Source organism: Arthrobacter sp. P1_D12, from assembly GCF_056406175.1.
This window is the reverse complement of the sequence record NZ_JBFUAR010000015.1, coordinates 115,344-204,460: the sequence shown is the minus strand read 5'-3', so window position 1 is coordinate 204,460 and position 89,117 is coordinate 115,344. Positions and strand designations below refer to the sequence as shown.

At 67.5% G+C, this 89,117-nt stretch carries 82 protein-coding genes and 1 tRNA gene (1 of these 83 only partly in view); 53 read left to right on the top strand and 30 right to left on the bottom strand.

Annotated features, from left to right (window positions below; genetic code table 11):
• Positions 1-82 precede the first annotated feature (82 nt).
• A complete protein-coding gene (locus AC1DZV_RS13430) occupies positions 83-1,081 on the bottom strand; it encodes a trypsin-like serine peptidase (protein WP_476953886.1) in 999 nt (332 codons plus the stop codon).
• Between the two features lie 245 nt (positions 1,082-1,326).
• On the opposite strand from AC1DZV_RS13430, the gene AC1DZV_RS13425 reads away from it, so the two are divergent.
• Positions 1,327-3,549, top strand: coding sequence for an NADP-dependent isocitrate dehydrogenase (locus AC1DZV_RS13425; protein ID WP_476953885.1), 2,223 nt, complete (start codon positions 1,327-1,329; stop codon positions 3,547-3,549).
• 131 nt (positions 3,550-3,680) lie between these two features.
• On the opposite strand, the gene AC1DZV_RS13420 is transcribed toward AC1DZV_RS13425, so the two are convergent.
• The 7 genes from AC1DZV_RS13420 to AC1DZV_RS13390 all read right to left on the bottom strand — a co-directional run bounded on the left by AC1DZV_RS13420 (position 3,681) and on the right by AC1DZV_RS13390 (position 11,570).
• A complete protein-coding gene (locus tag AC1DZV_RS13420; protein ID WP_476953884.1) occupies positions 3,681-4,325 on the bottom strand; it encodes an SRPBCC family protein in 645 nt (214 codons plus the stop codon).
• Between the two features lie 158 nt (positions 4,326-4,483).
• Positions 4,484-5,020, bottom strand: coding sequence for a mucin-associated surface protein (locus AC1DZV_RS13415; RefSeq protein WP_476953883.1), 537 nt, complete (start codon positions 5,018-5,020; stop codon positions 4,484-4,486).
• On the bottom strand, positions 5,017-6,246 hold the full coding sequence (locus tag AC1DZV_RS13410) for a serine/threonine-protein kinase (protein ID WP_476953890.1): 1,230 nt from the start codon (positions 6,244-6,246) through the stop codon (positions 5,017-5,019). The genes AC1DZV_RS13415 and AC1DZV_RS13410 overlap by 4 nt, the downstream gene beginning before the upstream one ends.
• Before the next feature lie 424 nt (positions 6,247-6,670).
• Positions 6,671-7,945, bottom strand: coding sequence for a hypothetical protein (locus AC1DZV_RS13405; protein ID WP_476953882.1), 1,275 nt, complete (start codon positions 7,943-7,945; stop codon positions 6,671-6,673).
• Between the two features lie 152 nt (positions 7,946-8,097).
• The gene (locus tag AC1DZV_RS13400; RefSeq protein WP_476953881.1) at positions 8,098-9,168 is read right to left on the bottom strand and encodes a Gfo/Idh/MocA family protein; all 1,071 of its coding nucleotides are present in this window, start codon (positions 9,166-9,168) and stop codon (positions 8,098-8,100) included.
• Positions 9,169-9,417: 249 nt separating this feature from the next.
• On the bottom strand, positions 9,418-10,125 hold the full coding sequence (locus AC1DZV_RS13395) for an ABC transporter ATP-binding protein (protein WP_476950359.1): 708 nt from the start codon (positions 10,123-10,125) through the stop codon (positions 9,418-9,420).
• Between the two features lie 2 nt (positions 10,126-10,127).
• Positions 10,128-11,570, bottom strand: a complete 1,443-nt coding sequence (locus AC1DZV_RS13390; protein ID WP_476953880.1) for an ABC transporter permease — start codon at positions 11,568-11,570, stop codon at positions 10,128-10,130.
• A 122-nt stretch (positions 11,571-11,692) separates the two neighbouring features.
• On the opposite strand from AC1DZV_RS13390, the gene AC1DZV_RS13385 reads away from it, so the two are divergent.
• The gene (locus AC1DZV_RS13385) at positions 11,693-11,866 is read left to right on the top strand and encodes a hypothetical protein (RefSeq protein WP_476950361.1); all 174 of its coding nucleotides are present in this window, start codon (positions 11,693-11,695) and stop codon (positions 11,864-11,866) included.
• 21 nt (positions 11,867-11,887) lie between these two features.
• Here AC1DZV_RS13385 and AC1DZV_RS13380 read toward each other — a convergent pair whose 3' ends face one another.
• The 4 genes from AC1DZV_RS13380 to AC1DZV_RS13365 all read right to left on the bottom strand — a co-directional run bounded on the left by AC1DZV_RS13380 (position 11,888) and on the right by AC1DZV_RS13365 (position 17,249).
• On the bottom strand, positions 11,888-12,991 hold the full coding sequence (locus AC1DZV_RS13380; protein WP_476950362.1) for a substrate-binding domain-containing protein: 1,104 nt from the start codon (positions 12,989-12,991) through the stop codon (positions 11,888-11,890).
• Between the two features lie 56 nt (positions 12,992-13,047).
• The gene (gene mmsB / locus AC1DZV_RS13375; RefSeq protein ID WP_476950363.1) at positions 13,048-14,316 is read right to left on the bottom strand and encodes a multiple monosaccharide ABC transporter permease; all 1,269 of its coding nucleotides are present in this window, start codon (positions 14,314-14,316) and stop codon (positions 13,048-13,050) included.
• A 54-nt stretch (positions 14,317-14,370) separates the two neighbouring features.
• Positions 14,371-15,927 carry a multiple monosaccharide ABC transporter ATP-binding protein gene (gene mmsA, locus AC1DZV_RS13370; RefSeq protein WP_476950364.1) on the bottom strand — a complete coding sequence of 519 codons (1,557 nt, stop codon included), beginning with the start codon at positions 15,925-15,927 and terminating at the stop codon, positions 14,371-14,373.
• Positions 15,928-16,058: 131 nt separating this feature from the next.
• The gene (locus AC1DZV_RS13365) at positions 16,059-17,249 is read right to left on the bottom strand and encodes an ROK family transcriptional regulator (RefSeq protein ID WP_028277321.1); all 1,191 of its coding nucleotides are present in this window, start codon (positions 17,247-17,249) and stop codon (positions 16,059-16,061) included.
• Between the two features lie 259 nt (positions 17,250-17,508).
• Between AC1DZV_RS13365 and AC1DZV_RS13360 the strand changes: the two genes are divergently transcribed.
• Complete coding sequence (locus AC1DZV_RS13360) at positions 17,509-18,297, top strand: nitrilase-related carbon-nitrogen hydrolase (RefSeq protein WP_476950474.1); 789 nt, start codon at positions 17,509-17,511, stop codon at positions 18,295-18,297.
• On the opposite strand, the gene AC1DZV_RS13355 is transcribed toward AC1DZV_RS13360, so the two are convergent.
• Entirely contained in the window at positions 18,276-20,066 is a 1,791-nt protein-coding gene (locus AC1DZV_RS13355; RefSeq protein WP_476950365.1) for a PucR family transcriptional regulator, read from the bottom strand. The two genes, AC1DZV_RS13360 and AC1DZV_RS13355, sit on opposite strands and share 22 nt — an antisense overlap.
• A 111-nt stretch (positions 20,067-20,177) precedes the next feature.
• Between AC1DZV_RS13355 and AC1DZV_RS13350 the strand changes: the two genes are divergently transcribed.
• A complete protein-coding gene (locus AC1DZV_RS13350) occupies positions 20,178-21,716 on the top strand; it encodes an amino acid permease (protein ID WP_476950366.1) in 1,539 nt (512 codons plus the stop codon).
• On the top strand, positions 21,713-23,410 hold the full coding sequence (locus AC1DZV_RS13345; protein ID WP_476950367.1) for a flavin monoamine oxidase family protein: 1,698 nt from the start codon (positions 21,713-21,715) through the stop codon (positions 23,408-23,410). Before AC1DZV_RS13350 ends, AC1DZV_RS13345 begins: the two co-directional genes overlap by 4 nt.
• Positions 23,411-23,437: 27 nt before the next feature.
• Here the strand turns inward: AC1DZV_RS13345 and AC1DZV_RS13340 are convergent, their stop codons facing one another.
• The 3 genes from AC1DZV_RS13340 to purU are packed head-to-tail and all read right to left on the bottom strand — an operon-like array spanning position 23,438 to position 25,317.
• Complete coding sequence (locus AC1DZV_RS13340; protein WP_028277325.1) at positions 23,438-23,959, bottom strand: gamma carbonic anhydrase family protein; 522 nt, start codon at positions 23,957-23,959, stop codon at positions 23,438-23,440.
• 32 nt (positions 23,960-23,991) lie between these two features.
• Positions 23,992-24,435 carry a class I SAM-dependent methyltransferase gene (locus AC1DZV_RS13335; RefSeq protein WP_476950368.1) on the bottom strand — a complete coding sequence of 148 codons (444 nt, stop codon included), beginning with the start codon at positions 24,433-24,435 and terminating at the stop codon, positions 23,992-23,994.
• A 21-nt stretch (positions 24,436-24,456) separates the two neighbouring features.
• On the bottom strand, positions 24,457-25,317 hold the full coding sequence (gene purU, locus AC1DZV_RS13330) for a formyltetrahydrofolate deformylase (RefSeq protein WP_028277327.1): 861 nt from the start codon (positions 25,315-25,317) through the stop codon (positions 24,457-24,459).
• Positions 25,318-25,630: 313 nt separating this feature from the next.
• On the opposite strand from purU, the gene glyA reads away from it, so the two are divergent.
• The 11 genes from glyA (at position 25,631) to AC1DZV_RS13275 (ending at position 35,448) form a co-directional block, all read left to right on the top strand.
• Entirely contained in the window at positions 25,631-26,929 is a 1,299-nt protein-coding gene (glyA, locus tag AC1DZV_RS13325; protein WP_459384157.1) for a serine hydroxymethyltransferase, read from the top strand.
• Positions 26,930-26,932: 3 nt separating this feature from the next.
• Positions 26,933-27,916, top strand: a complete 984-nt coding sequence (locus AC1DZV_RS13320) for a bifunctional methylenetetrahydrofolate dehydrogenase/methenyltetrahydrofolate cyclohydrolase (RefSeq protein ID WP_476953879.1) — start codon at positions 26,933-26,935, stop codon at positions 27,914-27,916.
• A gap of 73 nt (positions 27,917-27,989) precedes the next feature.
• Positions 27,990-28,967: an ABC transporter ATP-binding protein gene (locus AC1DZV_RS13315; protein ID WP_043436284.1), complete on the top strand. Its 978-nt coding sequence runs from the start codon at positions 27,990-27,992 to the stop codon at positions 28,965-28,967.
• Between the two features lie 10 nt (positions 28,968-28,977).
• Positions 28,978-29,856, top strand: a complete 879-nt coding sequence (locus AC1DZV_RS13310) for an ABC transporter permease (protein WP_476950475.1) — start codon at positions 28,978-28,980, stop codon at positions 29,854-29,856.
• The gene (locus AC1DZV_RS13305; RefSeq protein ID WP_079553256.1) at positions 29,853-30,701 is read left to right on the top strand and encodes an ABC transporter permease; all 849 of its coding nucleotides are present in this window, start codon (positions 29,853-29,855) and stop codon (positions 30,699-30,701) included. Before AC1DZV_RS13310 ends, AC1DZV_RS13305 begins: the two co-directional genes overlap by 4 nt.
• 24 nt (positions 30,702-30,725) lie before the next feature.
• The gene (locus tag AC1DZV_RS13300; protein ID WP_230009984.1) at positions 30,726-31,082 is read left to right on the top strand and encodes a VOC family protein; all 357 of its coding nucleotides are present in this window, start codon (positions 30,726-30,728) and stop codon (positions 31,080-31,082) included.
• A 92-nt stretch (positions 31,083-31,174) separates the two neighbouring features.
• On the top strand, positions 31,175-31,744 hold the full coding sequence (locus AC1DZV_RS13295; protein ID WP_476950370.1) for a hypothetical protein: 570 nt from the start codon (positions 31,175-31,177) through the stop codon (positions 31,742-31,744).
• A gap of 10 nt (positions 31,745-31,754) precedes the next feature.
• Positions 31,755-32,588, top strand: coding sequence for an exodeoxyribonuclease III (locus AC1DZV_RS13290; protein WP_476950371.1), 834 nt, complete (start codon positions 31,755-31,757; stop codon positions 32,586-32,588).
• A 17-nt stretch (positions 32,589-32,605) separates the two neighbouring features.
• Positions 32,606-33,721 (top strand): tryptophan--tRNA ligase, encoded by a 1,116-nt coding sequence (gene trpS, locus AC1DZV_RS13285; protein WP_476950372.1) that lies wholly within the window; start codon positions 32,606-32,608, stop codon positions 33,719-33,721.
• Positions 33,722-33,725: 4 nt separating this feature from the next.
• Positions 33,726-34,337, top strand: coding sequence for a 2'-5' RNA ligase family protein (locus AC1DZV_RS13280; RefSeq protein WP_223914197.1), 612 nt, complete (start codon positions 33,726-33,728; stop codon positions 34,335-34,337).
• Positions 34,282-35,448, top strand: a complete 1,167-nt coding sequence (locus AC1DZV_RS13275; protein WP_476950476.1) for a YihY/virulence factor BrkB family protein — start codon at positions 34,282-34,284, stop codon at positions 35,446-35,448. Before AC1DZV_RS13280 ends, AC1DZV_RS13275 begins: the two co-directional genes overlap by 56 nt.
• Here AC1DZV_RS13275 and AC1DZV_RS13270 read toward each other — a convergent pair.
• From AC1DZV_RS13270 to sdhC, 5 genes are all read right to left on the bottom strand, one after another.
• On the bottom strand, positions 35,411-36,175 hold the full coding sequence (locus AC1DZV_RS13270) for an alpha/beta hydrolase family protein (RefSeq protein ID WP_476950373.1): 765 nt from the start codon (positions 36,173-36,175) through the stop codon (positions 35,411-35,413). The genes AC1DZV_RS13275 and AC1DZV_RS13270 overlap by 38 nt on opposite strands.
• A gap of 133 nt (positions 36,176-36,308) precedes the next feature.
• On the bottom strand, positions 36,309-37,091 hold the full coding sequence (locus AC1DZV_RS13265) for a succinate dehydrogenase iron-sulfur subunit (protein ID WP_476950374.1): 783 nt from the start codon (positions 37,089-37,091) through the stop codon (positions 36,309-36,311).
• 1 nt (position 37,092) lies between these two features.
• Positions 37,093-38,892 carry a succinate dehydrogenase flavoprotein subunit gene (gene sdhA, locus AC1DZV_RS13260; RefSeq protein WP_028277340.1) on the bottom strand — a complete coding sequence of 600 codons (1,800 nt, stop codon included), beginning with the start codon at positions 38,890-38,892 and terminating at the stop codon, positions 37,093-37,095.
• 192 nt (positions 38,893-39,084) lie between these two features.
• Positions 39,085-39,579, bottom strand: a complete 495-nt coding sequence (locus tag AC1DZV_RS13255) for a succinate dehydrogenase hydrophobic membrane anchor subunit (RefSeq protein WP_476950375.1) — start codon at positions 39,577-39,579, stop codon at positions 39,085-39,087.
• Positions 39,580-39,582: 3 nt separating this feature from the next.
• The gene (gene sdhC, locus AC1DZV_RS13250; protein WP_079553238.1) at positions 39,583-39,963 is read right to left on the bottom strand and encodes a succinate dehydrogenase, cytochrome b556 subunit; all 381 of its coding nucleotides are present in this window, start codon (positions 39,961-39,963) and stop codon (positions 39,583-39,585) included.
• 267 nt (positions 39,964-40,230) lie between these two features.
• On the opposite strand from sdhC, the gene AC1DZV_RS13245 reads away from it, so the two are divergent.
• The 26 genes from AC1DZV_RS13245 to AC1DZV_RS13120 all read left to right on the top strand — a co-directional run bounded on the left by AC1DZV_RS13245 (position 40,231) and on the right by AC1DZV_RS13120 (position 67,671).
• Positions 40,231-41,364: a mannose-1-phosphate guanylyltransferase gene (locus tag AC1DZV_RS13245; RefSeq protein ID WP_026537818.1), complete on the top strand. Its 1,134-nt coding sequence runs from the start codon at positions 40,231-40,233 to the stop codon at positions 41,362-41,364.
• A 97-nt stretch (positions 41,365-41,461) separates the two neighbouring features.
• Positions 41,462-42,661, top strand: a complete 1,200-nt coding sequence (locus AC1DZV_RS13240) for an amidohydrolase (RefSeq protein ID WP_476953878.1) — start codon at positions 41,462-41,464, stop codon at positions 42,659-42,661.
• Between the two features lie 278 nt (positions 42,662-42,939).
• Complete coding sequence (locus AC1DZV_RS13235; protein ID WP_476950376.1) at positions 42,940-43,404, top strand: MarR family winged helix-turn-helix transcriptional regulator; 465 nt, start codon at positions 42,940-42,942, stop codon at positions 43,402-43,404.
• Positions 43,405-43,569: 165 nt separating this feature from the next.
• Positions 43,570-44,001, top strand: a complete 432-nt coding sequence (locus tag AC1DZV_RS13230; RefSeq protein ID WP_028277343.1) for an organic hydroperoxide resistance protein — start codon at positions 43,570-43,572, stop codon at positions 43,999-44,001.
• Entirely contained in the window at positions 43,998-45,029 is a 1,032-nt protein-coding gene (locus tag AC1DZV_RS13225) for an NADP-dependent oxidoreductase (protein ID WP_476943522.1), read from the top strand. Before AC1DZV_RS13230 ends, AC1DZV_RS13225 begins: the two co-directional genes overlap by 4 nt.
• A gap of 309 nt (positions 45,030-45,338) precedes the next feature.
• Positions 45,339-46,445, top strand: coding sequence for a BMP family lipoprotein (locus tag AC1DZV_RS13220; protein WP_476950377.1), 1,107 nt, complete (start codon positions 45,339-45,341; stop codon positions 46,443-46,445).
• A gap of 163 nt (positions 46,446-46,608) precedes the next feature.
• Entirely contained in the window at positions 46,609-48,300 is a 1,692-nt protein-coding gene (locus AC1DZV_RS13215; protein ID WP_476953877.1) for an ABC transporter ATP-binding protein, read from the top strand.
• On the top strand, positions 48,293-49,693 hold the full coding sequence (locus AC1DZV_RS13210; protein ID WP_028277346.1) for an ABC transporter permease: 1,401 nt from the start codon (positions 48,293-48,295) through the stop codon (positions 49,691-49,693). The genes AC1DZV_RS13215 and AC1DZV_RS13210 overlap by 8 nt, the downstream gene beginning before the upstream one ends.
• Entirely contained in the window at positions 49,690-51,006 is a 1,317-nt protein-coding gene (locus AC1DZV_RS13205) for an ABC transporter permease (protein WP_028277347.1), read from the top strand. The genes AC1DZV_RS13210 and AC1DZV_RS13205 overlap by 4 nt, the downstream gene beginning before the upstream one ends.
• A 2-nt stretch (positions 51,007-51,008) precedes the next feature.
• On the top strand, positions 51,009-51,413 hold the full coding sequence (locus AC1DZV_RS13200) for a cytidine deaminase (protein WP_028277348.1): 405 nt from the start codon (positions 51,009-51,011) through the stop codon (positions 51,411-51,413).
• Complete coding sequence (locus AC1DZV_RS13195) at positions 51,410-52,741, top strand: thymidine phosphorylase (protein WP_476953876.1); 1,332 nt, start codon at positions 51,410-51,412, stop codon at positions 52,739-52,741. The genes AC1DZV_RS13200 and AC1DZV_RS13195 overlap by 4 nt, the downstream gene beginning before the upstream one ends.
• Before the next feature lie 178 nt (positions 52,742-52,919).
• Entirely contained in the window at positions 52,920-53,555 is a 636-nt protein-coding gene (locus tag AC1DZV_RS13190; protein WP_476953875.1) for a DedA family protein, read from the top strand.
• A gap of 155 nt (positions 53,556-53,710) precedes the next feature.
• Positions 53,711-54,445, top strand: coding sequence for a DedA family protein (locus AC1DZV_RS13185; protein WP_476950381.1), 735 nt, complete (start codon positions 53,711-53,713; stop codon positions 54,443-54,445).
• A gap of 32 nt (positions 54,446-54,477) precedes the next feature.
• On the top strand, positions 54,478-55,644 hold the full coding sequence (locus AC1DZV_RS13180; RefSeq protein WP_476953874.1) for an adenosine deaminase: 1,167 nt from the start codon (positions 54,478-54,480) through the stop codon (positions 55,642-55,644).
• A 67-nt stretch (positions 55,645-55,711) separates the two neighbouring features.
• Positions 55,712-56,347: a MazG nucleotide pyrophosphohydrolase domain-containing protein gene (locus AC1DZV_RS13175; protein WP_476950477.1), complete on the top strand. Its 636-nt coding sequence runs from the start codon at positions 55,712-55,714 to the stop codon at positions 56,345-56,347.
• A 189-nt stretch (positions 56,348-56,536) separates the two neighbouring features.
• Positions 56,537-57,817 (top strand): phosphopyruvate hydratase, encoded by a 1,281-nt coding sequence (gene eno, locus AC1DZV_RS13170; protein ID WP_018774732.1) that lies wholly within the window; start codon positions 56,537-56,539, stop codon positions 57,815-57,817.
• A gap of 85 nt (positions 57,818-57,902) precedes the next feature.
• Positions 57,903-58,694 carry an FtsB family cell division protein gene (locus AC1DZV_RS13165; RefSeq protein ID WP_476953873.1) on the top strand — a complete coding sequence of 264 codons (792 nt, stop codon included), beginning with the start codon at positions 57,903-57,905 and terminating at the stop codon, positions 58,692-58,694.
• A gap of 66 nt (positions 58,695-58,760) precedes the next feature.
• Positions 58,761-59,585, top strand: a complete 825-nt coding sequence (locus AC1DZV_RS13160) for a DUF501 domain-containing protein (protein WP_476953872.1) — start codon at positions 58,761-58,763, stop codon at positions 59,583-59,585.
• Positions 59,582-60,541: a Ppx/GppA phosphatase family protein gene (locus AC1DZV_RS13155; protein ID WP_476953871.1), complete on the top strand. Its 960-nt coding sequence runs from the start codon at positions 59,582-59,584 to the stop codon at positions 60,539-60,541. Before AC1DZV_RS13160 ends, AC1DZV_RS13155 begins: the two co-directional genes overlap by 4 nt.
• A 66-nt stretch (positions 60,542-60,607) precedes the next feature.
• Positions 60,608-62,020: a S8 family serine peptidase gene (locus AC1DZV_RS13150; RefSeq protein ID WP_476953870.1), complete on the top strand. Its 1,413-nt coding sequence runs from the start codon at positions 60,608-60,610 to the stop codon at positions 62,018-62,020.
• 38 nt (positions 62,021-62,058) lie between these two features.
• Positions 62,059-63,546 (top strand): NAD(P)/FAD-dependent oxidoreductase, encoded by a 1,488-nt coding sequence (locus tag AC1DZV_RS13145; protein WP_028277356.1) that lies wholly within the window; start codon positions 62,059-62,061, stop codon positions 63,544-63,546.
• A 125-nt stretch (positions 63,547-63,671) separates the two neighbouring features.
• On the top strand, positions 63,672-64,616 hold the full coding sequence (locus AC1DZV_RS13140) for an N-acetyltransferase (protein WP_476953869.1): 945 nt from the start codon (positions 63,672-63,674) through the stop codon (positions 64,614-64,616).
• 32 nt (positions 64,617-64,648) lie between these two features.
• Positions 64,649-64,722: transfer RNA gene (locus AC1DZV_RS13135), tRNA-Leu, on the top strand.
• A 314-nt stretch (positions 64,723-65,036) separates the two neighbouring features.
• Positions 65,037-65,858 (top strand): DUF6270 domain-containing protein, encoded by an 822-nt coding sequence (locus tag AC1DZV_RS13130; protein WP_476950387.1) that lies wholly within the window; start codon positions 65,037-65,039, stop codon positions 65,856-65,858.
• Between the two features lie 25 nt (positions 65,859-65,883).
• Positions 65,884-66,051, top strand: a complete 168-nt coding sequence (locus tag AC1DZV_RS13125) for a hypothetical protein (protein ID WP_476953868.1) — start codon at positions 65,884-65,886, stop codon at positions 66,049-66,051.
• A gap of 270 nt (positions 66,052-66,321) precedes the next feature.
• Positions 66,322-67,671: an ABC transporter substrate-binding protein gene (locus AC1DZV_RS13120; protein WP_476950389.1), complete on the top strand. Its 1,350-nt coding sequence runs from the start codon at positions 66,322-66,324 to the stop codon at positions 67,669-67,671.
• A 525-nt stretch (positions 67,672-68,196) separates the two neighbouring features.
• Here AC1DZV_RS13120 and AC1DZV_RS13115 read toward each other — a convergent pair.
• Genes AC1DZV_RS13115 through AC1DZV_RS13100 form a run of 4 tightly spaced genes read right to left on the bottom strand, consistent with a single transcriptional unit; the run spans position 68,197 to position 72,298 of the window.
• A complete protein-coding gene (locus tag AC1DZV_RS13115) occupies positions 68,197-68,970 on the bottom strand; it encodes an ABC transporter ATP-binding protein (RefSeq protein ID WP_476849103.1) in 774 nt (257 codons plus the stop codon).
• Positions 68,967-70,061: an ABC transporter ATP-binding protein gene (locus AC1DZV_RS13110; protein ID WP_476950390.1), complete on the bottom strand. Its 1,095-nt coding sequence runs from the start codon at positions 70,059-70,061 to the stop codon at positions 68,967-68,969. The genes AC1DZV_RS13115 and AC1DZV_RS13110 overlap by 4 nt, the downstream gene beginning before the upstream one ends.
• Positions 70,058-71,026, bottom strand: a complete 969-nt coding sequence (locus AC1DZV_RS13105; RefSeq protein WP_476950391.1) for a branched-chain amino acid ABC transporter permease — start codon at positions 71,024-71,026, stop codon at positions 70,058-70,060. The genes AC1DZV_RS13110 and AC1DZV_RS13105 overlap by 4 nt, the downstream gene beginning before the upstream one ends.
• A 9-nt stretch (positions 71,027-71,035) precedes the next feature.
• Positions 71,036-72,298 carry a branched-chain amino acid ABC transporter permease gene (locus tag AC1DZV_RS13100; protein WP_476950392.1) on the bottom strand — a complete coding sequence of 421 codons (1,263 nt, stop codon included), beginning with the start codon at positions 72,296-72,298 and terminating at the stop codon, positions 71,036-71,038.
• 529 nt (positions 72,299-72,827) lie between these two features.
• Here AC1DZV_RS13100 and AC1DZV_RS13095 point away from each other — a divergent pair.
• Entirely contained in the window at positions 72,828-73,793 is a 966-nt protein-coding gene (locus AC1DZV_RS13095) for a hypothetical protein (RefSeq protein ID WP_476953867.1), read from the top strand.
• Positions 73,794-73,942: 149 nt separating this feature from the next.
• The gene (locus tag AC1DZV_RS13090; protein WP_476953866.1) at positions 73,943-74,860 is read left to right on the top strand and encodes a Bax inhibitor-1/YccA family protein; all 918 of its coding nucleotides are present in this window, start codon (positions 73,943-73,945) and stop codon (positions 74,858-74,860) included.
• Between the two features lie 91 nt (positions 74,861-74,951).
• Here the strand turns inward: AC1DZV_RS13090 and AC1DZV_RS13085 are convergent, their stop codons facing one another.
• Positions 74,952-76,190, bottom strand: a complete 1,239-nt coding sequence (locus AC1DZV_RS13085; RefSeq protein WP_476953865.1) for an acetyl-CoA C-acetyltransferase — start codon at positions 76,188-76,190, stop codon at positions 74,952-74,954.
• 20 nt (positions 76,191-76,210) lie between these two features.
• Positions 76,211-77,371, bottom strand: coding sequence for a galactokinase (galK, locus tag AC1DZV_RS13080; protein ID WP_476953864.1), 1,161 nt, complete (start codon positions 77,369-77,371; stop codon positions 76,211-76,213).
• Between the two features lie 90 nt (positions 77,372-77,461).
• Between galK and AC1DZV_RS13075 the strand changes: the two genes are divergently transcribed.
• From AC1DZV_RS13075 to AC1DZV_RS13060, 4 genes are all read left to right on the top strand, one after another.
• A complete protein-coding gene (locus AC1DZV_RS13075; RefSeq protein ID WP_476953863.1) occupies positions 77,462-78,439 on the top strand; it encodes an aldose 1-epimerase family protein in 978 nt (325 codons plus the stop codon).
• Positions 78,440-78,623: 184 nt separating this feature from the next.
• Positions 78,624-79,937: an AI-2E family transporter gene (locus AC1DZV_RS13070; protein ID WP_476953862.1), complete on the top strand. Its 1,314-nt coding sequence runs from the start codon at positions 78,624-78,626 to the stop codon at positions 79,935-79,937.
• Positions 79,938-79,958: 21 nt separating this feature from the next.
• Positions 79,959-81,197, top strand: a complete 1,239-nt coding sequence (ilvA, locus tag AC1DZV_RS13065) for a threonine ammonia-lyase (protein WP_028277367.1) — start codon at positions 79,959-79,961, stop codon at positions 81,195-81,197.
• 5 nt (positions 81,198-81,202) lie between these two features.
• On the top strand, positions 81,203-81,829 hold the full coding sequence (locus AC1DZV_RS13060; protein ID WP_028277368.1) for a rhomboid family intramembrane serine protease: 627 nt from the start codon (positions 81,203-81,205) through the stop codon (positions 81,827-81,829).
• Between the two features lie 132 nt (positions 81,830-81,961).
• Here the strand turns inward: AC1DZV_RS13060 and greA are convergent, their stop codons facing one another.
• Together greA and AC1DZV_RS13050 are read right to left on the bottom strand one after the other, a co-directional pair.
• A complete protein-coding gene (gene greA, locus AC1DZV_RS13055) occupies positions 81,962-82,456 on the bottom strand; it encodes a transcription elongation factor GreA (protein WP_028277369.1) in 495 nt (164 codons plus the stop codon).
• A 231-nt stretch (positions 82,457-82,687) separates the two neighbouring features.
• Complete coding sequence (locus AC1DZV_RS13050; protein WP_028277370.1) at positions 82,688-83,140, bottom strand: DUF4307 domain-containing protein; 453 nt, start codon at positions 83,138-83,140, stop codon at positions 82,688-82,690.
• A 117-nt stretch (positions 83,141-83,257) separates the two neighbouring features.
• Between AC1DZV_RS13050 and mca the strand changes: the two genes are divergently transcribed.
• The 4 genes from mca (at position 83,258) to AC1DZV_RS13030 (ending at position 87,595) form a co-directional block, all read left to right on the top strand.
• A complete protein-coding gene (gene mca, locus AC1DZV_RS13045) occupies positions 83,258-84,163 on the top strand; it encodes a mycothiol conjugate amidase Mca (protein ID WP_459384182.1) in 906 nt (301 codons plus the stop codon).
• Between the two features lie 105 nt (positions 84,164-84,268).
• On the top strand, positions 84,269-84,586 hold the full coding sequence (locus AC1DZV_RS13040; RefSeq protein WP_476952387.1) for a hypothetical protein: 318 nt from the start codon (positions 84,269-84,271) through the stop codon (positions 84,584-84,586).
• Positions 84,564-86,933 carry a thioredoxin domain-containing protein gene (locus AC1DZV_RS13035; RefSeq protein WP_476953861.1) on the top strand — a complete coding sequence of 790 codons (2,370 nt, stop codon included), beginning with the start codon at positions 84,564-84,566 and terminating at the stop codon, positions 86,931-86,933. Before AC1DZV_RS13040 ends, AC1DZV_RS13035 begins: the two co-directional genes overlap by 23 nt.
• Complete coding sequence (locus AC1DZV_RS13030) at positions 86,930-87,595, top strand: HAD family hydrolase (RefSeq protein ID WP_476950402.1); 666 nt, start codon at positions 86,930-86,932, stop codon at positions 87,593-87,595. The genes AC1DZV_RS13035 and AC1DZV_RS13030 overlap by 4 nt, the downstream gene beginning before the upstream one ends.
• 126 nt (positions 87,596-87,721) lie before the next feature.
• On the opposite strand, the gene trhA is transcribed toward AC1DZV_RS13030, so the two are convergent.
• Positions 87,722-88,360, bottom strand: coding sequence for a PAQR family membrane homeostasis protein TrhA (trhA, locus tag AC1DZV_RS13025; protein WP_079553366.1), 639 nt, complete (start codon positions 88,358-88,360; stop codon positions 87,722-87,724).
• Positions 88,361-88,580: 220 nt separating this feature from the next.
• On the opposite strand from trhA, the gene AC1DZV_RS13020 reads away from it, so the two are divergent.
• On the top strand, positions 88,581-89,117 hold the 5' portion of the coding sequence (locus AC1DZV_RS13020) for an isoprenyl transferase (RefSeq protein ID WP_043436292.1). The gene runs 225 nt beyond the window's last position; the window shows 537 of its 762 coding nt (coding positions 1-537); its start codon is at positions 88,581-88,583; the stop codon falls past the right edge of the window.

Sequence of the window (89,117 nt, the reverse complement as noted above, 5' to 3'; positions counted from 1 at the left end):
CCCGCGAACGCAGCCCGGCCCCGCGAACGGGCCCCCGCGAATGGAGCACGGGCCCCGCGCGAACGGTGCCCGTGCCCTCAGGTCAGGAAGCGGCCGCCGTGGTGTAGGCCTGCTGGATCACGCTGCCCCAGTACGGGCCGTACATCGTGGTGGACTTGCTGCCGTAGCCGTAGCTGTTGATGGAGTTCTGGTAGCCGGCGGCGCTGGTGCCGATGAACCACGGACCGCCTGAGGAACCGCCGGTCATGTTGCAGGAGATCCCCTGGGTGTTGAACTGCGGGTTGTAGGGATCGTTCGTCGCGGTGCCGGAGCAGCTCTTGAGGGATTCACCGTTGAAGGGCGCTGCGGCGGGGTATCCGAACGACTTGTAGCTCAGGCCGCGGGCGGCGTTGAACTGCAGCCCGGAGCCGCCGACGACGTCGCTCAGGTACTGGCCGTTGAGCGTGGACATGACGGCGAAGCCGGTGTCGTAGGTCATGTCACCCGAGGAGCTCCACTGGGTGGGGGCGTAGAGGGCCTTGGCCGTCCACTTGCCGTAGGGGGCCGCGCCGTTCAGGTACGCCGGGACGAACGTGAACTTGGTGGCGAAGGCGCCCGGGCCCTCATTCACGCAGTGCCCGGCCGTGGAGACCGTGCTCTTGTTGCCGGAGGAGACCGAGTTGCCGGAGCAGACGTAGTTCGTCCCGCCGAGGGTGAAGAAGACCTTGCCGATGTGCGGGACGGGGGTTTCGCTCGCATTGGTCTTGGTCTGGAGCGTCTGGGATTGCAGCTTGGGAGCCGCGGCCTCGACCTTGCTCGGCGCGCCCGTTTCCGCCGGGCCCCTGGCCGCGGCGGCCTTGCCGCTGCGCTTCATGGCCCTGTCGGCCAGGACGTCGCCGGGGACGGCGCTGCGCATGCGTTCCGCGGTCCAGTAATCGGCCGCGCCCGTCTCGGTGACGGTGTGGCTGGCGACATCGGAGGTGGAAACCGGTGCCTTGGCCGGTGCGGGGGAGGCCGTGGCCGCCCCCGCGGCACTCAGGGCCAGCAGCGCGGCGGCCGAAAGAGTCAGCAGGCTGGTGGCCAGAGTCTTGGGTGTTCTCATGGGTGTCCTAACCGGTGGAAAAGGGGGGCGGCCGCTGTTGGCGGCCGCTGGATGGAACGAAACTACGGCAATTTGACTAACCTGTAAAGTAACTTGTCAATTTTTGTTATGCCGTGTCGGGATGTCACTCATCCGTCCGCGCACGACGCCGGTAGGCGCCAACGGGGGCACCTCGGGTAAGTTAGGGGTGTTGAGATAACACAAGATTCCGGAAATACCCAGACCTTCAGGGAGACGCCCGCGCAATGGCAAAGATTATCTATACCCACACCGACGAAGCGCCGATGCTGGCCACCTATTCGTTCTTGCCGATCATTGAGGCGTTCGCCTCGACGGCCGGTGTGGAAGTGGAGACCCGCGACATCTCGCTGGCCGGCCGCATCATCGCCGTGTTCGGCGACTACCTCACCGAAGAGCAGCGCCTCAGCGACGCCCTGGCCGAGCTTGGTGCCCTCGCCAAGACGCCCGAAGCCAACATCATCAAGCTGCCCAACATCAGCGCCTCCGTGCCCCAGCTGAAGGCCGCCATCGCCGAACTCCAGGGCCACGGCTACGCGCTGCCGGACTACCCGGACAACCCCTCCTCGGACGAGGAAACGGATATCCGGTCCCGCTACGACAAGATCAAGGGCTCCGCCGTGAACCCGGTCCTGCGCGAAGGCAACTCGGACCGCCGCGCCCCGCTCTCGGTCAAGAACTACGCCCGCCAGAACCCGCACAGCATGGGCGCCTGGACGCCGGAGTCCAAGACCAACGTGGCCCACATGGACGCCGACGACTTCCGCTCGAACGAGCTGTCCGTGGTGATCGAGGCCGACACCAACATCAAGATCCAGCTCGTCAAGGAAGACGGCACCGTCAAGGTCCTCAAGCGTGCCTTCCCGGTCCTGGCCGGCGAGGTCATCGACGGCACCGTGATGCGTGCCTCGGCCCTGGATGAGTTCCTCGCAGCCCAGGTTGTCCGGGCCAAGAACGAGGGCGTGCTGTTCTCAGCCCACCTCAAGGCCACCATGATGAAGGTCTCGGACCCCATCATCTTCGGGCACGTCGTCAAGGCCTACTTCGCGGACCTCTTCGCCACCTACGGTGAGCAGATCGCCGCCGCCGGCCTGAGCCCCAACAACGGCCTTGCCTCCATCCTCAACGGCCTCGAGGACCTGCCGGAGGAGATCCGCGGCGACGTCCAGGCAGCCATCGAAAAGGGCCTCAACGAGGGCCCCGAACTCGCGATGGTCGATTCCGACAAGGGCATCACCAACCTGCACGTGCCCTCCGACGTCATTGTCGACGCCTCGATGCCGGCCATGATCCGCAGCTCGGGCCACATGTGGGGCCGCGACGGCCAGGAAGCCGATACGCTCGCCGTCCTCCCGGACAGCAGCTACGCCGGCATCTACCAGGTCGTGGTTGATGACTGCCGCGCCCACGGGGCCTTCGATCCCACCACCATGGGCACCGTCCCGAACGTCGGCCTCATGGCCCAGGCCGCCGAGGAATACGGCAGCCACGACAAGACGTTCGAGATCCAGTCCGCCGGTACCGTCCAGATCGTCGACGACGCCGGCACCGTGCTGATCGAGCACAAGGTTGCCCCGGGCGACATCTGGCGCGCCTGCCAGACGAAGGACGTGCCGATCCGCGACTGGGTGAAGCTGGCCGTCACCCGCGCCCGCGCCTCCGCCACGCCCGCCGTCTTCTGGCTGGACAAGGGCCGCGCGCACGACGCCCGGATGATCGCCAAGGTGGAGGAATACCTCAAGGACCACGACACCGAGGGCCTGGAAATCGCCATCATGTCCCCGGATGAGGCCACGGCCTTCACGGTGGAACGCCTCCGCAAGGGCGAGGACACCATCTCGGTGACCGGCAACGTGCTCCGCGACTACCTCACCGACCTCTTCCCGATCCTCGAACTGGGCACCAGCGCCAAGATGCTTTCCGTGGTGCCGCTGATCAACGGTGGCGGCCTGTTCGAGACCGGCGCCGGCGGATCCGCCCCGAAGCACGTCCAGCAGTTGCTCAAGGAAAACCACCTGCGCTGGGACAGCCTGGGTGAATTCCTCGCACTGGCCGTCAGCTTCGAGCACCTCGCCACCAGCACCGGCAACGCCCGCGCCCAGGTCCTGGCCGACACCCTGGACCGCGCCACCGGCACGTTCCTGCTGGAGGACAAGTCCCCGAAGCGCAAGGCCGGCGAGTTGGACAACCGCGGCAGCCACTTCTACCTGGCCAAGTTCTGGGCCCAGGAACTGGCCAGCCAGAACGACGACGCGGAGCTCGCCGCGGCCTTCGCCGCCGTTTCTGACGCGCTGAACTCCAATGAGGACACCATCACCGGCGAACTCCTGGCCGTCCAGGGTTCCCCGGTGGACCTTGGCGGGTACTACCGGCCGGATGCGGCCAAGGTCGCAGCAGTCATGCGCCCCTCGGCGAAGTTCAGCGAAGTGCTTGCGACGCTGACCAAGTAGTCCCAGCCTTAACGCTCCGGCAGCGCGGTAGGTCGCCACGCAGAACGCCCCGCCTCCCGAAAGGGAGGCGGGGCGTTCCGCTGTTCGTCCGGCGGAGTAAACAAACCAGCCAGATCAGTGCGAACGTCCGGTCAGCGCGGCTGGTCGTGGCGGAAAGGCGGCTCGGGGGCGAGGTCGGGATCGGCGTCCACACGCTCGAAGGCAGGTTCCGCGCCATATCCCACTTCTTCTTGGAGCGGCACGGCGGTGGTGGCGCCCGGGGCGACTGGGTCCACGCGTCCGCGCCATCCGCCCGTCTCGGCCCCGCGTTCTTCGATGAACTGCTTGAATTTCTTCAGGTCGGCAGCAACCTGACGGGAGTCAAGGCCGATGGCCGCGCCGATCTTTTCCGCCGCCGAGTCCGGCTCCCAGGTCAGCTCGACGTTCACCTTCGTTGCGGCCTCGCCGAGATCATCGAACCAGACGGTGCCGGCGTTCCGTGGTTCATCAAGGCTCTCCCACGACACGCGCTGGTCCGGTTCCTGCGCGGTGATCCGCGCATCGTATTCACGCCGGACTCCACCGATGCTGGTCTTGAAATGCACAGTGGTGTCGTCCAGCTGATTAACCGATTCCACGCCGCTCATGAAGTGCGGAAATTCCTCGAATTGCGTCCACTGGTTGTAGGCCTGGCTTAGCGGAACATTGACTTCGATGGATTCCTGAACTGTTGCCATGCAGGCGTCACTCCTTCGATTGGCGGACCGCAGTCCGCGATTCTTGTCGTTGACCGGCATAAAGCCGTTCCTCCACGCTAGCGGGCTTCCGCTGAAATGGTAAGCAGGCTGACGATAGTGGCGGCGGAGGCGCCGCGTTCGGTCTGCGGCCAGGTCGATGCCGGTCGCGGCCTCAGGTGTCGTGGAAGCCCGTCCGGCAGCAGGGTAATCGGCGCGCCTTAGCCCTTACCCTTCCCTTTGTCCTTCGACTTCCCCTTTCCGGCCGGGGCCGGGGCCGGGGCGACGGCGGCCGGGGCCGTCCGCGGGGCAGCGACCTGGGCTGCTGCCTGGGCCGCGGCAGCCTGTTCAGCCGCTGCTTTGTCGGCTGCCGCCTTGTCAGCCGCTGCTTTTTCTGCAGCCTTCCGGGCCGCCTCGGCCGCCTGCTGCGCGGTAAGGTCCGCCCGGACGGCGTCAATCGATGACTTGATGCTCTGGTGGCGTCTGAAGGACACCTCGCCGCTCGCGGCGACGGCATCCAGCCGGGTCAGCAGCTCGTCAAGGTGCTTCAGGGAACCCTCCGGGTCGTTGGCGGCTGCAGCCTCGCTGACAGCCAAGACTTCGGACTGAAGTTGCCGGGCCGCGCCGCTGCCCAGTTCGGGGGCGGGGGAGCCGCAGCCGGCCAAAGCCCCGGCGGCCAGCAGTCCGGCGAGGAGGCTTGCGGAAACCCGATACCTCACCCGGCCGCGGTCTTGCCCGGCGGTTCGCGAATCGCTCATGGTTCCACGCCCTTCTGCAGTTCCCTCAGGTGATCGCCGAGCGGTCCGGTGACGGTGGGGTAGGGGACGACGTCGGGCGCCGCGGGGGCGGACAGGGCGACCGCGATCGTCGCCACGACGGCAAGGACTGCCAGCGCGGCGAGCAGCACGGCCACGCGGGKGCGGGGCCGGGCCCGGAGGAACCATGCGGCCCCGCGCGACACGGAGCGGCGGCGGCGCGGCCGCAGCGGCAGGGCATCCGGGTCCAGCGAGGTCAGGGGGCGTGTTCCCGACGCCGCAGCCGGTGCGACTCCGGGCCTGGGTGGGCGGGGCCGCCTGGCCGGCGGGGCCGGGAGGACCCGGGTGGGTTCCGCTGTGACCGGTCCCGGCAGCGATCCGGGGGAAACGAGGGCAACACGGAAGGCTGCCTCGAGATCGGCGGCCGCGGGGCGGTCCAACGGGTCCAGGACGGTCATGGCCTGGATGAGCCGGGCCCACTCCTCGGGCACGGCGTCCGGAATGACGGGGGCGCGGTGCAGGCGGGCCACGGCGGATTCGACGGCGCTGCCCGGGTACTCCACCTCGCCCTTGAGGCATTCGAGCAGGACCAGGCCCAGCGAGTAGATATCGCTCGCCGGACCGAGGTCGGCACCGCGGGCCTGTTCGGGACTGAGGTAGGCGGCGGTTCCCACCATGGTTCCAGTGGCCGTCAGCCGGGTCCCGTCGATGATCCGGGCGATGCCGAAGTCTGTGAGCTTGGGCCGAAGCGGCTCTCCCGGCCGGACCGGCACCAGGAGGATGTTGGCGGGCTTGATGTCCCGGTGGACGATGCCGAGGCCGTGGACATAGGCGAGGGCATCGGCGATCCCGGCGCCGACCACGGCCAACTCGGCCAGCGGCAGGGGACTGTGGCGGATCCGGGTCCGCAGATCCTGGCCGTCCACGAGCTCCATGGTCAGGAAGGGCCGGGGCTCCTCGGGAATCCGGGTGTCCGTCCCGGCGTCGAACAGCGTCACCAGGCTTGGATGATTCAGGGTGGCCAGCAACTCGATCTCCGCTTCCTGGCGGCGAAGCTCGTCAGGATCGGCCGATTGCGGTGCAAAGAGTTTCAGGGCAACGTCCCGGCCAAGGTTCAGGTCCTTGGCCGTGTAGACCGACGCCATGCCGCCCCGGCCAATCACCTCCCCCAGCTGGTAGCGGCCGCCCAAGGGCTCCGCCGTGATGCTGTTGGGCGAACTGTTCACGATGTCCCCGTATCTTCCGTGTGCGCACCGACGGCGCACCTAAAGAATGATAAGGGTAATTAGTATCCGCTTCTGTTCAGAGGGGACCTCCGGTCCCGGTACCGAAGCGTATTCCCTCACCGGATGCCCCTCCGCCGGAGCATGCCGTTGGGTCCCCCAGCGGACCCAACGACCTCGCTCCGGCGGTACAGGACCGTGATGGGAGCGGTGGCATGCGCTAGGGCGGGCGGGGCTTGCAGCCGGGCCTCGGCTGCGGACCGGAGCGCTCCGGGTGGGCAGGCGCTGAGGGGGTCAGGCCGGCGGGAATTGGGGTGCCGGAAGCCCGGCGGTGGACGGTCGTGTCCATGGGGGATTCTCCTGGGTGACTGTTGGCGGGCGGCGAAGGCAGCCCGACGGGCCGTGCTCTGTGGAGGCAGAGACGGCCCGACTAGTCAGGGGAAGAACCGGGATCAGCGCTAACGGCTGCGTACTCGTGCTGGAGCGGTCCGCCGATGGCGTCGGCCCCGATGGTGGGCAGGTAGAAGACCAGGCTGGGCATCCACGCAGCCGTTCCGGCAGGTCCGCCGCCGGAGTGCCCGCTGCCGGACCCCGAGCCCGGAGCCGGCGGGAGTGCGTCAGGCGCAGGCAGTCCCGTTCCGCCATGCCATGGGCCCGGACCCGGGTTGCCGGAGGGAGCCGGCGGTTCACCGGTCCCGGCGGGGGCCTTGGCCGGCGGGGCAGCGCCGGACTGGACGGCTGCCGCGCCCCGGGGTTCAGGGATCAGCAAGGCGGGGTAGGCAACCGTGGCACCGGGGGAAGGAGATGCCGGGAAGGGACGGGCCGCCACGGTGCCGGTGGGAGCAGGCGTCGGCAGTTGAGCTGGTGCTGCGTTGGCGGCCGTTGCTTTTGCGGCGCCCGCGGGTGCCGATGCGCCATCGACGGCGGCCGGCGTCCCCGCCGGCGATCCCGCCGCGACCTCGCCGCCCGAAACGATGCCGCCTGGACCGATGCCGCCTGGAACGACGCCATCTGGTGGCCCGGCCGCGGGGTCGCCGGGGAGCGGAGATGCTGGATCCGGAGTCGGGGCCGCGGGGTCGCCGGGGAGCGGAGCTGCTGGAGCCGGAGCCGGGGCCGCGGGGTCGCCGACCGGCGGATCGACGCCGGGAACCGGTACCGCAGGGTCCACCACCGGCGGAACAACACCGGGAACCGGAATCGCAGGGTCCAGCACGGGCCCGGTTGCCGGCGGGGTGACTGCCGGCGCAGGGAGCGAAGGGTCAGGGAGCGCCGGGGAGGGGAGTGCCGGGTCCGGTGCCGCCTGCCCAGGGGCGGCGGGCGGTGGCGCGTCGGGAACCGCCGGGTCAGGGGCGGTGTCCGCGGGCCCGTTCGGGTCGGCAGGAACGACGTCCGCGGAAGCTGCAACCGGCCCCGGAACAGCGCCCGCCGCCCAGGTGGCCGCCGGGACCGCGGGGAGGTCCACGGAAACCACGCCGTCGAGGGAGGGAACAGGGAGGTCGTCGGCGTCCGTACACGAGGCGGCGGCCGCGCTCTCCCCGGCGCCGTCGGCCGTCCCGTAGAACGCGCAGGCGTCGTCCGCCTGCGCGGCAGTGCAGGTCAGTGTCAGCCACGCGGCGCCGGCGACGGCGGCCAAAAGCACGCGGCGCAAGGGGCGCAGGGGGCGCAGGGTGCGGCCCGCGCGGGAGGACGCTGCTGCAGGATCCATGCGCGCACCCCCGCTCCCGGAAGACTGGACAATTGCCTACAGGGTAAGTCGGCCCCAACAGGAGAGTCCAGAGCGGGGCCGAAACTGTAGGCATACCGAGACACTTGGAATGCGCCGGGTCCGTTGCCTGGGGCGTGGAAAGTGGGAGGCGGTTAGTGGGCGTCGTTGGGGTAGCTCACGCCGAGCTGCGCGCGTACGCCGTCGAAAAGCCGCATGGTGTTCAGGGAGTCCTCCAGCGGCATGACCGGGCTCTCGGTGAGGCCCTGCTGGATGCACCGCGTGACCTCCCGGAGCTCGTAAGTGTAGCCACGTCCCACCACCGTGAACTGCTCCGTCCGTGGCCCCTCGAAGCCGATCCGGACCAGCAGTTCCTTCGGGTTGTTGATGGAGCCCGGGCTCTGGAGGTAGCCCTTGGTGCCGGCGACGGTGGCCGTGCGGGGGCCAAAGGCCATCAATGACGAGGTCAGTTGGGCCTGGGCGCCGTGGTGGTAACCGAGCGTCAACGCATTCTGGGCATCGACGCCGTCGTCGTTCAGCCAGCCGGTGGCGCTGACCGTTTGCGGGAACCCCAGGGTGCCGAGCGCCCAAAGCAGGGGATAGACCGTCATGTCCAGCAGGGCGCCGCCACCGTCCTTGGGTGCCCAAAGCCGGGAACCGGGCGAGTACGGTGCCGGAAAGCCGAGGTCGGCGCCGACCCATTTCACCTCGCCGATCTCGCCCGAGGCAGCGATCTCGAACGCCCGCTGCATGCTGGGCAGGAACCGGCTCCACACCGCCTCCATCAGGAAGACTCCGTTGGTCCGGGCCGCCGCGATCAACTCGGCTGCTTCCCGGGCATTGATCGTGAGGGCCTTCTCGCACAGCACGTGCTTGCCGGCGTTGAGGGCGGCGAGGGCTATCTTGTGATGGTGGGCGTGCGGGGTGGCAACGTAGACGACGTCGACGGCGTCATTGGCGAGCAAGCGGGCGTAGCCACTGGCGCCGTCCTGGTCACCGTAGGCGTGGACAAAGCCGTAGTCGGCCGCGAACGCGTCCGCGGCCGCCTGTGTGCGGGAGCTGACGGCGTACAGTTCCGCATCCGCCAGCAGCCCAAGGTCGCGTGTGACCGAAGCGGCGATCCCGCCGGTGGCGATGACGCCCCAGCGCAGCCTGGCACCGGTGGCTGTGCGGGGATCCTGGTCCGGCTGGCTGAAGAGCCACGGCTTTGCGATGAGGGCAGACATGGTGCCATCTTCTCACCCAGGGGCGGGCGGGCCGCAGTGTTGACGGCCCTGGCATGGCGGAGTTTCGACGCGGAGATCCAGTCTCACGAAGTTCAGCCCCGGCGGCTCGACGCCGGAGCCGCGGGCGGGCCCCCAAGGCCTGCCCGCAGCTCCCACGCCGAATCCCCCGCAGCTCCGCCACCGGAGTCCCCGCAGCCGGGCGGACCTCAGGGGGTCGGCCGCGGCTGGAGTTCAGCAGCCGGCCGGTCCTCAGCCGGGCAGGGCCGCCGTCGCACGGGTCCGGGCCGTTTCCTCCGTGAGCCGGCCCTGCTGGAGCCGGAAGCGCCGGTCCGTCTTGTTGGCCAGGGCACGGTCGTGGGTGACCACCAGGATGGTGGTGTTGTGGTCCCGGCTGAGCGTGCTGAGCAGCTCGATGATGTGCTCGCCGGTCTGCTCGTCCAGGTTGCCGGTGGGTTCATCGGCCAGGATCAGTTTGGGTTCGTTCGCCAGCGCCCGGGCGATCGCCACCCGCTGCTGCTCGCCGCCGGAGAGCCGGTTGATGCGCCGCCCGTGCTTGTCCGGATCGAGCTGGACCTGTTCGAGCAGCTGCCGGGCCCGCTCGGCGCGCGCCGCCTTGCGCACGCCGGCGAATTCCATCGGCAGCATCACGTTGTCCACGGCCGAGAGGTTCGGGATCAGGTTGAACTGCTGGAACACGAAGCCGATGTCCCGGCGCCTGTAGTTGGTCAGTTTCCCGTCGGGCATGCTGGCCAGGCTCACGCCGTTGACCACCACGTCGCCGCTGGTGGGCTTGTCCAGCGCCCCGAGCAAGGAGAGCAGGGTGCTCTTGCCGCTGCCGCTCTTGCCCACGATCGAGGCCAGCGTGCCCTGCTCGAGCTCGAAGCTGACATCGTTGACCGGCTTGATGGTCCGGTCGCCGGACTTGAACGTGCGGACCAGGTTCTTGACTTCGATCATGGCTATTCTCCTCGGAGGACTTCGATGGGACGGATGCGGGCGGTGAGCAGGGCCGGGACGAGCGCGCCGATGATGGCGACGCCGAAAACTGCGGCGATGCCCGCGGCGATCACGCCGGGGGAGGCGCTCGCCGTCACGGAGGTCAGCAGCTGGCTTGCCCCGCCCAGCGGTCCGCCCGCCCCGCCCGGGAACCCGCCTCCGGGAAAGCCGCCAGCGCCGCCGCGCTGGCCGGTGGCCGCCGCGCTCGTGCTGCTGCTTGAACTGATGAGGGCGCTGGCGATGCCGCCGCTGGCGAAGGAGGCGACGGCGGCGCCCACCACGCTGCCCATGGCCACCAGCACGAGTGCCTCCAGCACAAACTGCAGGCCGATGGTGCGGTTCGGAGCGCCGATGGCCTTCAGGACACCGATCTCGCGGCGTCGTTCGCGGACCAGCATGACCATGATCAGGAGGATGATCAGGCCGGCGGTGCCAAGGGCCGCGACGAAGGCGATGAAGGAAATGTTCTTGACGCTGTCCAGCGAGCTGACGGCGGTCTCAAGGTTCCGCTGGCCCTGGGTGACGTCGGCCTTGTCGGAGCCCAGGGCCGCCTGCAGGGCGGTCTTGGCGGCGTCGACGTTTTCCATGCTGTTGACCGTGACGATCATGGTGGAGAGTTCGTCCGGCAGCCCGGCGAGGGTCTGGGCGGTCGGCAGCGTCACGTAGAGCGCATTGTTGCCGAACGCGGTCCCGGCGTCGAACAGCCCCTGGACGGTGAAGGTTTTATCACCGATGGTGAACGTCGAGCCCACGCTGAGGCTGTTCTTGGTGGCCAGGGTGGTGCCCAGCAGGGCGCCGGTGGACGCGGCGGTGTAGTTGCCCAGGCCGGTGCCCTGAGTCAGCTGCAGTGCCTTGCCGGTGGAGTCCACCTCGGCGCCGATGCCGGTTGCCGTGATGGGCAGCGAGAACGCCGCCTGCGCGGTGCTGCCGGTACTGCCCGAGGTGGTGCTTCCGGAGGTGCCGGTACTGGCTTGGTTACGGTTGCCGAGGGTGCCGGCGTCGACGGCGGCCGTGAGGCTCGTGGTGACGGAGGTGGCCGACTGGCCGCCGGGGCCGCCTTGGCCTGTCCGTCCTGACGCGGCCTCGGCGGCAATGTCAGCGGCGTTGCGCAGGCGCAGCGCCTTGGTGCCGACCACGCTGCTGACGTTGGGGACGGCCGCCGCCGTGGCTGCCTGGGCGGATGTCAGCGGCTCGCCGCCGCCCTCGAACCCCTGGCCGCCGGCCGGGTTCACGGTCAGGACCGTGCCCACCGAGGCGTTCAGCTCGGCAACCTTGCCGGTGACGGCCTGGTTGGCCACGAGCATGGCCAGGGCAAGTCCAATGGCTACGGCCAGGACCGCCACCACGGCGGCCGTCCTGACCTTGTTTCGAAAGGCGTTGCCTACGCTCCGGGCAAGAACGCTCACGGTGCTCCTAGTTTTTCTTGGGTGACTTTGGGGGGTATCTCCTGCCGGGCCCGATGCCCGGCGCTGGTCCCACAGTGGTACGGGCCGCTGTGCGAACCTCCCCCGGGAGCTATGGATCTGCTGTGAAGCCGGTTGCTGCAGGCAAGGTCACCGCCAAGGTCACCGCCAAAGTCACCGCCAAGATCACTGCCAAGGTCACCGCCGGCGCACCACGGCCAACGCACCACTGCCAACGCAAGAGCCCCGGCCCTCCCTTGCGGGAGAGCCGGGGCTCTGTACTCTGGCGCGGCCGGTGAAGCGGTCGCCCAGATAAGGAACTACTGCTTGGTGATCGGGCCGAGGACCGGATCGTTCTCGTACGCCGTGTGGACGTTGTCCTTGGTGACGATGACCGGCTTCAGCAAGTACGCGGGAACAACCTTGTTTCCGTTGTTGTAGGACTTGTCGTCGTTAATCTCCGGCGTCTTGCCTGCCTGGACGTCGTTGACCATGGTGATCGAGTGGTCAACGAGCGCATTGGTGTCCTTGTTGATGGTGGAGTACTGCTCGCCCGCCATGATGGACTTGACCGACTCAACCTCGGAGTCCTGACCCGTGACAACCGGGATCGGCTTGCCGGCGGCCTTGACAGAGGTGATGATCGCGCGGGCCAGGGTGTCGTTCGGGGACAGCACGCCGTCAAGCGGGGCGCTGCCGTACGTTCCGGCGAGCAGGGTGTCCATGCGCTTCTGGGCGTTCTCTGCCTTCCAGCCCTGGGTAACGGCCTGTTCGAAGCTCGTCTGGCCCGAGAGGACCTTGAGGGTGCCGTCGTCGATCTTCGGCTTCAGGACGCTCATGGCGCCGTCGAAGAAGACCTTCGCGTTGGCGTCGTCAGGGGAACCTGCGAAGAGCTCGATGTTGTACGGGCCTGCCGGCTTCTTGCCCTTCATGCCGTCCAGCAGCGCCTGGCCCTGGAGTTCACCGACCTTGAAGTTGTCGTAGGCCACGTAATAGTCCACGTCCGGGGTGTTCAGGAGCAGACGGTCATACGCGATGATCGTGGCGCCGGCATCCTTGGCCTGCTTGAGCTGGGTGCCCAGCTGCGCACCGTCGATAGCACCGACGATGATGAGCTTGTCGCCCTTGGTGATCATGGCACTAATCTGGTTCTGCTGATCCGAAACGCCGCCATTGGCGAACTGCACATCCGGCTTGTAGCCGGCCTTGGTGAGGCCGTCGTTGAACAGCTGCTCCGCCAGAACCCAGTTTTCCGAGGTCTTCTGGGGCAGCGCGACGCCGATCGACGAGCCCTTCGGGAATGCTTCGCCTCCGGAGCTCGAACCGCCGGTAGTCCCGGTGTCGGAACGGCCGCAGGCCGTCAGCGCCAGTGCCGCAATAGCAGCGATTGCTGCTGCCTTTCCTGCTTTACCAATCATTCGCATTGCTTGGTTCACTTTCTTTTGGTGGTGTGCGGAGAATTGTGGGGTTGGGGAGCCGCTCAGGCTCCCCTGGAGATGACGTCTGTGGTTTGGGTTGTCTCGTCGGCCTTGATCTCGTTACTGCGGCTGAAGTTCTTCATCAGCATCCCGACGACGGACCTCTTGCCCTGGGTCTTGTTGTAGACGTCGAAGGCGACGGCGATCAGGAGCACCAGGCCCTTGATGATCTGGGTGAGGTCGGCGCCGACGCCGAGCAGCTGCAGGCCGTTGTTCAGGACTGCCATGACCAGGCCGCCGATGATCGAGCCGATCACGGTGCCCACGCCACCGGTGACCGCGGCGCCGCCAATGAACACGGCGGCGATGGCGTCCAGTTCCCAGCCGACGCCGTCGAACGGGCCTGAGGCGGTGGAGCGGCCGACGAAAATCATGCCGGCGAGGCCGGCCAGGAAGGACATGTTCATCATGACCAGGAAGTTGACCTTCTTGGACTGGACACCGGAGAGCTCGGCGGCGTGCCGGTTGCCGCCGACGGCGTAGATGTGGCGGCCGATAACGGTCTTGGAGGAGATGAAGCCGTACACGAGGACCAGGACGGCCAGGATCAGGCCCGGCACGGGGAAGGAGGTGCCCGGCCGGCCGGTGGCAAAGAGGTAGGTCGCGTAGAGGATGGCGCCGGAGATCAGCACCAGTTTGAGGACCATGACCCACGCTTCGGGAACCTCGGCACCGAGGGCCTTGGCGTTGCGGCGGGAGCGGATCTCGCTGAAGATCACGAACGCGACGCCGAGCAGGCCAATGAGCATGGTGGGGTTGTTGTAGCCGGTATTCGGTCCAAACTCGGGCAGGTAGCCGGAGCCGATGTACTGGAAATCCGTGGGAACCGGGATGGTGTTCGACTTGCCGACCAACTGGTTGGCGCCGCGGAAGATCAGCATGCCGGACAGCGTCACGATGAACGCGGGGATGCCGACGTAGGCCACCCAGAATCCCTGCCAGGCCCCGATCAGGACGCCGAGCCCGAGCCCCATCAGGACGCCGATGTACCAGGGCAGCCCCCAGTCGCGGATGAAGAGTGACACGCAGACACCCACGAAGGCCGCGACGGAACCGACCGAGAGGTCGATGTGCCCGGCGATGATGACCAGCACCATGCCGATGGCGAGGATCAGGATGTAGGAGTTGCCGTTGAAGAGGTTGATGACGTTGCCCGATGTGAGCGTGCGGCCCTCCGTGAAAATCTCGAAGAACACGATCAGCGCAACCAGGGCGAAGATCATGCCGAATTGGCGGGTGTTGCCGCCAAAGAGCTTCTTGAGCGCGTTCATTGTTTCAGTCCTTGTGTCCGGGGTGTTCGGATTGTTCTGGTTTGTCCCAAAGGGTCAAGCGGTCTTGCGGGCGGACGTCATGAGTTTCATGAGGCTTTCCTGGCTGGCTTCGTCCTTGTTCAGGACGCCGGTGATGGCGCCTTCGAAAATCGTGTAGATCCGGTCCGAGAGGCCCAGCAGCTCGGGCAGCTCCGAGGAAATGACGATCACGGCCTTGCCCTCGTTGGCCAGCTTCTGGATGATGCCGTAGATCTCGTACTTGGCCCCGACATCGATCCCGCGGGTGGGTTCGTCCAGGATCAGCACGTCCGGGTCGGTGAACATCCATTTCGCCAGCACGACCTTCTGCTGGTTGCCGCCGGAGAGCTTTGCGACGCCTTCCTCCACGGAGGGCGTCTTGGTCCGCAGCGACTTCCGGTATTCCTCCGCGACGGCGTATTCCTTGTTGGCGTCCACCACGAAGTTCTTGCTGATCTTGCGCAGGTTTGCCGAGACCGTGGTGGCCTTGATGTCGTCCAGCAGGTTCAGGCCCAGGGACTTGCGGTCCTCGGTGACGTAGCCGAGACCGGCGTCGATCGCCTGGCGGACGCTCTTGAGCTGCAGTTCCTTGCCGTCTTTGTAGACATGGCCCGAGATGAAGCGGCCGTACGAGCGCCCGAACACGGACCGGGCCAGTTCGGTGCGTCCGGCGCCCATCAGGCCCGCGAACCCGACGATCTCGCCGCGGCGGACGAAAAAGCTGGAGTTCTTGCAGACCAGGCGGTCCTGGATCTGCGGGTGCCCGACGTTCCAGTTCTTCACCTCGAAGAGGACATCGCCGATCTTCGGCTCGTGGTCCGGGAACCGGGATTCCAGGGTCCGGCCCACCATGCCCTTGATGATGCGGTCCTCGTCGACGCCGTCGGCCTTGACGTTCAGGGTCTCGATCGACTTGCCGTCGCGGATGATCGTGATTTCATCGGCGATCTGTTCGATCTCGTTGAGCTTGTGCGAAATGATGATCGAGGTGATTCCGCGGCCCTTGAGGCCCAGCATGAGGTCCAGCAGGTGCTGGGAGTCGGACTCGTTCAGCGCCGCCGTGGGCTCGTCCAGGATCAGGAGCTTGACCGACTTGTTCAGGGCTTTGGCGATCTCGACCAGCTGCTGCTTGCCGACGCCGATCTCCTTGATGGGGGTGTCCGGGTCCTCGCGCAGCCCCACCCGGGCCAGCAGTTCGGTGGACCGGGTCCGGGCCTCGGCCCAGTCGATCACGCCGCGCTTGGTGGGCTCGTTGCCGAGGAAGATGTTCTCCATGATCGACAGTTCGGGGATGAGCGCGAGTTCCTGGTGGATGATCACGATGCCGGCGTGCTCGCTGGCCCTGATGTCCTTGAACTCCTGGACTTCGTTCTGGTAAACGATGTCCCCGGTGTACGTGCCGTAGGGGTACACGCCTGAGAGCACCTTCATCAGGGTCGATTTCCCGGCGCCGTTCTCACCGCAGATGGCGTGGATCTCGCCGGCCTTCACCCGCAGGCTCACATCGGCCAAAGCTTTAACGCCGGGGAACTCCTTGGTGATGGATCGCATCTCGAGGATTAGCGGATCACTGTGCGTGTTGAGGGACGTCATCTGCCCTTACGCCTCCAATGCATGACTTCGTTGTCCGCCCCTGCAAACCGCAGGGCCGTCTGATGGAAAAGTAAACTGGATCACAGCCCTTGTCGTCAAGTCTTTAACGCAACAGCCACATAACGAAATGGTTAGTTTCGCCGGATTCCGGCGTGCTGGAAGACCAAAGCCGTGGCCCCGAGGGCCTCGGCCCGGTCGCCCAGGGACGACATCGTGAGGGTGGTTGTCTCGCCTATGACCGGCACCGCGTGGCGGATCAGGCCGCGCCGGATCGGGTCCAGCAGCAGCTGGCCAAGGCCCGCCAGCGGGCCGCCGACGACAATGACCTCGGGGTTGATCAGGTTCGCCACGTTGCCCAGCGCGCGCCCGACGGCGAGCCCGGCGTCGTCCACGACACGGAGCGTGGCGGAGTCCTTCTCCAGGGCCTTGCGAACGATGTCCCCGGGCGAGAGTGGCCGGTCCTCGCCGCGGCTCAGGAGTTCGATCATGGTGGTGGTGGAGGCGATGGTTTCCAGGCAGCCGCGGTTCCCGCAGCGGCAGATCAGCCCGTGCTCGTGGATGGTGGCATGGCCGATTTCGCCGGTGATGCCCACGTTGCCGTAGTACGGGACGCCGTTGAGGATCAGCCCCGCGCCGATGCCCGAACCGATCTTGAGGAACATCAGGTTGCTGATGCCGCTGTGCGGCCCCCAGGTGACCTCGGAGAGGGCGCCCAGGTTGGCGTCGTTGTCCACGAAGACGGGGAGTTCCAGCGCTTCTTCGAGGCGTTTGAGGATGTTGATGCCCACCCATTCGGGCAGGATCGCGCCTTGCGCCACGGTGCCGGTGCGGCGGTCGATCGGGCCGGGAATTCCGACGCCGGCACCCACCAGGGCGCTGCGTTCCACACCACTGTCCGTGAGCAGCCGGTCCAGCACGCCGACGGCGGCCTGGATGCCTTCCTCGGCGTGGTGGCCAAGGGGCAGCAGGACAGACTCTTCGGCGATCACGTGGTAACTCAGCGAGGCCAGCACGACGCGCAGGTGGCGCCGGCCGAAGTCGATTCCGACGGCGACGGCCCCGTTGCTGTTGAGCCGGACGTTCAGGGCGCGCCGCCCGGAACTGGTGATCGGTTCAGTCGAGGCCAGCCCAGCGTCCTGCATGATTTTTACGATGTTCGAGACCGTGGCTGTCGAAAGCCCGGTCTGGCGGGCCAGTTCCGCCTGCGTAGATGGGCCCGCGAGGAGGCATTCGATGATCCGCTGCTGGTTCAAATGCCGGAGGGCGGACTGCGATCCGGGGTTCTTGGTTCGGCTCCTCGTTGAGCGCGTTGGTGAGGGCATGCTATGAAGCGTGACGCATTCGCGCCTTGTAGTCAAGAAGTTAACGCAACGATAACGGCCGCGCCGGTCGAATGCCGGGGAGAGAGCGGTCAGTAGCCGCCGTCTCCGCGGCAAGGACGTTCTGCCCCGCTGGCACGCTGTCCGGGTGGAATTGCACCACACCCCGCGTTCCGGGCCGCGGCTACTCTGGTCGGGAGAGCCCGCCGCGACCAGCGGAGGCGTCCGGAAACGTGAGGTGGTAACGGTGCTGCTGGCCCTGATGCAGGCGAACTCCGCCGTGCTGGACATCGAGGCGAACTGCGCCGCGGTGGAGGTCGCGGCGCGCAATGCGTCCGCCGCGGGTGCGCAGCTGCTGGTGACCCCGGAACTCTTCCCCGTGGGCTACGCGCCGCGCCGGCTGCGGGAGGCGTTCGATCCCGGCAGGTTGCCCGCGCTCCGGGAAGTCCTGGCCGGCATCGCGCGGCGCAACACCATCGCCCTGGTCTACAGCCTGCCCGCGGTGACACCGGCCGGCGGGTGGCATATTTCCGCCACCCTGGTCGACGAGGCGGGCGACGAGCTGCTCAGTTACGACAAGGTGCACCTGTTCGGCCCGGACGAGCGGGCGGCGTTTACGCCCGCCGCGGCTGCCCCCGGCGTCGTGGATTTCCACGGGCACAAAACGGCGCTGGTCATCTGCTACGACATTGAGTTTCCCGAGTCGGCGCGGGCTGCCGCCCTGCGCGGCGCGGACCTGCTGCTGGTGCCGACGGCACTCGCCGGCGGATTCGACGTCGTGCCGCAGGTGCTGATCCGGGCCCGCGCCCTGGAGAACCAGCTGACGGTCGCCTACGCCAATCACACCGGTTCGGAGGATGATTGCGACTTCCGCGGCGGCAGCGTCGTCGCGGGCCCGGACGGCTCGGTCCTGGCCGCGGCCGGAGCGGGGCCGGAACTGTTGTTTGCCGAGCTGGGTGAGCCCGGCCGCGCCGCGGCAGACGGCATCGAGGACGCCGTGGACTACCTGCGCGACCGCCGCCCGGAGATCTACCGCTCCTGGGAAGTCTGACCGGCGGCGGACGCCTGACCTGCGGTGGCCGGTGCGCCGGACGTTGCTGGGGCGGCCGGGGTGGGCGGATCAGGCTCGGCCTGGTACTGCAGGGCGATCCAGAGTTCCGCGCGCGCCTGGGCCTGGTTGAGATCAAGGCCCAGCAGCTCAGCGATGATGCCGATCTGCCGGCGGACGCTGTTTCGATGCAGTCCCGTGGCCTTTGCTGTGGCGTCCCAGCTTCCGTTTTCGCCCAGCCAGGCCCGCAGGATGCCGAGCAGGCTGTCGCGGCGCTCCGGCTCGAGGGCGAGCAGGGGTGCCAGCAGATGGCCCGCCAGCAGGGTGCCGGCAGCCGGTCCCAGCAGGCCGGCCACCGACCACGTCACGTCGTCCGCCCGGACGCTCCGGCGGCTCGTGAGAACGCGGTTGCGCAGTGAAGCGGCGTGCCGGTAGGCCTCCGGCAGGTTCGCGAAATCGGTGCCGCTGCCGATCACAAGGCGCCAGCCGAGCCGCTCGACTTCTGCGAGCAGGGCGTCGTCGACCTTTAACCGGGTGATGGCGGCAAAGCCGTACTCGGTGAGCTCCACCAGTTTGGTGTCGAACAGCCGCCGCCACTCCAGCAGCGCCCGCACCGGAGCCTCGCCCGGTCCGCCCGGGGTCCGGGAGCCGCCCGGGGTCCGGGCGCTGTCCGGGGCGGCGTCAATCCGGAGACCCTGTACGACCCGCAGCTGGCCGGACCGGGTGGAGGAGATGCTTTGGGCCAGCAGGTCCTTGAACCCGTTGACATGCCGTGCGGATCCTGAGGCCACGCTCTCCGGGTGCAGCAGCAGCGCCGTGGCCAGCTGGCTCGGGGCCAGGGAGCCGCTGATGCGCTGGCGGACCAGCAGTTCCAGCAGCCCGACCGCGGTGGAGACAACGCTGTTCTGGGCCGGGGTCAGCGGGGCGTCCGTGCCGAGGATGAGCGCGCCGAGGTTGGCGTCCCGGGTGCTGCGCAGCGGATACCCGAAGACCAGGGACGAGCCCACGGCATCGAACGAATCCATCTCCACCCGCGGACCGCTGCCGGCGAGCAGCCTGGCCAGCAGCGGCTGCAGGTCGGCGGAGTCAACGCCCGGCACGGTGCCGGCAGCGGCGCCGGCGGCCTGCGGGCCGGGGGAGGGGCCCGAACCGCGGGCGCGCACCCGCCCGTCGGCGCCGACCAGCACGGCCCAAACCGGGACGCGCTGGACCAGGGCCGCGAGGAGTTCGTGCTCGGGGCGCGCGGACAAGACCGCGCGCATGAGCTGCCGGCTGGTGTCGGCCAGCTGGCGGAAGGTCTTGGCGTTGTCTGACTCGAGGAGCCGGGAGAATTCCAGTCCCAGCGCGGCGAACGGGAGGCTCTCCGGGATGGCGACCAGGGTCAGGTTGTGCTGCCTGCAGGCCCGCACCACGGGATCGGGCACGGCGTCGAAATACGGCTCCAGCCCAAAGCCCAGGGCGCCCACGCGGGCCTGGACCAGGCGCCGCACGTAAGCGTCCACCGCATCCTCGCTGCCGCCCCCGCCCACGAACGGCAGGCCGGCCGTGAGCAGGAACTCGCCGTCGAGCAGGTAGGGGGTGGGATCTTCCAGTTCGCTGGGCTCCACCCAGCGCAGGCGCTCCTGGCCGTTGCCGCCGTCGTGCACGACGGCCAGTGCGGACAACTGGCCCAGGAACTGCGCCAGCGTGACGAAGCCGAGCCGCTCCGGGTCCTCAGCAGCCACGGCCGCGGCCCCCGTGCCGGCCGCCTGGCCGGCGGGGTCCAAGTGCATTAAGTCTCATGAGTGAAGACTACAGGTCATTTTGCACAACCTTGAGAGGTGGCTCACACGCCTAGGGTTGGTTCGGGAAACCGACCACTACTGAAGATAAGGACGTCAACGATGACTGTGCCAACTCTGATCGGCGAACGCCCGCCGGCGGAAGCCTCCCGTCCCGGGCTCACCGCCCAGCTCCTGCGCCGCAAGCCGATCGGACAGCTGGTCCGCGAGGCCGAGACCGGACACGGCGGCACGCGGCTGGTCCGCAGCTTCGGTGTCCTGCAGCTGACCATGATCAGCGTCGGCGCCACCCTGGGCACCGGAATCCTGGTCATCCTGGGCCAGTCGGTACCGCTCGCCGGCCCGGCCATCTGGATCTCCTTCGCCATCGCCGGCTTCGCCGCCCTGCTCTCCGCCGTGTCCTACGCGGAAATGGCCGGCCTGGTCCCTGCCGCCGGTTCCAGCTACTCCTACACCTATGCCACCATGGGCGAGGGCATGGCCTGGATCTGCGGCTGGTGCCTGGTGCTCGAATACGCCGTCTCCGTGGCCGCCGTCGCGGTCGGTGCGGGCCAGTACGTCAACGAGGCCCTGGCGGTCTTCGGCCTGGAACTCCCGGACGCCATCTCGCAACCGCCGGGAGCCGGCGGCGTGCTGAACGTGCCCGCAATCGTGATTGTCGCCCTGGCCACCGTGCTGTTGGTCCGCGGCGCCAAGGAGAGCGCCTGGATCAACACGGCGATCGTCCTGGTCAAAGTCGGCATCCTGCTGTTCTTCTGCGCCGTGGCCTTCACCGCCTTCAACGGCGGACACTTCGAACCCCTCATGCCGATGGGCGCCGCCGGCGTCTCGGCCGCAGCCTCCCGGGTCTTCTTCTCCTACATCGGCTTCGATGCAGCCTCCACGGCCGGCGAGGAGGCCCGGAATCCCAAGCGCGACCTCCCGCGGGCCATCCTGCTCTCCATGCTGATCGTCACCAGCATCTATGTGCTTGTGGCCGTCGCCGCCATCGGCGCGCGCCCCTGGGGCTGGTTCGACGGTACCGAGGCGGCCCTCGTGAAGATCCTTGAGGAAATCACCGGCCAGCCCTGGGTTGGCGTGGTGTTCGCCGTCGGCGCCGTGCTCGCCATCGCCAGCATCGTGCTGACCGTGCTGTACGGGCAGACCCGGATCCTGCTTTCGATGTCGCGCGACGGCCTGGTGCCCAAGGTCTTCGGCCGGATCTCGGCCCGGACCGGCACGCCGGCTGCCGGAACCCTGATCGTGGGCACCGCCGTCGCACTGACCGCCGGCCTGGTGCCGCTCGGTGCCCTCGCGGACGCGACCAGCATCGGTACCCTGTTCGCCTTCGCCCTGGTCAACGTGGCAGTCATTTACCTGCGGCGGACCCGGCCCGAACTCACGCGCAGCTTCCGCGTCCCGCTCTTTCCGCTGACACCGGTTCTCGGCGCCCTCATGTGCGCCTACCTGATGGCCAACCTCGGCGCCGAGACCTGGGCTGTGTTCGGTGCCTGGATGCTCGTTGGCTGTGCCGCCTACTTCGGCTACGGCCGGAAGAACTCCAGGGTGGCTGCGCTGAGCCACGAGGACTACCTTGACCTATCAAGCCGCCACCCTGACAACACCACCACACACGAGGAACTGAAGGCAGAGATCTCATGACCATCGCCACCGAACTTCCGGCTCCCGAACCCGCTGCTGAGGCGGGCGCGGCGCCCGTCACCATGCTGAATCCGGACTTCCCGTTCAGCTACGACCACTACCTCGCCCACCCGGAGGGCCTGGGATCGGTGCCGCCCGAGCTCTACGGGACCGAGGTCGCCGTCGTCGGTGCCGGACTGTCCGGACTGGTGACCGCGTATGAGCTCATGAAGCTCGGCCTGCGGCCCGTGGTCTACGAGGCCGACAGGATCGGCGGCCGGCTGCGGACCGCCAGTTTCCCGTCCGCGCCGGGCATCGTGGCAGACCTCGGCGGAATGCGTTTCCCCGAATCCGGCAAGGCCTTCTACCACTACGTGGACCTGCTCGGGCTGCAGACCCGGGCCTTCCCCAATCCGCTGGCGCCGGCGACCTCCAGCACGGTGATCGAGCTCGCTGGCCAGAAATACTATGCCGAGACCGCGGCAGACCTGCCGCCGTTCTTCCGTGAGGTGGCAGACGCGTGGAAAGCCGCCGTGAACGACGGCGCCGGGTTCGCCGAGATGCAGGACGCCATCCGCGCCCGGGACACAGCCCGGATCAAGGAACTCTGGAACGCGCTGCTCCCGCAGCTGGACGAGCAGACGTTCTACGGCTTCATCGCCGGCAGCGACTCCTTCAAGGAAGCCGGATTCGCCCACCGCGAGGCCTTCGGGCAGGTGGGATTCGGCACCGGCGGCTGGGACACCGACTTCCCCAACTCGATCCTCGAAATCCTTCGCGTGGTCTACACCGACGCCGATGACCGGCACCGGCTCATCGACGGCGGCGCGCAGCGGCTCCCCGAGGCACTGTGGGAGCACGCGCCTTCGGGTATGGCCCACTGGCCGGACGGCACCTCGCTGGCGTCGCTGCACGCAGGCGCGCCGCGCGGCGCCGTGGACCGCATCGCCCGCGACGGCGGCGGGGACTTCCGGATCCGGGAACGCTGGGGTCGCGAATCCGCCTACCCGGCGGTGGTGACCACCTGCCAGTCATGGCTGCTCTCGACCCGGATCCACACGGACGAGGCCCTGTTCCCCGCCGAACTGTGGACGGCGATCGAACGCTCCCACTACATGCAGTCCTCCAAAACCTTCGTCATGGTGGACCGGCCGTTCTGGAAGGACATCGACCCGGCCACCGGCCGCGAGGTCCTGTCCATGACGCTGACCGACCGGCTGAACCGTGCCACCTACCTGCTGGACAACGGCCCGGACCAGCCGGCCGTGATCCTGCTGTCCTACACCTGGAACGACGACGCGCTGAAGTGGCTCTCGCTCACCGCGGAGGAACGGGCGGAGCTCATGTTGCACTCGCTGGAGCAGATCTACCCCGGGGTGGACATCGCCAGCCACATCGTGGGCCAGCCCATCACCGTCTCGTGGGAGGCCGACCCCAACTTCATGGGCGCCTTCAAGGCCAACCTGCCGGGACACTACCGCTACCAGCAGCGGCTCTTCACGCACTTCAAACAGGACGGGCTGCCGGCCGAACAACGCGGGATCTTCCTCGCCGGCGACGACGTCTCCTTCACCGCCGGCTGGGCCGAGGGAGCCGTCACCACCGGGCTCAACGCCGTCTGGGGCGTAGTCAACCACCTCGGTGGCTCCACCCCCGCCGGGAATCCCGGACCGGGCGAGCTGCTCTCCGAGCTCGGGCCGATCGCCCTGGACTGAACGGCGCCGGCCCCGGCGCTGGTTTCCTCAGGCGTTGTGAAGTTCGCGGTGCGCGCGTGCCAGTTCCTGGTAGTGGGCGGCGTTGTGCTGGACACCGGCGAACTCCTCGTCGCTGAGCTCGCGCCGGACCTTGGCCGGAACGCCGGCCACCAGCGAGCGGGGCGGGATAACGGTGCCCTCCAGCACCACGGCACCGGCGGCGATGAGGGACCCGGCGCCGATCACGGCCCCGTTGAGGATGGTGGCGCTCATGCCGATCAGGCAGTCGTCCTCAACGGTGCAGCCGTGGACCACGGCGCTGTGGCCGACGCTGACCCGCGCACCGACGGTGCAGGGGAAGCCGGGGTCGGCGTGCAGCACCACGTTGTCCTGCAGGTTGCTGCCGGCGCCGACGGTGATGGCGGCGGTATCGGCGCGGACACTGACACCGTAGAAGGCGCTCGAGTTCTCGGCCAGGGTGGCGTTGCCGATCACGGACGCCGTGGGCGCGACGAAGGCGGAGTCATGGACGGCCGGAGTGGTACCGGCGAATGCGTAGAGGGGAGCCATGCCTCCAGCCTAGGACACACCGCCGCCCCCCGTCAGGCGGGGGAGCGGAGCACCGTGAAGCCCTCGCCGCGCGGGTCGCCTGAGGTGCGCGGGTCGCCTGAGCTGCGCGGGTCGGGTGCGGGGAGTACGACGGCGATCGGCGCGCCCGGTCCGGCCACCCGCCCGAGTTCGCGGACGACGTCGTCCCACTGTTCCGGGGGCAGGCCCGCCAGGGCGTCTACCGCCCACACCGAGTCAAACGCGGCATCGGCGAACGGCAGGGAAACCGGTCCCGCCACGGAGGCTTCCAGCCCGTGGGATCGGGCGATGTGGATGTTCTCCTCGGACTGGTCGACACCGGTGAAATGGATGCCGGACTGCACAAAGTGCAGCCCGTCGGCGCCCGGGCCGCAATCCAGGCCCAGCACGCCGTGCCGGCCCTCGTTCTTCAACAGCGCCACAAACGATTCGAGCCGGTCCCTGCGGGAGGATTCCATAGCTCCAGTTAATGACCGCTTCTAGTTAAAGACAACCGTCCGGTTGCCGTCGAGCAGGACGCGGTGCTCGGCATGCCACTGCACGGCCTGGGCGAGGGTCCGGCCCTCCACATCGCGGCCCATCTGGACGAACTGCTCCGCGGTGCGCCGGTGGTCCACCCGGATGACTTCCTGCTCGATGATGGGCCCCTCATCCAGGGCCGCCGTGACGTAGTGCGCCGTGGCGCCGATGAGCTTCACGCCGCGGGCATGCGCCTGGTGGTAGGGCTTGGCACCCTTGAAGGAGGGCAGGAACGAGTGGTGGATGTTGATGGCCTTGCCCGTCAGTTCGGTGCAGAGCTCGTCCGAGATGATCTGCATGTACCGGGCCAGGACGGTGAGCTCGATGTCGTGTTCCTTCATCAGGACCCGGAGGGCGTCCTCCGCCTGGATCTTGGTGTCCGGGGTGACCGGGATGTGGTGGAACGGGATGCCGTAGAACTCCGCCAAACCCTCGAGGTCGCGGTGGTTGGACACGATGGCCGGAATGTCGATCGGCAGGGTTCCGGAGCGCTGCAGGAACAGCAAGTCATTGAGGCAGTGGGCGGACGTGCTGGCCATCAGCAGGGTGCGGACCTTCCGGCCGGCCGGGTTGAGGCTCCACTGCATCCCGAAGGCCTGCGCCACAGGTTCCAGCGCCGCCTGCAGCTCCGCCTGGGCCGCCGCCGTCGTCGCCTCCACCCGCATGAAGAAGGTGCCCGTTCCCTGGCTGCCGTACTGCTGGGAATCTGTAATATTGCAGCCCGCCACCAGGAGGGCCCCGGCGACGGCGTGCACGATGCCAGGCCGGTCAGGGCAGGAAAGAGTCAGGATGTAGGAGGCAGTCAGGTTCTCATCAGTCACGAGGAACAGCCTACCTGCGCTTCAAGGGCAGTTTTGAAAGGGTTTTGGTAGTGTTAACCCGTCGCAACTGGCGTTGGATGGCTAACCATCAGGGAGCGGCACTCACGAAGACCACGGATCGTACGCCTGGGCCGAGGGTCATGTCTTACCGGTCGGCAGCATCACCGCTGCCGCACCGTTGCTGGTGCCCGCACGGGGTGCCGGCCGCCGCTGTCGCGGCCCGCTGTTAAGGGGCCCGTAATCAAGGGGCGGCGCAACGGGCCAGCCGGTAGCCTGACCAATAGCCGTACCCGTTGCCAACCAGGAGTTCCTCGTGACTACTACCACCGCCACCTCAGCCGCCGTGAGCAACCAGCCGCTGGCCGAACTCGACCCTGAAATCGCCGCCGTCCTGGCCCAGGAACTTGGCCGCCAGCGCGGCACCCTGGAAATGATCGCTTCCGAGAACTTCGCCCCGCGCGCCGTGATGGAAGCCCAGGGCTCCGTCCTGACCAACAAGTACGCCGAGGGCTACCCGGGACGCCGCTACTACGGCGGGTGTGAATACGTCGACGTCGCCGAGCAGCTCGCGATCGACCGCGTCAAGGAACTGTTCGGCGCCGAATACGCCAACGTGCAGCCGCACTCCGGCGCGCAGGCCAACGCCGCCGCGCTCGCCGCCATGATCACCCCGGGCGATAAGATCCTGGGCCTGTCCCTGGCCCACGGCGGGCACCTCACCCACGGCATGAAGCTGAACTTCTCCGGGAAGCTCTACAACGTCGCCGCCTACCAGGTCGAGGAAGATGACTTCCGGATCGACATGGACAAGCTGCGCGAGCAGGCCATCGCCGAAAAGCCCCAGGTGATCATCGCCGGCTGGTCCGCTTACCCGCGGCACCTCGATTTCGCGGCCTTCCGTTCGATCGCCGACGAGGTCGGCGCCCTGCTCTGGACCGACATGGCGCACTTCGCCGGCCTGGTCGCCGCTGGGCTGCACCCGAGCCCGGTCCCGTACTCCGACGTCGTGACCTCCACCGTGCACAAGACGCTGTCCGGTCCGCGCTCCGGCGTGATCCTGGCCAAGCAGGAGTGGGCCAAGAAGCTTAACTCCGCCGTGTTCCCCGGCCAGCAGGGCGGCCCGCTCATGCACGTGATCGCGGCGAAGGCCGTGGCCTTCAAGATCGCCGGCACGGAGGAATTCAAGGAGCGCCAGGAACGTGTGCTCGAAGGCGCCAAGATCATCGCCGAGCGCCTCGGCCAGGCCGACGTCGCCGGTGCGGGCGTCTCGGTCCTGACCGGGGGCACCGACGTGCACCTGGTCCTGGTGGACCTGCGCAACTCCCAGCTGGACGGCCAGCAGGCCGAGGACCTCCTGCACTCGATCGGCATCACCGTCAACCGCAACGCCGTGCCGTTCGATCCCCGCCCGCCGATGGTCACCTCCGGCCTGCGCATCGGCACACCGGCCCTGGCCACCCGCGGCTTCGGCGCCGAGGAATTCACCGAGGTGGCGGACATCATCGCCACGGCGCTGAAGTCCGGAGCTGCCACGGAGATCGAACCCCTGCAGGCCCGCGTGGACAAGCTCGCCGCCGATTTCCCGCTGTACCCGCAGCACGAGCAGTGGTAGGCCATGACTTCTTCGCACACCGCAAAAACGGCTGAAACTGCACGGATCCTTGACGGCAAGGCCACCGCCGCCGCCATCAAGGCCGAGCTGACCGAGCGCGTGGCAGTGCTCAAGGCCCAGGGCATCACGCCCGGGCTGGGCACCATCCTGGTGGGCTCCGATCCCGGCAGCACCTGGTACGTCGGCGGCAAACACAAGGACTGCGCCGAGGTGGGCATTACCTCCATCCGCCGCGACCTGCCGGAAGAGACCAGCCAGGACGAACTCCTGGCCGTGGTCCGCGAGCTCAACGAAAACCCGGAATGCACCGGCTACATCGTGCAGCTGCCCCTGCCCAAACACATCGACCAGGACGTCATCCTGGAGGCCATGGATCCCGAGAAGGACGCCGACGGCCTGCACCCGATGAACCTGGGCCGGCTCGTGGCCAACGTCAGCGGCCCCATGAAATCCCCGCTGCCGTGCACGCCCAAGGGCTGCGTGGAGCTGCTGACCCGGCATGGGATCGACCTGAACGGCAAGCGCGTCCTCGTGGTGGGCCGCGGCGTCACCATCGGCCGTCCCGTGGGTCTGCTGCTGACCCGGAAGGACGTCAATGCCACGGTCATCCTGGCGCACACCGGAACGGTGGACCTGCCGGCGGAACTGCGGCAGGCCGACGTCGTAATTGCCGCCGCCGGGCAGCCGCACATGATCAAGGCCGCGGACCTCAAGCCCGGGGCGATCGTGCTCGACGTCGGTGTCAGCCGGGTCGATGACGGCAGCGGCAAGGCAGTGGTCACCGGCGACGTGGACCCCGCTGCGGCCGACGTCGCCGCCTGGCTCTCGCCGAACCCCGGGGGAGTGGGGCCCATGACCCGCGCCATGCTGCTCGCCAACGTGGTGGAAACCGCGGAACGCCAATGGGCAGAGAAAAACCGCTGGGCAGAGGACCCGGCGCCCCCCCCCACCGCAGGATTCCGCACGTTCTACCGCCGGCCGGCATAACGGAACGGATACGTCAGGAGTTTTTACGAAAAGACTCTTTCATAGTTTGCGGGGATCCACTACCGTGGTGCGGGTGTCCGAACTTGCCTCTAAAGAATCACGCGCGAGCAGCCCCTCCGACGCCGCTCTCCCATACGTCATCACTGCCGAGAACCTGACCAAACGTTACGGCGACGTCACCGCCGTCGACGGCATCTCCTTCCGCGTTCCCGCCGGGGAAGCGTTCGGCCTGCTGGGCCCCAACGGCGCCGGCAAGTCCACCACGATGAAGATGATCGGCGGGGTCTCGCAGCGCACCTCCGGCAGCCTGAACATCATGGGCCTGGACCCCGAGCAGCACGGGCCGGAGGTCCGCGCCCACCTCGGCGTCGTGCCGCAGCAGGACAACCTGGACGAGGAACTGAAAGTCCGGGACAACCTGCTGGTCTACGGCCGCTATTTCGGCCTGCCCATGAGCTACCTCAAACCCAAGGCCGACGAGCTGCTGGAATTCGCCCAGCTCACCGACAAGGCCAACTCCAAGGTCGATGCCCTCTCCGGCGGCATGAAGCGGCGCCTGACAATCGCCCGCTCGCTCATCAACGAGCCCCGGATCCTGCTGCTGGACGAGCCGACGACCGGCCTTGACCCGCAGGCCCGGCACATCCTCTGGGACCGGCTGTTCCGGCTCAAGGAACAGGGCGTCACCCTGATCCTCACCACGCACTACATGGACGAGGCCGAGCAGCTGTGCGACCGGCTGATTGTGGTGGACAAGGGCAGGATCATGGCCGAGGGATCGCCGGCCAGCCTGATCCGCGAATACTCCACCCGCGAGGTCCTGGAACTGCGCTTCGGCTCGGAACGCAACGCGAGCGTCGGCGCGGAGCTCGGCGGCATCGGCGAACGCGTGGAAACCCTGCCGGACCGGGTGCTTATCTACGCCCACGACGGCGAGGCCGCCCTGGAGCAGGTCACCGCCCGCGGCCTGCGTCCGGTCACCTCACTGGTCCGCCGCTCCTCACTCGAAGACGTCTTCCTGCGCCTGACCGGCAGGAGCCTCGTTGACTAAGAAAGAGCAGCTGGCTAAGCCAATTCAGGCAGCGGGCACGACGGCGGGCGCCGCGGCGGCGGGGACGGCCCTGCGCGCGCACTCGCCGGAAGTCTCGGCCGCCCGTGCCCGCCGCTGGGGCGCGTTCTACTACGCCGAACAGGTCCTGCGGGTCATGAAGGGCTACGGCTGGACCATCGTGATGTACGGCGTGGGACAGCCGGTGGCCTACCTGTTCGCGATGGGCGTTGGCCTGGCCACCCTGGTCGAGTCCAACGGCACCGGCGTCTTCGGCGGGGTCAGCTACCTGACGTTCATCGCGCCGGCCCTGCTGATCTCGGCCGCCGTCATGACGGCCGCCAACGAGTTCACCTTCCCCGTGATGGACGGCTTCAAGTGGCGGCGCGTCTACTACGGCCCGCACGCCTCACCGCTGACTCCCGAGCAGATCGCCGGCGGCCAGATCATCGCCGTGACGGTGCGCTTCCTGCTGCAGTCGGCCATCTACTTCGCCGTCGTCGCGCTCTTCGGCGCCTCGCCCGGCGCCTGGGGCTGGGTGTCGATCCTCATCGCCACCCTCGCCGGCCTGTCCTTCGGCCTGCCGCTCATGGCCTACGCGGCCACCATCCAGCACGACAAGGGCCAGTTCGCCATGGTCATGCGGTTCATCGTCATGCCGTTGTTCCTGTTCTCCGGCACGTTCTTCCCGCTGGAGACGCTCCCGCTCGCAGTCCGCTGGATCGGCTGGATCTCACCGATCTGGCACGGAACCGAGCTTGGCCGCGTGGTCAGCTACGGGTACGAGGAAGAGCCGTGGCTCACCGTCGTCCACATCCTCTTCCTGCTGGGCCTGGCGGCTGCCGGCTGGATCCTGACAAAACGCCAGTTCGCCAAAAGGATGGCCTCATGAGCGTCCTGACGGGAAGTTTCAACACAGGGGACCACAGCGTCACCGAAGCCGCGCGCCGCCGCCGCTTCGGGCCCATCTACTCCCGCAACGTCCGCGCCGTCGTCGCCCGCGGGCTCATGGCCACCAAGAGCAGCAACTGGATGGTCATGGTCTCCGGGTTCTTCGAACCCGTGCTGTACCTGATCTCCATGGGCGTGGGCCTGGGCGCCATTGTCGGGTCGGTCCAGGGCCCGGGCGGGCAGGAAATCAGCTACGCCGCGTACATCGCGCCGGCGCTGCTGGCCGTGTCCGCCATGAACGGCGCCGTCTACGACTCCACGTGGAACGTCTTCTTCAAGATGAACTTCGCCAAGCTGTACCAGGGCATGCTCTACACCTCGCTGGGGCCGCTGGATGTCGCCATGGGCGAAATCTTCCTCGCCCTGCTGCGCGGGGCCATGTACGCGACCGGCTTCACGGCCGTCATGGGCCTGATGGGCCTCATCACCACGCCGTGGGCCATCCTGATGATCCCGGCCTCGGTGCTGATCGCGTTCGGCTTCGCGAGCTTCGGCATGGGGATCACGAGCTACATGAAGACATTCCAGCAAATGGACTGGATCAACTTCGTCATGCTGCCGATGTTCCTCTTCAGTGCCACGTTCTACCCGCTCAGCGTCTACCCGCAGTCCATCCAGTGGCTGATCCAGGCCATGCCGCTGTGGCACGGCGTGGAACTGCTGCGCCAGATCAGCGTGGGGGTGTTCACCCCGGCCACCGCCGTGCACATCGGCTACTACCTCGTCATGATTGCCCTCGGCGTCCTGCTCACCACGAGCCGGCTGCGCAAACTGTTCCTCAAGTAGCCGTCCTTCCAAAAAGGAGACCCCATGATCGGAAAATGGCAGGCCCTCGTCATCGACTGCGAGGACCCGGACAAGCTCGCCGGCTTTTACCAGGAGCTGCTGGGGATGATCCGGGTGCAGGAGGACGAGGAATGGATTTCGATCGGCGACGCCGCCGACCGTCCCGCCGTCGCCTTCCAGCGGGTGGAACGGCTGGTCCGCCCGCAGTGGCCCGACGCCGAGCACCCGCAGCAGATGCACGTGGACGTGCTCGTCGGGGACCTCGACGCCGCCGAAGCCGAGGTGCTCCGGCTCGGCGCCACCAGCCTCGACGCCGGGACGGAAACCTTCCGGGTCTACACGGACCCCAGCGGCCACCCGTTCTGCCTGGTCCTGACCTAAACGCTGGTCCTGACCTAGGCCGGGCGCCGGGGCGGCGTTCGCCCGGGGTGGAAGCGCAACGGGCGGCCGGCCCCGTTTGCGATAATGGGCTCATGCAATCTCTGGGTAGCTCCTCGTCCACGTCCAACGACACCACGGCCCGCGGCCGGTTTTCCATGTTCCGCATCAGCGGGCCGGGGCTGCTGGTCTTCATCATCGCGTTCGTGGTGGCCGTGATCTTCGCGGCCAACCAGAACGATGTCGTGGGCTGGATCGTGGCGATCATCGCCGGCTTCTGGCTGGCGCTGGCCTCCTTCGTCGTGTTCAGCATCCAGAAGGCCGCCAAGAAGGCCGGGGCCAGGCTGAACGAGGCCCAGAACGCGTTCAACGCCGCAGCGGGCCGGCCGCCCGCGGCAGGCAGCGCGGACCACGGCGGAACCCGCGTGGTGAGCGAAAGCCGCGCAGCGGACAGCGTCCGCGACATGAAGCTGGACCACTCCTTCAAGATTGTCCAGGTCCAGGTCCGGGTGGTCGAGCAGGAGCGGGCGAAGGGCGACGCGGCGGACCGCGACACGATCAGCCGCGCCCTGGAGACCATCGAGATCACCGCCACCAACGCGCGGGACATGATCAAATCCTCGGGCGGCGATGACGCTCCCGTCAGCGGAACCATCATCGACTAGAGTGGATCGGGTGAGCTCGGCATTGAAGAAGGACCACCTTCGCATCGCGTCAGTCAACGTCAACGGCCTCCGTGCCGCCTACAAGAAGGGCATGGCGGAGTGGCTTGAGCCGCGCGAGGTGGACATCCTGTGCCTCCAGGAGGTCCGCGCGCCGGACGCGATCGTCGAGGAACAGCTCGGCGAGGGCTGGTACATTCTCCATGCCGAGGCCGAGGCCAAAGGCCGGGCCGGCGTTGCCATTGCCTCCCGGGAAGAGCCCCTGGCCACCCGGGTGGGGATCGGCGATGACTTCTTCGCCACGGCCGGACGCTGGGTCGAGGCGGACTACATCGTGCGGGACGCGGACGGGCAGGCTTCACAGATGACCGTCGTGAGCGCCTACGTGCACTCGGGCGAGGCCGGCACTCCCAAGCAGGACGACAAATTCCGTTTCCTCGACGTCATGGCCCAGCGGCTGCCCGAACTCGCCAAGCACAGTGACCACGCGCTGGTGGTGGGCGACCTCAACGTCGGCCACACGGAGCTGGACATCAGGAACTGGAAGGGCAACGTCAAACGTGCCGGCTTCCTGCCGGAAGAGCGGGCCTATTTTGACCGCTTCTTCGGCGAGGAAATCGGCTGGAAGGATGTTCACAGGGGCCTGGCGGGTAACGTCGACGGCCCCTACACTTGGTGGTCGCAACGGGGCCAGGCCTTCGACAACGACACCGGCTGGCGCATCGACTACCACATGGCCACGCCCGCTCTCGCTGCTGCCGCAGTGTCAGCCGTTGTTGACCGGGCAGCGTCCTGGGACACACGCTTCTCCGACCACGCCCCGCTGGTAGTGGACTACCGGCTCTAGTCTTAAGGCTTCCACGAATGACCACCACTTCAACTGCGACCACTGTGGCCCAGGCCGGCGTCGCCCCCGACGCTCAGACTGCCACCGCGAAGGACGCCTCTGCGGCCACCGCGGCCCGGCACCGCATCCTCTCCGGCATGCAGCCTTCCGCCGACTCCCTGCACCTGGGCAACTACCTCGGCGCCCTCGTGAACTGGGTCCGGATGCAGGACGAGTACGACGCCGTCTTCTTCATCCCTGACCTGCACGCGATCACCGTTCCGCAGGATCCGGCCGAGCTGGCGCACCGCACCCGGGTCACGGCCGCGCAGTACATTGCCGGCGGCGTCGACGTCGACAAGTGCACGCTCTTCGTCCAGTCCCAGGTTCCCGAGCACGCCCAGTTGGCGTGGGTCCTGAACTGCATCACTGGCTTCGGCGAGGCGTCCCGGATGACCCAGTTCAAGGACAAGGCGCACAAACAGGGATCAGACCACGCCAGCGTCGGGCTGTTCACCTACCCCATCCTGCAGGCAGCGGACATCCTGCTGTACCAGCCGCACGGTGTCCCCGTCGGTGAGGACCAGCGCCAGCACGTGGAACTCAGCCGTGACCTGGCCCAGCGGTTCAACTCCCGCTTCGGCGACACGTTCACGGTGCCGCAGCCCTTCATCCAGAGGGAATCCGCGAAGATCTACGATCTGCAGCACCCCACCGCCAAGATGTCCAAGTCTGCGGAGTCGCCGGCGGGGCTGATCAACCTGCTGGACGAGCCCAAGGTCACGGCCAAACGGATCAAGTCCGCCGTGACGGACACGGAGACCGAAATCCGGTTCGACCGGGAGGCGAAGCCGGGCGTGTCCAACCTGCTGACCATCTACTCCTCGATCACCGGGCAAAGCGTCGACGCCCTCGTCACCGCCTATGAGGGAAAGATGTACGGCCACCTGAAGGCGGACCTCGCCGAGGTGGTCACGGAGCACCTGACCCCGATCCGGAACCGGGCCAAGGAGCTGCTGGACGATCCCGCGGAGCTGGACCGGCTGCTGGGCCTCGGCGCGGACAAGGCCCGGGAGATTGCCTCGCTGACCCTGCGCGACGTCTACGCCAAGGTGGGTTTCCTGCCCTACGCCGGCGCCCAGGGAGTCCGCTAGGTCAATGTCCTCCGTCAGCAAAGTCACCGCGAAAGCCGCCACGTCGAACGGACAGCGCAGCGAAGGCATCAGCATCGGTGTGATCCTGAGGTTCCCGGCGGACATCGCCGAGGAGCTCCAGCGCTGGCGGGCATCCTTCGGGGATCCCATGGCCGCCGTCGTCCCGGCCCACATCACTCTGGTCACCACCACCATGACGAAGGACTGGGCCGCGACCCAACGCCATGTCCGGGACGTGGCACGGCGGCAGGAGCCCTTCACTGTGACCATCGCAGGGACCGGGTCTTTCCGGCCGGTGTCCCCGGTGGTCTTCCTGAACGTAGAGGACGGCTTCGGGGACTGCGTGAACCTGCACCGCCAGCTGCAGTCCGGCCCGCTGGAGCGGGAACTGCCGTTCGGCTACCACCCGCACGTCACCGTGGCCCACGATGTCGCCCCGGAAAGCCTCGACGAGGCCGAAACGGTCCTGAAGGATTACAGGGCCACGTTTCCTGTGGCTAGCATGGGACTTTACGAGCACGATGACAACGGCATCTGGCAGCTACGGGAAGAGCTTGATTTTGGGACCAAACCTGACCACGACAGAGGCCCGGACGGCACCGCCGGCGCCCGATAAGCCGCCGCTCCCCACCGATCTGGCCGGGCTGAAACTGGAAGTCATCCGCAAGAGGGTCGAATGGGGCCGGGCCCGGCGCTCCGGCGGCGGCATGGTCGCGTCTCTGATCGCGATGATGAACTGGCTCCTGGCCCGGCTGAATATGCTGCTGCCCCTGCGCGCATACTCGCACTACCTGCGTCAGCGTGGCCCGCTGTTGAGTGCCGGCATCGGCTTCCGGATGTTTTTCTCCATCACGGGCCTGTTGGCCACTGGCTTGTCCTTGGCCGGCCTCGTGCTCAGCGACCACCCGGCCCTGCTGGACCAGGTCATCAGGAGTGTGGCCGCCGCCGCGCCGGGCCTGCTGCAGGTCGACGGCAGCGAGGGGCTGGTTGACCCCTATGCGCTGCTGAACCCCACCAGCCTGGGTTGGGCCGCCGGGATCGCCGCCGTGGTGACGGTGTTCACGTCCCTGGGCTGGATCAGCGGCATCCGCGACGGCATGCGGAGCATGATGCAGCTCGGCCCCTTGGTGATGAATCCGATCCTGCAGATACTCAAGGACGTCGGCACGCTGCTGCTGATGGGGTTGGCCCTGGTAGTCAGCTCCGCGGCCTCGCTGATCTTCGGCACGGCCGCCGGATGGGTTACCGAGCAGCTGGGCCTCGAGCCGCTAGTTGCCGGGCCGCTGACGACCTCCGTCACGATCCTCGTCCCGCTGCTGCTCGGCTGGGGCACCGCCCTGATCATGTACCGGGTGGCCGCCGGGCTGAAGCCGACCCGGCGCTCCCTGCTGGAAGGGACCACTCTCGCCGCGGTGGGCACCACCATCCTCCAGATCTTCAGCACCCAGCTGCTGGCCAGCGCCGGCAAGAACCCCATTCTGGCGCCCTTCGCCATCATCATCGGCCTACTGATCTGGTTCAACCTGGTCAGCCAGGTCTACGTGATCTGCGCCGCGTGGGTGGCGATCCGGGAGGAGGACCTCAAGGCCGGGCCCGCCGCCGCGACCACCGGCTGGGGTGCCCGGCGCGTCCAGCCGGGTAAAACCCCGGTCGAGCAGCGGGTCCGCCGCAGGCCGCTGGCCGCCGCGTTCAGGCGTCGAGGTACTGGTCGGCCCACGCCGAAATAATCCTCGCCGCACGGGCCGCCTGGCCTTTGCCGGTCAGGAGATGGTCGCTGCCCTCCAGCGAGACGAAGCTGCGCGGGTGGCGTGCCGTCTGGAAGATGGTGCTGGCGTTTTCGATCCCGACCGTATTGTCGGTGGGGGAGTGCAGCACCATGAGTGGCTTGTGCAGCTGCCGGATGCAGTCCGTCAGGTCCGCGTTCTCGAGATCCTCGACGAAGTGCCGGCGGATCTCCACCCGCTTGCCGCCGAGATCCACCTCGGCGCTTCCCTCGCTCAGGATGCGGTCCAGGGCCGCGTCAAAGACGTGGGCCACGTGCTTGGGGGAGAAGGGGGCACCCACGGTGGCCACGGCCCTCAGCTCCGGGATCTGCCGCGCGGCGGACAGGACGGCCGCGCCGCCAAACGAGTGGCCCACCAGCAGGGAAACCCGCCGGTCTGAGTCCCGCATGAATTCGGCGGCCTTGACGGTGTCGGCCACCTTGTGGCTGAAGGACCCCTCCGACCACATTCCCGCCGACTCTCCGAGCCCCACGTTGTCGAACCGGAGCATGCCCACGCCGTTGTCCGCCAGGGCCTTGCACATCCGCGACGCCGAGGGGCTGTCCTTGCCCAGGGTGAAGCCGTGCGAGAACACACCCCAGCCCTTGACCGGGCCCTCCGGCAGGTCCAGCACGCCGGAGAGCCGCTCGCCGGTGGAACCCAGGAACGAGACTTTTTCTGAGTGGGACAAAGTGTCCCCTTTCGTGTGAGGGCGAATCATTGAGGGCCGAAACGACGGCGGCGCCCCCMCCCGGAAGGTGAGAGGCGCCGTCGTCGGTAACTACTGAAGGTGAAGCCGGTAATGCGGGCCGGGGAACCGGTCCTTAGACCTTGCGGGACAGGATGGCCTGCTTGACCTCAGCGATCGCCTGCGTGACCTGGATGCCGCGGGGGCATGCTTCGGTGCAGTTGAAGGTGGTGCGGCAGCGCCACACGCCTTCCTTGTCGTTGAGGATCTCCAGGCGCATGTCGCCGGCGTCATCACGGGAATCGAAGATGAAGCGGTGCGCGTTGACGATCGCCGCCGGGCCGAAGTACTGCCCGTCGGTCCAGAACACCGGGCAGGACGAGGTGCACGCGGCGCACAGGATGCACTTGGTGGTGTCATCGAACCGTTCGCGGTCCTCGGCGGACTGCAGGCGTTCCTTGGTGGGCTCGTGGCCACGGTTGATCAGGAAGGGCATGACTTCGCGGAAGGACTGGAAGAACGGCTCCATGTCCACGATCAGGTCCTTCTCCACCGGCAGGCCCTTGATGGGCTCGACCGTGATGGGCTTGGACGTGTCCAGGTCCTTCAGAAGGGTCTTGCAGGCGAGGCGGTTGCGGCCGTTGATGCGCATGGCATCGGAACCGCAGACGCCGTGGGCGCAGGAACGGCGGAAGGAGACGCTGCCGTCCATCTCCCACTTGATCTTGTGCAGGGCGTCCAGGACACGGTCGGTGCCGTACATGGTGACCTTGAAGTCATCCCACGTGGCGTCCTCGGAGACCTCGGGGTTGTAGCGGCGCACACGCAGGGTGACGTCGAAGGACGGGATTTCCCCGCCCCCGCCGACGCCGGCGGGCAGGTCGATCTTGGATGCTGGCTCAGCGAGTTCAGCGCTCATCTTAGTACTTCCTCACCATCGGCTCGTAGCGCGTAAAGACCACCGGTTTGGTGGCAAGCCGGATGCCGGCAATCGACTCGGCGGAACCGTCCGCCGGGGCGTGGTCATCCTTGTACGCCATGGAGTGCTTCATGAATTTTTCGTCGTCGCGCTCGGGGAAGTCCTCGCGGAAGTGGCCGCCGCGGGATTCCTCGCGGTGCAGGGCCGCCACGGTCATGACCTTGGCGAGCTCGAGCAGGAAGCCCAGCTCGACGGCCTCGAGCAGGTCCAGGTTGAAGCGCTTGCCCTTGTCCTGGACGCTGATGCGCTGGTACCGCTCCTCGAAGGAGGCAATGTCCTTCAGGACCTGGTTCAGCGTGTCGGCGGTGCGGAACACCTGCATGTTGGCGTCCATGGTGTCCTGCAGTTCCTTGCGGATCGCAGCGACCTTCTCGGTGCCGTCAGAGGTGCGGACGTGGTCCAGCAGGTTCAGCGTGTAGGCCTCCGGGTCAACGGGGAGCTCCACGAAGTCGGCGGTCTTGGCGTACTCGGCGGCGGCGATGCCGGCGCGCTTGCCGAACACGTTGATGTCCAGCAGCGAGTTGGTGCCCAGACGGTTGGAGCCGTGGACGGAGACGCAGGCGACCTCGCCGGCGGCGTAGAGGCCCGGGACCACCGTGTCGTTGTCCTGGAGGACCTCGGCGCTGATGTTCGTGGGGATGCCGCCCATGGCGTAGTGCGCCGTCGGGAACACCGGAACCGGCTCCGTGTACGGCTCCACACCCAGGTAGGTGCGGGCGAACTCGGTGATGTCCGGCAGCTTGGCATCGATGTGCGCAGGCTCAAGGTGCGTCAGGTCCAGGAGGACGTAGTCCTTGTTCGGGCCGCAGCCGCGTCCCTCACGGACTTCGTTGGCCATGGAGCGGGCCACGATGTCGCGCGGGGCGAGGTCCTTGATGGTGGGCGCATAGCGCTCCATGAAGCGTTCACCCTCGGAGTTGCGCAGGATCGCGCCTTCGCCGCGGGCGGCCTCGGAGAGCAGGATGCCCAGGCCGGCCAGGCCGGTCGGGTGGAACTGGAAGAATTCCATGTCCTCCAGGGGGATGCCCCGGCGGAACGCGATGCCCATGCCGTCACCGGTCAGGGTGTGGGCGTTGGAGGTGGTCTTGAAGACCTTGCCGGCGCCGCCGGAGGCGAACACCACGGACTTGGCCTGGAAGACGTGCAGCTCGCCGGAGGCGAGGTCGTAGGACACGACGCCGGCGACGCGCTTCTGCTTGTACGGCGTGCCGTCCTCGCGGACGGCGTCCTCTTCGACGGTCAGCAGGTCCAGGACGTAGTACTCGTTGTAGAACTCGACGTTGTGCTTGACGCAGTTCTGGTAAAGGGTCTGCAGGATCATGTGGCCGGTGCGGTCGGCGGCGTAGCAGGCGCGGCGGACCGGTGCCTTGCCGTGGTCGCGGGTGTGGCCACCGAAGCGGCGCTGGTCAATGCGGCCCTCGGGCGTGCGGTTGAACGGCAGGCCCATCTTTTCCAGATCCAGGACGGCGTCGATCGCTTCCTTCGCCATGACCTCGGCGGCGTCCTGGTCAACCAGGTAGTCGCCGCCCTTGATGGTGTCGAAGGTGTGCCACTCCCAGTTGTCTTCCTCGACGTTGGCCAGGGCTGCACACATGCCGCCCTGCGCCGCGCCGGTGTGGGACCGCGTGGGGTACAGCTTGGTCAGTACTGCTGTTCGGGCGCGCTGACCTGATTCGATCGCCGCGCGCATCCCGGCGCCACCGGCACCGACGATCACGACGTCGTACTTATGGACCTGCATACCAGACGCTCTTTCTCTCAAAATTCGCTATAAACCACCGGCAGGCCGCGCCTGCCCGGTGAAGTCTCGTGCAATCTGCGCCTGCGCTCGGCAGGCAAGATCAGTTGCCGTGACGGACCGCGGATTCCTGCCCGGACGGGCTGCTGTCCGCGGCGGTTCCGCCGCTACGGCTGAACCATTACGGCTGCGCCGCTAAGGCGCGGGGCAGAAACCGCCGGGAAGCTGGACGCCGTTGGCCACGGGGCACGGATTGAACGTGAAGATGACCAGGGTGCCCAGGATGATGATGACCGTGGTGGCCGCGTAGAGCACAATCTTCAGCCAAAGGCGCGTTGCGTCCTTCTCGGCGTAGTCATTGATGATCGTGCGGACGCCGTTGGTGCCGTGCAGCATGGCGAGCCACAGCATGGCCAGGTCCCAGACCTGCCAGAACGGGTCGGCCCACTTGCCGGCCACAAAGCCGAAGTCGATCGCGTGGATGCCCTCGCCGACCAGCAGGTTCACTGTCAGGTGGCCGAAGATCAGCACCACCAGCACGACGCCGGAGAGGCGCATGAAGAGCCACGCGAGCATCTCGAAGTTGCCCTTGGAACCGCCAGTGCGGCGGTACTTGGGCTGGATCTTGCCGCTACTGGGTTTTCCACTGCTGGGTTTTCCGCTGCGCGGACTCTGAATGGTTGCAGTCATGGCTTAGTGACCTCCAAGGGCGAGGGACAGGTGGCGGATGGAGAAGCCGACCATGACGACGACCCAGAGGCCCAGGACCGTCCAGAGCATCTGACGCTGGTACTTGGCACCCTTCTTCCAGAAGTCGACGGCGATGATCCGCAGGCCGTTGAAGGCGTGGAACACGATCGCCGCGACAAGGCCCGTTTCACCCAGGGCCATGAGGGGGTTCTTGTAGGCACCAATCACTGCGGTGTAGGCCTCGGGGGACACACGCACCAATGAGGTGTCCAGCACGTGGACCAACAAGAAGAAGAAAATCACTACACCGGTAATGCGGTGTCCAACCCAGGACCACATGCCTTCACGGCCGCGGTACAAGGTGCCAGCTGGTTTTGTCGGCACTGAATAAACCTCCCTGCAACACAGCGGCGCTGGCATGGGATCCACGCGGGGGGAACGCCTGCTGCGAGAGCACTCGTAAGCTCAAGCCTAAATCTAGGCTTCGCTAACAGCTTATTCAATTTGGGAACTCCTTGTTGACCGGCCCCGGCGCGGTTTTGCGTTTGTTTTGAGACGAACGCCACATTTGGCTGTGGTCGCAGGTGCCTGTAGGGCCGGATCCCGGCTCAATTCGGACCGAATTGGCCGCCGTCGGCTAAAGTAGCCGTGATGACTACAGACAAAGTGACAAGCCAGGATTCACCGCTGGACCGTTTTATTGCGGTCATTCCGGCGGGCGGAGTGGGGACCCGCCTCTGGCCCCTGTCACGGGCAGCAGCCCCGAAATTCCTTCACGACCTCACCGGTTCGGGCAGCACTCTGCTGCGCGCGACCTATGACCGCCTCCAGCCCGTCGCCGGCAAGCACGTGCTGGTGGTGACCGGCTCCGCCCACAGGGCAGCCGTCTGCCGCCAGCTGCCTGAGGTCCTGGAAGCCGACCTCGTCCTGGAGAGCGAACCCAAAGACTCCGGTGCTGCGATCGGCCTCGCCGCGGCCATCCTCCACGAGCGGGACCCGGACATCATCATGGGCTCGTTCGCCGCGGACCAGGTCATCAGCCCGGATGACCTCTTCCAAGACGCGGTCCGTGAGGCCGTCTACACCGCGGCCGCGGGCAAGATCGTCACCATCGGCATCAAGCCGACCCATCCCTCCACCGGATTCGGCTACATCCGGTCCGGCGCGAACCTCCACATCCCGGACGCGCCCAGTGCGCAGTCCGTGGTGGAGTTCGTGGAGAAGCCCAGCGAGGAAGTGGCCCAGGAGTACGTCGACAGCGGCGAATATGTCTGGAACGCGGGTATGTTCGTGGCCCCGGTCTCGCTGATGCTCAAGCACCTCGAAGCCAACCAGCCCGAGCTCTTCGCCGGACTCCAGGAGATCGCCAAGGCCTGGGACACTCCGGAACGCGACGCCGTCACGGCCCGGGTGTGGCCCACGCTGCCCAAGATCGCTATTGACTACGCCGTCGCCGAGCCCGCCGCCGCCGCCGGCGACGTCGCCGTGGTGCCCGGAACGTTCCTCTGGGACGACGTCGGGGACTTCGCCTCCGTGGGCCGGCTCAACAGCGCCAAGGAAGTCGACGAGGTCACGGTCCTGGGCGAGGGCGCACGCGTCTTCACCGAGAACGCGAGCGGCGTGGTGGTCTCCGATACCAAGCGGGTGATCGCCCTGATCGGCATCAAGGACGTCGTGATCGTTGACACCCCGGACGCCCTGCTGGTCACCACCAAGGAACACTCGCAGCGGGTCAAGCAGGCCGTGGATGCCATCAAGGCCAAGGGCGACACCGACGTCCTGTAGCCGGAGCAGAGCGGATCACGGCCTGTGCAATGTTCAGCAATCCGTAACGCGCCGTACCCGATGCCGCTATTCTTTGGCCGCTCGATAGAGTTATTCCGTGCGCAACTATTCGACTGAAGCTGAGCCCACGACTCTCGTGGGGCCGTGGCTGGAGCCCCTCCTGCCGGAGCTGATCGCTTTCCGCCGCGACCTCCATGCGCATCCGGAACTTTCGTTCAAGGAGTTCCGCACCACCGACAAGCTGGCGAAGCGGCTCGAGGAAGCCGGGCTCAAGCCGCGCCGCCTCGAGGGCACAGGCCTGACGGTCGACGTCGGACAGGGTCCCATCGCCACCGCACTGCGCGGGGATATCGACGCCCTGCCCATCATCGAGGAAACGGGCCTTGAGTTCGCCTCGAAGAACCACGGCGTGACCCATGCCTGCGGCCACGACGTCCACACTGCCACCATGCTCGGGATCGCGCTGGTCCTGCAGCGCATGCACGAGGCCTCCCCGCTGCGCGGAACCGTCCGGATCATCTTCCAGCCGGCCGAGGAGACCATGCCCGGCGGCGCCACCTCGTGCATCGAACAGGGCGTCCTGGAAGGCGTGCCGCGCATCCTGGCGCTGCACTGCGACCCCCGGATCGAGATCGGCAAGATCGGCACCCGGATCGGGGCGATCACCTCCGCCTCGGACACCATCAAGATTGAACTTTCCGGCCGCGGTGGCCACACCTCGCGCCCGCACCTGACCGAGGAGCTGGTCTTCGCCCTGGCGCAGATCGCGGTCAACGTTCCCGCAGTGCTCTCGCGCCGCGTCGATGTCCGCAGTGGCGTGTCCGTGGTCTGGGGGCAGATCTCCGCGGGCTCGGCCCCGAACGCCATCCCGGGCAGCGGCTACATGGCCGGCACCATGCGCTGCCTGGACCGCGACGCCTGGCACGACGCCGGCGAGCTGCTCGACGACATCATCCGGCAGGTCGCCGAGCCGTACGGCGTCGATGTCCACCTGGAACACACCCGCGGCGTGCCGCCGGTGGTCAACTCCGAGCACGAGACCGCGCTGATCGAGGCCGCGGCCCGCGCCGAAATCGGCRAGGGCGCCGTGGTCCTGACCCCGCAGTCCATGGGCGGGGAAGACTTTGCCTGGTTCCTGGCCGACACCCCCGGCGCCATGATGCGCCTCGGCACGAAGACGCCCGGCGGGGAAGAGTATGACCTCCACCGCGGTGACTACATCGTCGATGAGCGGGCGCTGGGCCTGGGCATCCAGGTGCTCACGGCGGCGGCCCTGCGCACCATCCGCGACCTGTAAGCCGTTCCGCCCGGACCCGTACAGCGGGCCCGCCCTGCTGCACCCGGCCAGGACCGCCGCGCGGAGTTTCCCCACCTTTGCCGGCACGACGCCGGGACACGCCGGCGGTTGCGGGCCGACACGCCGGCGGCACCCGTCAAACATCGGGAAACTCGGCGGCCGCGGCTGGGAACGGTGCCGCGGCTGGCCCCCTGCACACCTGTTACCTGTTCCCGCTGCGCAATTCAGTTGTGCACAATTGAATTGCACACAACTAAATTGTGCAGTAGGGTGGAATCATGACCACCTCAGAAGAGGCCCGCACGGGCGGCCCGGAAGCGCTCCGCCTGAACCGGCAGGTGTGCTTTGCGATGTACTCTGCCTCACGTGCCGCCACGGCCGCCTACCGGCCCATGCTCGAGGAGCTCGGGCTGACCTACCCGCAGTACCTCGCCATGCTGGTGCTCTGGGAAGCGGAGCCGCGCAGCGTGCGTGAACTGGGGGAGGAGCTGGGCCTGGACTCCGGCACGCTCTCGCCGCTGCTCAAGCGGCTCGAAGCGCTCGGCCTCGTCCAGCGCCGCCGCTCCGCCGAGGACGAGCGCCGCGTGGAGATCTTCCTGACCGACGCCGGCGCCGCCCTGAGCGCCAAGGCCAGCGGTATCCCGCAGCGACTGGCAGACGCCGCCGGGCTCACCGCCGCGGAACTGGACCAGCTCCGCGACACCCTGGGCCGGCTGACGAACGCGCTTCACGCCTCCCATTAAGCCCTTCCCTTAAGCCCTTCCCCCTCCACCACCCTTCCCAGGCCCACACGGCCGACGTCGAAATCGCGGGAGGCGTGCCAACTCGCCGGAAATTTACGGCGACTCCGCAGGCTTCCGGCGAGTTCCCACTGAACCCCTTCTTCCCGCCGACAGAACGGAAACCCCATGAAGACCCTTTACACAGCAGAGGCCCTGGCCTCCGGCGAAGGCCGCGACGGCACCGCCATCAGCAAGGACGGCAAGCTGAGCGTCACCCTTGCCAGCCCGGTCGAACTCGGCGGTGACGGCGCGGGCACCAACCCCGAACAGCTCTTTGCCGCCGGTTACGCGGCGTGCTTCCACTCCGCCCTGCGCCTGGTGGGACGCAAGGAACGCGCCGACCTGACGGACTCCGCCGTCGCCGCCAAGATCCACTTCGGCGCCCTCGAGGACGGTGCCGGCTATGGTCTGGCCGCCGAACTTGAGATCGCCCTGCCCGCCGTGGACCGGGACACGGCCGAGGCCCTCGTGGCCAAGGCCCACCAGATCTGCCCGTACTCCAACGCCACCCGCGGCAACATCACTGTCGACATCACCATCCTGGAGGTAGCCGCATGAGCAACAACACCGAAACTCTCACCCTTCCCGCCACCACGCGCGAGATCCAGCTTGCGTCCCGCCCCCACGGCCGCCCCGTCCCGGCGAACTTCCGCCTCGCCGAGTCGGCGCTGCCAGAACTGCAGGACGGCCAGGTCCTGGTCCGCAACCTGTTCATCTCGGTGGACCCGTACATGCGCGGACGCATGAACGACGTCAAGTCCTACTCCGCGCCGTTTGCGCTGGATAGCGCCCTCGACGGCGGCGCCGTCGGCGAAGTCATCGCGTCCCGGGCCGAAGGGCGCGCTGTGGGCGACACGGTGGTGCACGGCCTCGGCTGGCGCGAATACGCCGTCGTCGATGCAGCGGCCACCACGGTGGCGCGCACCGATCTTGCCCCCGCGTCAGCATTCCTCGGCGCCCTCGGCATGACCGGGCTGACCGCCTACGCGGGACTGCTGAAGGTCGCGGAATTCAAGCCCGGCGACGCCGTGTTCGTCTCGGGCGCCGCCGGCGCGGTCGGCTCGCTTGTCGGGCAGATCGCGAAGGCCATGGGCGCGTCCAGGGTGATCGGCAGCGCCGGCTCGCCGGAAAAGGTGGCACGCCTGCTCGAACTCGGCTTCGACGCCGCGTTCAACTACCACGACGGCCCCGTGGCGGAACAGCTCGCCGCGGCCGCGGGTGAGCGCGGGATCGACGTCTACTTCGACAACGTCGGCGGCGAGCACCTCGAAGCCGCGCTGTCCGCCCTCACGGTCGGTGGCCGGGTGGCCATGTGCGGGGCCATCGCCCAGTACAACGCGACCGAGCCCACGCCGGCGCCGCGGAACCTCATGCTGGCGATCGGCAAGCAGCTGACGCTCAAGGGCTTCCTGGTGGGCGGCTACTGGCAGCACATGGCCGAGTTCGTCGAGACCATGTCCGGCTGGCTGGCCGACGGAACGGTCCGCTACGACGAGACGGTGGTGGACGGGCTGGAAAACGCCCCGCAGGCCTTCATGGACCTGCTCGACGGCGCCAACACCGGCAAGATGCTCGTGCGGCTGTAGCCTGACACCCGGCAATCGCCGTGCCGCCACATACGCCTCCGGCGCCGGTTCCTGCGGGGACCGGCGCCGGAGGCGTATGTGGTCGCGGCGGGCACCGGCTACCTCTAGGTAACAAGTTCTCAACAATCTGGGCATTCGCCGGGACGTGTGTTATCGGGACGTGGCGCAGGCCACTACAGTAGCTTGCATCAGTGCGCCTCGGCGCAGTGCTGCGAAATCCATCAGTGACAACAGAGATCAGCGGAACACCGCAGACAGACACTCATTGAACTTCCGTCGTAGCGCCTACTCTTTCTTCCTGGAGGAAAATTGAAGAACTCTCTGCGTGCCACCTTTAAGCGCGGATCAATGGCCGGCGTCGCCACCGCGGGCGCGGCTGCACTCCTGCTGACCGGTTGCGGGGCTGCCCCGGAGGCCAGCACCGCCACCCAGACCGCCAGCGACTTCAAGGGCTGCATCGTGTCCGACTCGGGTGGGTTCGACGACCAGTCGTTCAACCAGTCCTCCTACGAGGGCCTGAAGAAGGCCGAGAAGGATCTTGGCATCAAGACGGCCGAGGCCGAGTCCAAGACCAACAACGACTTCGAGCCCAACCTGCGCGCCATGGTCTCCGCCGGCTGCAACCTGACCATCACGGTCGGCTTCCTGCTCGGTGACGCCACCAAGGCCCAGGCCACCGCGAACCCGGACAAGCACTTCGCCATCATCGACTTCGGCTACGAAACCCCGGTCGCCAACGTCAAGCCGATCATCTACGACACCGCCCAGGCCGCATTCCTGGCCGGCTACCTCGCAGCCGGCACCACCAAGACCGGAACGGTCGCCACCTTCGGCGGCATCAAGATCCCCACGGTCACCATCTTCATGGACGGCTACGCCGACGGCGTGAAGTACTACAACGAGAAGAAGGGCAAGGACGTCAAGGTCCTTGGCTGGGACAAGGCCAAGCAGGACGGCTCCTTCACCGGCGACTTCGAAAAGCAGGACAAGGGCAAGCAGTTCACCCAGAACTTCCTGGACCAGGGCGCCGACATCGTCATGCCCGTCGCCGGTCCGGTCGGCAAGGGTGCAGGCGCGGCCCTGCAGGAAGCCAAGGCAGCCGGCAAGGACGTCAAGCTCATCTGGGTTGACTCTGACGGCTTCCTCACGGCACCGGACTACAAGGACATCATGCTCTCGTCCGTCATGAAGCAGATGGGCGAGGCCGTCGAGACGGTGGTCAAGCAGGACAAGGACGGCCAGTTCACCAACAAGCCGTACATCGGCACCCTCGCGAACGACGGAGTTCAGCTTGCCCCGTTCCACGACATGGATTCCCAGGTTCCGGCCGAACTGAAGTCCGAGCTGGACCAGATCAAGAAGGACATCGCCGACGGCAAGCTGAAGGTTGAATCTGCAGCCAGCCCGAAAGCCTAACTTCCTCCGCTAAGCGCCACGGCCCGTCCGGTCACCACCGCACGGGCTGTGGCGCTTTTCGTTGCAGCCCTTAGTGCCTCAGATCCCAGGCACTAAGCTGGTGCTGCAGCGCCCCTACGCGTCCGGACCAAGCCTTCCGGACACCTCGAGATTGGTCAGAGTTTTGAAACTTGAACTCAAGGGCATTACCAAACGCTTCGGCTCCCTGGTAGCAAACGATCACATCGATGTGGTTGTTGAACCCGGGCAGATCCACTGTCTGCTCGGTGAGAACGGCGCTGGCAAGTCCACGCTGATGAACGTCCTCTACGGACTGTACGAGCCCACAGAGGGCGAAATCCTCATCGACGACAAACCGGTCACGTTCCGCGGCCCCGGCGACGCCATGGCGGCCGGCATCGGCATGGTGCACCAGCACTTCATGCTGGTCCCCGTCTTCACCGTCGCGGAGAACGTTGCCCTGGGAGCGGAGACCACCAAGACCGGCGGATTCCTGGACCTGGATGACACCCGCCGGAAAATCCGGGAGATCTCCGACCGGTACGGTTTCGACGTCGACCCCGACGCGCTGATCGAAGACCTCCCCGTGGGCGTGCAGCAGCGCGTGGAGATCATCAAGGCACTGGTCCGCGACGCCAAGGTGCTCATCCTCGATGAGCCCACGGCCGTGCTGACCCCGCAGGACACCGATGAACTGCTGGACATCATGCGCCAGCTCAAGAGCCACGGCACGTCGATCGTCTTCATTTCCCACAAGCTGCGTGAGGTGAAGGCCGTTTCGGACACCATCACCGTCATCCGGCGCGGCAAGGTAGTGGGCTCGGCCGATCCCGGCGCCTCGACCACCGAGCTGGCCTCCATGATGGTGGGCCGGGCCGTGAGCCTGACCCTGGACAAGGCTCCCGCGAATCCGCAGGAGACCACGTTCGAGGTCAAGGACCTCACCGTCATCGCCCCCAACGGCCAGCACGTGGTGGACGGGATCAGCTTTGGAATCGCCCGCGGCGAGATCCTCGCCGTCGCCGGCGTCCAGGGCAACGGCCAGACGGAACTGACCGAAGCCATTTTGGGCCTGCACGAGCGGGTCCACGGCTCGATCACCCTCGACGGCGAAGAACTCGTGGGCCGCAGCGTCAAGGAGGTCCTCAACGCCGGCGTCGGGTTCGTCCCGGAGGACCGTTCCCTCGACGGGCTGATCGGCACGTTCTCCATCGCCGAGAACCTGATCCTGGACCGCTACGACCAGGCGCCGTTCGCCAAGGGCATCAGCATGAGCCCGGCCAAGGTCCTGGAGAACGCCAAGACCCGGATCGCGGAATTCGACGTCCGCACCCCGTCCGGCTCACTGGCAGCCGGCACCCTGTCCGGCGGCAACCAGCAGAAGGTCGTCATGGCCCGGGAGCTCTCCCGGCCGCTGCGGCTCTTCATCGCCTCCCAGCCCACCCGCGGCGTGGACGTGGGCTCCATCGAGTTCCTGCACAAGCGGATCGTCGCGGAGCGGGACCACGGCACGCCCGTCATGATCGTCTCCACCGAACTGGACGAGGTGATTGAACTCGCCGACCGGATCGCCGTGCTGTACAAGGGCCGGCTGGTCGGGATCGTCCCGTCCGGCACCGGGCGTGACGTCCTGGGCCTGATGATGGCCGGCGTTTCCCCGGACGAGGCCCAGGCCGACGCCGGAGGCAGGCACTCGGCCCGATCCCTTTCTGAAAACCCGGCCGCGAACGCAGCAGAAAACCCGGCCGGCACCCCGGCCGAAAACCCCGCAACGAAGCCGGCCATGAACCCGGCCCCCGCCGCCCCGTCCGTGCAGGAGCCCGGCTCCGGCGCCGTAGGAGACCCCCATGAGTGAGAACACCGAGCCGCGGTCCGCGGCCGCACCGGACCCGGACCAACTTCCGGCATCGCAGGCCACCGACGTGGAGCCTGAACCGCTCGAGGACGATGCAGACTTCGTCACCTCGCTGGACACCGCGGGAGGCGCCCACCAGCCATCGGCCGTTCCGGTCTCGACCCAGAGCGGCGCTCTTCCGGGTGCCCCGGAAGAGGAGTCGCTGCTGCGCAAGATCTTCACCGGCAACGGCATCGTGACCATCCTGGCGGTGCTGCTCGCGCTGATCCTGGGCGGTCTGCTCATCGCCATGACGGACAAGGTTGTCGGCACCACCGCGGGCTATCTCTTTGCCCGGCCCAGTGACTTCCTCATCGCAGTCTGGTCCGCCGCCACAGATTCGTACGTCGCCCTCTTCCAGGGCGCGGTCTTCAACCCCCGCGGGAACGGCGTGGCCGGACAGTTCGCCCCCCTCATGGAGACGCTGACCATCGCCACCCCGCTGATCACCGCCGGCCTCGGCGTCGCCCTGGCCTTCCGCGCGGGCCTGTTCAACATCGGTGCGCAGGGCCAGATCATCATGGCCGGCATCCTCGCCTCGTGGGTCGGCTTCGCGCTGCACCTGCCGCTGGGGATACACCTGCTGCTGGTCCTGGTGGCCGGCGTCATCGGCGGCGCCGTCTGGGGCGGCATCGTCGGCGTGCTCAAAGCCCGGACCGGCGCCCACGAGGTCATCGTGACCATCATGTTCAACTACATCGCACTCTATTTCCTGCGCTACCTGCTCGACACGGACTTGTTCCAGCGTCCGGGGGCGGACACACCGATATCGCCCATCGTGGACCCCAGCGCCGCGTACCCGCTGATCTTCGGCAGCCAGTACCGGCTGCACCTGGGATTCCTGCTGGCCATCGCGGCCACCGTGTTTGTTTCGTGGCTGCTGAACCGCTCCACGCTCGGTTTCGAATTCCGTGCCGTCGGGGCCAACCCCAAGGCGGCCCTGACCGCCGGCATCAACGTCTCCCGGGCCACCATTCTGGTGATGACCATTGCCGGTGGCCTGGCCGGCCTGGCCGGCGTGGCACAGGTGGCGGGCACCGAAAAGGTCCTGACCGACGGTGTCGCGGCAACCTACGGCTTTGACGCGATCACGGTCGCGCTGCTGGGACGGTCCTCGCCATGGGGCACCTTCGCCGCCGGCCTGCTGTTCGGGGCCTTCCGCGCAGGCGCTGTCCAGATGCAGATCCAGACCGGAACTCCGATCGACATCGTGCTCGTGGTCCAGTCGCTCATCGTGCTGTTCATCGCGGCGCCGCCGCTGGTCCGGGCGATCTTCGGACTCAACCCGCGCAAGAAGAAGGCCGCGACCGCCGGCAAAACCAAGCAGGCCGCAACCACCGGAGGTGCCGCATGAGCACAACAGCAACCTCGCCCGTTGAAGGAAAACCACAGCCGGAGAAGAACCACAGGCCGACGGTGTCCGCCAAGCCCGTGACTTGGAAGTTGCCGGTCACGCTTGCGGTTCTGGCCACCATCGCCTTCATCTTCTTCGGACTGCTGGGCCCGCAGGCGAACGCCAAGTTCGGGGTTTCATCCAGCGGAGACTTCTTCCAGCTCCCGGCGATCGAAGTACCCGCGTTCCTGTCCGGCATGGTGCTCTCCCTGATCCTGCTGGTCCTCGCGGGCTACGCCCTGGTCCTGAAGGCGAGAGCGAACCGGCGGCCCCCGCGCTGGGTGCCGGCCGTGTTCACCGTCGTTTTCGTGGTCGCCTTCCTGATCTGGGTGGTGGGCGGCGCGCGGACCCCCAGTATTTCGCTGGCAGGCCTCATCGCCGGATCCGTGACCCTCGCCGTGCCGATCGTCTTCGGCTCCCTCTCAGGTGTGCTGTGCGAACGCGCCGGCGTCGTTAACATCGCCATCGAAGGCCAGCTCCTGGGCGGTGCCTTCACGGCCGCGCTCGTCGCCAGCCTGACGCACAACCCCTACCTGGGCCTGCTTGCGGCGGCCGTGGCGGGCGCCCTTGTGTCGGTGGTGCTGGCAGTGTTCAGCATCAAGTACGTGGTCAACCAGATCATCGTTGGCGTCGTGCTCAACGTCCTGGTCTCCGGGCTCACCGGCTTCCTGTTCACCACGGTGATGCAGTCGGACCCCGAGAAATACAACTCGCCCGCCGAGCTGCCCATCATCGATATCCCGGTCCTGTCCAGCATCCCCGTGATCGGGCCCATCCTCTTCAAACAGTCCGTGGTGGGCTACCTGATGTACGTGGCGGTCATCGTGATCTGGGTCGCATTGTTCAAGACGAAGTGGGGCCTGCGCGTCCGTGCCGTGGGCGAGCACCCGCAGGCGGCCGACACCCTGGGCATCAAGGTCAACGCGACCCGCTTCTGGAACGTCACTCTCGGCGGCGCCGTCGCCGGGATCGGCGGATCGTTCTTCACCCTTGTGGCGATCGACAGCTTCACCAAGGAAATCTCCGGCGGCCGCGGCTTCATTGCCCTCGCCGCCATGATCCTGGGCCGCTGGAACCCGATCGGGGCGTTCTTCGCGGCGCTGCTGTTCGGCTTCGCCGACAACCTGCAGAGCATCGTGACGATCATCGGCACCCCGGTGCCGAGCCAGTTCATGGCCATGCTGCCGTACGTGGTGACCGTGTTTGCCGTGGCCGGGCTCGTCGGCCGCTCCCGGCCGCCGGCCGCTGACGGCATACCGTACATCAAGGGCTGAGAATGGACAGCACCGACGTCGACTGGGCTGCACTCGAAGCCGCGGCAGTCTCCGCCATGAAGAACGCCTATGCGCCGTATTCGAAGTTTCCGGTGGGGGCCGCGGCCCTCACCGGAGACGGGCGGATCGTCAGCGGCTGCAATGTCGAAAACGCCAGCTACGGGCTGACCTTGTGCGCCGAGTGCGCCCTGGTGGGCAACCTGCAGATGACCGGCGGGGGGCGGCTGCGCGCCTTCTACTGCGTCGACGCCGGCGGGAATGTCCTCATGCCGTGCGGGCGCTGCCGCCAGCTGCTCTACGAATTCCGGGCTCCGGACATGGAGCTCATGACCACGCAGGGAATCAAGACCATGGACCAGGTCCTTCCCGATGCCTTTGGCCCCCAACACCTGGAGGAACCCCGGTGACACAAACGACACAGAGCCCCAACAACAGTGAAGCTTTCGACGCCGTCGACATCATCCGCATCAAGCGGGACAAGGGTGTGCTTAGCCCGGCCCAGATCGACTGGACAATCGACGCGTACACCCGCGGCGCCATCGCCGACGAACAGATGGCCGCCCTGAACATGGCCATCCTGCTCAACGGCATGGACCGGGCCGAGATCTCCCGCTGGACGGCGGCCATGATCGCCTCCGGCGAGCGGATGGACTTCTCCAGCCTGCGGCGGCCCGACGGCGGCGTGAAGGCGACGTCGGACAAGCACTCCACCGGCGGCGTCGGGGATAAGATCACCCTGCCGCTGGCTCCGCTTGTGGCGGTGTTTGGCGTGGCCGTGCCGCAGCTCTCGGGCCGCGGCCTCGGCCACACCGGCGGCACCCTGGACAAGCTCGAGGCCATCCCGGGCTGGCGTGCGGCCCTGAGCAATGACGAGATGATGGCCCAGCTCCAGGACGTCGGCGCCGTCATTTGCGCGGCCGGGGCCGGGCTGGCCCCGGCGGATAAGAAGCTCTACGCGCTCCGCGATGTCACCGGGACCGTGGAGGCCATCCCGCTGATTGCCTCCTCGATCATGAGCAAGAAGATCGCGGAAGGCACCGGCTCGCTGGTGCTCGACGTCAAGGTGGGCAGCGGCGCGTTCATGAAGGACGAGGCCCGCGCCCGCGAACTGGCCGAGACCATGGTGGCGCTGGGCAAGGACGCCGGCGTCAACACGGTGGCCCTGCTCACCAACATGAACACGCCGCTGGGCCTGACCGCGGGCAACGCGATCGAGGTCGAGGAATCCGTGGAGGTCCTCGCCGGCGGAGGCCCGGACGACGTCGTCGAACTCACCGTCCGGCTCGCGGAGGAAATGCTGGCATGCGCCGGCATCCGCGACGCCGATCCCCGGGCGGCACTCCGGGACGGCCGGGCCATGGACGTCTGGAACCGGATGATTGAGGCCCAGGGCGGAGACCCGCGTGCCAAGCTCCCGGTCGCCAAGGAATCCGAGGTCATCTACGCCCCGGCCGACGGCGTCCTGGTGGAGCTCGACGCGATGGCCGTCGGCGTCGCTGCCTGGCGGCTCGGCGCCGGACGCGCCCGCAAGGAGGACCAGGTCCAGGCCGGTGCCGGGGTGCGGATGCACGCCAAGCCCGGCGCCACGGTCAAGGCGGGCGAACCGCTCATGACCCTGCTGACGGACACCCCGGAGAAGTTCGAGCGTGCCAAGGAAGCGCTCGAACACGCCGCCGTGATCGCCCCCGAGGGCTCCCGGCCCGCCCAGAAGCTCATCATCGACCGCATCGCCTAACCCCGTTGCCCTATCCCTTATGGCGCCCAAAACCTGGGGATAACAGCCGTACGTGACAGGACAACGGCGGCCGGAGCCGGCGGTACACTGACTCCACAGCAGTACCCGTCAAGCGCAGGCCCGGTTCCGGCCGAGCCTGCGCTTGGATCGATCTGGCCCCGCCGCGCGTTAGGAAGCTGTGCAGGCAATCAACGACTTCATCCTTGCCGCCGCAGGGCAACCCTGGGTCCTCGTCCTGGTTTTCGCCTGCTGCGTGATCGACGGCTTCTTCCCCCCGATTCCGAGCGAATCGGTGGTGGTGGGCCTGGCTGCAGTCGCCGCCACGGCGGGCGTCCCCACCCCTCTGCTCCTGATCGCAACGGCTGCCGCAGGGGCTCTGGTGGGCGACAACATGGCCTACCTGATCGGCCGCGGGACCGGAACCCGGCGCTGGGCGTGGCAGCGCGGCCCGCGCATGCAGGCGGCCTTCCGCTGGGCCGGCCGGGAACTGCGGAAACGGCCTGCCTCACTGATCCTTGTGGCGCGCTTCGTCCCGATCGGGCGGGTGGCCGTTAACCTGACCGCCGGTGCCACTCACTACCCGTGGCGCAGATTCGTCAGCCTGACGGTGCTCTCGGCGCTGCTGTGGGCCAGCTACTCGGTGGGGATCGGCCTGACTGTTGGTCCGTGGTTTGAGAAGAACCACGTGCTGGGAGCGGCAATTGCCATCGTCTGCGCGATCGTCCTGGGCGTCGTCCTGGACCGCGTGATCAGCAGGGTGCGCGGCCGTGCACCGGAGGAACCGACGCATTCCGTGCCGCCCGCCGAGTCCTAGGCGGATTGGCCCGCCCATGGGACACTTAGGAGCGATTTGGGTCACGTTTGTTGGCCGCATGTCGTGCAAAGTTTCGTCCATAGTTCTACCCACTGTCATCGCGAGTACGTTACGGCTTAGTTGTCCGTTCCCAGTCATCAAGGAGGACCACCTGCATGGAGTTCATTAACGAGGCCGTGCTCCATGCCGCTGGCCAGTGGTGGATCTACCCCCTCCTGCTGGTTTTCTTCTTCGTGGACGGCTTCGCGATGGTGGTCCCGAGCGAGACCCTGATCGTTGCCCTGGCGGCGTACTCCGTGCACAGCGGCCAGCCCAACCTGTGGATCCTGGGCCTCACGGCGCTCGTGGGAGCCATGGCCGGCGACAACATGGCCTACATGCTCGGCCGCAAGATTGGCCTCGAGCGGTTCCGCTGGATGCGCAAGCCAAAGGTGCAGAAAGTCTTTGGCTGGGCACACTACGAACTTGAGAAGCGCGGCGCCGTCCTGATCTTCACCGCCCGGTACATTCCGTGGGGCCGCGTCGCCGTCAACTACGTGGCGGGCACGACGGCGTTTCCGCACCGCCGGTTCTTCTTCCTGGACGGCTTCGCCTGCCTGACGTGGGTCGCCTACTCCATCGGCATCGGCGTCCTGGCCAGTTCCTTCCCGTGGCTGCACCACAACCCGTTGCTCAGCGCGGGCATCGCGGTGGTATTCGCCATTGTGCTCGGTGTCCTCATCGACCATCTCCTGCGCTGGTGGCACAAGCGCCTGGGCCGCCACGACACCGGTCCGGTCCCGTCCGAGACCGAATACGTCGCCGAACCGGCCTCCGGTGAGCGTGCTTCCGAGCTGCACGGCACGATGCTGGCCGGTCCGTCCGCTGAGTCCGGAGCGTCCGGAAAGTAGCTTCCGGCGCCCGGCGACCCTATGGTTGGAACGTGACTGAGACTATTCCTGACGCTGCCCCTGACCTCGACTTCGACCTGAAGGGCCTTCCCAAGGTTTCCCTTCACGACCACCTGGACGGCGGACTCCGCCCGGCCACCATCATTGACCTTGCTGAGGCCGTCGGCCACACCCTGCCGTCCACGGACCCCGTCGCACTGGGGGAGTGGTTCCGCGAATCCGCCGACTCCGGCTCCCTGGTCCGCTACCTGGAGACTTTCGACCACACCATCGCCGTGATGCAGACCAAGGAGGGCCTGTTCCGCGTCGCGAAGGAATTCGTCGAAGACCTGGCCGACGACGGCGTCGTGTACGGCGAGGTGCGCTGGGCGCCCGAACAGCACCTGCAGAAGGGCCTGAGCCTGGACGACGTGGTCGAAGCCGTGCAGGCCGGCCTCGAAGCCGGTGTGGACGCCGTGGCAGAGACCGGCCGCGATATCCAGGTGGGTCAGCTCATCACCGCCATGCGCCACGCCGACCGCGGCCAGGAGATCGCCGAACTGGCCGTCCGCCACCGCAACAACGGCGCCGTCGGCTTCGACATCGCCGGCGCCGAGGACGGCTTCCTGCCGTCCCGCTTCAAGGACGCCTTCACCTACCTGGCCCAGCACAACTTCCCTGCCACCGTCCACGCCGGCGAAGCCGCCGGCCTGGAAAGCATCCAGTCGGCCCTCGTCGACGGCCGGGCCCTGCGCCTGGGCCACGGCGTCCGGATCGCCGAGGACGTCACGATCGAATTCGAAGAGGACGAAGAGGCCGCCGACGCCGAAGGCCTCGACGACTCCGTCAACGACACCATCGGCATGGTGACCCTGGGCGAGCTCGCCAGCTGGGTGCGGGACCGTGGCATCGCCCTGGAGATCTGCCCCTCCTCCAACCTGCAGACCGGTGCCATTGCCGGCTTCGGTGAGGGCATCGAAAGCCACCCGCTGGACATGCTTTACCAGCTCGGCTTCAACGTCACCATCAACACCGACAACCGGCTCATGAGCGGCGTGACGCTGACCGACGAGTTCGAACTCCTGGTTGAGACGTTCGACTACGACCTCGATGACCTGCTGGAGCTGACGCTGAACGCGGCCGAGGCCGCCTTCCTGCCGCTCGAGGAGAAGGAAGCCCTGGTCGAATACATCAACGAGGCCTACTCCGATCTTGGCTAACGAGGACACATCACCCGTCCAGGGGCTCGTCGCTTTGATCGCGGCCCTGCGGGAGCATTGCCCCTGGATGGGTGCCCTCACCCACGAGTCTCTCGTGGAGTACCTCCTGGAGGAGGCCTATGAGGTGGCCGAGACCATCGAGACCGGCGCCGGCGACGCGGAACTGCAGTCTGAACTGGGGGACGTCCTGTTGCAGGTGGTGCTCCACGCCCGGCTCGCCGAGGAACGCGGCGCCTTTGACCTGGGCGATGTCGCCCGGGGCCTGAAGGCCAAGATGATCCGGCGCAACCCGCACGTGTTCCGGCCCGACGGCTCGCTGCAGGATTCCTTCCCGGCAACGGTGGAGGAGATCGTCCTGAAATGGGACGCCGTCAAGAAGGCCGAGATGCCCGAACGCGGCCACGTCTTCGACGGGGTTCCCGCCGCGCTGCCGGCCCTCGCACGGGCCCAAAAGCTCCTGGACCGCGCCGAACGCGCGGGCATGGCAGCGGCCGCCGGCCAAACCGCCGGCCAAACCGTCGTTGACCTCCCGGCCGCCGGCCAAACCGCCGTCGACCTCCCGGCCGCCGAGGAGGAACTCGGCGACTTGCTGTTCGGGATCGTGGCCGCTGCCCGGGCCGGCGGGCTCGACGCCGAACGCGCCCTCCGCGGCGCCCTGCGCCGGTTCCAGGACAGCACCGGCCCCAGGCCCTCGGCACAATAGTGCTGGCAGACTGGAGTCGGTACGGTAGCGGCACCATCATGACGTCCGGGGATTGGATAGGTTTCCGTAACTTATCCCGCTCTCGACTACGCTAGTAGCGACGACGACGTCGGCTTTTCCGCTTGATGTTCAGCCAGAGTCCAAGCAGTCAGATTCCCTGCAGATCGCTTCACCCAAAGGAGCATATCCATGGCGCTTATCGATGCCATCCACGCCCGCGAAATCCTCGATTCCCGTGGCAACCCGACCGTAGAAGTTGAAGTCCTGCTCTCGGACGGCCAGATCGGCCGCGCAGCAGTTCCCTCCGGCGCTTCCACCGGCGAGCACGAGGCCGTTGAACTTCGCGACGGCGACAAGGGCCGCTACCTCGGCAAGGGCGTCCAGAAAGCGGTCGACGCGGTCATCGACCAGATCGCCCCGGCCCTGACCGGCTTCGACGCGACCGACCAGCGCAGCATCGACCAGGCCATGATCGACCTGGACGGCACCCCCAACAAGGGCAAGCTCGGCGCCAACGCCATCCTGGGCGTGTCCCTGGCCGTGGCCAACGCCGCCGCCGCCTCCGCTGACCTGCCGCTGTACAAGTACCTGGGCGGGCCCAACGCGCACGTGCTGCCCGTGCCGCTGATGAACATCCTCAACGGTGGCTCGCACGCCGACTCCGACGTGGACATCCAGGAATTCATGATCGTCCCGATCGGCGCCGAGACCTTCTCCGAAGGCCTGCGCTGGGGCGTCGAGGTCTACCACAACCTCAAGTCCGTCCTGCAGGCCAAGGGCCTGTCCACCGGTCTGGGTGACGAGGGCGGCTTCGCGCCGAACCTGCCGTCCAACCGTGCCGCCCTGGACCTGATCCAGGAAGCCATCAAGAACGCCGGCTACACCCCGGGCAAGGACATCGCCCTGGCCCTCGACGTCGCCTCCTCCGAGTTCTTCAAGGACGGCGCCTACCAGTTCGAAGGCAAGGCACTTTCCGCCACCGAGATGAGCGCCTACTACGCCGAGCTCGTGGCCGACTACCCGCTCGTTTCCATCGAGGACCCGCTGGATGAGAACGACTGGGAAGGCTGGAAGACCCTCACCGACACCATCGGCGACAAGGTCCAGCTCGTGGGCGATGACCTCTTCGTCACGAACCCGGCCATCCTTCAGCGCGGCATCGACACCAAGACCGCGAACTCGCTGCTCGTCAAGGTCAATCAGATCGGTTCCCTGACCGAGACCCTGGACGCCGTGTCCCTGGCCCAGCGCGCCGGCTACACCACCATCACCTCACACCGCTCCGGCGAAACCGAGGACACCACCATTGCTGACATCTCCGTTGCCACCAACGCGGGACAGATCAAGACCGGTGCCCCGGCACGCTCCGAGCGCGTGGCCAAGTACAACCAGCTGCTGCGCATCGAAGAGGAACTCGACGACGCCGCACGGTACGCCGGCCGCAGCGCCTTCCCGCGTTTCAAGGGCTAGTTAGCCGCGAAAACCGGTAACCGGTGGCTATGGTTGAAAGACCATGGCCACCGGTTCTTTTTTGGTCCGCTTTTGAAGGAGTGACATGGCAACCCGACGCCCCAATGTTCCCCGGGCTACGCCTGCCGCCAAGGCTGCTGCTGCCAAGCCTGCGGCCACGGGCGTGGGGGCAGCAGCCGACGGCGGCGAGGTCATCCAGGCGGACTTTGGCGGCGCCCGCAGCGGCGCGGCGGCGCCGGACGGCGCTGCGCCTGCCCCGCCACGGGTATCAGCCCCCACAGGCAAGCCGGCCCCGAGCAGCTCCGGCGCCGCATCTGCGGCCAAACCCCGTCCCGCAACAGCCCCGGCAGGAGCACCGGCAAAGCCCGAGAGCCGCCCGGCGGCCGGGAAAGACGGCGCCAAGTCCGGCAGCAGGACCGACGCCAAGACCGGAGGCAAGAACCCGGGCCGGACCGCCGCAGGGGGCCCGGACGAATCCCTGGACCCCGTGCCCGCCAAAGCGTTCTCGGGCCGGCTGCTTGCCTTGGGTGTCGTCATGATTGCCATCACCATCCTGCTGGCCCCCACGGTCAAGATCTTCCTGGACAAACGCGCCGAAATCGCGGCGCTGCAGGCCGACATTGCGGCCAAGCAGACGAAGCAGGAGGACCTCAAACGCCAGGTGTCGCGGTGGCAGGATCCCAACTATGTGAAACAGCAGGCCCGCGACCGCATTAACATGGTTATGCCCGGAGAGACGGGCTACTGGGTATTCGGCAGCGATCTTCCTGCCGCGCAGTCCGGTGGCGCGGCGGGTGCAGCATCAGCACAAGACCCGGCCAACCTGCCCTGGGTGGACGCCCTCTGGGAGTCCATCAGGCGATCGGCAACAGACTAGAAGCGGCGCCCGCCGCCGGGATTGTCCCGCGGACAATCCGGAACAGGGCAGGAAGGTGCCACTCCCGTGGACGAGAACCGAGTGGACCAGAACCGAGCAGCCGGGAACAACGACGGGGCCAAGACCCCGGCACCACGGCACAGGGCAGACGCCCCGGAAGGCTCCCGCCAGCCGTCGCCGCACGATCTCGAGGTCCTCAGCCGCCAGTTGGGCCGGCCCGTGCGCGACGTCGTCGAAATCCCGGCCCGCTGCGTCTGCGGAAACCCGCTCGTCGCCGCCACGTCGCCGCGGCTCAGCAACGGTACGCCGTTCCCCACCACGTTTTACCTCACCCACCCGGTGATCACGTCGGCGGTATCGCGGCTGGAGGCCGCCGGTCTGATGAATGAAATGAACGACCGGCTCGCTGCCGACGCCGGCCTCGCGGCCCGGTACCGGTCCGCCCACGAGGCATATCTGGCCTCCCGTGCCGAGATCGGCGCACGCTCCGGCATCGGGGCCGTTCCCGAAATCGACGGCGTCTCCGCCGGCGGAATGCCGACCCGCGTCAAATGCCTGCACGTCCTCGTGGGGCATTCGCTGGCGGCCGGCCCGGGCGTGAACCCGCTGGGGGACGAATCGATCGCGGCCATCGCCGAATGGTGGACCGTGGAGCGCTGTTACTGCGACGGCGCCTGGGACACTGGCGGGGAGGCCCCGTCCCGGGACCTCAGCCGCCATGGCCCCCAAGGCCTGCCGGAGATCGTGGGCCGGCCCGCGCCGGTCCGCAAGTCCCGCGTCGACGCCGCCGGCGCCGCTGACACGGCCGCCACCGCCGGCGCCGCTGACACGACCGCCACCGCCGGCGCCGCTGAGACGGCCGGTACCACCGGCACGGGGGAGTCCAAGTGACCCGGGTCGCGGCCGTAGACTGCGGCACCAACTCCATCCGCCTGCTGATCGCAGATGTGAGCGCAGGCAGCGCAACAGGGCTGGCCACACCGCGGCTGACCGACATCGTGCGGGAAATGCGCGTGGTCCGGCTGGGCCAGGGCGTTGACTCCACAGGTGAACTGGCCCAGGAAGCGCTCGAGCGCACCTTCGCCGCGACCCGGGACTACGCTGCCCTCATCCGCGAGCACGGCGCCGAAAAGGTGCGCTTCGTGGCCACCTCCGCCACCCGCGATGCCCGCAACCGCCAGGTTTTCGTCGACGGCATCCGCGACATCCTCGGCGTCGAACCCGAGGTGATCACAGGCGACGAGGAAGCCGCGCTGTCCTTCGCCGGCGCCAGCAGTGTCCTGCCCTCCCGCGGGCAGGACCCCGTGCTGGTGGTGGACCTCGGCGGCGGCAGCACGGAGTTCGTGCTGGGCAACGCCGACGGCGTCATCGCGGCCCGCTCGGTCGACGTCGGCTGCGTCCGGATGACCGAACGGCACCTGCGCAGCGACCCGCCCACCGCGGATCAGATCGCAGCCGCGGAGGCCGACGTCGACGCCGCCATCAGCGAGGCGGCACAAACCGTTCCGCTGGAACGCACCACCGCCGTCGTCGGCGTGGCCGGCTCCGTCACCACCATCACCGCGCACGCGCTGCGCCTGCCGGAGTACTCGCCGGCCGCGATCCACGGCACCGAACTGGACCTGGATGCGATCCGGAAAGCCTGCACCGAGCTGCTCGAAATGACCCGGGAAGAGCGGGCCGCGCTGCCCTACATGCACCCCGGGCGGGTGGACGTGATCGGCGCCGGTGGCCTGGTCTGGCGGCGGGTCCTGCAGCGCCTGGCCGAGGTCACTGGCGGGCGCATCACCACGGCCGTGAGCAGCGAACACGATATTCTTGACGGAATTGCCCTCAGCATCCGATGATCCCGCCCCAGCAGCCGTGCCCCAGCGCGCGCCCGTGCCGCTGGTGCATCCGCCGATAGGACCTGAATGACCAGAGCAACAGCCCGGCGCCGCCGGACCGCCTCCGCGTTGATGGCCTTGGCCCTCGCCGGCGGGGCGTCCACGGCGGCGCTGACCCTGGCCGCGCCCGCCCACGCCGACTCCTGGCGGGACAAGGAATACTGGCTCGCCGAGTCCGGCATCACCAAAGCCTGGGACGTTTCCAAGGGAGCCGGGGTCAAGGTCGCCGTGATTGACAGCGGCGTGGACGGCCGGCATCCGGATTTGGGCGGCGTGCTCGCTGGCGGCGCGGACATTTCCGGCGCCGGCAAGGCCAATGGCCAGGAGAGTATCGGCGCCAAACCCGAACACGGCACGCTCGTGGCCACCATGCTCGCCGGGCGGGGGCACCAGGCGCCCGAGGCGACTGCCAAACCGAGCGCCAGCGCAACTGGCCCTGCCGCTGGCCCTGCCGTTGGACCTGACGGAGTTGTCGGCGTCGCCCCGGAAGCGCAGCTGTTGTCCGTCTCCACGTGGCTCGGTTCCGCCAACCCGGGCGGCAAGAGCGACCAGGACCAGATCCCGGAGGCAGTGCGCTGGGCCGTGGACAACGGCGCCCGCGTCATCAACATCTCCCTCGGCAGCACGTCGCCGGAATGGCCGCAGAGCTGGGACGCGGCATTCCTCTACGCCGAACAGAAGGACGTCGTGATCGTCGCCGCTGCGGGCAACCGGGTGGGCGGCAACGTCCAGGTCGGCGCCCCGGCCACCATCCCCGGGGTCCTGACGGTGGCAGGCCTGGACCGCGCGGGCGCGGCCAGCATCGACTCGTCCTCCCAGGGCATCAGCATCGGCGTCGCAGCTCCCGCCGAGGACCTGGTTGGCGGCCTGCCCGGCGGCGGCTACGCCGACTGGGCCGGCACCTCCGGAGCCACGCCCATCGTGTCCGGCGTCGCGGCCCTGATTCGCTCCAAATGGCCCGAAATGTCCGCCAGCCAGGTCATCAACCGGATCGTCACCACGGCCAAGGACGCCGGGGCGCCAGGGAAGGATCCGCTCTATGGCTTCGGCGTGCTGAACGCCGAGGCCGCACTCAAGGCCGATGTCCCGGAAACCAAAGTCAATCCGCTGGGGTCCATTTCGGACTGGATCCGGGTCCACCGGCGCGGAAACCTCGCCACGACGGCACCTGCCGCGGATCCCGCGCCCCCCAGCGCTGCGCCCACCCTGCCCGAAGCGACCGTGCCCGTCGCGGAGAAGCCGTCCCAGCTGGACAGCGCCGTGCCGGCCGCGGTGGTCCTGGGCTTCGGAGCCCTGCTCGTGGGAATCGTTGTGGCCGCCGCGTTCCAGCTGCGGGCCGCCATGCGCACGCCGCCGAAGGACGGCCCGGACGGGCCGGACGGGACCGGCAGGGCCGAACCCGAGGCCGTCAATCCGGTGGACTCCAGCAAGCCGTCATAGTTAGTGAAGGTTTTCACAAACTACTGTATTCTTGAGATATGGCATCCTCCCTTCAGCTCCAGGACCGTCCCAGGGTACTCGTCGTCGGCGGCGGGTACGTCGGCCTGTATGTAGCCCTCAAACTTCAGAAAAAGATCGCGAATGCCGGTGGCATCGTCACCCTCGTGGATCCGCTGCCCTACATGACTTACCAGCCCTTCCTGCCGGAAGTTGCCGGCGGCAACATCGAGGCGCGCCACGCAGTCGTCTCGCACCGCCAGCACCTGAAGCAGACGGAACTCATTCAGGGCCGCGTCACCTCGATCGACCACGCCAACCGCACGGCAGTGGTCGCACCCTCCGACGGTGGCGGCACCTTCGAGATTCCCTACTTCGACGTCGTGCTTGCCGCCGGCGCCATCACCCGCACGTTCCCGATCAAGGGCCTCGCGGACAAGGGCATCGGCCTGAAGACCATCGAAGAGGCCGTCGCCCTGCGCAACAAGGTTCTCGAGCGGATCGAGACCGGTTCCCTCATGACGGACCCCGTTGAGCGCGCCCGCGCCCTGACGTTCGTCGTCGTCGGCGGCGGCTTCGCCGGCATCGAGTGCATCACCGAAATGGAAGACCTGGCCCGCGCCGCGGTCAAGAACAACCCGCGCATCAAGCAGGAGGAAGTCCGCTTCGTCCTGGTCGAGGCGATGGGCCGCATCATGCCCGAGGTCACGGCATCTCAGGCCGAATGGGTCGTCGAGCACCTCCGCAGCCGCGGCATCGAGGTCCTGCTGAACACCTCCCTCGACAACGCCGAGGGTTCCCTGAAGCTCATCAACCTCCCGGACAAGAGCCCGGCCCAGGAATTCGAGACCGACACCCTGGTCTGGACTGCCGGTGTGCAGGCCAACCCGATGGTCCGCTCCACCGACTTCCCGCTCGAGCCGCGCGGCCGCGTCCGTGTCCTGGCCGATCTGCGCATCGCAGGCGACGAGGGCATCATCGAGAACGCCTGGGCAGCCGGCGACGTCGCTGCCGTCCCCGACCTCACGGGCAGCGGCCTGCCGGACGGCACGTGCGTGCCGAACGCGCAGCACGCGCTGCGCCAGGCCAAGCGCCTCGCCAAGAACCTGTGGGCCTCCCGCTGGGACAAGCCGCTCAAGGATTACAAGCACAAGAACCTGGGCGCCGTCGCCGGCTTCGGCGAATGGAAGGGCGTGGCGAACATCAACCTGCTTGGCCGCATCGGCCTCAAGGGCCCGCTGGCCTGGCTGGCACACCGTGGCTACCACGGCATGGCCATCCCCACCGTGGAGCGCAAGATCCGCGTGATCTCCGGCTGGATCTGGGCCTTCTTCCTGGGCCGCGACACCACGCAGCTGATGGATCTGGACAACCCGCGCGGCGCCTTCGTGGCCGCAGCGACGCCGGCCCCGAAGCCTGCCGCTGCTCCCGTTGCCGGCACGCCTGCGGATGCTGCCAAGAACGACGCCGCGAAGAACGGCACTGCCAAGAACGACACCAAGGAAGCTGTTCCGGCCGACTCCAAGTAGCCTGATCTGAGCCTTCGACGGCGGCCGTCCCCCTCAGGGGGAGCGGCCGCCGTTTTCGTGGCGGGCAGCCGCCTCAGGACGCCGGGAGCAGACCGGAGCGCGGGGCCCGCGCCTAGACTGGCTCCATGACAGCTGAAAAGGACCTGCACGCCCTCCTGGCCACCATGCACCCCGAACTGCGCGAGGGCGAATACGTCTACGCCCTGTGGCCGCACGGCAAGCCCCTGGCCGGGGCCATTGCGGCCGCCGTCCGTGAGGCGGAAGGGCTGACCGTCGTGCTGCCGCGGAACGAAGCGGACAGCCTGGGGCTCTCCTGCGATTTCGTCGCGGCCTGGATCACGCTCCAGGTGCACTCTTCGCTGGAGGCGATCGGCCTCACGGCAGCCGTCAGCGCGGCCCTGACCGAGGCGAAGATCAGCTGCAATGTCCTTGCCGGCTTCCACCATGACCATCTGCTGGTGCCGGTGGCGGACACCGAACGGGCGCTGGAGGTACTGCACGAGCTCGTCGCGGCCAACGGGGTGCACAAACCGGCGCCGGAACTGGTGCTGCGCAGCGAGGAACCGGCGGACCGTCCCGCCATCCTCGCCCTCACCGCCGCCGCGTTTGCCATCTCGCCCGCCACCGGAGAGCACATCGACGGCGAACCCGAAGAAGTGAGGCTGCTGGCGCGGTTGTTCGAGTGCCAGGAATACCTGCCGGCGTTCAGTATCGTGGCCGAACTCGACGGCGAAATCGTGGGGCATGTGATCAGCACCCGCGGATGGGTGGACGGGCTGGAGCTGCTCGGCCTCGGGCCGATCGGGGTGGTGCCGCGGCTGCAGCGCCACGGCATCGGCACCGCGCTCATGAACGAGACTGTGGCGCGGGCCAACACCGCGGGGGAGCGGGGCATAGCCCTGCTGGGCAGTCCCGAGTACTACTCCCGCTTCGGCTTTGTTCCGTCCACCTCGCTCGGGGTGGCGCCGCCGGAGGCAGGCTGGGCCGCGCACTTCCAGTTGCTGCCGCTGGCCGTCTGGCCCGGCGGCGTGAGCGGCACCTTCCGCTATTCGGAGCCTTTCGCGGACTGATCCGCCCGGCGACGGGATACCATTGACCGGGCGCCCCAGTAGCCCAATTGGCAGAGGCAGCGGACTTAAAATCCGCGTGTTGTGGGTTCGAGTCCCACCTGGGGCACAAACGAAAAGACCCCCGATTCCTTTAAGTTCAAGGGGAACCGGGGGTCTTTACCCGTCGCAGACCACGGAGGGGCGCCCGGGCCTTGGTGGCTATTTGGAGGCCTAAGACTTTGGCCGCGTAGAACCACACCTGACGGCCACGGTCACGATCGAGAAGGCAGACCTATGATGCTCACCTTACTTCTTCGCAACAGCGCCCCCTAAGTGTTGGGTCTGGTGGTCAGTTGGGTGCTTACGCTACTGCCGTGCTGTCGCGTGCGGCTAGGATTGATGGCGTCTTGTCTAACCGCAGTCTCGAAGCGTAGGTCTTAAATGAGTGATTTCCAACCCATCAAAGTGGCAGTCTTTGGGAGCTGCGTAACGCGAGACAACTTGAATAGGACCTTCAACCCCGGATACAAGGACCTGTTCGACTGCGTTGCGCTGGCCGACCACGTGTCCATGGTCAGCCTCATGAGCGAGCCCATCGACGTGGACCCCGAAATGCTGGACGGGCTGGCGCCCCGAAACTTTAACAACTTGCAGCGGGAGTTCTCTCGGGCGTATCTGGCAGAACTAAAAGAGGCCCAGCCCGAATACCTCATTATGGACTTCTGGCCAGACCTGATCTTTGGTTTTGCCCGACTCGGCACTGGCCAGCACATAACCAACAACGCGTGGTCCACCGTTAACACAGCCTTCTACAAGTCCCAGGACGTTGATGTGTACCGCATCCAGAGCCAAACTGACGCCTTTATGGAAGCGTGGACCGACGCAATTGACCGCTTCATGACCTACGTAAAAGAGATATGCCCGCAAACGCGAGTCATCGTTCATCGTTCACGCAACGTGGCGACGTGGGTGGACAAATCCGGCGCCACCCACGAGTTCAACCCGTGGGCTGTGTCCATGAACTCGCATTGGGACGCGATGGACGACCACCTAGCCGCGAATTTCGACGTCGACTGTATTGACGTGATGCCTGACGGTCTCCAAAGCTTCGAAGGTCATCCCTGGGGCAAGTTCCCCGTTCATTACACGTTCAACTACCATGCGTTGTTCTTGACGCGACTTGCCAAAATCGCGCTGCGCGACCGAAGCTTAGATTCAATCCCACAGGATCCGACGCGAACCCCTAGGCATAGAGCAGATTAACCGTAACCGCAGCCTGGATTGCCCGATGGCATCGTTCACCCTCGACGGGGAAACCTACGAGTACCTCCGGCCCGATCCCGCTCACCCCGCGGAGGAGTCGCTCTCGTGGGAGGACGGTAGCTACCCGAAAGTCGTGGCGAGCGTCTCCCGCTGGCGGGCAGTGCCACAGTGGACGTCTACGCCGTCGCCGTAAGGGGGACCGTCCTACGTCCTCGTCTCCTGGTGCGACGACGCCGGCCACACACTGGGCGGTGTTCCCGTCCCGGGGAGCCGTTCCGGGCCGTCGCCCCCGACAAAACAGCCGTCGCAACCGTCCAGATTTCCTCTATGCAACGAGTGTTATAAGGATGTGACCGTAGTCACTTATTTTCACGTCGAAATTGCACTAGCTTGAAGTGGAATCAGGAACACCTGATCTTTCGCGTCAAAGGCCGTTCGCACCTTTAGATCGAGGAGCTTGTACATGACTTCACTCCCCCGGGTTGCGCCCCGCGTCGCTAAGCTCACCGTGCTTAGCCTCGGCGTCGCCCTTTTGGCTACGGCTTGTGGCGGGTCACCCGCCCCGAGTTCGTCGGGATCCAGCTCAGCCGCGGCCGCGGGAATCGCGTGCCCGGCACCCAGCGCCACCGGTGGCGGTACCAGCGCCGCCGGCGAAACGGGCACTGTGCCCGCTTCGGCCACCACCACCCCCACGCCCCTGAAGATCGGCTCGCTCCTGCCGACGACGGGTTCGCTGGCCTTCCTCGGCCCGCCCGAAATTGCAGGTGTTAACCTCGGCATCAAGGAGGTCAACGATGCCGGCGGCGTCCTGGGCAAGCCGGTAGAGGTCATCCACCGTGACTCCGGCGACACCAAGACCGACATCGCCACCCAGTCCACCACGGCACTGCTCGGACAGGGCGTCAGCGCAATCGTCGGCGCCGCCTCCTCGGGTGTCTCCAAGACCGTGATCAACCAGATCACCGGTGCCGGCGTCGTCCAGTTCTCCCCGGCCAACACCTCCCCGGACTTCACGGCGTGGGATGACAAGGGCCTCTACTGGCGCACCGCGCCCTCGGACGTGCTCCAGGGCAAGGTCCTCGGCAACTACATGGCCACCTGTGGCGCCCAGACTGTCGGCATGATCGTCCTGAACGACGCCTACGGAACCGGCCTTGCAAAGAACGTCCAGGCAGCTTTCGAGGCGGCCGGCGGCAAGGTTGTTGCCCAGGAGCTGTTCAATGAAGGCGATTCCCAGTTCAGCAGCCAGGTGGACAAGGTTCTGGCCGCCAAGCCGGATGCCATTGCCCTGATCACCTTCGACCAGGCCAAGAGCATCGTTCCGCTGATGACGGGCAAGGGCGTCAAGCCGACCCAGATCTTCATGGTGGACGGCAACATGTCCGATTACAGCAAGGACTTCCAGGCAGGAACCCTGAAGGGCGCCCAGGGCACCATCCCGGGTACCTTCGCCAAGGAGGACTTCAAGAAGAAGCTCCTGGGGATTGACCCGGCGCTGAAGGACTACAGCTACTCCGGCGAGTCCTACGACGCAGTGAACCTGATCGCACTGGCTGCCGAGGCCGCCAAGAGCACCAAGGGCACCGACATCGCAGCCCAGCTCAAGGCTGTCTCTGAGGGTGGAGAGAAGTGCAACACCTTCCCCTCCTGCGTCACCCTGCTCCGCAACGGTAAGGACATCGACTACGACGGCCAGTCCGGCCCCGTAACGTTCTCCGACGCCGGCGACCCGACGGAAGCCTACATCGGCATCTACGAGTACCAGGATGACAACACCTACAAGCCGGTCAAGGAGGAATTCGGCAAGCTGTAAGCCGCTTCCCCCGACTAACAGAAGACCCCCGTCCAGTCCGGACGGGGGTCTTTTGTGTGCGGGGGAGAGCGGGGGCGGAGCGTCAGGACCGCGGAACCGGACGCGGTTGCGGAACCGGATTTGCGCTGTGGATTCGGACAGGGGCGGCGTGGATCCGAGGTGCGCCGGTCCCAAACCGCCGTGAAAACGTGGCTCAAACGAAGGGCGACGGAGGCAGGCGCTTGTGAAACGCCGTTGTTGGGGGGCCCGCCGGGTGGGCCCACGGCGGCAGGGATCCCTGCCCGAGCTAGCGAGGGGAGGGGGCCGCCGGGTGGGCCCACGGCGGCAGGGATCCCTGCCCGAGCTAGCGAGGGGAGGGGGCCGCCGGGGAGGGACGAGCGCAGGCGCCGAGCAAGCGGCAGCAGAGGCGACCGGAGGTGACTGGAGATGCCGTGGGGCCACGGAATGTTGTAGCCCGCCGCCGGGCACGCAGAAGGGCCGCCACCGGCTGGTGACGGCCCTTGCGGGGAGATACTGCCCGGAGCGCTATTCGACAGTGTCTGCGAGTGTCCCCAGATAGAGCTGGATGACCTTGGGATCCTTCATGAGCTCCCGGCCAGTACCGGTGTACGCGTCCTTGCCCTGGTCCAGCACGTAGGCGCGGTCGCAGATCTGCAGGCAGCGGCGCGCGTTTTGTTCCACCATGATGACGGAGACGCCGGCCCGGTTGATCTCGTGGACCCGGAGGAAGGTCTCATCCTGCTTGACAGGGGAGAGGCCCGCGGAGGGCTCATCGAGCAGCAGAACGGCCGGGTCCATCATGAGGGCCCGTCCCATGGCGACCATCTGGCGTTCGCCGCCGGAGAGCGAGCCGGCACGCTGGGCGCGCCGTTTGGCGAGCTCCGGGAACAGTTCGGAGACAAAGTCGAACCGTTGGGCGAAGTCCTTGGGCCGCTGGAACATGCCCATCTGCATGTTTTCCTCGATGGTCAGGGCGGCGAACACGTTGTTGTTCTGCGGAACGAAGCCGACGCCCTTGCTGACCAATTTGTTGGCCTTGAGCCCGGTGATGTCCTGCCCGCGGACCACCACCGAGCCGGAGTGGACCTTGACCAGGCCAAACATGGCCTTCAGCAGCGTGGACTTGCCGGCGCCGTTGGGGCCGATGATGCCGATCAGCTCACCCTTGCGGGCCTCGATGCTGCAGCCGTTGAGGATATTGACGCCGGGGATGTAACCAGCCACCAGATCGGTGACCTTCACGACCGAGTCGCCATCGAAGGCGGGCTGGGCGGCCGGTGCCGCGCTGGTGGCGCTCATTCTTTGTCCTTCTCTGTGCGGTTTGGCTCTTCGGCGCGGTTCGGCTCTCCGGCGCTGCGGCGGCCGCGCGTCGTCCCGTTCGCCGCCTCCTCCGCCTCGGTGGTGAGGACGTCGGCGGAGATGATGCCGGCGTTTTCAGTGCCGACAATCGATTCCTCGTCGGCGACCAGCTCCGCGGCCAGTTCCTTGATGCCCTCGGCGTCGCCGAGATCGACGTCGTGGTGGGCGCCGAGGTAGGCGTCGATCACGGCGGGGTTCTTCATGACTTCGGCGGGAGGCCCTTCGGCCACGATCTTGCCCTCTGCCATCACCACCACCCAGTCGGCGATATGGCGGACCATGTTCATGTCGTGCTCGACGAACAAGACGGTCATGCCCTCGGCCTTGAGGTTCTTGATGTGGTCCAGCAGCGACTGCGTCAGCGCAGGGTTGACGCCGGCCATCGGCTCGTCGAGCATGACCAGCTTGGGCCGCACCATGAGGGAGCGGGCCATTTCCAGCAGCTTCCGCTGCCCGCCGGACAGCGACGCCGCGTAGTCGTCCCTCTTGGCGTCCAGTTTGAACTTCTCCAGCAGCACGTTGGCTTCCTGGGTGATCTTCTTTTCCTGGCCGCCCCAGATGCCCTTGAACAAAGCCTTGGACAGGCGTTCGCCGGACTGGCTGGAGGCGCCGAGGCGCATGTTCTCCATGACGGTGAGCTTGCCCATGACCTTGGTGAGCTGGAACGTGCGCACCATCCCCATCCGGGCAACCTTGTACGAGGAGACGCCGGCGATGTTGTTGCCCTCGAACTGCCATGTACCCGAGTTCGGGGTATCGAATCCCGTCAGCAGGTTGAACAAGGTGGTCTTGCCGGCGCCGTTGGGGCCGATCAGTGCGGTGATCTTGTGCCGCGGGATCTCGAGGTACTGGACGTCGACGGCGTTGATGCCGCCGAAGGTGCGGGTGACGTTTTCTGCCACCACGATCGGATCACGCTTCTTGCAACCGGGCGCGATCTCGCCGGCGGCGATCGGACGGTTGTCCGTCATGTAGTCGATCTCTTCCGATGTGCGGGGTTCGTCCCGTGACTCTTCGCTTGGAATGCTCATGCGAATGCCAGCTCCTTCTTATTGCCGAGAACGCCCTGGGGCCTGAAGATCATCAGCAGCATGAGCGCCACGCCGACCAGGATGTAACGCAGCTGCCCGGCCTGGACCGTGTTCAGCCACGTGATGGTGCCGGACTCGATCAGGCCGTAGAGGATGCCCTGGGTGAGCGAGAGCACCACCCAGAAGATCATCGCGCCGACCACCGGGCCGAGCACAGTGCCGAGCCCGCCGAGCAGCAGGCAGGTGTAGAGGAAGAACGTCAGTTCCGTGCCGTAGTTGGCAGGCTGCACCGCACCGCGGGGAATCGTGAAGATCATGCCTGCCAGGGCACCGAGCGCGCCGCCGATGATCAGGGACTGCATCTTGTAGGCGTACACGTTCTTGCCGAGCGAGCGGACGGCGTTCTCGTCCTCGCGGATGCCCTTGAGTACCCGGCCCCAGGGGCTTCGCATCAGCAGCCAGACCAGGGTGCAGAAGAGGGCCACAACTGCCCAGGCGACCACCCGGATGAAGAAGTCGCGGTTGTTCATGCCAACGTACGTCCCCGGCGGGAAGGGGTTCATGGCGTAGAAATCGCCCTCGAAGGCGGCCAGGCCGTTGGCCGAGCCGGTGATGGCGGTCAGCTGGTTGGTCGTGACGATGTAGCGCACGATTTCGGCCGCCGCGATGGTCACGATGGCCAGGTAGTCCGCCCGCAGCCGCAGCGTCGGGATGCCCAGCAGCAGGGCGAAGATGGCGGAGGCGACGACGGCGATGAGCAGTCCGACGAAGAACGGCACATGGAACGTCAGGGTGGAGATGGCGAAGCCGTAGGCTCCCACTGCCATGAAGCCGGCCTGGCCAAAGTTGAGCAGGCCGGTGTAGCCGAAGTGAACGGCGAGGCCGAGTGTGGCCAGCGCGTAGGCAGCTGTCGTCGGGCTGAACAGTTCGCCGGCGGCGCTGGAGAAAATGAATCCGAAGTCCATGGCTGTCTCCTAACCCACGCGCTCTTTGCGGCCCAGAATGCCCTGAGGGCGGAACAAGAGGACAACAATCATGATGAACAACGCTCCCACGTATTTGAGGTCGGCTGCGAGGCCGAACACGGTGGTCAGCTCAACGAAGATGCCGACGATGATGGAACCGACCAGGGCGCCCCAGACTGTGCCGAGGCCGCCGAGGGTGACGCTGGCGAAGATGAGCAGCAGGATCTGCGAGCCCATGTCGAAGGTGACGCCGGGACGGTAGTAGGCCCAGAGGATGCCGCCGAGGGCGGCGAGCATGCCGCCGACCACCCAAACGATTCGGATGACGGAGTCGACGTCGATGCCGGAGGCCGCGGCCAGCGCCGGGTTGTCGGCCACCGCACGGGTGGCCTTGCCGAGGCGGGTCTTGAGCAGGACGACGCCGAGGGCGGCGATCACGACGGCGCTGACGAGGAGGGACAAGAGGTTGTTGGGCGAGATGGAGATCGGGCCGATCAGGATTTCCACGCTCTGGGCGAACGGCAGTTGCTGGGTGGCGCCGCCGAAGTAGAACTGGATGATGTAGCGCACGGACAGGGCCAGGCCGATGCTGACGATCATCATCGGAACAAGCCCCGTTCCGCGGCGCCGCAGGGGTTTCCACAGGCCCGCGTCCTGGACGTAGCCGAACAATCCGCCGCCGATGACGGCCAGGAGGACGGCCAGCCAGAACGGCAGGTGCATCTGGTTGAAGGCGAACACCAGTACCGCGCCGAGGGTGACCATTTCTCCGTGGGCGAAGTTGGTCAGGCCGGTGGTGCCAAAGATCAGCGACAGGCCCACGGACGCGAGGGCGAGCAACAGGCCGAAGCTCAGGCCTGCCACCAGCCGGTTGAGCAGGTTTTGCATGAAGTTCTGCTGCTCCACGACAATGCCCTTGCCAAACGTGAAGATGACGGAGAGGTTTGAGGTCTGGCTGAAGGTGACGTTGCGGGGGTTCTCCTGGCCCTCGGCCAGTTTGATGCCCTGCGGAAGCGTGGACTCATCGAGTTTGACCTCGTAGGTTCCCTGGGTGGGGACGCCGATGGTCCAGGCGCCGTTGGCTCCCGATTTCGTGGTTCCCGTGAAATCCCCGCTCGTGGCGGTGATGGTCACCCCGGGGATCGGTGCGCGGTCGTCGCCGCGCAGGAAGCCGCTGATGCTGTTCGTGAACTGGGTGGCCGACGGGGATGGTGTCGGCGAGGGGGTCGTAGCGCTGGACGCCGGGGCCACGATGAGTAGTAGCGCAGCCATGGCGGCGAATACTGCCCCCACAGACCTCAGTAGTCTGCCGCGCCGTCTCTGCGACAGGCCGCTCGTTGTGCTTCTCAAATTGAAAACCTCCACATGGGGGTGCTGTGGGTTGCGCCTTTGCAACCGTTGCGAACGGTCAGGGGACGAGCGTCTGGCACTACGATCATGTGTTGTGATGTCCGTCACCCTGTGTGGCCTATGCTACAGCCCGGGCGACCCAAAGAATGCCGCTGCGAGCAGGGAGAACGTCGCGATCGGGTAACAACCGTGTAGCGCCGCCGACACCTTGGTGTAGCCCAGCTAAAGAAAACTTTTGTTGATTCCGAGTATGCCTAAACAGTGGCCGGCCCGGCCCCCAATTCGCCGGGCCGCCCGGGGCAGGCGCGGGCGGCCGGCCACGTCCGCTCCGGCCCGCGGAACCGGCACCCCCAAGCTTTTTCCAAGCCCGCCAGCATTATGGTGCGAAGAGCGCCGGAACCCGAGTCCGTTCGTCCCGGAATCCGGCCGGCGCCGATGGCAGGGGCCGATCGTGGAGGGCCGACTGATGAACCGGGTGGTTAAGCTGTGCCTCGCGGGTTCGCTTGTACTGGCGATCCTGGGCCTCCCGGCGCTCAGCCTGGGCCCCGAAACCGCCGGGGCGCAGGCCTGCGTTCCCTCCACGGAGGCACTCAGGGACCCCTATCCGGGGATCCAGGCGGCGGCATCCAGCTTCGAGGCAGGCACCCTGGACGGCTTCGGCATTTCCGCGGCCGGGACGGGGAACGCCTCGGTGTCCACCGGGCTCTCGCACTCCGGGAACTGTGCCGCCCTCCTGCACACCACCGCGGTGCCGGGCTCCATCGCCAGGCTGACGGTGGGCCTGACCCCCGGGGCCACGGAGGCATTTGCGGACGGCTGGTTCAACATCGCCGCCGAAGGGATGGCGGGAAACAATGTTCCCTACTTCCGGTTCTTTGCCGGCGGAGTCCGCGTCCTGGATGTTTTCCGGCAGAACATTTCCCATGAACTCGTGCTCCGTACTTCGTCACCCGCAGGGTTCGCCTACACCACCTTGCGGCGGGACGTCCCGACTGACTCCTGGCACCGGCTGGTCATGCACGTGGTCCCCAACGGCCCCGGGACCAACGTCCAAATCTGGTGGGACGGGCGTTCGGTCTACGCCGGCACTGTCAGTATTTCCGCGACGACGCTCGACACGCTCCAGCTTGGCTCCGAACACGATCAGCAAATGGCCGACATCTATATCGACGACGTCATTGTCAACAGCGGCACGGGAACGCCGGCGCCGGTTCCCGGCCCGCTCCCCGAGCCGAAGGGTGCCCCGTCGCAGCGGTTCGACGATTTCCACGGTGACGGACAGTCCGGCCTGCTGGCGGCCGGTGCTGTCACGAGCCGCGCTGTCACGAGCCGCACTCTCGCGAGCCGCACTCTCGCGAGCCGCACCGGGAGGCCGGCGTCCGCGGACATGGTAGGCCTGAAAAACCCGCTGACCTAGATCACGGTTCGGTTGCGGCGGTCCCCGGGGGGAACTATCCCTCCCTGTCAGCCGTGGGAATTGGTAGCGTGACTATATAAAATCCCATTTCGTCTAGTCCGCATCGCACCGGAACATCACCCACCCCCTTATTTTGGAGGACACCCGCAATGGCACATGGCGGAAACCCGATCTTCAGCGGAAAGAATTTCCGCGAAGCCACCCAGGCACCGCCTGCCCCGCAGGCCCCGTACGGTCAGAACCCGTACGGCCAGAACCCGTATGGCCAGACCGCTTACGGTCAGGCCCCGGGCCAGGGCGGGTGGAATTCGGCCCAGCAGGGCATGTCCCAGGAACAGCTCCAGGACCTGTACAACCGCCCGGCGGCCGGGCCGGCTGACATTGGCCGGATGACGTACGACGACGTCATCGTCAAGACCGCCGGGTGCCTCGGCATCCTGGTAGTCGGCGCCGCAGTGGCGCTCGCCGTCCCGCAGGGCACCGGATCCATGCTGATGATCCTCGGAGCCCTCGGCGGCTTCGCCCTCGCAATGGTCAACACCTTCAAGAAGCAGCCGTCACCCGGACTGATCCTGGCCTACGCCCTGCTCGAAGGGTTCTTCCTCGGCGGCCTGACCCGCATCCTTGACAACCTGTTCCCGGGAGTCGGCATCCAGGCCGTCGTCGGGACGCTGTCCGTCTTCGCCGTGACGCTCGTGCTGTTCAAGAGCGGCAAGGTCCGGGCGACGCCCAAGCTCATGCGGTTCTTCATGATCGCCCTGATCGGCTATGCGGTGTTTGCGCTCGTCAACGTCGTCATGATGATGACCGGGGCCGTGACCACGCCGTTTGGCCTGAGCACCAGCGTGGAGATCATGGGTATCCCGCTCGGCGTCTTCATCGGCTTCCTGGCGATCGGCCTGGCCGCCTTCTCCCTGATCATGGACTTCACGTCCATCGAGGCGGCCATCAGCGCCGGAGCCCCGCAGCGCTTCTCCTGGACCGCAGCCTTCGGCCTCACGGTCACGCTGGTCTGGCTCTACGTCGAGATCATCCGGCTCCTGGCCATCCTGCGCGGCGACGACTGACCGGCGTCGTTCCTGAACGACCCTGATTTCCCGCGAGGAGCCCCGCCCGATGGCGGGGCTCCTCTCGCGTATGCGGCTCAGCAGGAAGCCGTCAGCTGAGCCGCTCGAACACAACCGCCATGCCCTGGCCGCCGCCCACGCACAGCGTGGCCAGTCCCAAAGAGGCGTCGCGGGCGCGAAGCCCGTTGATCAGCGTGGTGGTCATGCGTGCGCCGGTCATCCCGAAGGGGTGGCCGAGGGCAATGGCGCCGCCGTGGACATTGAGCATCTTCGGATCGATGCCGAGCTCCCGGGCGCTGGCCACCACCTGGACCGCGAAGGCCTCGTTGAGCTCCACAAGGTCGATGTCCCCGATGGTCAGCCCGGCGATCGTGAGCGCCCGGCGCGTCGCTTCCACCGGCCCCATCCCCATCAACTCCGGGGACAGGGCGCTGACACCGGTGGAGACGATCCGGGCAAGCGGCTCGAGGCCCAGTTCGCGGGCGCGAGAATCACTCATGACCACGACGGCGGCGGCCCCGTCGTTGAGCGGGCACGCGTTCCCGGCCGTCACGGTGCCGTTGCTGCGGAAAACCGGCTGCAGGGCGCCGACCGCCTCTGCTGTCACACCGGGACGCGGTGAATCGTCGCGGTCCACCACCGAGCCGTCGGCGCGGGTATACGGCGTGATTTCGCGGGCGTAGAACCCGGAAGCGATGGCCGCCTCGGCCCGGTTCTGGCTGAGCACCGCCCAGGCGTCCTGCTCTTCACGGGTGATGCCGTAGCTTGTGGCGACGTTCTCCGCCGTCTGGCCCATGGCGATGTACACGTCCGGCATCCGGCCGCCCAGCCGCGGGTCGGTCCACGGCGTGTTGGCGGCCGCGCGGGCCTCGGTGCGTTTCCGGGACGCCTCAAAGCGCGGATTGTGCGTGCTGGCGTCGGTCTCGCCGGCACCGGCCCAGTCCCGGTAGCGGGACACCGCCTCAACCCCGGCGGCCACGAACGCCTGGCCTTCGCCGGCCTTGATGGCGTGGAAGGCCATCCGGAGCGTCTGCAGGCTGGAGGCACAAAAACGGTTGATGGTGGCGGCCGGAACGTTGTCCAGCCCGGCCAGGATGCTGACCACACGCGCCATGTTGGTGCCGGCCTCGCCGCTCGGCTCGGCGCACCCCAGATAGATGTCGTCCAGGCCGTGGCCGGGCCCGGCGGCGGCGTCGAACGCAGGAATCCCGGCGAGGGCCGCCGTGATCATGGCCGCGGCGAGATCGTCCGGCCGTTCGTGTCTCAGGGAACCTTTGAACGCGCGGCCGATCGGGCTCCGGGCAGTAGAAACGATGACAGCTTCTGGCATGCGCCCAGACTACGCCCCGCCTAGGCCAGCCGCATGGCTCCGGCCGCGGGGCTGACGCTGAAGATCTCCGGCGCGGCATACCCGGCCCGGGCGAAGGCACGTTCGACGGCGGAGCGCACCTGTTGCGCCGATCCCGCCGGGGTCAGGGCGATCGCGGAGCCGCCGAAGCCGCCGCCGGTCATGCGGGCGCCGACCGCGCCGGCCGACCGCGCCGTGTCCACGGCAAGGTCCAGCTCCGCGCAGGAGATCTCGAAGTCATCGCGCATCGAGGCATGGGACGCGTCGAGCAGGGGGCCGATGGCGGCCGGGCCCCGGGTGTCCAGCAGCTCCACCGTCTGCAGCACGCGCTGGTTCTCGGTGACCACGTGCCGGAGCCGGCGGAAGGTCTCCTGGTCCAGAAGCCCGCTGGCCTCCTCGAGGTCCTCGAGCCCGACGTCGCGCAGCGCCCGCACGCCAAGGACCTCGGCGGCGAGTTCGCACGACTCCCGGCGGGCCGCATAGCCGCCGTCGGCGTGGGAATGGGAAACCCGGGTGTCGATAACCAGCAGCACCAGTCCCGCGGCATCGGCGTCGAACGGCACCAGCCGGACACTCTGGTCCCGGCAGTCGAGGAAGACGGCGTGGCCGGCCGTGGCCCGGAGCGAGGCGGACTGGTCCATGATGCCGGTCGGCGCGCCGACGAAGTCATTCTCCGCCCGCTGGGTGGCCAGGACCATGTCCTGCACGGAGAGGCCGGCGTCCATGAGCCCGTTCAGCGCCGAAATCACGGCGCATTCGATGGCGTGGGAGGACGACAGGCCGGCCCCTCGCGGAACCTCGGAATCCAGGAGCAGGTCCACGCCGGGAACCTGAAGTCCCCGTTGCTGCAGGGCCCAGATGACCCCGAGCGGGTACTTTGTCCAGCCCCTGGCGCTGGCGCGGGCCAGCGAGCCGGTCTCCGCGGTGGTCAGCCCCTGGTTGCCGAACGTGGAGAGCATCCGCACCGTGGAATCCGGCCGGACCCGGACGGCAACCCGGGCCGCCCGGTCGATGGCGAACGGCAGGACGAAGCCCTCGTTGTAATCGGTGTGCTCGCCGATGAGGTTGACCCGCCCCGGTGCCTGCCACACGCCGTCGGGCCGGGCGCCGAAGACCGTCTCAAACCGGGCGGCGAGCCCGCGGCCGTCCAGGGGTGGATTCATGGCCTGGCTCCTGCGCTGCTGGAATTCATGGGTCCAAGGTATACGGGTTCGCGGGGTTGTTTGTGTGGTGCGGGCTGTACGGTGGTCACCATGGATCTCTCAGCGACACCCCCGGCATCCGGCACTGTATCCGCCGCCAATGACACGATGCGCAGGTACGCGTCCGGCCGGCAGTACGAGCTCCGGCGCGGCGACGCCCTGGCAGTCGTCACCGAACTCGCCGCCGGCCTGCGGCTCTACAGCCGCGGAGACACCGCCCTGACGGAAACCTACGGGGATGCCGACATTGCGCCCGGTGCCACCGGAATCACGCTGGCACCCTGGGCCAACCGGGTGGAGGACGGCGTCTGGCACCTCAACGGCAAGAAGCTGCAGCTGGACATCACCGAGGTCTCCCGCAATAACGCCAGCCACGGTTTGCTGCGGAACTCCTCCTACGATCTCGTGGACGAGGACGAGTTCTCCGTAACCCTGGAGGCGGCGGTTTTTCCGCAGCACGGCTACCCGTTTCTTCTGCGGCACCGGGTCCGCTACGAACTGGCCGAGGACCTGGGGCTGGTGGTGCGCCAAACCCTGATCAACGACTCCCAGGACCGCGCGCCGTTCGTGCTCGGCGCCCACCCGTACCTGCGGCTGGGCGACGTGCCCAGCGAGGACCTCACCGTGAGTGTGGACGCCCGGACCAGGCTGGTCGCCGACGGCCGCCTCATCCCGCGCAGCAGTGAACCGGTCAGCGGCGACTTCGATCTGCGCGGCGGGCGGCCGGTGGGGACCCTGGACCTCGATTCGGCCTACACGGACCTGGAGTTCGACGGCGGCGTCGCCCGGCACACGCTGCGCTCACCCGACGGGCGGACGGTGAGCCTGTGGCAGGACGCGGGTTGCGGGTATGTCCATGTCTTCGTGACGACGGAATTTCCGGGCCGGTCGAAGGCGGTAGCGATCGAGCCGATGACCGGTCCCGCCAACGCGTTCAACAGCGGCGAGGGCCTGCGCTGGCTCGCGCCGGGGGAGCAGTTCTCCATGACCTGGGGCATCTCCGCCTCGCTGGCGGCCGCTGCCGGCTGACGCTATGGGCTGACCCCGCAGGCCGACCCCGCAGGCCGACCCCGCAGGCCGACCCGGCGGGCTGACCCCGGGAACGGCCTCCGGGCCGGCGCCTCGGCCGTCGCCCGGGGCCGTCGCCCCGTGCCGGTTGCTGGCTGCTGGTTTCTGGTTTCCTATTGGGCGTCGCCTACGGAATCATGGGGCTATGACGCCAGCTGAGGACGCCGCACCTGCCACAAGCCCCTCCTATTCCGCGGCCGGGACCGGCGCACGTGCCGGGGCCCGGGTACGGACCGACCGGGAGATCGACCAGGACATTCCCTACGGCGTGCGGATCGCCGCCGCCTGGGCGTGGCGCGGCGGGCTGATCCTGCTCGTGATCGGGCTGCTGGTCTGGCTGCTCAGCCACGTCAGCTTCCTCATCATCCCCGTGATGGTGGCCGCCCTCCTCTCGGGGCTCCTCAGCCCCGCAGTGCGCTGGATGGCCAACCGGCGCGTGCCCAAGGGGCTCGCCGTCGCCATCACGGTGCTCGGCTTCATCGGCCTCATCGTCGGTGCCCTGACCCTGGTCGGGCGCCAGCTCATGCAGGGCTTCGGCGAACTGTGGTCCCAGGCGCTCACGGGCGTGCAGCAGGTACAGACCTGGCTGTCGGAAGGCCCGCTGCACCTAACGGCCGCCCAGATCGACAAGTACATCGAGGACGCCACTGCTGCCCTGCAGAACAACAGCAGCAGCATCCTCAGCGGGGCTCTGACGTTCGGGAGCACCGCCGGGCACTTCGCCGCCGGCCTGGTCCTGGCGCTGTTCATCCTGATCTTCTTCCTGCTCGAAGGCGACAGGATCTGGGCCTTCCTCGTCAGGCTCATGCCCCGGAAGGCGCGCCGGGCCACGGMCGGCGCGGGCCGGCGCGGCTGGACATCCATGGTCAGCTACGCACGCATCCAAATGTTCGTCGCCTTCGTGGACGCCGTGGGAATCGGCGTCGGCGCCGCCATCATCGGCGTGCCGCTCGCGCTGCCGCTGGGCGTGCTGGTCTTCCTCGGCTCGTTCATCCCGGTGGTCGGCGCGCTGTTCACCGGCGCGATCGCCGTGCTGCTGGCGCTGGTCGCCAACGGGCCCGTCAACGCCCTCATCATGCTGGCGATCGTGCTCGGCGTCCAGCAGCTCGAAAGCCACATCCTGCAGCCCCTCGTCATGGGCAAGGCCGTCTCCCTCCACCCCGTCGCCGTGATCCTGTCCGTCGCGGCCGGCTCCTACCTCGCCGGGATCCCCGGCGCCTTGTTCTCCGTTCCGATCCTTGCCGTAGCAAACTCGTCGATTCGCTACATTGCGGGCAGAACGTGGGAACATGATGAAGTGTTGGCAACCGCGGGAGCCGGGGGCGGTTCTGCCCCCGAACCCGGCGCAGACACCACCTTCACAGACGTCCACCTGCCGGGCGCAAACCCCGGCGGCGAGGGCGCCGCACCCAACAGCGGTGCTCCGGGCAGCGATGCCGGACGGGGCACCGACGCCTGATCCAAAGAAGGAGAACAGTTCGTGAATACCCTTGAGAGCCTGCCCGTCACGCTGGACGATGTCCTGGAGGCGCAGAAGCTGCTCGACGGGATTATTACGCGGACGCCCGTGGAATCATCGCGGGCCCTCGGCAGCACGGTCGGCGGCGAGGTCTTCCTCAAGTGCGAAAACCTGCAGCGCGCCGGCTCCTTCAAGGTCCGCGGCGCCTACGTGCGGATGGCCAAGCTCTCCGACGCCGAAAAGAAGCGCGGCGTCGTGGCGGCCTCTGCCGGAAACCACGCCCAGGGCGTGGCTGTCGCAGCCAAGAGCCTGGGCATCAAGGCCCGGATCTACATGCCGCTCGGCGTCGCATTGCCCAAGCTCGCCGCCACCCGCAGCCACGGCGCCGAGGTGGTGCTGCACGGCCACAACGTGGACGAGGCGCTGGCGGAAGCCAAGCGCTACGCCGACGAAAGCGGTGCCGTCTTTGTCCACCCCTTCGATGACGTAGACGTCGTCGCCGGCCAGGGGACGGTCGGGCTGGAGATCCTTGAACAGGTCCCCGACGTCGACACCATCCTGATGGGTGTCGGTGGCGGCGGACTCCTCGCGGGCGTTGCCGTCGCGGTGAAGGCGCGCGCCAAAGAACTCGGCCGCGAGATCCGCATCATCGGCGTCCAGGCTGAAAACGCCGCCGCCTATCCACCCTCGCTCGCAGCCGACGCCCTCGTCCCGCTCAAAAAGGTCTCCACCATGGCCGACGGCATCGCCGTCGGCCGGCCGGGCCAGCTGCCGTTCAGCATCATCCGCGAGCTCGTCGACGACGTCGTCACCGTCAGCGAGGACGCCCTGGCCCGGGCGCTGATCTTCCTGCTGGAGCGCGCCAAGATGGTGGTGGAACCTGCCGGGGCCGTCGGCGTCGCGGCGCTCATGGAAGGCAAGATCGAAAATCCTGGAACCGTTGCGGTGGTCCTCTCCGGCGGCAACATCGACCCCATGCTGATGCTCAAGGTCATCCAGCGCGGCCTCTCCGCCGCCGGCCGGTACATGACCGTGCGGATGATGCTGGACGACCGTCCGGGCTCGCTGGCCACGATCGCCCGCATCATCGCCGAGAACGACGCCAACGTCACGGGCCTGGACCACACCCGGGTGGGCGGCTCCATCAGCATGGGCGACGTCTCCATCACCGTCAACCTGGAAACCAAGGGCCACGAGCACTGCAGCCAGGTCCTGGCGGCGCTGCGCGCCGAGGGTTTCCAGCCGATCGTGGTGCACTAGGGGCCATGGTGATGGACTCGTTTGGGGGCGGGGAGCCGCGGGAGGGGGAGAGCACCGCGGTGCGGGCCCGCCGGGGACTGCTGGTGGTCGGCTCCTTCGTGGTGCTGCTCTACCTGATCGAGATCCTCAACACCGCACTGTTCCACTCCCTGAACCGCACTTTCGGGCTGCGGCCGCGCAGCCTGGACGGGATCCTGGACATCCTGACCTTTCCGCTGCTGCACTCCAGCCTGGCCCACCTGATGTCCAACACGCTCCCGTTGATCATCTTCGGCTTCCTCGTGTTCCTCTCCGGGCACCGGGTGTTCATCACCGCACTGGCCGCCAGCTGGCTGGCATCCGGGCTCGTGGTGTGGCTCATCGGCGGCGCCAGCGTCACCGTGGGCGCCTCCGGGCTGGTGTTCGGGCTCTTCGCGTTCCTCCTGGTCCGCGGCTTCATCAACCGGAACTGGTGGCAGATCGCCCTGTCCGTGGTGTTGTTCATGGCCTACGGCGGTATCCTGTTCGGAATCCTGCCCACCGTGGCCAGTTTCGTCTCGTGGCAGGCCCACCTGGGTGGGGCTATCGGCGGCATCACAGCCGCGCTGCTGCTGAGCACCAGGCGACCCGGGGCGCTGCCCGCGGGACGCTGACTACCCGGGTAGAGGACACCTCCGGGGAGTCCGGCCAAACCGGCCGGCCCCAGCAGCCCCCGCCAACGGGCGGAAAACACGACGCCGGCCTCCCCGCGAGGGGAGACCGGCGTCGCTGTTATGTCGCTGGTGTCAGCCGGCGTACGGCTTGGCGGAGATGATCTCCACCGTGATGTCCTTGCCGTTCGGGGCGGTGTAGCTGAGCTTGTCGCCCTCCTTGTGGCCGACGATGGCCGCGCCGAGGGGGGACTTCTCGCTGAAGACATCCAGGTCCGAGTCGCCGGCAATTTCGCGGGAGCCGAGCAGGAAGCTCTCCTCGTCGCCGGCAATCCTGGCCACGACGATCATGCCGGGCTCCACGATGCCGTCGTCGGCCGGGGCCTCCCCGACGTGGGCGTCCCGGAGGAGCGCCGTGAGCTGGCGGATGCGGGCCTCGATCTTGCCCTGCTCCTCCTTGGCAGCGTGGTAGCCGCCGTTCTCCTTGAGGTCGCCCTCCTGGCGCGCCGCTTCGATCTTCTGGACGATTTCTGCCCGGCCGGGGCCGGAAAGGTTGTCCAGCTCTGCCTTCAGGCGGTCAAAAGCTTCCTGGGTAAGCCAAGCCGCAGTTGCGCTGTTGGTGGTAGACACGGACTTCTCCTTTGGGTGGTCATACAAGCAAAGACCCCGCCACGGTGGCCACTTTTATGACGCAGTAACCAGCTCAGCGGGGGAAAGGTATTGATCCATTGTAGTCAATCCTGTGGATAAACCAAAGAGGACTGCGGCGTGGATCACACGGTGTTACAGGCGGTGTCCCAGGCGGCCTCGGACGGCTTCACTGTGTGCGCGGCCCGGCACTTGCCGCGGCCTGTGGTCCCGTTATTGTCCGGCGTCGGGAATCCAGCAGCTGTCCACGACGGCGGAGACCGCCTGGGATTCCGTGCGCAGCTGGGCGCGGTGGGCTGTGGTGCGTCCGCCGTCCGTGCCGGCATCGGCCGCGTTCGGTCCGATGTCCACAACCTTCCAGCCCACAATCGCGAACTTCGAGTCCATGGCCTTCACAGCGCATTTCGCCTCCGCTGCCGGGTCCTTCGTGACCTGGAAGTCGATTTCCGTGACCGTGGCGTCGGGGGTGCTGTAGCCGACATCCTTGTAGCTGACGCCGCCGATGGCCGCCGACGTCGAGACCCAGGCTAGAAAGGCAATGCCCACGGCGAGGGCGGCGATCAGGATGTTGCGTTTGACCTTGCGGGACAGCGCGCGCTTTTGGCCGCCGTAACGATTGGATAGGCTGTTAGGTGCCGGCGCGGCAGGCTGGTCCTCGGAAGTCACCAGTCCAGTTTAGTGTGGATCGGACCGGGATATTTCCGGCTGGTCGCACAGACCAAGCCGCACACCAACAGACGCACCCCAACAGGGCAGCACAGCAGAAAGAGGAGCCGTCCCACGATGACAGCATCCCCCAGCCCGTCAGCACCGCTTCGTCTGCTGGCGGTCCATGCTCATCCCGACGACGAATCCAGCAAGGGTGCCGCCACGATGGCGATGTATGCCGCCGCCGGCGTGGAAGTCCTGGTGGCCACGTGCACCGACGGCTCCCGCGGCGACATCCAGAACCCCGCGATGGAGGGGCAACCGCACCCCAAACGCGACATGGCCGGGGCACGCCGGCTGGAGATGGACGCCGCCGCGAACGTCCTCGGCATCCGGCAGCGCTGGCTCGGCTTCGTCGATTCCGGGCTGCCGGAGGGCGACCCCCTGCCGGCCCTGCCGCCCGGGTGCTTCGCCCTGCAGCCGCTGGAGCGGGCGGCCGCGCCGCTGGTCCGGCTGGTCCGGGACTTCAAGCCCCACGTGATCCTCAGCTATGACGAGAACGGCGGCTACCCGCACCCGGACCACATCATGGCGCACCGGGTGGCCGTCGAGGCCTTCGCGGCGGCCGGCGATCCTGCCCGGTATCCGGACGCCGGGGAACCCTGGGAGCCCAGCAAGCTCTACTACGACCGCGCCTTCAGCCCGGACCGTTTCCGTGCCCTCCACTCCGCGCTGGAGGAGGCCGGCCTGCAGTCCCCGTATGCCGAGCGGCTCGCTGCGTGGCTGGAAGCGGACGCCGAGGGGCATACCCCGCCGCCGCCGACACACGCCACCACAACCCAGGTCGAGTGCGGCGATTTCTTCGAAGCCCGCGACGACGCACTCCGCTCACACCGGACCCAGGTGGACCCGGAAGGATTCTTCTTCGCGGTCTCCTCGGCCATGCAGCGCAAGGTCTGGCCGTGGGAGGACTACTCCCTGATCGAATCCCGGATCCCCGTGGATCTGCCGGAAACGGACCTCTTCGCCGGGCTAAGATAGAGACGAAAGGGCTCTTCTATCCAGTGTAGAAAAGATGCTATAGACAAAGCACTGTAGAAAAGTCACCGCAGTAAAGACACCCAGTTCCACAGAAGGTTCCCCACCGTGCATTCCTTGCTCATCGCCCTCGCAACAGCCCCGGCGCCGACCCCTACGCCGTCGCTGCGCCCGGGCCTGTCCGAGGACCAGGTCACCCCGGGTCTGCTGGGCTTCCTGCTGACAGCCTTCATCGTGGTGTTGACCGCGCTGCTGATCGTGGACATGGTGCGGCGCATCCGCCGGGTCCGCTACCGTGCCCAGGTGGAGGCCGAACGTGAGGCCGCCGGGGACGCCGGATTCCCTGCCGACGGCACCGCCTTCCCCGCCGACGGCGCGGTTAACCGGCCGGAAGTCAACGGCGATGCGGGACCCGGAACCCGCTGACCGCGGATTCCCCGACCCGCCGTCCGGGGCCTCGAATGCCCTGGCGGCGGAACCCTCTGCGTACCTGCGCCAGCACGCCGGCAACCCCGTGCACTGGCAGCCGTTCGGTGACGCGGCCTTCGCCGCAGCTGCCGCCCGGGACGTGCCGGTGTTCCTCTCAATCGGCTACGCGGCCTGCCACTGGTGCCACGTCATGGCTCATGAATCCTTTGAGGACCGGGACACCGCCGACTACCTGAACGCCCACTTTGTCTCCATCAAAGTGGACCGCGAAGAGCGCCCTGACGTCGATGCCGTCTACATGACAGCGACGCAGGCGATCAGCGGCGAGGGCGGCTGGCCGATGTCCGTCTTCCTCCTGCCCGATGGCAGGGCCTTCCATGCCGGCACGTACTACCCGCCCCGGCCCATGCCGGGCCGGCCGTCCTTCCGGCAGGTCCTTGAAGCCGTGAACGAGGCCTGGACGGAACGCCGCGGCGCCGTCGAGGCCAACGCCGACACCCTGGCGCGCGGCATCGCGGCGTCCCAGCCGTCAGCCGCCCTGCATCTGGACGGGCCGCCCGGGGCCCTGGACGCGGCGCTCCTTGCCGAAGCCGTCACCGCCCTCTCCGGCGCCGAGGACCGGGCCCACGGCGGCTTCGGCGGCGCGCCGAAGTTCCCGCCCGCGGCCGTGCTCGAATTCCTGGTCCGTCACGCCGCAGCGCCCTCGGACAGCATGCCGCCGGCAGCCGCGCCGGACACCGCGGGCCAGGAGACCGCGGACCTGGACACAGGGGGCCAGGACTCCGCGGGCCTGGACACAGGGGGCCAGGACTCCGCGGGCCTGGACACAGGGGGCCAGGACTCCGCGGGCCTGGAGACCGCGACGGCGGCCCGGGACATGGCCGGGCGGTGCCTGGCGGCAATGTCCCGCTCGGCGTTGTTCGACCAGCTCGACGGCGGCTTCGCCCGCTATTCGGTGACGGCGGACTGGTCCGTTCCGCACTTCGAGAAAATGCTCTACGACAACGCCCAGTTGCTGCGCGTCTATGTCCACTGGGTCCGGCTGGGCGGCACGCCGGAGTACCCGGCGGCCGAGGCCGCCGGGATTGCCGGACTTACCGCCGACTGGCTCCTGGCCCGCCTCGGGCTTGCACCTGCGACGGGCCCGGCGGCAGGACCGGCTCCAGCCCCTGCGGCAGGCCCTGCGGCGGGACCGGACACCGGGGTCGTGGCCCTGGCGTCGTCGCTGGACGCCGACACGGTCGTCGACGGCGTGCACGCCGAAGGGGCCAGCTACCTGTGGACTCCCGGCGGCCTTGAGTCGCTCCTGGGCCCGTCCGACGGCGCCGCCGTGGCGGCCCTCATGAACGTCCGAATGCCCGGAAGTGTGAGCGCCGACGGTTCGCCGCTGCATCCGGGCCGGGAGATGTCCGGTGGGGAGGCCGCGCTGTGGCAGCGGGTGCGCCCGCTGCTGGCGCAGGCACGCAGGAACCGGCCCCAGCCCGGCCGGGATGACAAAGTGGTGGCGGGCTGGAACGGACTGGCCGTCGCCGCCCTCGCCGACGCTGGCGCCGTCCTGGCACGCCAGGAGCTTGTGGCCGCGGCAGAGCTGATCGCGGACTATCTTGAGCGCGTGCACTGGCGGCCCGCGGCGGAGGGCCCCGGCAGGCTCATGCGCGTCTCCCACGACGGAGTGGCGCGGGGAATCGGCGGTTTACTGGAGGACTACGCCTTGTGCGCCGAGGGGCTGTTCGCGCTCTATGCGGTTACCGGGCACACCCGCTGGTACGGGCTGGCCGAGGCCATTCTGGACGCCGCCTGCAGGCGGTTCGCGGCCGACGGCGGCCTGAGGGACGCTGCGGGGGAGTCCGCGCAGGTCACGGCCGCCCAGGGCGGCCGCGACGGCCTGGAACCGTTCGACGGCGCCACCCCCAGCGGCGCAGCCGCGCTGGCCGGTGCCCTGGTGACCCACTCGGCCCTCTCCGGCTCGTCCGAACACCGCATCATGGCGGCCAGCATCCTGGCCCTGCTGCTTCCTCCACTTGCGGGCCACGCACCCCGCGCCGCCGGCTGGCTGCTCGCGACCGCCCAGGCCGCCCTCGCCGGTCCCATCGAGGCCGCCGTCGCCGGACCGGACAGCCCGGAACGGGCCGTGCTGCACCGGGAGCTGCTGCTCTCGGCCAGCCCCGGGCTGGTGGTCGCGGTCCAGGACGACGGCGCCGCCCGGCCAGTACCCCTGCTGCAGGGCCGCGGCGCGGGCCCGGACGGCGCCCCACAGGTGTTCCTGTGCCGCGGCATGGTCTGCGGCCTCCCCGCGACTTCCGTCGAAGAAATGCGCGGGCAGCTGGCTAGGATGTCCTCATGACTGGTCAGGACGGCTTTGAGCTGGTGGTGTTCGATTGTGACGGTGTGCTGGTGGATTCCGAGGTGATCGCCATCCGGGTGGACCAGCGCGTGCTGGCAGACCTGGGCTGGGAGCTGGAACTCGATGACATCGTGGAACGGTTCGTCGGAAAATCCGAGGCGCACTTTGTGGCCGCCGTCGAACAACAGCTCGGGATCCGGCTGGCCGACGGCTGGGACCGCGACTACGGTCGCTGGTACCAGGAGGCGTTTGAACGTGATCTCGAGGCCGTTGACGGCGTCGAGGACGCCCTGGACCGGCTGTCCCTGCCGCACTGCGTCGCCTCCAGCGGCAGCCACGAAAAGATGCGCCGGACCTTGGGCAAGACCGGGCTGCTGCGCCGTTTTCAGGGCCGCATCTACAGCGCCACGGAGGTGGCCAACGGCAAACCCGCGCCGGACCTGTTCCTCCACGCCGCGGCGGCCCAGGGCGCCGCTCCCGGGCGGTGCGCCGTCGTCGAGGACAGCGCCTACGGCGTCCAGGCCGCCCGGGCGGCGGGAATGCACGTCTTCGCGTATGCCGGCGGTGTCACCCCGGCTTCCCGATTGGCCGGTCCCGGAACCACCGTCTTTTCCGACATGCGGCTGCTGCCCGAGCTCATTGCGGCAGGGCATCCCGGCTGAGCAGGGGGCCAACCCCTGACGCCGGAATTCCCCACCATTGAAGCCGGCGCCCGGCGTGTCGGGCCGGACTGCCGGCGAGTCCCGGCGTCGCAGTTTCAAAGGTGGGGAGAATCAGCGCAGCCGGCGTCAGCCCAGGACCGCGATGGCAATAGCGATGTAGTGCGCGGCGAAGGCAAAGACCGTCAGCGCATGGAACAGTTCATGGAAGCCGAAGTGTTCGTAGCTGAAGTTCGGCTTCTTCAGCGCATAGAACACGGCTCCCGTGATGTACAGGACCCCGCCGACGCAGATCAGCACCGCCGAAGCAGCGTTGGCGGCGAAAAAGTCCGGCAGATAAAACAGCGAGCCGCAGCCGAGGGCGATATAGATCGGCACGTAGAGCCACCGCGGGGCATTGGTCCACAGCAGGCGGAACAGCACGCCGAGGATGGCCCCGGACCAGATCACCCAGAGCAGCACTTCGGCTTGCTGCCGGTCCAGCAGGGCCCAGGCGAGCGGCGTGTAGCTTCCGGCGATCACCAGCATGATGTTCGTGTGGTCCAGCCGCTTCAGGACGATCTTCACTCGCGGTGACCAGTTCCCCCGGTGATAGACGGCACTGACGCCGAACAGCAGGACCCCGGTAACGGCATACACGGCGCAGGCCACCTTCAGGTCCGGCGGCGCCAGGATCACCAGCACCAGCCCGGCGGCCAGTGCCAGCGGGGCGGTGACGGTGTGGATCCAGCCCCGCCATTTGGGCTTGATCATCAGCAGTTCAGCCAGGCGCACCGCGGCGTCGTCCACCGGGGTTGCCCGCTTCGCCGGAGGCTCCGGACTGTTGCTTTCCATGCCGTAATAATAACCTACGCCGTAGTAAGTTACTGGTGAGTAACAAGCCGTCCGAGGCTGCCCTGTGACGAAGCTGCACCCGGCACGGCCCTCCGGCAGGTAGCCTAGGATGTGCACTGAACAAGTACCTCAAGGAAGCCAGGTGAATCTCCGGATGGAAATGCCCGGATTCCTCTACGGCTTTTACGAACGCAAGCTCCAACGCTCCCTCGATCCTGAACGGATCCCGCGCCACGTCGGCGTCATGGTCGACGGCAACCGGCGCTGGGCCCGCCAGTTCAACGCCCCCACGAGCCAAGGCCATCAGGCCGGTGCGGACAAGATCCACGAATTCCTCGGCTGGTGCCAGGAGCTGGGCATCAAGGTGGTCACCTTGTACATGCTCTCCACGGACAACATGAACCGCTCCGGCGAGGAACTCGACCTCCTGATGGGCATCATCGCCAACACCCTGGACCGGCTGGACGAGGACGCCAATATCTCGGTTCACGCCATGGGCGCCCCCGAACTGCTGCCGGACTACCTCGCCGAGCGGCTGAACAACCTGACGGCGCGCACGCCCGCGCAGGAGAGGCTGCACGTCAATGTCGCCGTCGGCTACGGCGGACGGCGGGAGATTGTCGACGCCGTCCGGGAACTGCTGCACGACGCCGTCGCCCGGGGAGCGGACATCGGACAACTGGCCGATGAA

Bases quoted from the DNA above. Each gene is read 5' to 3' on its own strand.
- AC1DZV_RS13430 (WP_476953886.1), bottom strand. From the start codon at position 1,081: ATGAGAACACCCAAGACTCTGGCCACCAGCCTGCTGACTCTTTCGGCC.
- AC1DZV_RS13425 (WP_476953885.1), top strand. From the start codon at position 1,327: ATGGCAAAGATTATCTATACCCACACCGACGAAGCGCCGATGCTGGCC.
- AC1DZV_RS13420 (WP_476953884.1), bottom strand. From the start codon at position 4,325: ATGCCGGTCAACGACAAGAATCGCGGACTGCGGTCCGCCAATCGAAGG.
- AC1DZV_RS13415 (WP_476953883.1), bottom strand. From the start codon at position 5,020: ATGAGCGATTCGCGAACCGCCGGGCAAGACCGCGGCCGGGTGAGGTAT.
- AC1DZV_RS13405 (WP_476953882.1), bottom strand. From the start codon at position 7,945: ATGGATCCTGCAGCAGCGTCCTCCCGCGCGGGCCGCACCCTGCGCCCC.
- AC1DZV_RS13400 (WP_476953881.1), bottom strand. From the start codon at position 9,168: ATGTCTGCCCTCATCGCAAAGCCGTGGCTCTTCAGCCAGCCGGACCAG.
- AC1DZV_RS13395 (WP_476950359.1), bottom strand. From the start codon at position 10,125: ATGATCGAAGTCAAGAACCTGGTCCGCACGTTCAAGTCCGGCGACCGG.
- AC1DZV_RS13380 (WP_476950362.1), bottom strand. From the start codon at position 12,991: ATGCGAATGATTGGTAAAGCAGGAAAGGCAGCAGCAATCGCTGCTATT.
- mmsB (WP_476950363.1), bottom strand. From the start codon at position 14,316: ATGAACGCGCTCAAGAAGCTCTTTGGCGGCAACACCCGCCAATTCGGC.
- mmsA (WP_476950364.1), bottom strand. From the start codon at position 15,927: ATGACGTCCCTCAACACGCACAGTGATCCGCTAATCCTCGAGATGCGA.
- AC1DZV_RS13365 (WP_028277321.1), bottom strand. From the start codon at position 17,249: ATGCCCTCACCAACGCGCTCAACGAGGAGCCGAACCAAGAACCCCGGA.
- AC1DZV_RS13360 (WP_476950474.1), top strand. From the start codon at position 17,509: ATGCAGGCGAACTCCGCCGTGCTGGACATCGAGGCGAACTGCGCCGCG.
- AC1DZV_RS13355 (WP_476950365.1), bottom strand. From the start codon at position 20,066: ATGCACTTGGACCCCGCCGGCCAGGCGGCCGGCACGGGGGCCGCGGCC.
- AC1DZV_RS13350 (WP_476950366.1), top strand. From the start codon at position 20,178: ATGACTGTGCCAACTCTGATCGGCGAACGCCCGCCGGCGGAAGCCTCC.
- AC1DZV_RS13345 (WP_476950367.1), top strand. From the start codon at position 21,713: ATGACCATCGCCACCGAACTTCCGGCTCCCGAACCCGCTGCTGAGGCG.
- AC1DZV_RS13340 (WP_028277325.1), bottom strand. From the start codon at position 23,959: ATGGCTCCCCTCTACGCATTCGCCGGTACCACTCCGGCCGTCCATGAC.
- AC1DZV_RS13335 (WP_476950368.1), bottom strand. From the start codon at position 24,435: ATGGAATCCTCCCGCAGGGACCGGCTCGAATCGTTTGTGGCGCTGTTG.
- AC1DZV_RS13320 (WP_476953879.1), top strand. From the start codon at position 26,933: ATGACTTCTTCGCACACCGCAAAAACGGCTGAAACTGCACGGATCCTT.
- AC1DZV_RS13305 (WP_079553256.1), top strand. From the start codon at position 29,853: ATGAGCGTCCTGACGGGAAGTTTCAACACAGGGGACCACAGCGTCACC.
- AC1DZV_RS13300 (WP_230009984.1), top strand. From the start codon at position 30,726: ATGATCGGAAAATGGCAGGCCCTCGTCATCGACTGCGAGGACCCGGAC.
- AC1DZV_RS13295 (WP_476950370.1), top strand. From the start codon at position 31,175: ATGCAATCTCTGGGTAGCTCCTCGTCCACGTCCAACGACACCACGGCC.
- trpS (WP_476950372.1), top strand. From the start codon at position 32,606: ATGACCACCACTTCAACTGCGACCACTGTGGCCCAGGCCGGCGTCGCC.
- AC1DZV_RS13280 (WP_223914197.1), top strand. From the start codon at position 33,726: ATGTCCTCCGTCAGCAAAGTCACCGCGAAAGCCGCCACGTCGAACGGA.
- AC1DZV_RS13265 (WP_476950374.1), bottom strand. From the start codon at position 37,091: ATGAGCGCTGAACTCGCTGAGCCAGCATCCAAGATCGACCTGCCCGCC.
- sdhA (WP_028277340.1), bottom strand. From the start codon at position 38,892: ATGCAGGTCCATAAGTACGACGTCGTGATCGTCGGTGCCGGTGGCGCC.
- AC1DZV_RS13255 (WP_476950375.1), bottom strand. From the start codon at position 39,579: ATGACTGCAACCATTCAGAGTCCGCGCAGCGGAAAACCCAGCAGTGGA.
- AC1DZV_RS13245 (WP_026537818.1), top strand. From the start codon at position 40,231: ATGACTACAGACAAAGTGACAAGCCAGGATTCACCGCTGGACCGTTTT.
- AC1DZV_RS13235 (WP_476950376.1), top strand. From the start codon at position 42,940: ATGACCACCTCAGAAGAGGCCCGCACGGGCGGCCCGGAAGCGCTCCGC.
- AC1DZV_RS13230 (WP_028277343.1), top strand. From the start codon at position 43,570: ATGAAGACCCTTTACACAGCAGAGGCCCTGGCCTCCGGCGAAGGCCGC.
- AC1DZV_RS13225 (WP_476943522.1), top strand. From the start codon at position 43,998: ATGAGCAACAACACCGAAACTCTCACCCTTCCCGCCACCACGCGCGAG.
- AC1DZV_RS13210 (WP_028277346.1), top strand. From the start codon at position 48,293: ATGAGTGAGAACACCGAGCCGCGGTCCGCGGCCGCACCGGACCCGGAC.
- AC1DZV_RS13205 (WP_028277347.1), top strand. From the start codon at position 49,690: ATGAGCACAACAGCAACCTCGCCCGTTGAAGGAAAACCACAGCCGGAG.
- AC1DZV_RS13200 (WP_028277348.1), top strand. From the start codon at position 51,009: ATGGACAGCACCGACGTCGACTGGGCTGCACTCGAAGCCGCGGCAGTC.
- AC1DZV_RS13185 (WP_476950381.1), top strand. From the start codon at position 53,711: ATGGAGTTCATTAACGAGGCCGTGCTCCATGCCGCTGGCCAGTGGTGG.
- AC1DZV_RS13175 (WP_476950477.1), top strand. From the start codon at position 55,712: ATGGGTGCCCTCACCCACGAGTCTCTCGTGGAGTACCTCCTGGAGGAG.
- eno (WP_018774732.1), top strand. From the start codon at position 56,537: ATGGCGCTTATCGATGCCATCCACGCCCGCGAAATCCTCGATTCCCGT.
- AC1DZV_RS13165 (WP_476953873.1), top strand. From the start codon at position 57,903: ATGGCAACCCGACGCCCCAATGTTCCCCGGGCTACGCCTGCCGCCAAG.
- AC1DZV_RS13150 (WP_476953870.1), top strand. From the start codon at position 60,608: ATGACCAGAGCAACAGCCCGGCGCCGCCGGACCGCCTCCGCGTTGATG.
- AC1DZV_RS13145 (WP_028277356.1), top strand. From the start codon at position 62,059: ATGGCATCCTCCCTTCAGCTCCAGGACCGTCCCAGGGTACTCGTCGTC.
- AC1DZV_RS13140 (WP_476953869.1), top strand. From the start codon at position 63,672: ATGACAGCTGAAAAGGACCTGCACGCCCTCCTGGCCACCATGCACCCC.
- AC1DZV_RS13130 (WP_476950387.1), top strand. From the start codon at position 65,037: ATGAGTGATTTCCAACCCATCAAAGTGGCAGTCTTTGGGAGCTGCGTA.
- AC1DZV_RS13125 (WP_476953868.1), top strand. From the start codon at position 65,884: ATGGCATCGTTCACCCTCGACGGGGAAACCTACGAGTACCTCCGGCCC.
- AC1DZV_RS13120 (WP_476950389.1), top strand. From the start codon at position 66,322: ATGACTTCACTCCCCCGGGTTGCGCCCCGCGTCGCTAAGCTCACCGTG.
- AC1DZV_RS13115 (WP_476849103.1), bottom strand. From the start codon at position 68,970: ATGAGCGCCACCAGCGCGGCACCGGCCGCCCAGCCCGCCTTCGATGGC.
- AC1DZV_RS13110 (WP_476950390.1), bottom strand. From the start codon at position 70,061: ATGAGCATTCCAAGCGAAGAGTCACGGGACGAACCCCGCACATCGGAA.
- AC1DZV_RS13105 (WP_476950391.1), bottom strand. From the start codon at position 71,026: ATGGACTTCGGATTCATTTTCTCCAGCGCCGCCGGCGAACTGTTCAGC.
- AC1DZV_RS13100 (WP_476950392.1), bottom strand. From the start codon at position 72,298: ATGGCTGCGCTACTACTCATCGTGGCCCCGGCGTCCAGCGCTACGACC.
- AC1DZV_RS13090 (WP_476953866.1), top strand. From the start codon at position 73,943: ATGGCACATGGCGGAAACCCGATCTTCAGCGGAAAGAATTTCCGCGAA.
- AC1DZV_RS13085 (WP_476953865.1), bottom strand. From the start codon at position 76,190: ATGCCAGAAGCTGTCATCGTTTCTACTGCCCGGAGCCCGATCGGCCGC.
- galK (WP_476953864.1), bottom strand. From the start codon at position 77,371: ATGAATCCACCCCTGGACGGCCGCGGGCTCGCCGCCCGGTTTGAGACG.
- AC1DZV_RS13075 (WP_476953863.1), top strand. From the start codon at position 77,462: ATGGATCTCTCAGCGACACCCCCGGCATCCGGCACTGTATCCGCCGCC.
- AC1DZV_RS13060 (WP_028277368.1), top strand. From the start codon at position 81,203: ATGGTGATGGACTCGTTTGGGGGCGGGGAGCCGCGGGAGGGGGAGAGC.
- mca (WP_459384182.1), top strand. From the start codon at position 83,258: ATGACAGCATCCCCCAGCCCGTCAGCACCGCTTCGTCTGCTGGCGGTC.
- AC1DZV_RS13035 (WP_476953861.1), top strand. From the start codon at position 84,564: ATGCGGGACCCGGAACCCGCTGACCGCGGATTCCCCGACCCGCCGTCC.
- AC1DZV_RS13030 (WP_476950402.1), top strand. From the start codon at position 86,930: ATGACTGGTCAGGACGGCTTTGAGCTGGTGGTGTTCGATTGTGACGGT.